The sequence below is a fragment of the Candidatus Bathyarchaeota archaeon genome, from assembly GCA_026014735.1.
Classification (GTDB): domain Archaea; phylum Thermoproteota; class Bathyarchaeia; order Bathyarchaeales; family Bathycorpusculaceae; genus Bathycorpusculum.
In genome coordinates this window covers 461,101-571,656 of the sequence record JAOZHT010000002.1, presented here as the reverse complement: position 1 = coordinate 571,656, position 110,556 = coordinate 461,101, and the positions used below count along the sequence as shown (strand labels likewise).

128 protein-coding genes and 1 tRNA gene (2 of these 129 cut by a window edge) are annotated in these 110,556 nt (G+C 51.9%); 68 read left to right on the top strand and 61 right to left on the bottom strand.

All coding sequences use genetic code 11. The annotated features are described in order from the left end of the window. A protein-coding gene (locus tag NWE93_08785) for a PQQ-binding-like beta-propeller repeat protein (GenBank protein MCW4000323.1) crosses the window boundary here: on the top strand, window positions 1-1,513 show its 3' portion. 959 nt of this gene lie to the left of the window's left edge; only the last 1,513 of its 2,472 coding nucleotides appear in the window; its start codon lies beyond the left edge, outside the window; the stop codon is at window positions 1,511-1,513. A gap of 98 nt (window positions 1,514-1,611) precedes the next feature. Here the strand turns inward: NWE93_08785 and NWE93_08780 are convergent, their stop codons facing one another. Next, entirely contained in the window at window positions 1,612-2,031 is a 420-nt protein-coding gene (locus NWE93_08780) for a universal stress protein (protein ID MCW4000322.1), read from the bottom strand. 86 nt (window positions 2,032-2,117) lie between these two features. Further along, the gene (locus NWE93_08775) at window positions 2,118-2,396 is read right to left on the bottom strand and encodes a UPF0147 family protein (protein MCW4000321.1); all 279 of its coding nucleotides are present in this window, start codon (window positions 2,394-2,396) and stop codon (window positions 2,118-2,120) included. Between the two features lie 80 nt (window positions 2,397-2,476). Between NWE93_08775 and NWE93_08770 the strand changes: the two genes are divergently transcribed. The 4 genes from NWE93_08770 (at window position 2,477) to NWE93_08755 (ending at window position 5,551) form a co-directional block, all read left to right on the top strand. Then, entirely contained in the window at window positions 2,477-2,842 is a 366-nt protein-coding gene (locus tag NWE93_08770) for a hypothetical protein (protein ID MCW4000320.1), read from the top strand. Window positions 2,843-2,849: 7 nt separating this feature from the next. Then, window positions 2,850-3,359 (top strand): hypothetical protein, encoded by a 510-nt coding sequence (locus NWE93_08765; GenBank protein MCW4000319.1) that lies wholly within the window; start codon window positions 2,850-2,852, stop codon window positions 3,357-3,359. Between the two features lie 112 nt (window positions 3,360-3,471). Further along, complete coding sequence (locus NWE93_08760) at window positions 3,472-4,431, top strand: ABC transporter ATP-binding protein (protein MCW4000318.1); 960 nt, start codon at window positions 3,472-3,474, stop codon at window positions 4,429-4,431. A 1-nt stretch (window position 4,432) separates the two neighbouring features. After that, the gene (locus tag NWE93_08755) at window positions 4,433-5,551 is read left to right on the top strand and encodes an ABC transporter permease (GenBank protein ID MCW4000317.1); all 1,119 of its coding nucleotides are present in this window, start codon (window positions 4,433-4,435) and stop codon (window positions 5,549-5,551) included. A 126-nt stretch (window positions 5,552-5,677) separates the two neighbouring features. Here NWE93_08755 and tmk read toward each other — a convergent pair whose 3' ends face one another. Then, window positions 5,678-6,322, bottom strand: a complete 645-nt coding sequence (gene tmk, locus NWE93_08750; protein ID MCW4000316.1) for a dTMP kinase — start codon at window positions 6,320-6,322, stop codon at window positions 5,678-5,680. A 56-nt stretch (window positions 6,323-6,378) separates the two neighbouring features. On the opposite strand from tmk, the gene NWE93_08745 reads away from it, so the two are divergent. From NWE93_08745 to NWE93_08735, 3 genes are all read left to right on the top strand, one after another. Further along, complete coding sequence (locus NWE93_08745; protein ID MCW4000315.1) at window positions 6,379-7,656, top strand: HD domain-containing protein; 1,278 nt, start codon at window positions 6,379-6,381, stop codon at window positions 7,654-7,656. A 79-nt stretch (window positions 7,657-7,735) separates the two neighbouring features. Further along, on the top strand, window positions 7,736-8,278 hold the full coding sequence (locus tag NWE93_08740; protein MCW4000314.1) for a hypothetical protein: 543 nt from the start codon (window positions 7,736-7,738) through the stop codon (window positions 8,276-8,278). A 72-nt stretch (window positions 8,279-8,350) separates the two neighbouring features. Then, window positions 8,351-8,425, top strand: a tRNA-Glu gene (locus tag NWE93_08735). A gap of 10 nt (window positions 8,426-8,435) precedes the next feature. Here NWE93_08735 and NWE93_08730 read toward each other — a convergent pair. Beyond that, window positions 8,436-8,630, bottom strand: a complete 195-nt coding sequence (locus NWE93_08730) for a hypothetical protein (GenBank protein ID MCW4000313.1) — start codon at window positions 8,628-8,630, stop codon at window positions 8,436-8,438. 117 nt (window positions 8,631-8,747) lie between these two features. Further along, a complete protein-coding gene (locus NWE93_08725) occupies window positions 8,748-9,434 on the bottom strand; it encodes a DUF996 domain-containing protein (protein ID MCW4000312.1) in 687 nt (228 codons plus the stop codon). A 183-nt stretch (window positions 9,435-9,617) separates the two neighbouring features. Between NWE93_08725 and NWE93_08720 the strand changes: the two genes are divergently transcribed. Continuing rightward, the gene (locus NWE93_08720; GenBank protein ID MCW4000311.1) at window positions 9,618-11,141 is read left to right on the top strand and encodes a carboxypeptidase M32; all 1,524 of its coding nucleotides are present in this window, start codon (window positions 9,618-9,620) and stop codon (window positions 11,139-11,141) included. Here NWE93_08720 and NWE93_08715 read toward each other — a convergent pair. Continuing rightward, the gene (locus tag NWE93_08715) at window positions 11,138-11,323 is read right to left on the bottom strand and encodes a hypothetical protein (protein MCW4000310.1); all 186 of its coding nucleotides are present in this window, start codon (window positions 11,321-11,323) and stop codon (window positions 11,138-11,140) included. The genes NWE93_08720 and NWE93_08715 overlap by 4 nt on opposite strands. Before the next feature lie 407 nt (window positions 11,324-11,730). On the opposite strand from NWE93_08715, the gene NWE93_08710 reads away from it, so the two are divergent. Continuing rightward, a complete protein-coding gene (locus tag NWE93_08710) occupies window positions 11,731-12,963 on the top strand; it encodes a bifunctional 5,6,7,8-tetrahydromethanopterin hydro-lyase/3-hexulose-6-phosphate synthase (protein MCW4000309.1) in 1,233 nt (410 codons plus the stop codon). 44 nt (window positions 12,964-13,007) lie between these two features. Here the strand turns inward: NWE93_08710 and NWE93_08705 are convergent, their stop codons facing one another. Beyond that, entirely contained in the window at window positions 13,008-14,237 is a 1,230-nt protein-coding gene (locus tag NWE93_08705) for an MFS transporter (GenBank protein MCW4000308.1), read from the bottom strand. Between the two features lie 142 nt (window positions 14,238-14,379). Here NWE93_08705 and NWE93_08700 point away from each other — a divergent pair, with 142 nt between their 5' ends. The 3 genes from NWE93_08700 to NWE93_08690 all read left to right on the top strand — a co-directional run bounded on the left by NWE93_08700 (window position 14,380) and on the right by NWE93_08690 (window position 17,669). Further along, a complete protein-coding gene (locus NWE93_08700) occupies window positions 14,380-15,546 on the top strand; it encodes a flippase-like domain-containing protein (GenBank protein ID MCW4000307.1) in 1,167 nt (388 codons plus the stop codon). Between the two features lie 98 nt (window positions 15,547-15,644). Beyond that, window positions 15,645-16,031: a 30S ribosomal protein S6e gene (locus NWE93_08695; GenBank protein ID MCW4000306.1), complete on the top strand. Its 387-nt coding sequence runs from the start codon at window positions 15,645-15,647 to the stop codon at window positions 16,029-16,031. Between the two features lie 369 nt (window positions 16,032-16,400). Next, the gene (locus NWE93_08690; protein MCW4000305.1) at window positions 16,401-17,669 is read left to right on the top strand and encodes a translation initiation factor IF-2 subunit gamma; all 1,269 of its coding nucleotides are present in this window, start codon (window positions 16,401-16,403) and stop codon (window positions 17,667-17,669) included. Here NWE93_08690 and NWE93_08685 read toward each other — a convergent pair. Further along, entirely contained in the window at window positions 17,666-18,097 is a 432-nt protein-coding gene (locus tag NWE93_08685) for an NUDIX domain-containing protein (protein ID MCW4000304.1), read from the bottom strand. The two genes, NWE93_08690 and NWE93_08685, sit on opposite strands and share 4 nt — an antisense overlap. A gap of 128 nt (window positions 18,098-18,225) precedes the next feature. Between NWE93_08685 and NWE93_08680 the strand changes: the two genes are divergently transcribed. Genes NWE93_08680 through NWE93_08670 form a run of 3 tightly spaced genes read left to right on the top strand, consistent with a single transcriptional unit; the run spans window position 18,226 to window position 19,427 of the window. Continuing rightward, complete coding sequence (locus tag NWE93_08680; GenBank protein ID MCW4000303.1) at window positions 18,226-18,645, top strand: 30S processome protein Utp24; 420 nt, start codon at window positions 18,226-18,228, stop codon at window positions 18,643-18,645. Further along, complete coding sequence (locus NWE93_08675) at window positions 18,646-19,230, top strand: DNA-directed RNA polymerase (protein MCW4000302.1); 585 nt, start codon at window positions 18,646-18,648, stop codon at window positions 19,228-19,230. 11 nt (window positions 19,231-19,241) lie between these two features. Beyond that, window positions 19,242-19,427: a DNA-directed RNA polymerase, subunit E'' gene (locus tag NWE93_08670; protein ID MCW4000301.1), complete on the top strand. Its 186-nt coding sequence runs from the start codon at window positions 19,242-19,244 to the stop codon at window positions 19,425-19,427. Window positions 19,428-19,449: 22 nt separating this feature from the next. On the opposite strand, the gene NWE93_08665 is transcribed toward NWE93_08670, so the two are convergent. Then, window positions 19,450-20,487 carry a hypothetical protein gene (locus NWE93_08665; protein MCW4000300.1) on the bottom strand — a complete coding sequence of 346 codons (1,038 nt, stop codon included), beginning with the start codon at window positions 20,485-20,487 and terminating at the stop codon, window positions 19,450-19,452. A gap of 241 nt (window positions 20,488-20,728) precedes the next feature. Here NWE93_08665 and NWE93_08660 point away from each other — a divergent pair, with 241 nt between their 5' ends. From NWE93_08660 to NWE93_08645, 4 genes are read left to right on the top strand one after another with little or no spacing between them, the layout of a single operon-like run. Then, window positions 20,729-21,256 carry a GTP-dependent dephospho-CoA kinase family protein gene (locus tag NWE93_08660; protein ID MCW4000299.1) on the top strand — a complete coding sequence of 176 codons (528 nt, stop codon included), beginning with the start codon at window positions 20,729-20,731 and terminating at the stop codon, window positions 21,254-21,256. Window positions 21,257-21,299: 43 nt separating this feature from the next. Further along, window positions 21,300-21,605, top strand: a complete 306-nt coding sequence (gene rps24e / locus NWE93_08655; protein MCW4000298.1) for a 30S ribosomal protein S24e — start codon at window positions 21,300-21,302, stop codon at window positions 21,603-21,605. Next, on the top strand, window positions 21,605-21,847 hold the full coding sequence (locus NWE93_08650; protein ID MCW4000297.1) for a 30S ribosomal protein S27ae: 243 nt from the start codon (window positions 21,605-21,607) through the stop codon (window positions 21,845-21,847). Before rps24e ends, NWE93_08650 begins: the two co-directional genes overlap by 1 nt. Before the next feature lie 44 nt (window positions 21,848-21,891). Then, window positions 21,892-22,323 carry a hypothetical protein gene (locus NWE93_08645; protein MCW4000296.1) on the top strand — a complete coding sequence of 144 codons (432 nt, stop codon included), beginning with the start codon at window positions 21,892-21,894 and terminating at the stop codon, window positions 22,321-22,323. Here NWE93_08645 and NWE93_08640 read toward each other — a convergent pair. Next, complete coding sequence (locus tag NWE93_08640) at window positions 22,320-23,807, bottom strand: B12-binding domain-containing radical SAM protein (GenBank protein MCW4000295.1); 1,488 nt, start codon at window positions 23,805-23,807, stop codon at window positions 22,320-22,322. The two genes, NWE93_08645 and NWE93_08640, sit on opposite strands and share 4 nt — an antisense overlap. A gap of 268 nt (window positions 23,808-24,075) precedes the next feature. On the opposite strand from NWE93_08640, the gene serS reads away from it, so the two are divergent. The 6 genes from serS (at window position 24,076) to NWE93_08610 (ending at window position 32,321) form a co-directional block, all read left to right on the top strand. Further along, window positions 24,076-25,365, top strand: coding sequence for a serine--tRNA ligase (gene serS, locus NWE93_08635; GenBank protein MCW4000294.1), 1,290 nt, complete (start codon window positions 24,076-24,078; stop codon window positions 25,363-25,365). A 51-nt stretch (window positions 25,366-25,416) separates the two neighbouring features. Then, window positions 25,417-26,130: a 30S ribosomal protein S3ae gene (locus NWE93_08630; GenBank protein ID MCW4000293.1), complete on the top strand. Its 714-nt coding sequence runs from the start codon at window positions 25,417-25,419 to the stop codon at window positions 26,128-26,130. Window positions 26,131-26,239: 109 nt separating this feature from the next. Next, the gene (gene cofD, locus NWE93_08625) at window positions 26,240-27,169 is read left to right on the top strand and encodes a 2-phospho-L-lactate transferase (protein MCW4000292.1); all 930 of its coding nucleotides are present in this window, start codon (window positions 26,240-26,242) and stop codon (window positions 27,167-27,169) included. Window positions 27,170-27,542: 373 nt separating this feature from the next. Further along, entirely contained in the window at window positions 27,543-28,211 is a 669-nt protein-coding gene (locus tag NWE93_08620; GenBank protein ID MCW4000291.1) for a DUF47 domain-containing protein, read from the top strand. Window positions 28,212-28,335: 124 nt separating this feature from the next. Next, complete coding sequence (locus NWE93_08615) at window positions 28,336-30,678, top strand: PQQ-binding-like beta-propeller repeat protein (protein ID MCW4000290.1); 2,343 nt, start codon at window positions 28,336-28,338, stop codon at window positions 30,676-30,678. Window positions 30,679-30,839: 161 nt separating this feature from the next. After that, entirely contained in the window at window positions 30,840-32,321 is a 1,482-nt protein-coding gene (locus NWE93_08610) for a carboxypeptidase-like regulatory domain-containing protein (protein ID MCW4000289.1), read from the top strand. A 45-nt stretch (window positions 32,322-32,366) separates the two neighbouring features. On the opposite strand, the gene NWE93_08605 is transcribed toward NWE93_08610, so the two are convergent. Beyond that, entirely contained in the window at window positions 32,367-33,818 is a 1,452-nt protein-coding gene (locus NWE93_08605) for an asparagine synthetase B (protein MCW4000288.1), read from the bottom strand. Window positions 33,819-33,873: 55 nt separating this feature from the next. Then, a complete protein-coding gene (locus NWE93_08600) occupies window positions 33,874-34,041 on the bottom strand; it encodes a hypothetical protein (protein MCW4000287.1) in 168 nt (55 codons plus the stop codon). 141 nt (window positions 34,042-34,182) lie between these two features. Between NWE93_08600 and NWE93_08595 the strand changes: the two genes are divergently transcribed. The 3 genes from NWE93_08595 (at window position 34,183) to NWE93_08585 (ending at window position 36,564) form a co-directional block, all read left to right on the top strand. Next, entirely contained in the window at window positions 34,183-34,326 is a 144-nt protein-coding gene (locus tag NWE93_08595) for a hypothetical protein (GenBank protein ID MCW4000286.1), read from the top strand. A gap of 117 nt (window positions 34,327-34,443) precedes the next feature. After that, window positions 34,444-35,781: an adenylosuccinate lyase gene (purB, locus tag NWE93_08590; protein ID MCW4000285.1), complete on the top strand. Its 1,338-nt coding sequence runs from the start codon at window positions 34,444-34,446 to the stop codon at window positions 35,779-35,781. 78 nt (window positions 35,782-35,859) lie between these two features. After that, complete coding sequence (locus tag NWE93_08585) at window positions 35,860-36,564, top strand: hypothetical protein (protein ID MCW4000284.1); 705 nt, start codon at window positions 35,860-35,862, stop codon at window positions 36,562-36,564. On the opposite strand, the gene NWE93_08580 is transcribed toward NWE93_08585, so the two are convergent. Both NWE93_08580 and NWE93_08575 read right to left on the bottom strand, forming a co-directional pair. Further along, the gene (locus NWE93_08580) at window positions 36,518-38,803 is read right to left on the bottom strand and encodes a DEAD/DEAH box helicase (protein ID MCW4000283.1); all 2,286 of its coding nucleotides are present in this window, start codon (window positions 38,801-38,803) and stop codon (window positions 36,518-36,520) included. The two genes, NWE93_08585 and NWE93_08580, sit on opposite strands and share 47 nt — an antisense overlap. Window positions 38,804-38,955: 152 nt before the next feature. Beyond that, on the bottom strand, window positions 38,956-39,942 hold the full coding sequence (locus tag NWE93_08575) for an ABC transporter substrate-binding protein (GenBank protein MCW4000282.1): 987 nt from the start codon (window positions 39,940-39,942) through the stop codon (window positions 38,956-38,958). 564 nt (window positions 39,943-40,506) lie between these two features. On the opposite strand from NWE93_08575, the gene NWE93_08570 reads away from it, so the two are divergent. Genes NWE93_08570 through NWE93_08555 form a run of 4 tightly spaced genes read left to right on the top strand, consistent with a single transcriptional unit; the run spans window position 40,507 to window position 43,732 of the window. Next, window positions 40,507-41,730, top strand: coding sequence for a cysteine desulfurase (locus tag NWE93_08570; GenBank protein ID MCW4000281.1), 1,224 nt, complete (start codon window positions 40,507-40,509; stop codon window positions 41,728-41,730). A 2-nt stretch (window positions 41,731-41,732) separates the two neighbouring features. After that, window positions 41,733-42,242 carry an iron-sulfur cluster assembly scaffold protein gene (locus NWE93_08565; GenBank protein MCW4000280.1) on the top strand — a complete coding sequence of 170 codons (510 nt, stop codon included), beginning with the start codon at window positions 41,733-41,735 and terminating at the stop codon, window positions 42,240-42,242. Continuing rightward, window positions 42,243-43,463 carry a cysteine desulfurase gene (locus NWE93_08560; GenBank protein ID MCW4000279.1) on the top strand — a complete coding sequence of 407 codons (1,221 nt, stop codon included), beginning with the start codon at window positions 42,243-42,245 and terminating at the stop codon, window positions 43,461-43,463. After that, entirely contained in the window at window positions 43,463-43,732 is a 270-nt protein-coding gene (locus NWE93_08555; GenBank protein ID MCW4000278.1) for a hypothetical protein, read from the top strand. The genes NWE93_08560 and NWE93_08555 overlap by 1 nt, the downstream gene beginning before the upstream one ends. 18 nt (window positions 43,733-43,750) lie before the next feature. Here the strand turns inward: NWE93_08555 and NWE93_08550 are convergent, their stop codons facing one another. The 4 genes from NWE93_08550 to NWE93_08535 form a co-directional block, all read right to left on the bottom strand. Then, complete coding sequence (locus tag NWE93_08550) at window positions 43,751-44,965, bottom strand: glycosyltransferase family 4 protein (GenBank protein ID MCW4000277.1); 1,215 nt, start codon at window positions 44,963-44,965, stop codon at window positions 43,751-43,753. Window positions 44,966-45,051: 86 nt separating this feature from the next. Beyond that, window positions 45,052-46,542, bottom strand: coding sequence for a hypothetical protein (locus NWE93_08545; protein ID MCW4000276.1), 1,491 nt, complete (start codon window positions 46,540-46,542; stop codon window positions 45,052-45,054). A gap of 68 nt (window positions 46,543-46,610) precedes the next feature. Then, window positions 46,611-48,089 (bottom strand): DUF3131 domain-containing protein, encoded by a 1,479-nt coding sequence (locus tag NWE93_08540; protein ID MCW4000275.1) that lies wholly within the window; start codon window positions 48,087-48,089, stop codon window positions 46,611-46,613. 152 nt (window positions 48,090-48,241) lie between these two features. Next, window positions 48,242-49,372 carry a glycosyltransferase gene (locus NWE93_08535; GenBank protein ID MCW4000274.1) on the bottom strand — a complete coding sequence of 377 codons (1,131 nt, stop codon included), beginning with the start codon at window positions 49,370-49,372 and terminating at the stop codon, window positions 48,242-48,244. Between the two features lie 142 nt (window positions 49,373-49,514). Between NWE93_08535 and NWE93_08530 the strand changes: the two genes are divergently transcribed. The 7 genes from NWE93_08530 (at window position 49,515) to NWE93_08500 (ending at window position 56,500) form a co-directional block, all read left to right on the top strand. Then, window positions 49,515-50,480 carry a glycosyltransferase family 2 protein gene (locus NWE93_08530; GenBank protein ID MCW4000273.1) on the top strand — a complete coding sequence of 322 codons (966 nt, stop codon included), beginning with the start codon at window positions 49,515-49,517 and terminating at the stop codon, window positions 50,478-50,480. Between the two features lie 87 nt (window positions 50,481-50,567). Further along, on the top strand, window positions 50,568-51,974 hold the full coding sequence (locus NWE93_08525; GenBank protein ID MCW4000272.1) for a B12-binding domain-containing radical SAM protein: 1,407 nt from the start codon (window positions 50,568-50,570) through the stop codon (window positions 51,972-51,974). A gap of 182 nt (window positions 51,975-52,156) precedes the next feature. Beyond that, window positions 52,157-52,504, top strand: a complete 348-nt coding sequence (locus NWE93_08520) for a hypothetical protein (protein ID MCW4000271.1) — start codon at window positions 52,157-52,159, stop codon at window positions 52,502-52,504. Then, entirely contained in the window at window positions 52,494-53,546 is a 1,053-nt protein-coding gene (locus tag NWE93_08515) for an AAA family ATPase (GenBank protein MCW4000270.1), read from the top strand. The genes NWE93_08520 and NWE93_08515 overlap by 11 nt, the downstream gene beginning before the upstream one ends. 310 nt (window positions 53,547-53,856) lie before the next feature. Continuing rightward, window positions 53,857-54,450 carry a hypothetical protein gene (locus NWE93_08510; protein ID MCW4000269.1) on the top strand — a complete coding sequence of 198 codons (594 nt, stop codon included), beginning with the start codon at window positions 53,857-53,859 and terminating at the stop codon, window positions 54,448-54,450. 168 nt (window positions 54,451-54,618) lie between these two features. Continuing rightward, window positions 54,619-55,365 carry a glycosyltransferase family 2 protein gene (locus NWE93_08505; protein MCW4000268.1) on the top strand — a complete coding sequence of 249 codons (747 nt, stop codon included), beginning with the start codon at window positions 54,619-54,621 and terminating at the stop codon, window positions 55,363-55,365. Window positions 55,366-55,417: 52 nt separating this feature from the next. Further along, window positions 55,418-56,500, top strand: a complete 1,083-nt coding sequence (locus tag NWE93_08500) for an inositol-3-phosphate synthase (GenBank protein ID MCW4000267.1) — start codon at window positions 55,418-55,420, stop codon at window positions 56,498-56,500. 22 nt (window positions 56,501-56,522) lie between these two features. On the opposite strand, the gene NWE93_08495 is transcribed toward NWE93_08500, so the two are convergent. Together NWE93_08495 and NWE93_08490 are read right to left on the bottom strand one after the other, a co-directional pair. Continuing rightward, window positions 56,523-56,756: a hypothetical protein gene (locus NWE93_08495; GenBank protein ID MCW4000266.1), complete on the bottom strand. Its 234-nt coding sequence runs from the start codon at window positions 56,754-56,756 to the stop codon at window positions 56,523-56,525. Between the two features lie 48 nt (window positions 56,757-56,804). Then, entirely contained in the window at window positions 56,805-57,107 is a 303-nt protein-coding gene (locus NWE93_08490) for an ArsR family transcriptional regulator (GenBank protein MCW4000265.1), read from the bottom strand. A gap of 174 nt (window positions 57,108-57,281) precedes the next feature. Between NWE93_08490 and gcvH the strand changes: the two genes are divergently transcribed. Further along, entirely contained in the window at window positions 57,282-57,701 is a 420-nt protein-coding gene (gene gcvH / locus NWE93_08485; GenBank protein MCW4000264.1) for a glycine cleavage system protein GcvH, read from the top strand. Window positions 57,702-57,710: 9 nt separating this feature from the next. Beyond that, on the top strand, window positions 57,711-59,060 hold the full coding sequence (locus tag NWE93_08480) for an FAD-dependent oxidoreductase (protein MCW4000263.1): 1,350 nt from the start codon (window positions 57,711-57,713) through the stop codon (window positions 59,058-59,060). Between the two features lie 139 nt (window positions 59,061-59,199). On the opposite strand, the gene NWE93_08475 is transcribed toward NWE93_08480, so the two are convergent. From NWE93_08475 to NWE93_08440, 8 genes are all read right to left on the bottom strand, one after another. Continuing rightward, complete coding sequence (locus NWE93_08475) at window positions 59,200-59,442, bottom strand: KEOPS complex subunit Pcc1 (GenBank protein ID MCW4000262.1); 243 nt, start codon at window positions 59,440-59,442, stop codon at window positions 59,200-59,202. Continuing rightward, complete coding sequence (locus tag NWE93_08470) at window positions 59,420-60,883, bottom strand: DHH family phosphoesterase (protein MCW4000261.1); 1,464 nt, start codon at window positions 60,881-60,883, stop codon at window positions 59,420-59,422. The genes NWE93_08475 and NWE93_08470 overlap by 23 nt, the downstream gene beginning before the upstream one ends. 99 nt (window positions 60,884-60,982) lie before the next feature. Continuing rightward, entirely contained in the window at window positions 60,983-61,423 is a 441-nt protein-coding gene (locus tag NWE93_08465) for a 30S ribosomal protein S15 (protein ID MCW4000260.1), read from the bottom strand. A gap of 119 nt (window positions 61,424-61,542) precedes the next feature. Next, window positions 61,543-62,040, bottom strand: a complete 498-nt coding sequence (locus tag NWE93_08460) for a hypothetical protein (GenBank protein ID MCW4000259.1) — start codon at window positions 62,038-62,040, stop codon at window positions 61,543-61,545. A 71-nt stretch (window positions 62,041-62,111) separates the two neighbouring features. Next, window positions 62,112-62,687 (bottom strand): hypothetical protein, encoded by a 576-nt coding sequence (locus NWE93_08455; GenBank protein ID MCW4000258.1) that lies wholly within the window; start codon window positions 62,685-62,687, stop codon window positions 62,112-62,114. A 44-nt stretch (window positions 62,688-62,731) separates the two neighbouring features. Further along, complete coding sequence (locus NWE93_08450; protein MCW4000257.1) at window positions 62,732-63,373, bottom strand: XTP/dITP diphosphatase; 642 nt, start codon at window positions 63,371-63,373, stop codon at window positions 62,732-62,734. Then, entirely contained in the window at window positions 63,351-64,019 is a 669-nt protein-coding gene (locus NWE93_08445) for a Kae1-associated kinase Bud32 (protein ID MCW4000256.1), read from the bottom strand. The genes NWE93_08450 and NWE93_08445 overlap by 23 nt, the downstream gene beginning before the upstream one ends. After that, complete coding sequence (locus NWE93_08440) at window positions 64,007-65,029, bottom strand: bifunctional N(6)-L-threonylcarbamoyladenine synthase/serine/threonine protein kinase (protein ID MCW4000255.1); 1,023 nt, start codon at window positions 65,027-65,029, stop codon at window positions 64,007-64,009. The genes NWE93_08445 and NWE93_08440 overlap by 13 nt, the downstream gene beginning before the upstream one ends. Before the next feature lie 83 nt (window positions 65,030-65,112). Between NWE93_08440 and NWE93_08435 the strand changes: the two genes are divergently transcribed. Genes NWE93_08435 through NWE93_08415 form a run of 5 tightly spaced genes read left to right on the top strand, consistent with a single transcriptional unit; the run spans window position 65,113 to window position 67,499 of the window. Then, on the top strand, window positions 65,113-65,556 hold the full coding sequence (locus tag NWE93_08435; protein MCW4000254.1) for a transcriptional regulator: 444 nt from the start codon (window positions 65,113-65,115) through the stop codon (window positions 65,554-65,556). Next, window positions 65,525-66,166, top strand: a complete 642-nt coding sequence (locus NWE93_08430; protein MCW4000253.1) for an RlmE family RNA methyltransferase — start codon at window positions 65,525-65,527, stop codon at window positions 66,164-66,166. The genes NWE93_08435 and NWE93_08430 overlap by 32 nt, the downstream gene beginning before the upstream one ends. Before the next feature lie 36 nt (window positions 66,167-66,202). Next, window positions 66,203-66,439 (top strand): DUF4152 family protein, encoded by a 237-nt coding sequence (locus NWE93_08425; protein ID MCW4000252.1) that lies wholly within the window; start codon window positions 66,203-66,205, stop codon window positions 66,437-66,439. Next, complete coding sequence (locus NWE93_08420) at window positions 66,424-66,891, top strand: DUF4152 family protein (GenBank protein ID MCW4000251.1); 468 nt, start codon at window positions 66,424-66,426, stop codon at window positions 66,889-66,891. Before NWE93_08425 ends, NWE93_08420 begins: the two co-directional genes overlap by 16 nt. Window positions 66,892-66,908: 17 nt before the next feature. Further along, entirely contained in the window at window positions 66,909-67,499 is a 591-nt protein-coding gene (locus NWE93_08415) for a stage II sporulation protein M (GenBank protein MCW4000250.1), read from the top strand. Between the two features lie 6 nt (window positions 67,500-67,505). Here the strand turns inward: NWE93_08415 and nadC are convergent, their stop codons facing one another. After that, complete coding sequence (nadC, locus tag NWE93_08410; GenBank protein MCW4000249.1) at window positions 67,506-68,360, bottom strand: carboxylating nicotinate-nucleotide diphosphorylase; 855 nt, start codon at window positions 68,358-68,360, stop codon at window positions 67,506-67,508. A 98-nt stretch (window positions 68,361-68,458) separates the two neighbouring features. On the opposite strand from nadC, the gene NWE93_08405 reads away from it, so the two are divergent. Continuing rightward, window positions 68,459-69,598 carry a hypothetical protein gene (locus NWE93_08405; protein ID MCW4000248.1) on the top strand — a complete coding sequence of 380 codons (1,140 nt, stop codon included), beginning with the start codon at window positions 68,459-68,461 and terminating at the stop codon, window positions 69,596-69,598. Here the strand turns inward: NWE93_08405 and NWE93_08400 are convergent. Together NWE93_08400 and psmB are read right to left on the bottom strand one after the other, a co-directional pair. Beyond that, window positions 69,595-70,218 carry a TIGR00296 family protein gene (locus NWE93_08400; protein ID MCW4000247.1) on the bottom strand — a complete coding sequence of 208 codons (624 nt, stop codon included), beginning with the start codon at window positions 70,216-70,218 and terminating at the stop codon, window positions 69,595-69,597. The genes NWE93_08405 and NWE93_08400 overlap by 4 nt on opposite strands. Before the next feature lie 66 nt (window positions 70,219-70,284). Continuing rightward, complete coding sequence (psmB, locus tag NWE93_08395) at window positions 70,285-70,869, bottom strand: archaeal proteasome endopeptidase complex subunit beta (protein ID MCW4000246.1); 585 nt, start codon at window positions 70,867-70,869, stop codon at window positions 70,285-70,287. Window positions 70,870-71,115: 246 nt separating this feature from the next. On the opposite strand from psmB, the gene NWE93_08390 reads away from it, so the two are divergent. From NWE93_08390 to NWE93_08380, 3 genes are read left to right on the top strand one after another with little or no spacing between them, the layout of a single operon-like run. Further along, entirely contained in the window at window positions 71,116-71,253 is a 138-nt protein-coding gene (locus NWE93_08390; protein MCW4000245.1) for a hypothetical protein, read from the top strand. 37 nt (window positions 71,254-71,290) lie between these two features. Beyond that, a complete protein-coding gene (locus NWE93_08385; GenBank protein MCW4000244.1) occupies window positions 71,291-71,878 on the top strand; it encodes a methylated-DNA--[protein]-cysteine S-methyltransferase in 588 nt (195 codons plus the stop codon). 58 nt (window positions 71,879-71,936) lie between these two features. Next, on the top strand, window positions 71,937-72,467 hold the full coding sequence (locus tag NWE93_08380; protein MCW4000243.1) for a nicotinamide-nucleotide adenylyltransferase: 531 nt from the start codon (window positions 71,937-71,939) through the stop codon (window positions 72,465-72,467). Here the strand turns inward: NWE93_08380 and NWE93_08375 are convergent. The 3 genes from NWE93_08375 to pth2 all read right to left on the bottom strand — a co-directional run bounded on the left by NWE93_08375 (window position 72,464) and on the right by pth2 (window position 74,804). Next, the gene (locus NWE93_08375) at window positions 72,464-73,027 is read right to left on the bottom strand and encodes a PrsW family intramembrane metalloprotease (GenBank protein MCW4000242.1); all 564 of its coding nucleotides are present in this window, start codon (window positions 73,025-73,027) and stop codon (window positions 72,464-72,466) included. The two genes, NWE93_08380 and NWE93_08375, sit on opposite strands and share 4 nt — an antisense overlap. Window positions 73,028-73,088: 61 nt before the next feature. Beyond that, window positions 73,089-74,429, bottom strand: a complete 1,341-nt coding sequence (gene truD, locus NWE93_08370; protein ID MCW4000241.1) for a tRNA pseudouridine(13) synthase TruD — start codon at window positions 74,427-74,429, stop codon at window positions 73,089-73,091. Window positions 74,430-74,438: 9 nt separating this feature from the next. Then, a complete protein-coding gene (gene pth2, locus NWE93_08365; GenBank protein MCW4000240.1) occupies window positions 74,439-74,804 on the bottom strand; it encodes a peptidyl-tRNA hydrolase Pth2 in 366 nt (121 codons plus the stop codon). Window positions 74,805-74,980: 176 nt separating this feature from the next. Between pth2 and NWE93_08360 the strand changes: the two genes are divergently transcribed. Further along, window positions 74,981-75,592: a hypothetical protein gene (locus NWE93_08360; protein MCW4000239.1), complete on the top strand. Its 612-nt coding sequence runs from the start codon at window positions 74,981-74,983 to the stop codon at window positions 75,590-75,592. Between the two features lie 57 nt (window positions 75,593-75,649). Here the strand turns inward: NWE93_08360 and NWE93_08355 are convergent, their stop codons facing one another. Continuing rightward, window positions 75,650-76,885 carry an NAD(P)/FAD-dependent oxidoreductase gene (locus NWE93_08355; protein ID MCW4000238.1) on the bottom strand — a complete coding sequence of 412 codons (1,236 nt, stop codon included), beginning with the start codon at window positions 76,883-76,885 and terminating at the stop codon, window positions 75,650-75,652. Between the two features lie 272 nt (window positions 76,886-77,157). Between NWE93_08355 and NWE93_08350 the strand changes: the two genes are divergently transcribed. After that, window positions 77,158-77,604 carry a hypothetical protein gene (locus tag NWE93_08350; GenBank protein ID MCW4000237.1) on the top strand — a complete coding sequence of 149 codons (447 nt, stop codon included), beginning with the start codon at window positions 77,158-77,160 and terminating at the stop codon, window positions 77,602-77,604. Between the two features lies 1 nt (window position 77,605). Here NWE93_08350 and NWE93_08345 read toward each other — a convergent pair whose 3' ends face one another. From NWE93_08345 to NWE93_08335, 3 genes are read right to left on the bottom strand one after another with little or no spacing between them, the layout of a single operon-like run. Beyond that, entirely contained in the window at window positions 77,606-78,142 is a 537-nt protein-coding gene (locus tag NWE93_08345; protein ID MCW4000236.1) for a flavodoxin family protein, read from the bottom strand. 59 nt (window positions 78,143-78,201) lie between these two features. Then, entirely contained in the window at window positions 78,202-78,480 is a 279-nt protein-coding gene (locus NWE93_08340; protein ID MCW4000235.1) for an acylphosphatase, read from the bottom strand. A 28-nt stretch (window positions 78,481-78,508) separates the two neighbouring features. After that, window positions 78,509-78,970, bottom strand: a complete 462-nt coding sequence (locus NWE93_08335) for a DNA-3-methyladenine glycosylase I (protein ID MCW4000234.1) — start codon at window positions 78,968-78,970, stop codon at window positions 78,509-78,511. 162 nt (window positions 78,971-79,132) lie between these two features. On the opposite strand from NWE93_08335, the gene NWE93_08330 reads away from it, so the two are divergent. Further along, window positions 79,133-79,465, top strand: coding sequence for a hypothetical protein (locus NWE93_08330; protein ID MCW4000233.1), 333 nt, complete (start codon window positions 79,133-79,135; stop codon window positions 79,463-79,465). Here NWE93_08330 and NWE93_08325 read toward each other — a convergent pair. Together NWE93_08325 and NWE93_08320 are read right to left on the bottom strand one after the other, a co-directional pair. Continuing rightward, window positions 79,452-79,775, bottom strand: a complete 324-nt coding sequence (locus NWE93_08325; protein MCW4000232.1) for an arcadin 1 — start codon at window positions 79,773-79,775, stop codon at window positions 79,452-79,454. The genes NWE93_08330 and NWE93_08325 overlap by 14 nt on opposite strands. 46 nt (window positions 79,776-79,821) lie before the next feature. Next, window positions 79,822-80,415, bottom strand: coding sequence for a PadR family transcriptional regulator (locus tag NWE93_08320; GenBank protein MCW4000231.1), 594 nt, complete (start codon window positions 80,413-80,415; stop codon window positions 79,822-79,824). Between the two features lie 89 nt (window positions 80,416-80,504). Here NWE93_08320 and NWE93_08315 point away from each other — a divergent pair, with 89 nt between their 5' ends. From NWE93_08315 to NWE93_08295, 5 genes are all read left to right on the top strand, one after another. Beyond that, window positions 80,505-81,521, top strand: coding sequence for an ATP-binding cassette domain-containing protein (locus NWE93_08315; GenBank protein ID MCW4000230.1), 1,017 nt, complete (start codon window positions 80,505-80,507; stop codon window positions 81,519-81,521). Window positions 81,522-81,525: 4 nt separating this feature from the next. Next, window positions 81,526-83,604, top strand: coding sequence for an ABC transporter permease (locus tag NWE93_08310; GenBank protein ID MCW4000229.1), 2,079 nt, complete (start codon window positions 81,526-81,528; stop codon window positions 83,602-83,604). 331 nt (window positions 83,605-83,935) lie between these two features. Further along, complete coding sequence (gene rtcA / locus NWE93_08305) at window positions 83,936-84,970, top strand: RNA 3'-terminal phosphate cyclase (protein MCW4000228.1); 1,035 nt, start codon at window positions 83,936-83,938, stop codon at window positions 84,968-84,970. Between the two features lie 5 nt (window positions 84,971-84,975). Beyond that, entirely contained in the window at window positions 84,976-86,046 is a 1,071-nt protein-coding gene (locus NWE93_08300; GenBank protein MCW4000227.1) for a class I SAM-dependent methyltransferase family protein, read from the top strand. A gap of 108 nt (window positions 86,047-86,154) precedes the next feature. After that, window positions 86,155-86,358, top strand: a complete 204-nt coding sequence (locus tag NWE93_08295) for a hypothetical protein (GenBank protein MCW4000226.1) — start codon at window positions 86,155-86,157, stop codon at window positions 86,356-86,358. Window positions 86,359-86,384: 26 nt separating this feature from the next. Here NWE93_08295 and NWE93_08290 read toward each other — a convergent pair whose 3' ends face one another. Both NWE93_08290 and NWE93_08285 read right to left on the bottom strand, forming a co-directional pair. Continuing rightward, the gene (locus tag NWE93_08290; GenBank protein ID MCW4000225.1) at window positions 86,385-86,816 is read right to left on the bottom strand and encodes a DUF371 domain-containing protein; all 432 of its coding nucleotides are present in this window, start codon (window positions 86,814-86,816) and stop codon (window positions 86,385-86,387) included. Continuing rightward, window positions 86,816-87,778, bottom strand: a complete 963-nt coding sequence (locus NWE93_08285) for a helix-turn-helix domain-containing protein (GenBank protein ID MCW4000224.1) — start codon at window positions 87,776-87,778, stop codon at window positions 86,816-86,818. Before NWE93_08285 ends, NWE93_08290 begins: the two co-directional genes overlap by 1 nt. Before the next feature lie 223 nt (window positions 87,779-88,001). Here NWE93_08285 and glmS point away from each other — a divergent pair, with 223 nt between their 5' ends. Continuing rightward, the gene (glmS, locus tag NWE93_08280) at window positions 88,002-89,831 is read left to right on the top strand and encodes a glutamine--fructose-6-phosphate transaminase (isomerizing) (protein MCW4000223.1); all 1,830 of its coding nucleotides are present in this window, start codon (window positions 88,002-88,004) and stop codon (window positions 89,829-89,831) included. Between the two features lie 36 nt (window positions 89,832-89,867). Next, window positions 89,868-90,011 carry a hypothetical protein gene (locus tag NWE93_08275; protein ID MCW4000222.1) on the top strand — a complete coding sequence of 48 codons (144 nt, stop codon included), beginning with the start codon at window positions 89,868-89,870 and terminating at the stop codon, window positions 90,009-90,011. 205 nt (window positions 90,012-90,216) lie between these two features. On the opposite strand, the gene NWE93_08270 is transcribed toward NWE93_08275, so the two are convergent. After that, window positions 90,217-90,660: a hypothetical protein gene (locus NWE93_08270; GenBank protein MCW4000221.1), complete on the bottom strand. Its 444-nt coding sequence runs from the start codon at window positions 90,658-90,660 to the stop codon at window positions 90,217-90,219. Between the two features lie 192 nt (window positions 90,661-90,852). After that, the gene (gene fen / locus NWE93_08265; protein MCW4000220.1) at window positions 90,853-91,881 is read right to left on the bottom strand and encodes a flap endonuclease-1; all 1,029 of its coding nucleotides are present in this window, start codon (window positions 91,879-91,881) and stop codon (window positions 90,853-90,855) included. 339 nt (window positions 91,882-92,220) lie between these two features. On the opposite strand from fen, the gene NWE93_08260 reads away from it, so the two are divergent. Then, entirely contained in the window at window positions 92,221-93,039 is an 819-nt protein-coding gene (locus NWE93_08260; protein MCW4000219.1) for a DUF2807 domain-containing protein, read from the top strand. Between the two features lie 37 nt (window positions 93,040-93,076). Here the strand turns inward: NWE93_08260 and NWE93_08255 are convergent, their stop codons facing one another. The 3 genes from NWE93_08255 to NWE93_08245 form a co-directional block, all read right to left on the bottom strand. Next, the gene (locus tag NWE93_08255) at window positions 93,077-93,409 is read right to left on the bottom strand and encodes a metalloregulator ArsR/SmtB family transcription factor (protein MCW4000218.1); all 333 of its coding nucleotides are present in this window, start codon (window positions 93,407-93,409) and stop codon (window positions 93,077-93,079) included. A 65-nt stretch (window positions 93,410-93,474) separates the two neighbouring features. After that, window positions 93,475-94,182, bottom strand: a complete 708-nt coding sequence (locus NWE93_08250; protein ID MCW4000217.1) for an ArsR family transcriptional regulator — start codon at window positions 94,180-94,182, stop codon at window positions 93,475-93,477. Between the two features lie 179 nt (window positions 94,183-94,361). Beyond that, entirely contained in the window at window positions 94,362-94,535 is a 174-nt protein-coding gene (locus tag NWE93_08245; protein MCW4000216.1) for a hypothetical protein, read from the bottom strand. On the opposite strand from NWE93_08245, the gene NWE93_08240 reads away from it, so the two are divergent. Beyond that, window positions 94,526-94,735 carry a hypothetical protein gene (locus tag NWE93_08240; GenBank protein ID MCW4000215.1) on the top strand — a complete coding sequence of 70 codons (210 nt, stop codon included), beginning with the start codon at window positions 94,526-94,528 and terminating at the stop codon, window positions 94,733-94,735. The genes NWE93_08245 and NWE93_08240 overlap by 10 nt on opposite strands. A 26-nt stretch (window positions 94,736-94,761) precedes the next feature. Here the strand turns inward: NWE93_08240 and NWE93_08235 are convergent, their stop codons facing one another. Continuing rightward, entirely contained in the window at window positions 94,762-94,896 is a 135-nt protein-coding gene (locus NWE93_08235; protein ID MCW4000214.1) for a hypothetical protein, read from the bottom strand. A 52-nt stretch (window positions 94,897-94,948) separates the two neighbouring features. Then, window positions 94,949-95,608 carry a winged helix-turn-helix transcriptional regulator gene (locus NWE93_08230; GenBank protein ID MCW4000213.1) on the bottom strand — a complete coding sequence of 220 codons (660 nt, stop codon included), beginning with the start codon at window positions 95,606-95,608 and terminating at the stop codon, window positions 94,949-94,951. Between the two features lie 124 nt (window positions 95,609-95,732). Here NWE93_08230 and NWE93_08225 point away from each other — a divergent pair, with 124 nt between their 5' ends. The 3 genes from NWE93_08225 to NWE93_08215 all read left to right on the top strand — a co-directional run bounded on the left by NWE93_08225 (window position 95,733) and on the right by NWE93_08215 (window position 98,211). Next, the gene (locus NWE93_08225; protein MCW4000212.1) at window positions 95,733-96,101 is read left to right on the top strand and encodes a hypothetical protein; all 369 of its coding nucleotides are present in this window, start codon (window positions 95,733-95,735) and stop codon (window positions 96,099-96,101) included. A 117-nt stretch (window positions 96,102-96,218) separates the two neighbouring features. Next, window positions 96,219-96,776, top strand: coding sequence for a hypothetical protein (locus NWE93_08220; protein ID MCW4000211.1), 558 nt, complete (start codon window positions 96,219-96,221; stop codon window positions 96,774-96,776). Window positions 96,777-97,047: 271 nt separating this feature from the next. Further along, complete coding sequence (locus tag NWE93_08215) at window positions 97,048-98,211, top strand: archaeosortase/exosortase family protein (GenBank protein ID MCW4000210.1); 1,164 nt, start codon at window positions 97,048-97,050, stop codon at window positions 98,209-98,211. Here NWE93_08215 and NWE93_08210 read toward each other — a convergent pair. Next, window positions 98,208-98,981: a glycosyltransferase family 2 protein gene (locus NWE93_08210; GenBank protein ID MCW4000209.1), complete on the bottom strand. Its 774-nt coding sequence runs from the start codon at window positions 98,979-98,981 to the stop codon at window positions 98,208-98,210. The genes NWE93_08215 and NWE93_08210 overlap by 4 nt on opposite strands. Before the next feature lie 33 nt (window positions 98,982-99,014). Then, a complete protein-coding gene (locus tag NWE93_08205) occupies window positions 99,015-100,064 on the bottom strand; it encodes an NAD-dependent epimerase/dehydratase family protein (GenBank protein ID MCW4000208.1) in 1,050 nt (349 codons plus the stop codon). Between the two features lie 196 nt (window positions 100,065-100,260). Between NWE93_08205 and NWE93_08200 the strand changes: the two genes are divergently transcribed. Next, complete coding sequence (locus NWE93_08200) at window positions 100,261-101,340, top strand: flippase-like domain-containing protein (GenBank protein ID MCW4000207.1); 1,080 nt, start codon at window positions 100,261-100,263, stop codon at window positions 101,338-101,340. Here NWE93_08200 and NWE93_08195 read toward each other — a convergent pair. Both NWE93_08195 and NWE93_08190 read right to left on the bottom strand, forming a co-directional pair. Continuing rightward, on the bottom strand, window positions 101,337-103,679 hold the full coding sequence (locus tag NWE93_08195; protein ID MCW4000206.1) for a glycosyltransferase family 39 protein: 2,343 nt from the start codon (window positions 103,677-103,679) through the stop codon (window positions 101,337-101,339). The two genes, NWE93_08200 and NWE93_08195, sit on opposite strands and share 4 nt — an antisense overlap. After that, window positions 103,666-106,662, bottom strand: coding sequence for a glycosyltransferase family 39 protein (locus tag NWE93_08190; GenBank protein ID MCW4000205.1), 2,997 nt, complete (start codon window positions 106,660-106,662; stop codon window positions 103,666-103,668). The genes NWE93_08195 and NWE93_08190 overlap by 14 nt, the downstream gene beginning before the upstream one ends. 174 nt (window positions 106,663-106,836) lie before the next feature. On the opposite strand from NWE93_08190, the gene NWE93_08185 reads away from it, so the two are divergent. Further along, the gene (locus NWE93_08185) at window positions 106,837-107,028 is read left to right on the top strand and encodes a tautomerase family protein (GenBank protein MCW4000204.1); all 192 of its coding nucleotides are present in this window, start codon (window positions 106,837-106,839) and stop codon (window positions 107,026-107,028) included. Between the two features lie 11 nt (window positions 107,029-107,039). Here NWE93_08185 and NWE93_08180 read toward each other — a convergent pair whose 3' ends face one another. From NWE93_08180 to NWE93_08145, 8 genes are all read right to left on the bottom strand, one after another. Next, the gene (locus NWE93_08180) at window positions 107,040-107,636 is read right to left on the bottom strand and encodes a hypothetical protein (GenBank protein MCW4000203.1); all 597 of its coding nucleotides are present in this window, start codon (window positions 107,634-107,636) and stop codon (window positions 107,040-107,042) included. A gap of 4 nt (window positions 107,637-107,640) precedes the next feature. Then, window positions 107,641-108,255: a hypothetical protein gene (locus tag NWE93_08175; protein MCW4000202.1), complete on the bottom strand. Its 615-nt coding sequence runs from the start codon at window positions 108,253-108,255 to the stop codon at window positions 107,641-107,643. After that, window positions 108,242-108,553 carry a hypothetical protein gene (locus NWE93_08170; GenBank protein ID MCW4000201.1) on the bottom strand — a complete coding sequence of 104 codons (312 nt, stop codon included), beginning with the start codon at window positions 108,551-108,553 and terminating at the stop codon, window positions 108,242-108,244. The genes NWE93_08175 and NWE93_08170 overlap by 14 nt, the downstream gene beginning before the upstream one ends. Then, a complete protein-coding gene (locus tag NWE93_08165) occupies window positions 108,553-109,158 on the bottom strand; it encodes a hypothetical protein (protein ID MCW4000200.1) in 606 nt (201 codons plus the stop codon). The genes NWE93_08170 and NWE93_08165 overlap by 1 nt, the downstream gene beginning before the upstream one ends. A 61-nt stretch (window positions 109,159-109,219) precedes the next feature. Beyond that, window positions 109,220-109,540: a hypothetical protein gene (locus NWE93_08160; protein MCW4000199.1), complete on the bottom strand. Its 321-nt coding sequence runs from the start codon at window positions 109,538-109,540 to the stop codon at window positions 109,220-109,222. Then, window positions 109,537-110,139 (bottom strand): hypothetical protein, encoded by a 603-nt coding sequence (locus NWE93_08155; GenBank protein MCW4000198.1) that lies wholly within the window; start codon window positions 110,137-110,139, stop codon window positions 109,537-109,539. Before NWE93_08155 ends, NWE93_08160 begins: the two co-directional genes overlap by 4 nt. Beyond that, window positions 110,136-110,441 carry a hypothetical protein gene (locus NWE93_08150; protein MCW4000197.1) on the bottom strand — a complete coding sequence of 102 codons (306 nt, stop codon included), beginning with the start codon at window positions 110,439-110,441 and terminating at the stop codon, window positions 110,136-110,138. The genes NWE93_08155 and NWE93_08150 overlap by 4 nt, the downstream gene beginning before the upstream one ends. After that, window positions 110,438-110,556, bottom strand: partial view of a hypothetical protein gene (locus NWE93_08145; protein ID MCW4000196.1) — the 3' end only. Its footprint extends 517 nt past the window's final position; 119 of the gene's 636 nt are visible here — the last part of the coding sequence; its start codon lies beyond the right edge, outside the window; the stop codon is at window positions 110,438-110,440. The genes NWE93_08150 and NWE93_08145 overlap by 4 nt, the downstream gene beginning before the upstream one ends.

Sequence of the window (110,556 nt, the reverse complement as noted above, 5' to 3'; positions counted from 1 at the left end):
CGACGAAAACGGTTGGATCTATCGCTATCAATACACTGCAAACCAAAATCTACTGCGCATTTGGAACATGACAGCTTTAGGAACCATGTCTGGTAGTGGATACCAGCAAGGTGGCGGCTGGGGCACAGGTATTCTGTATAAAACGCTAGACGCTGGAGGCTGGACCGGTAACACCACTGCTCAAAAAACATCGTACATCAACATAACGACACCAACAGGAACCTTGCCAGGTAGCATCACCGCATTCTGGATGAACGACCGTGTTGTCGGCGCACAGATAGCTTCAGATAGATCAGCAGTTAGACTGTGGGCTTTCAGCTTAGAACCAGGAACAGAAGGTCGTCTACTCTACAACACAACTTGGACTCCTCCTAAATCATGGGCTGAGGACGAAGTAACCATCAGCGGCTTTAGCGGCGGATGGGTAGCGTGGAGTCAAGAAGACCACGTCGGTGTACTCATGGTAAAAGAAACCACAGAGCACTTCGCGTTTGATCTTGAAACAGGCAAATTCCTTTGGGGTCCCACTGAACCAACACATTACTTAGACGCCATCGACGACTCAGCTGCAGACGTTAGGAACATTGCTTACGGTAAACTCTACGTTGCAAGCGTTGGCGGAATAGCATACTGCTATGATGTCAAAACAGGCGAGCTCCTTTGGACTTACGAAGCTAAACAGAAATACACTGAGTACCTATTCCAAGACACATGGTGGCTAAAGCCAGTGTTCATCACTGATGACAAAATTTACCTTGGCCACACAGAGCACTCGCCTATGAACCCCAGACCACGCGGCGCACCCTTCATCTGCCTAAACGCAACAACCGGCGAAGAAATCTGGACTGCTGATGGCTTATTCCGACAGACCCGCTGGGGCGGACGCGGCATCATCGGTGACAGCATAATGGTGACTATGGATACTTATGACCAGCGCGTTTACGCTGTTGGTAAAGGCCCAAGCGCTCTTACCGTCACTGCACCAAACATGGGTGTTCCATCTGGTTCATCCTTGATGATTAGCGGCACCGTAATGGACGTATCCCCCGGCACCAAAGACCTTGCTATAACCATGCGTTTCCCCAATGGCGTTCCCGCAGTCTCTGACGAAAGCCAAAGCGAATGGATGCTGCATGTCTATAAGCAATTCGAGCTACCCATGAGCACAGTTGGTGTTCCAGTCACAATCGATGTCTTAGATGCAAACGGCAACTACCGCAACGTTGGCACTGCAATCAGCGATGCCACCGGCGCCTACAACCTTGAATGGAAACCTGACATCCCCGGAAAATACACCGTTATCGCTAGCTTCGCAGGAACAAACTCGTACTATCCATCATGCGCGCAGACAGCCTTCGTAGTCGACGCAGCCGCTGAACCAACAACTCAACCAACAGCGCCACCTGCACTGCTTTCAGAAACCTACTTCCTCCCCGCAATCGCTGGAATAATCGTTGCAATCATAATCGGCTTTGCCTTAATGGCACTATTGCTGCTAAGAAAACGCCCATAAACAAAACAATCTCTTTCTTTTTTTATTTTTAAAATCAGAATTATTTTAGCAAGCAGATAGATATTGTTAAGGTAAAACAAATGAGGAATAAAGGATTACTACTTGGTGACCAGCACGGGGCAGTGGGCTCTCTTTATCACATCTTGGCTTACGCTGCCTAAAATGAGCCCCGACAGTTTGCTGCGTCCCCGCGCGCCGATAACAATCAATTCAAAGCTGCCTTCCTTAGCTGTTTTAACTATCTGACCCGCTGCGTCGCCTGAAACCAGCAACGCCTCGACTTTGATGCCCTCGGCTTCAGCGATTTTTTTGGCTTCAGCCACCACCTTTCTGCCGTCCTCTAGCAGTGATTCACGGAAAGCCTCGTTGGAGGACATTACGTTGGGCGCCTCTGAATCGTAGGCATGGAGAAGAGTGATTACGTCGCCTGTGACCTTGGAGATCTTGACTGCTTCGCTTAGTGCTCCGCGGCAGCATGCGGAACCGTCGATTGGAACAAGAATCTTTTGGTATAACATATCCTAGCTAGCCCCAGCATGCTATTTATGAGTTGCTTGAACCAAAATCGAAAAACAACGATAAAATAAGGAAGTGCGGAGGCTGGCTAATCTTTTATGGCTTCTATGAAGCTCATAACGTTCCAGAGCTTCACCCTTGTGTAGGGCGGCATGTTGGGGTCCTGCAGAATCTCATCCAGCAACGCAACGGCGTTTGAGGCCTTCACGGCAGGCGTGTACTCGGTGCCCTGCAGGGCGTTCATGGCGTCTTTGGCGCTGCGGCGGATGTTGCGCGGTGTCGTGCTGTCCTCTGAAACCTCGCCAAGCACTGTGAGGGCTTGATTGATCTTTGCTTCATACTCCTCTGATTTCTTTTTTCGCACCATAGATTCTTCCCCTTTTACTCCATGTTGGCAGTAATCAAGTTATATATGTATTTATACGTATTTACGTTTGGGGTTTCAAAATGCAACAAGACAAAGAGAGCACCTCAATCAAGCGTATGGCTGAGCTTCTGCGGCAGGGAGCCACTTTAACCGACCTTTCCTGCCCTGCCTGCAACTCGCCGCTGTTCCGCCTCCAAGATGGCTCACTCTGGTGCGGCAAAGACGAAAAAAAAGTCATAATCGTCAAAGAGGGAGATGAGCCTCCAAAGCCCGCAGCGCAGCCCAGCGGCGCCTACACTAAGCTGGAGGCCACCTTAAACGGCAAGATAGCTCAGCTGCAGGAGAAAATCGAGAAAACCGACGACATCGACGAACTCCAAAAGCTCACCGTTGCCCTCAGCGAACTGCTAAACAGCGTCGAGAAAATCAAGAAGATGAAGGCTTAAATCGGCCTTGACGCTGGGCATCTACAGCAATTTCCCCCCCAACATCCACTTTATCCAAAATTACCTCTCAACCGCCTCCACCAGGCAGCTTCAGCAGCGCCTCATCACAGTTTTAGGCGAGGTGAACAAGCGGGAATTCCGTTTCGAGGAGGTTTCTGTACCCACGGTGCCCGAGGGCTGGGTGATTTTTGAGTTCGGGCTCGCTGACGGAGGCAACTTTACCTTTATTGACCAATCAGAAGTGGAGATGGCACTGCAGGTTCTAGATAAGACGCGTGTGGGCGAGCTGGATTGTTTCTGTGCCATACGCTACTACCGGGGCTGCGGGGAGGCGCGGGCGCCGTTGAAGTTTGATTACTACATGCTAAGGCTGGTTTTTGGGAAGGGCAGCTTGGAGGTTCAGGTGGCGCATGAGCGGGGTCCCCGCTATCTTTCTCCGGAGGATTTGGTTGAGTTTTTGGTGGCTGAAGCCAACAAAGATTCCAAACGCAGAATGCTAAGAGAAGCAAACCTGTAACCCAGGGATATAGACTCAAGCAACCAGTTATTGCGTCTATAGCCGAAAGTTATATCTCTACCTTCAATACCTAAACTGGAACTGCCTTCCAAAAATAAATTGAGGAATCATCATGTTACCCATTGAAGTATCCGCGCTTCGCAAAAACTATGGCAGCCTAAAAGCCGTAGACGGCATCTCCTTTAACGTAAAGCAGGGAGAAGTCTTTGGGCTTTTAGGCCCCAACGGCGCAGGCAAAACCACCACCATCGAAATCATGGAGGGGCTGCGTGAACGCGACGGCGGAGACGTAAAAGTCCTTGGCCTTGACCCCTGGAGAAAAGGCTACCAATTGCACAAGCAAATAGGCGTCATCCCCCAGGAATTCACTTTCCTTGAGAAAACCACGCCTAGAGAAGCCATACTCTACTATGCGGACCTCTTCAACGTCAAAGTGGACCCCGACGAAATCCTAAAAGATGTGTTGCTTGAAGAATCAAAAAAGACCTTCTTTGAGGACCTCTCAGGTGGACAGAAACGCAAAACAGGGTTGGCGCTCTCGCTTGTGAATTCCCCGGAGTTGCTCTTTTTAGATGAACCCACCACGGGTTTAGACCCCAACGCGCGCCGCGCCATCTGGGATGTCATAAGGAACCTCAAAGCAAAGGGCAAAACCATCATCTTAACCACTCATTACCTTGACGAGGCACAGCAGCTCAGCGACCGCGTCGCCATCATGGATCACGGACGTATCGTTGCCATGGGCACTACAGGCGAAATCATCCAGAAACACGGTTCAGGTGAACGCCTCGAAATCAAAGGAAACGAAAAACTCGCTGCCTACATCAAAGCAAACACGGAGCTGCAGGTAGACTATGACAAAACCAAAGGAGAAATCGTAATACCGCTAAAAAAGAAAATCGATGCCCTTGCGGCGTTGGCGGCTGCTGAGCAGTCAGGGCTGGATTGGGGACAAATCCAGACGCGCCAAGATAGCCTCGATGATGTATTCGTAAAGCTGGTCAGTGAACCAGCCGGCGAGCAGGGCGATGTTGCTGTGGAACAGAAAGCAAAGAAGAAGGGGTTGTTCTAGAATGGTTAGTGGAAGAAGAATCGTATCAGACTTCAAAGTTTTCAGCCGAGGATACCTAAGAAACAAATTCGGGTTATTCTTCGGATTAATCTTTCCGGTTATTCTGATTTTGATCTTTGGCGCCATCTTTTCGGAAGGCAGCGGCGGATCAATCACGGTTTACGTGCAGAATAAAGACAGCGGCTTAGAGGTGGCTCCGACTCAGTTTATGAATTTTTCAACGACGTATCTGAAAGCCATAAACTCCACTGGAACCCTCAAGGTAGTCACGGTTGATAATTCCGAGAACTTCACGGAGTACATGTCTAAAAATTCCATTGAAAACGGGATGATTATCCCCGAGGAATTCTCCGAAGCCTACATTACGCATCAACCCGTGAACGTCACCGTCTACACCAACCCCTCCGGAAGCACCGGCGGCACAGTGCTGGGAGTAGTTGGCGCCATAAACAATGAATTCAACATCCAAGCATACAATGGCAGCGCAATAATTTCTGTAAATCAAAAGAATGTGGGTTCGCAGGAAAACTACATTGACTTCCTTGTGCCCGGCTTAATCGGCTTTGCCATACTGGTGAATCCCATGTTTTCGCTGGTTGAGATATCCTCCAACTACAAGAAGAACAAGCTCTTCAAGCAGCTCTCTTTAACGCCGCTGACCAAAATCGAGTGGTTAACTGCAAAGATCATGTGGTACATCGTTTTGTCTTCGATGGCGTTTCTGCTTATGGCGGCTGTAGGCATCTTTGTGTTCGGCGCCAACATCACTTTGACAGCTTGGCTTATACCCTTCCTTATCCTTGGCCCCATGCTGTTTGCTTCCCTTGGAATGCTGGTTGGAACAGTAACCAAGAACCCCGAGACCGCAGGCGTCATCGGCAACATCGTGACTTTCCCCATGATGTTCCTGTCAGGCACCTTCTTCCCAATCGCGTTTATGCCCGAGTACCTGCAGGCCTTCGCGCATATACTGCCGCTCTACTACATCGTGGAGGGCCTAAACAACGTCATGGTGTACCAGAACTACCTGGGCGCAGTTGTGGACCTTGCGGTTATCGCGGTTATAACAGCGGTTATCTTCGTGTTGGCCGTGAAGCTGTTTAAGTGGCGAGAAGACTAACCCTTCCCCCTCTTCTAAATTTTTTTAATTCTTGCATGCTCTATTTGCCGCCTATTAGAAACTCTATGAACAGACCATAGAGGGGTACATGCATATCAGCCTCAACCAAGCCCCAGTCCATTAAAATCAGTGTTTAACGGGGCAAAGGTACCCCGCAAGGGGCGTCAGCAACTCACAAACCCGCCTGTAGAGTTCATCTGCCACAGCCGTCTTCTCGCGGTCGCCATCGATTCGGATAAGCTCGCCTTTCTCCACGTATTTGAGGTAGACTTCGCGGACTTTCTGCTGTGTCTCAAGGGTTTCCATGACGGATTTTTTGCGTTGCAGCCGCTCTATCACCCGCTGGGGCGGCACATCGATGAATATTGAGAAGTCCGGTTGGAGCGCTCGGGCGTTGGTGGTTTTTATCCAGTCAAGGCTAAGTCCCGCGCTGCCTTGGTAGGCGAGTGTGGAGTAGACGTAGCGGTCGCATATGACCAGTTTGCCCGCGTCGAGGGCGGGTTTGATTTCGCTGTACATGTGTTCGATGCGGTCAGCCGCGAAAAGCAGAGCCTCAGCTTCGGTGGGCAAGCGGGTTTGCTCGTAGAGGCAGCAGTCACGTATGAAGGTGCCGATTTTGCCGCGGCTGGGCTCCGCCGTTAACCACACCGCATATTTCTCAATCAGTTTCTCCGCCAATAGCGTGGCTTGGGTGGTTTTGCCGCTTCCATCCAATCCCTCAATAACCAGGAAAACGCCCTTCTTAACCAATCCAGTCAACCCTGCCTGCATGCGTTACACATTAATTGGAGATACATAAATATAACCTGTCATTGAGGCGACCACTTGTGCCTAAAGCTTACTGGGGAGAAATCAAAGACCCCGTCCACGGCTACGTCTACATAACGGATGAGGAGAAACAAATCATCGACACCTACCCCATGCAGCGGCTTCGGCGACTGCGGCAGCTAGCGGGCAGCGAATACGTGTACCCCGGTGCCAACCACACCCGCTTCGAGCATAGCCTGGGCGTCATGTACCTGGCGGGGCAGGTGCTAGAGAACCCTAACATCTCGCGGGTGGTCTGCGACGAAGAAGTAAACATGTGCCGCCTCTCCGCGTTGCTCCATGACTGCGGACACGGACCCTTCAGCCACGTTTTTGAGCATCTCCTCATCAAGGACCTTGACAAAACCCACGAGGACCTCACGGCATGGATAATCGAGAACAGCCTGCTAGCCGACAAACTTGAGAAACTCGGCTACAACCCAAAGGAAGTGGCGGGGCTAGCGGTGGGCAAGCTGCATCGGAAGGACCGCGCGTTTCTGGATCAAATCATCAGCAGCGCCGTCGACGTGGACAAGCAGGACTTCATCGTCCGCGATACCTACCACACCGGCGCCGAATACGGCTTCATCGACGTGTACCGCCTCATCCACGCCCTCGATGTTTTGGGCGAGAACCTCGCCGTTGAACTCGGCGCCCTCTCGGCGCTTGAGGCGTTCATGATTGCCCGCATCGAATCCTTCAAAAGCATCTACTTCCACCGAGTCGGACGCGCAGCCCAAATTATGCTTGCCGACGCCATGGATAAAGCCAACAGCGAACTCGGCTTAACCGCGTTTAACACGCCCGAGGAGTATATGCAGCTGGATGACTACACGGTTTGGGCGGCGCTTAAGAAATGCAAAGCCTCCAACGAAGTCATCAGCAACCTCGAGAACCGCCGCATGCTCAAATGCGCCTACGAGCGGACCTTCTACGAGAAGGACGCGATGATCTCTAACCTCTTTGGCCGCGAATCCTACCGTAACCAGGTGCGAGCCGAAATCGCACGGGAAGCAGGCGTCGAACTCTCATCGGTCATAATCGATGTGCCCACGGTTCCCTCGGTGCCCTATCACCATGCCGTTTTGATGGAGTCGATGGAGATCCCAGCCTTCACGCGGCAGGCAGGCGAGAAGAAGCTGCAGCGGCTCAGCGAAAGCTCCAAAATCTTCGAAACCCTCAAGGGCTTCATGAATATTCTGCGGGTCTACACCAACGCCTCTGACCGCGCCAAAGTGGAGAAGGCCACCGCGAAGATTTTAGGCAAGATTCCTTCTGCGGCAAAAATCTCTTTTTAGCTTCCCAGACGCTTTTTCTTAAATACTAGAGCTTGATAAGGAGAATAATAAGTGCACTCTTAGTGTGGAAGGGAGCGAAGTGTCAAATCTACCACCTGTAGGCTCGGATGACAAGAAAATAATCAGTGTCAGAATCAAACGTAAAGAGGAAACGCCGCCGGAGCAGACTCAGCTGTTTTCCAGGCAGGACATCCGTCGATACGTCACCGAGTTTGTGTCCTCGTGGATTCGGGGCGACATCATCATCCGTTTCCCAACCGCCGCTGAACTTGCCAAGCAGACCCCGCTTAACATCGCTTTCCCCAAGGACCCCTCAGTTAACGCGGAACTAAAAATCAAAGAGCACTACGTCGAGATGCTCTCCATCATCGCGGGCACCAAGCCGGCGTCGGTGGAGGAGCAGGAAAAAGCCGTGGGCGAAGTCTTCAAGATGCTGCTGATGTTCCGCAGCGCCAACCGCATCGAAGGCAAAATCATCTCTAACGACCTCGAAAAAAGGGTTTGTGAACTCGAAAAAACCATCCAGAGCCAATCCAAACTCATCGAGCAAATCACTGGCTTCCTTTTTACTCCAAAACCATCCTCATCCAAAAAAAGCCCCCGCAAGAAACCTGACAGCTAAAAGAGGGCTTCTGGAAGGGTAAGGTTTATTCATGGGAAATTCTATTCTGCATGTGCTTCCCGACTATTGTGCGCTCCGGTAGTATAGTCCGGCCAAGTATGCCGGCCTTTCGAGTCGGCGACCCGGGTCCGAATCCCGGCCGGAGCACTATTTCGCTTTATTCTTCTGGGTGCCTTCGCTGCACATGTGTTTTCTCTGGGTGCCCATGTATTTGTTCAAGGTGCCGGTCGAGTTCACTGTGGGTTCTAAAGGTTTTACCGCAGATCTCGCATGCCAGCCTGCTCTTGGGCATCTGCTCAAGGGGCTCCTCGGGCACCGGCGGCGCGTTTGGCAGGGGATGGGAACTGCTCATTTGGCAACAGAAAAATGATTCCATAAAATGCACTTCAACTAAAAGCGCTCAGCAGCATTCATAAACTCTTGTGGTTGCATGCTGCTGCAACAAAGAAAAAGAAAAGGTTGGAGATTTTTAGGTGGGTTGGTTTAGTGGTTTTCCGCAGTTGGGGCAGAAGGTGGTGCCGGGCTGTATGGGTGCGCCGCAGTTGGGGCAGAAGCCGCCTGACTGGGCTGACGAGGGCGCGGGTGGCGGCGGAGGCGGAGCAGCGTATTGGGAAGGTTGTCGGGCTTGTCCAAGGTTCATGCTGAAGAAGGCAAGTGCAGCGAATATCCATGCGATCCAGACCAGTATTAAGCCTATGCCGAAGATTATGGTTAAGATTGCACCCCAGAAGAGCAGAGTTCCTGCAGTTTTGAATTTGCCTTCGCCTGAGCGTTCTGCAAGCGCGTTAAATGCCCGTCTGAAGTTCATTGCCATCAGTACGTAGAAAATGAAAGCCACGATTACTGCTACGGCAAACAATGCTATTGCGCCTAACACTGCTGCCAAGCTATAGAAACTATAGCTAAAAGCCGTAAAAGCTCCGCCGATAGAGAAGGCCATAACTGAAACAGCGATTACACCGATTATGCCGAAGATTAAGCCTTTGAATGCATGCCTGTAGATGCCATCGTCATGATAGTACTCTGAGAGCCCCTTCATTCCGATGAGAAGGAGAATTAAGCCGACGATACCGACAACGGGCACAAAGCTAAGGAACAGCAGAAGTGCACCGATTGCAGCTAAGAGTTTACTGGTTTCAACGTTACTACTACTCATTTTTAGAATATCCTCAGTAAAAAGCAGTTGCTTGGCAAATAAAAGCTTTTTCAAGCGAATTAGCCTTCGCAAGCACGCTGAGCCAATCAGCCCTGACTACTCGGTAGGTATTGCACTCTAACATCCCATACATAGGGTAAATAAAGCCGATATTACTGAGTCATAGTGGAGATTTGTGTTTTGATGGACACTGATTCTGCTTATCGGAGCCTTTTAGGCAAAACCAAGGATGCAGCGGTGCTCTCCACGGCAGAGGGCATAATTAACTGGGACATGGAAACCATGATGCCGCCTCGGGCGGTGCCGCAGCGAAGCGAGCAGCTGGCTTTGCTTAGCCGCATACACCACAAATTAGGCACGGACCCCCAAATCGGTAAGCTCTTAGCCGACATAAAAGCCAGCCCAGAAAACCAAAAGATGGGCGAGGTCGAGAAACGCAACCTTTACCTTATCGACAAGAGCTTCCGTGAGCAAACCGCGTTGCCTGAGAAGCTCGTTGGGGAACTGGCGATGCAGCAAGCCGTCACCGTTAACACTTGGAAGAAGGCGAAAGCCAAAAAAGACTTTAGCCTATTCAAGACGGATTTGGAGAAACTGCTGGATCTTTCAAAGCAGGCAGCAGGCATCCTTATGGAGGTTAAGCAGACCAAAACGCCCTACGAAGCGTTAATTGACAATTTCGAGCCGCAGCTATCCGCTGAAACCATAACCAAGACATTTAATGGGTTGCTGGCGGGGCTTAAGCCGCTGATAGAGAAAATCGAGAGCCACCAGTCCACGCAGAAAACGTCCAGTCCACCGGTGCCGGTTGAGGCGCAGCGCAGAATCAGCCAGCTTATCACGCAGACCCTGGGCTACGACACCTCATCCCCCTCAGCAGGCGGCAGAGTAGATGAAACCGAGCATCCCTTCACTTCCGGCTACTACGACGACGTCCGCATAACAACCCACTACTACGTTAACAACTTTGCAAGCTCCGTGTTTTCGGTGCTGCATGAAGCCGGACACGCCGTCTACGAGCAAAACCTCAGAAGAGACTGGGAGTACCAGCCAGTCGGCTCGCCCTGCTCGTTTGGAATCCATGAATCCCAATCCAGATTCTACGAGAACATACTTGGACGCTCAGAGGCGTTCTGGCAGTGTTTTTTGCCTAAAATCAAGGCGGCGGCTGCGCCTTCGCTGGATGCTTTGGAGCTTGAGCCGTTTCTGCATGCAATCAACCGGGTGCAGCGCTCCAAAATCCGCATAGAAGCCGACGAAGTCACCTACAGTATTCACATCATCATCCGCTTCGAGCTCGAACGTGACCTCTTCGCCGGGAAAATAAAGGTTGACGAGTTACCGCAGGTCTGGAACCAGAAGTACGCCGACTACCTTGGAGTAGAAATCGAAAACGACTCAGAGGGCGTGATGCAGGATACGCATTGGGCAAGTGGGCTGTATGGGTACTTCCCCAGCTATGCCCTAGGCAACATCTATGATGGCCAAATCAGCCGCGCCTTAAATGATGCGTTGCCCAACTGGCGGGGGGAAGTAGCGGAGGGGAAACTGGGCGGAGTTAACGGTTGGCTTAAAGAGCAGATTCACAGCAGAGGCAACCTCTATGACCCCGAAGAACTCATCAAGTTAGCTACTGGAGGCAGCCTAGACTCTTCTCCTTTCCTTGGGTACCTTAATGAGAAGTATGGGCGGCTCTGCGGATTTTAGCTGGCGACGGGCTTCTTTGTGAGTTCCTTGTAGACGAACAGGACAAGGTAGGCTGCGATGGAGCCTATGAAGAGGTAAACGCCGCCGTATCCGACAGCTGCGTTGTAGGCGTTGGCGCCGTAGAGAAACAGCAGAAACCCCGCAATGAAGACGCCAAGCAGTGTCCAGTCAGTCCAAGACATACTAGATCCCCATATGATATGGAGCATTCAATGAATCCCTTTAGATATAAAGATTTACTGCTTAGATTCGCCGCCGCCCAGCCAAGAAGCCTCAGCGGCAGTTCACTGCTAAACCCATTAGAGTCGCCCTTAATCCTACACAGCTAATCCGACAGTTTTAAATACAAGCTCCGATACAGACACCGACCGAGGATAACCATATGTCGGGAGCAGACGTGAAAAAGCCAGAAAACCGTGATGCTTTAATAAAATTGCTCGCAGAAGCCGCCAGAAAAGAAGTTGCAGCCAAGGGCAAACCGACAAAACCGACAGTTATCGGAACCGCTAAAGAACTGAACATCCACAGAGATACAGTTTATTCATGGTTAAAGGAGTTTAATGTCGATTTTAAGGAGATCGTTAATGGTATGCCGACAATAAATGATGATAAAAAAGAAAATTCAGCACCCGTTTACTTGATTGGTGAATCACTGGTCGGGGAAGGAAACGAAGTTGCGCATGTTGACCTCATGATAGGCGACAAGTCAGGTCCAGTTGGCCAAGCATTCGCCAACGGCCTCACCAGCCTCTCAGCAGGCCACACACCGCTGCTTGCAGTCATCCGCCCTAACCTGCCGCCTAAACCCCACACGCTTATCGTGCCAAAAGTCACAGTTAAAAACATGGAGGACACCGGCAAAATCTTCGGTCCCGCCCAAGCCGCGGTTGCCAAAGCCATCGCTGACTCAGCCGAGGAAGGCGTAATCCCCGTTGACAAACTCGACGAATGGGTTATCATCTGCAGTGTCTTCATTCATCCGCAGGCAACGGATTACCGCAGAATCTACCAGTACAACTACGGCGCAACCAAGATGGCGCTGCAGCGTGCCCTCAAGAAGTACCCCTCGCTGGACAAAATCATCTACGACAAAGACCGCGCCAAGCACCCCATAATGGGCTTTAAAGTTCCACGCCTCTGGAGGCCACCGTACCTGCAGATTGCACTCGACGCGCCATCCTTGGAGGGAGCAAAGAAAGTTATCGAGCAGCTGCCGGGAAGCGACCGAATCATCCTTGAAGTCGGAACCCCACTTATCAAACGCTACGGCACCCGCGTCATCGGCGAACTCCGCAAATTGGCCTCTGATAAATTCATCATTGCTGACCTTAAAACCCTCGACGTCGGCAAAGTCGAGGCAGACATCGCATACGAGGATACAGCTGATGCGGTTGTCGCAGCTGGGCTTGCTCCACCGGAAACCCTTGACGCCACGGTACAGGAAGCCAGGCGGCTAGGCATCTACGCAGTCATCGACATGCTTAACGTGGAAGACGTATTAGCTAAACTCAAGTCGATTAACGATTTACCCGACATCGTTATCTTGCACCGGGGTATCGATCAGGAAACAGGCAGAAGCTGCGGGCTTGAACGCATACAGATGATCCGCAAAGCCTTCCCCAACAAGAAACTACTCATCGCAGTCGCAGGCGGCATCGTTCCAGAAACCGCTAAAGAAGCACTCGAGCAGGGCGCAGATATACTCATAGTCGGCCGCTACGTCACCCAATCCAAAGATGTTGAACGCTCAGTCCGGGACTTCCTTGAGTTAACACCGGCAATGCGTGAAGACGTAGACCTCTACCGCGTCCACACCGAGTAAACCGGAGCGAGCGGAAAACCGCTCCACCAAAAATTTTCTTTTATTTATCTTGTTGCTATTTTTAAGCTTACAAACGCTACAACGAAAATGGCGGCTGCCACCATAAACGTCGGCAGATAGCTGATGTAGGACGCTAAGAAGGGACCAAGGAAGGAGCCTATGCCGGTGCCTAAACCCACCAGCACGTCGAAGAGCCCGCTTTTACCCGGGGGAATAAGCTCCATGGAAACAGAAATCATCATGATATAGAACATGGCGAAGGCAAACCCGAAGATAACCAGTATCACCCCTGTCATCAGGACAGGCTGGATGGCAAGCCAGATGGCGGCAACTAACGAGAAGATTAGCAGGCCGCGCAGCAGCAGAAACCGAGGCATTTGCTTTCGCAGGTCCATTGAGCGTGCTTTGCTTCGAATCACAAAGTACCCGGTTGTTGCGCCAACGGACATAAGGATGTAGGCGACATAAACCATGTAGGCAGGCAAGTTTAGGGCTTGATGTATAAATAGCGGCAGCGGCGTGGAGAAAATGCTTGTTGCCAAAGTAAACATAACGATGGCGAACGCGAAGCCGGCAAAGCTTTCTCTCTTTAAAGAGCCATTCCAGTTTGACTCAAAAGACTGGGCTCCGCGGTAAGCGAAATCAACATTGCGTTCGATGCCTACTAGCCGGCGCTCAAAAATCATCAACGGATCAGCAATCAAAGCAACCGCCAAAATTAAAGCCACTACACTTAGCGCGCTGCAGAGGTACAGCGTATAATTCGCCAACACCGCTGGGCTGAGCGCCGTGGTGAAGGTGAATAACCCTATGCTTAACACTAGCCCAAGGGCTAGGCCAGCTATGAATCCGATTTCGGTGAGTCCCTCATAGAAGCCAAAGGATCGTTCCCAGTCTCTGCGGCTGTAATGTTCAGTTATCAGGACGTTTTTGGGTGGTTCATGTGCGACATGCAGCATCTGCATGACAACATAGAGGGCGACGAAAACGAGGACATTTTTTGCGAAGGGCAGGGTCATCAGAAACAGCAGGATTGCTGAGGAAAGAAACGAAAGCAGTATGAAGGCTTTGTAGTGGCGGGTGCGGTCGCAGAGGTAACCCCATAGGAAAGAGGCGGGGATAGAGCAGAAGATGGCGGCGGACATCATGATGCCTAAAGCCACCAGTGGTCCCCCCAGGATGCTGGTGTCGCTGAAGGCGACTAGGTAGAGGGGTACAAACACAGTTAGCAGTCCGAAAGCGATTTCGTGAAAGAAGAACCCCAAACGCCACATAGCCAAGCACCACACACTGGAAGGATTAAAATGTTTAGCCGCGGCAGGGCAGATTGCCTTTGAACTGCTTTTCAGCAGCACTTTCTCCCTAGCAAGGCAAGCTAGAAAAAACTGAAATATTGTCACGACGCTTAATTGAGGCATGGGAGACGTAGCTGATAGACCCTTCGTGCTTACTTCTTCTGTTAAGAAGCTGATACTAGTCACGACATTGTTTGGCTACGCAGCGCTGATTTTTTATCTTCTCTACGTCGTGGGGATAGCCCAGTTAGTCGGCGTCATCGCCAAAGCCAGTTTAGGATTATACGCTTTAGCCATCCTAAGCCTTGTTGCCTCCATCTTCTTTAACACCATCGTGTGGCGTCAACTCCTCAGTTCCCTGCAAATTAATATCACCATGCGTCGGGCCTTCACGCTCTATTGGGTCGGCTTATTCGTGGATAACCTGATTCCCGGAGGTTGGTCCGGCGACCTCTTCAAGGCCTACCTGCTAAACAAGGACCCAAATATCCAAAGCGGCAAAGCCGTCGCCTCCGTCGTTGCCAAAAACATGTATGAAGCCATATTCAACTTAGGCGGCATGATCTTTGCATTGGCGCTGCTTCTGCTCAATTATCGCTTGGAAACTTCGCTGCTTATTGGCCTAGGCGGAATTATGCTGCTTCTCACGTTGCCGCTGGTTGTGCTGTTGCTTGCCAGCTTCCACCCTGTCGCAGCCAAAAAAATCGTCGCCAACATAATAGAGGGCATAAGCCACATATACAAAAACCGCAAAGCCCTCACCAGCCTTGAAGGCAAAATAGACAAGGCGCTAGGCGACTACCATGAGGGCATGGAGATTCTGCTCAAAAACCCCCGCATGCTCACCAAACCCATCATCTTCTCTTTTCTAGGCTGGATTTTCGAAATCATAACCTTGCTTTTGGTGTTTGCTTCGCTTGCACAGCTTATCGCCGTAGATAAAGTGGTGATTGTGCATTCCATCGCGGGCAACGTGGAGTCGCAGGGATACGCTTTTGTGGGGTACGCCCAGATCATTACCAGCGAAATCTACCGGGCTCTAGGCGTCTCCTTCGCTATAGGTGCGTCGGTGGCGCTTTTGGGCGGCGTCGTGTTTTTCCTCTTTAAAACCGTCATCTCCTACACGGCGTTTCACTTCACGGTTATATCACCTAGGAAAAGCAACCGCCAAAACAGCGGCAGCACCGACTCTGACCGTGAAAGTGGTCTGGAAGGCATCATGCCTCTGTTACCCGAAAAAGCAGTTACACTTGATGATTCATGTGTTTCCAAGACAGCCACAGTTTGACCTGTAAGAGTTGTTTGGGATGATTTGCGGATTCGATGGGATAAATACTTAATAGAGAGACCGTCCAACTTGATACTCCGCTGGAGAGTAAATCATAGATGGCAAAGTTCAAGGTCATAGTTTCCGATCCACAAACGGGAACATCCAAAGTAGTTGAAGTAGAAGAAGCACGCGCTGCCCCATTCATCGGAAGAAAACTAGGCGAAACAATCGACGGCGCAGTCGTCGAGTTACCAGCACACAAAGTGCAACTCCTAGGCGGCTCCGACAAAGACGGCGTCCCCATGAGGCCCAACGTGCATGGCGGTGTACGCAGAAGCGTAGTTCTCAGCGGCGGAGCAGGCTTTAAACCCAAACGGGAAGGCGAACGCCGACGAAAAACAGTCCGCGGCAGCGTCGTAACCGACGAAATCGTGCAGATAAACGTGAAAATAACTGAGCGCCCAGCAGGCGCAAAGACCCCTGAAGCGCCGGCGCCAGAGTAGGCACCTGCACCTCAGTTGCTCTTTGCATAGCTTTTCTCTGCTAGCGGGTTCTTTCCATTTTTACTACTTTTTTGGTTTCATCGTTTGATATAGGCGAACGTATAACCAAGAAATCAATATCGTCTGATAAGTCCACTATTTGGTGGATACTACTGGGGCAAACAAGCAAAAGCTCTTTTGGTTTAATTGTCACTTTAGGCCGTAGCCATAGGCTGTTGTTTATTTGGTTGCAGATTTTAATCTTTCCATCTTTAAGCAACCTAAACGCCGATGTTCAATCGATTGCCGCCTCAAACTATTTATCTGCCATAGAAAGGTTAAACTTAAACAGTGAATAATAAGAGAAGCTTGAGCTTAAGGGCGTTTGTAATGGCTGAAAATTCAGAAAAGGGAAAAACCAAATCACTGCCGCGACAACCAGAGGTTAACATCGGCACCATCGGGCACGTTGACCACGGCAAAACCACGCTTGTCCAAGCCTTAACAGGCACGTGGGCTTCACGGCACAGTGAAGAACTTAAACGTGGCATCACCATCAAACTCGGTTACGCAGACATGCCCATCTACAGATGCCCCAAATGTCCAGGACCCAACAACTACACCATCCATCCGGTCTGCGAAAAATGCAGTAGCCCAACCGAGTTTGTCCGAGCCATAAGCTTCGTCGATGCCCCCGGACATGAAGCGCTCATGGCAACTATGCTTTCAGGCGCAGCCATCATGGACGGCGCTATACTGGTCATCGCAGCTGATGAGCCCTGTCCGCAGCCTCAGACACGCGAGCATCTGGCAGCGGCGGAAGTCAGCGGCATAAAAAACCTCATCTTGGTCCAGAACAAAATCGACATAGTCGATAACAAGCGCGCGCTGGAAAGCTACAAGGAAATCAAAGCCTTCGTGAAGGGCACCGTAGCGGAGAACGCCCCGATTATCCCGATTTCGGCGCAGCGAGGCATAAACATCGACGTGCTCCTCGAAGCCATCCAAACAATCATTCCCACACCCCACCGTGACCCCACACTGCCGCCTCTCATGTACATCGTGCGATCCTTCGACGTTAACAAGCCGGGAACAACGATTGAGGGCCTCGACGGCGGCATCATAGGCGGCACTATCGCTCAGGGCAAATTCGTGGTGGGCGAAGAAATCGAAATTCGCCCCGGCATCATGGCTGAGCGGGAAGGCAGAGTTGTCTATGATCCCCTTATCAGCGAAATCGTCAGTTTACACGCCGGCGAACAGAGCGTGAAGGAGGCAACCTGCGGCGGCCTAGTCGGCGTCGGCACACTCCTAGATCCCTCCTACTCTAAAGCAGATGGCTTAACCGGCAGCATCGCGGGCAAAACCGGTATGCTCCCGCCGACCCTCACCGAACTTACGTTGGAAACCCATGTGCTGGAGCGGGTGGTAGGCACCAAGGAGCTGCAGAAAGTCGAGAAAATCAATCCGGATGAAACGTTGCTGCTGCACATCGGCGCGGCGGTGAACGTGGGCAAAGTAACCTACATCAAGCAGAACATCATTAAAGTCAAGTTAACCCGGCCCATCTGCGCGTTGCCTAATTCCCGCGTGGCCATAAGCAGAAAAATCACTGCGCGCTGGAGACTCATCGGCTTCGGTTTAATTATGCAGGCTTAGTCTTTAACTGAGCCTTTCTTCTGCAGGAAATCGTGGGCTTTCTGCAGAGTATCCTTTGCGTTTTTGAAGGTTAACTTCTCCATCGCCGGCTCATACTCGAGCCATATGAAACCGATGTGCTCGAAGGATATTTGGACTTCTTCCACGTTGGACTGCATGAGGAAGAAGACCACTTCTTTGTTGATTGTTGCGCCTTGGCGGCGATAGAAGTAGCTGATGGATTCGCGGAAGCCCTCGATGAAGTGGGCGTCGGTTATGCCGGTTTCCTCCTGCAGCTCCCGCTTGACTGTCTGCCGCTCGGTTTCGTTTGGCTCCACGTTGCCCTTCACGAAGTCCCAGTGGCCCGCTGCATAGTTGAGGAGCAGGTAGCGGGTTCTCTGCTGGTTGTTTAGGTATATGACGGCGCCGCAGGATTTTTCGTGAAGCATACATTTACCTCTATTCTGCACCAAATCATAGCTGCTTAATATTTAAAGTAATAGTAAATATCAGGCTACCCTAAACAGGCAAACCTTAAAGCCCAGCAAAGCAACCAATAGATTCAGGGAGCCCCGCCGTGACGGCTCAACACACAAAAGAACCCCTCAGAATCATTTTAGATGCAAACGCTCTGTTTGTGCCCCTTGAATTCCGAATGGACATCTTCGAGCAGGCGCAGGCGCTTTTGGGACGAAACGTCGAGTTTGTGCTGCTTTCGCCAGTCAAGCATGAGCTGGAGCTGCTTGCAGGGGGCGAGGAGCCTAAGCTGCGTCGGCAGGCCAGCTTTGCGCTGCGGTTGTCGGAGAGGTGCCTGTTTGTGGCGGTGGATTCGCGGGGCGAAGCGGTGGATGATGTTATCTTGCGGGTAGCCAAAAGCTGGCACGCGTTGGTGTTTACGAATGATAGGGAGCTGCGGAGGAGGCTAAGAGATATAAGTGTGCCAGTGATTTATCTGAGACAAAAATCACGTCTAGACATTGACGGGTTGATATCGTAGATGTTCAAGCTGATTACTCTTCAAGATACAATTCGCATCCCGCCCGAAACCTTCGGCAACCCCCTCGAGCAGGTGGGTCGCGACCAAGTTAAACACAAATACGAAGGCATCGTGGATGAGGAATTAGGTTACGTCATAGCCGTAACGGGCATAGAAGTTAGCCCCATAGGAAAAATCATCCCCGGCGACGGCGCAACCTACCATAAAGTAAACTTTTCCCTCTTAACCTTCTACCCCATAATCCAGGAAGTCGTGGAAGGCGACGTTGTGGAAATCGCTGATTTCGGCGCATTCGTCCGCATCGGACCAGTCGACGCACTCCTACACGTCAGCCAACTTATGGACGACTACATCAGCTACGACGAGAAACAGGGCGTCCTGTTGGGCAAGGAAACCAAGCGTAAACTCAGCAGCGGCGACCAAGTACGCGTCCGCATCACCGCGGTTTCGCTGGGCAGGGCAGGCAGCAGCGGCAAAATCGGCGTCACTGCACGGCAGCCGTTTCTGGGCAAGCTGGACTGGCTCAAAGAGGATCAGGGCAAAGGCACCGGTAAGAAGCCTGAAGCCCCCGAGAAGGCAGCGTAGGAGAGAGCGTTATGAGCGAGAAATCATGCACTAACTGCCACGCGTTAACTAAAGAAAACACGTGTCCAAAATGCAAATCCACCAGCTTCAGCGAGGACTACGCCGGCTTAGTGGTTGTGTTTGACCCCGAGCAAAGCGCCATCGCCAAAGCCATGGACGTCAAAGAGAAAGGACGCTACGCACTCAAAGTCCGCTGATCCAACCCATTTTTGGCGCTTTTCATTGGCGCCCCATTTCAGTTCCTGCTTTTTGATTACGCTTCCGTTTATAGATCATATAGCCAAGGCATACTTCTACCGCAAATACTGCAATTGCAACAGCAACTATTGTGATTTCGAGGCTGCCCCCTACTGGCTGGGCTGCTGGCGGCACTGAAGTAGGCTTAGGGGTTTGCGTTGGCAGAGGTGGCGCAGAGGCGTCTTTTAGGGGGTCATACACCTCGATGACGTCCAGCCGGATTACGTTATAGAAGCTGCCTTTCATTCCGCCTATCGCGTATATTTTGTTATTTAAAACTGCGGTGGCTAAACCGAAGCGGGCAGTGGGCAGAGGCGTTCCATAGCTCCATGTATCGGTTTCTGCGTCGTAAATTTGAAGGTAATCCTCTTCGAGGTAAACTCTGCCGCCCAGAACATATATCCGCTGAGAATCTAATCCGCTGACTGTAGCACAGCCAGTCATCTCTAGCGATGCGGGGGGAGCGGTTCCGTTGCTCCATGTATCTGTTTGTGTGTCATAAATTTGGGTTGTTCCCTTGATGATGTAGATTTTGGTTCCTACCGCTGCCGAGGCGTAGTAGCTGGCGGCTTGGGGGATGGGTGCTGCGGTGCTCCATGTGTCAGTGGCAATATCGTAGACCTCATTTACCTTCGTAGGTACATATAAGCCCTCAATGTTTGGATATTTGGGGTCTTTAACGACACCGCTGATTACATAGATTTTCCCGTCAACCAAAACCCCCTCCATCCCGGACCTTGCCGTGGGCATTGCAGCCTTATTTGCCCAAGAGTCAGTTTTGGGTTCATAGACCTCATTTGCCGCGGATAGCCCGCTGCTATGCCTGCCGCCGATGCAGTAAAGCTTGTTTTGATAGCTTGCCAGCGCAAAATAGTCTCTGGATGTAGGCATAGATGCTTTGGTTGCCCAGTTAGGGGGGTCATACTCATAGGTGAGGTTAAACTTGAACAGGTAAGCTTTCTCGTTTACAACGCCGGCTTTAAATTCGCTGCCGGCAGTCGGCATATGCTCCTTTGTCACCCAGGGACTCTCGTTTGCACCAGTATTACACGAAGCAGGCTCAGCCAAGCACAAAAAGCACGCTACAAGAAACGATGCAACAAATAGCAGAGCAGCAACTTTACGCATAGGTATCTCCAAGAAGGCTGGTCGGGCGGGCGGAAATTTAAGTTTTTTCGTCAAGAAACTTTGACTAAGAGACTCGTAACAGGGGTTAGCTTCTTAACTGGGCTGCGCTCATCTATTTTGTCAGGTTTAACCGATGAAGGCAGAGTACGTTCTTACTGAGCGGCTGCGGCTGTTTCTTAAGGAGCCCTTCGGAGCATTAATCGAGGGTACCCCAGAGCAGACCATGGCTAAACTTGGTGTGCTTGTAGCCCAGAAGAAGCCGCCGAAACTCGTGTCGGTGGGCGATGTAGTCACCAAAAACCTCCATGAAAGCGGCCTGCATCCCCAGCTCTCCGTGGTCGACTACGTTTCTTTGCGCAATCAAGTTATGCCTAAAGAGGTGCCTGTGGAGAAGACGGTGTATGTGAAGAACCCGCAGGGAACCATAACGGAGGAAGCCCTCGTTGCTGTTAAGTTAGCACTGGAGGGGGATGTGCATACGCATATCGTTGTGGAGGGCGAAGAGGACCTGCTTACGTTGGCGGCGGTGCTATACGCGCCCGAGGGCAGTTTTGTGGTTTATGGGCAGCCCCATGTGGGCATTGTGGTGGTTTCTGCGTCTGCTGAGAAGAAAGAACAGGTTAAAGAGTTCCTAAAAGAGATGAAAGCTTCGAAAAGCTAAATAAGAAGAAGATTGTATGAACTTACGCCTCAAGTGAAGATTAATGCAAATCAAAATTGAATCAACCAAGGATAACCCGCTTCTGAAACGGAAAGAAGTAGGCTTCACAATTATTCAGGGTCCAAAAGAGAAGACACCCGCAAGGTTAGAAGTCAAAAAAGCCGTTGCCGCAGAAATGAAGATCGGCAGCGACGTTGTCTTCGTTAAACGCATGCGCACCAAAACCGGCACCAACATCACCCAAGGAGTCGCCAACGTCTACGAATCCGTCGCTCAAGCCAACATCGTTGAACCCGAATACATACGCAAACGAAACTCTCCAGCTAAACCTAAAGAGGAGACTGCATAATGTCCAAAACACCCGACGCTAAAAAGCCAGATGCAGCAGCAGCCCCAGCAGCCAAAGCCCCGAAAAGCAAGGGCGCAAAGAAAGGTGCTGGAGGCGTCCATGTTATGTACAAGGTTGAAGGCAGCAAGGTTTCACGTGCACGTCCAACCTGCGAGCGCTGTGGCCCCGGCTACTTCATGGCTGACCATCATGACCGCTACACCTGCGGTCACTGTGGCTTTACACGCTACAAGCAGAAATAAGCAGTTTTAAATTCCCCCACTGCACTATTCTTTTTTGACCCATCATGCTTAGAGTAAACGTTGTTATTTCAAGCATCTCAGCTGAGCGCTTCTGGGACATCCATAAGCCTGTTCCGCCCATCCAAATTAACACCAACATCAACGTGGTGGGGATGGAGAGGAAGCCCGATGAATCCCTCGATGTGCCCTTTGTCCTCTCAATCGTCTACAATCCGTCCATAGCGCAGCTTAGCCTCAAAGGCAACGCATACGTCATGGGCGACAAAAACGAACTCGACGGGGTGCTTAAAGATTACGAGCAGAAGAAGCCTCCGGCACCCATTATTATGCAGTCCATATCTAACGTGGTCTTCATAGAATCCGTCTTTATCTCACGCACCCTCAACATACCCCCGCCGATTCCGCTGCCCCAGATTCCGCAGGCAGGTGCAAAGCCGCCCAGCACAAAACCTGAAGGCAGAGATTACAGCCGCTAAAGAAACCCCTTAAATCGCTGAGAAAGGGCATCGACAAGGGTGATTTCCAGTGGGAACCAAAACGCGCGGTGCCGCCATCGGTACTTCTCAATCTTATTTATCAGTGTGTAGGCGGCTTTGAAAACGATGTCCCGTTCATTTATTCTTGCATGGGGATAGAAGGCTATGCGGGTAACCGCGGATATGGTGTGCAGCCGCCTCAGTTGGGATTTGCTGTGCCAGGGCGCGTTGAAACGGAAAACTTCGATGTTGCCCCATTCCTCCAGGGACTGCGGCGCCGTAAACTCCACTAAACCGTCGGTGAGGCTGCTGGGGAAGGGCGTGTAGACGAAGATGCCGTAATGCTGGGTTTTAGGGTTAACCTCCTTAAGTCTATCCATCAAATCAAACGTCTCCGCTAAATCAGCATCGGACTCCTCGGGCAAACCGCTCATCCAAGAAACATAGGGCTCAATCGAGGGGGCAAATCGCCGCAGATTATCCACGGACACCAACATATCCTCGACGGTGACGTCTTTGCAGATTAGCTGCTGAAGACGCTCCGAGCCGGATTCGCCGCCGAAATCAAGCTCCACACAGCCTGACTGCTCTAAAAGCTCCAGAAAACCCCGCGAGTAATTTGCCAAGTAGTCGAATCGGCAGTTACCGCGCCAGTGAACGCCGAGTTGCTGCTTGATGAGTCCCTGACAGATTTCTTGAATGCGAAACTCGTCAACAAAGACGTTGTCGTCGATGGGGTCAATGATTTTTATGTGGGGATAAGCATGTTTTATGTACGCTATTTCTTCAAGTACACGCCGTGAGCTTTTACCCCGCCATTTGTTGTGGTTAAACTTGGTGTTGTAGCAGAATCCGCAGCGATGGGGGCAGCCGCGGCTGGTTTGGATGTGGAATCGGCCTGCCCGAAAAGATGGGTACCGCTCCAACTCAAGCAGGTTATAGGGCAAGTCGACGGGTATCTCGTCGAGGTCAACGAGTTTGCCGGGGTGGTTACTCTGGATTACCCCGTTGACTTTGTAGGTGACGCCGGCCACCTCATCGAGGGACCTCTTCTCTGAGAGGGCGTTGGCGAGATCCCCGATGGTTAAGTCGGCTTCTCCGCGGACCACCACGTCCACGAGGTCGCTGGCGGCTGTTTGCTCGGGCAGAAGAGTAGGATGCACGCCGCCCCAGACCAGGGGAACAGAGGAGTCCTGCTTACGTACGTGCTCGGCGAATTTGAGGGCGTACTTGATTTGGGCTCCGCTCATGGCGCTTATGCCTACAAACACGGGGGTGCCTACGTTGAGGCGTCGGTAATCGTTTAGGCGCATGTCAAAGAGGCGCACCGCGAAGCCCTCTTTCTGGAGCGCGGATGCCAGATAGAGCAGGGCGAGGGGAACCTGCGGGTCAGGGGCATGGTATTTGCCGGGGTAAACCAGTAGCACCTCGCCTTTGCAGTCCATGCCGCCGACGGAAAAAGACAGACAGGTCTCTGAACTCAACAAAAACCCAAAAGCTCCAATAGAAGTTAAGTAAAGAAGCATTATTAACCATTACTAAACCGCAAAGCCACATAACAAAAAACAGGGTGCCCCGAGCCATTGCAGAGTTGCTATATATAAGGGGGTATAGAAGCGGGTGAGCAGCAGACGCCCCAGCTATGTCGCTATAAATAGAGGGGGATAGGCTGCGGGGAGAAGCAGAGCCTTAGGGGTATGGTAAAGTTAAATATCACATCGACCTGTTAGAGAATCATTCAGTGTGACCCCCATGTTAGACATCAAGCTTATCCGGGAAAACCCAGAGCTGGTAAAAGCGAACTTGGCAAAACGCAACGACCCAAAATGCCTCCTGATGCTCGACGAACTAATCAGCCTCGACCGTGCCTGGCGGCAAAACAACACCAAACTAAACGATTTACGCCACAGCCGCAAGCAATGCACCATCGAAGTCGCTAAACTAAAAAAGGCAGGCAAAGAAGCTGATGCCCAAGTTGCCCGGGCACAGGAAATAGATGTGGAAGTCACCGCGCTGGAGAAGCAGGTGTCTGAGCAGGAAGCTAAAATCCGCGATTACCTCCTGAACCTGCCTAACCTGCTGGATGATTCGGTGCCAATCGGAGTGGACTCAAACGATAACGTCACCGTTAAAACATGGGGTAACCCGCCAGAATTCTCTTTCCCCGTCAAAAACCATATTGACCTTGCGTTGGCGCTGGGACAAATCGATATGGAGCGAGCGGGTAAAGTTAGCGGCGCAAGATTCTTTTACCTCAAAAACGAAGTCGCGATGCTTGATATGGCGTTGATGAGTTTTGCCATCGAGGAACTTGACAAACGCGGCTACACACCCATCGTGCCGCCTTACCTGCTAAACCATGACGCCTACGAGGGTGTAACTGCGCTTGCAGACTTCGTCGATGTCCTCTACAAGGTGGAAGGCGAAGACCTCTACCTGATCGCGACATCTGAGCATCCGATGGCAGCAATGTACATGAACGAAACCCTCAAGCAAACCGACTTACCCATCAAGCTCGCAGGAGCCAGCACCTGTTTCCGCAAGGAAGCCGGCGCACACGGCAAAGACACACGCGGCATCTTCCGAACCCACCAATTCAACAAAATCGAGCAGTTCATCTTCTGCGCTCCAGAGGACTCTACTAAACTCCATGAGGAACTGCTGGAAAACGCTGAAGTCCTGCTGCAGAAACTCGGCTTAGCCTACCGTGTGGTCAATGTCTGCACAGGCGACATCGGCACCGTAGCAGCCAAAAAATACGACATAGAAGCCTGGATGCCCGCGCAGAACGGCTACCGCGAAGTGGTGTCCTGCAGCAACTGCACCGACTACCAAGCCCGTCGCCTCGGTGTACGTTACCGAGAAAAAGAAGGAGCGGCGCCCAAGGGCTTTGTGCATACTCTAAACTCCACTGCCATCGCCACGGGCAGAACCATTGTGGCGTTGCTGGAGAACAATCAAAACGAGGATGGAACCATAAACGTGCCTGAGGTTCTGCGTAAATACATGGGCGGTAGAGAGAAAATTTGCAGAAAACGCTAAAAGTTTTAATATGGCTTTGAGAATGTTCTGAGGCGTCTTGGAGAAATTAGCTTGTCTTCCAAAACTAAATCAGCAAAGCATATTCGCGATAAGTGGCGCTCTAAAACCTGGTACATGGTAGTTGCGCCCTCGTTCTTCGGTAACATAGAGTTAGGTTCCATTCCATCTCAGGAAGAGCAGATGTTAATCGGCAGAGTCGTCGAAGCCACACTTTACGATATAACAGGCGACTTCTCGCATCACTACCTGAAAATGTTCTTCCAAATCAACCGTATAGACGCCAAAACCGCTCACACTCTCTTTAAGGGACATGAATACTCACGTGACTACCTAAGAAGCCTCGTCCGCAGACGAACCACCAAAGTCGACGGATTATTCAACCTCGTAACAAAAGACGGCTTCAAACTCCGCATATCCGTCTCAGCGCTTACGCTTTCCCGCATAAAGACCTCACAGGAAAAAATCATCCGTGACATGATGCAGAAGATCATCAAAGACAAAGCCGCAGCATTAACCCTTGACCAATTTGTCCAAGAGATGGTTCTAGGCAAAATCGCCTCAGACATCTACAACCAAGCAAAACTCGTCGCACCCCTACGCCACGTCGGCATACGCAAATCCAAACTCATCGCACCCCCCGCAGTTCTGCCCCCTGAAGGCCCCGTTACAAACCTAGGCGCCGCACCAGAAGAAGAGGACGAAGAAGAAGAGCCCGAGCCAGAATCACCCGAAGAAGCAGAAGAAGCTGCTGCCCCAACAGAATAAACACCTTTCTTTTCTCTTTCCCTTTTACCGTAAACAGTTTTAGGCACAACCACCCAAGTTACCCTTGGTGCCCTATGGCAGCACAAAACCCCCTCTTGGAGAATTCAATGTGATTGTAGCGTTAGCTGGAGGCGTGGGTGCAGCACGGTTTCTAACTGGGCTGGCACGTTGCGTAGCCGAGGAGGAATTGGTGGTTATCGTTAACACCGGCGATGACATTGACCTGTTTGGTCTGCATATTTCCCCTGACGTAGACATAGTCACCTACACGCTAGCCGGCATCGTGGATGAAGCCAAGGGCTGGGGAATCAAAGATGACAGCTTCCACTGCTTAGACATGATGCGGCAGCATGGCGCAGACGCATGGTTTAACTTAGGCGACAGAGACCTAGCCACACATATTCTTCGTACACAGCAGCTCAGGCAGGGCAAAACACTCACAGAGGTCACTGACCAAATCCGCCGTGCCTTAAACGTGAAAGCCACCGTTCTCCCCATGAGCAACAATCCCTTCCAAACCTACATAACCACGCCAAGGGGCACGATGCATTTCGAGGAATACTTTGTAAAGCATCAATGCAGAGAGGACGTTTTAGGCGTAGAATTTAGGGGTGCCTCCGATGCTGAGCCAGCGCCAGGTGTCTTGGAAGCGATTTCGGACGCTGAGCTTGTTGTGGTTTGCCCAAGCAACCCCATCGTAAGCATCGGCACAATACTCTCGGTGGCTGGAGTTAGACAGGCGCTGCGGCAAACTGATGCGAAGGTTGCGGCGGTTAGTCCCATCGTGGCGGGTTCCCCCCTTAAGGGTCCGGCGGATAAGATGATGCGGTGTTTCGGTTTGGAGGTTTCCGCTTTTGGTGTGGCGCAGTATTACTCAGATTTCTTGGATGCCATCGTGATTGACAGGCAAGACTCTGCCCTCAAGGGGTGCATTGAGGCACTGGGGGTTTATGTTGCAGTGGAGAATACGGTGATGAAGAGTTTATCGGATAAGGTTTTGTTGGCGCAGGCGGTTCTGGCGGCTAAGGCTAAGCTATAGAATATCGGTGTCTCTATAGATTATGTGGGCAGTCTAAATAGGGTAGGTAGGCAACAATTCTACTTGTATCGCCATGCAATCAAAGAAGCCTAAAAAGCAGCGTGCAAAAGTTGATTCAGCATGGTATTTTATCCATGTTTAAGCATATTCGAGGGGAAAATGTTGAAGCAGGAAATAGATGAGAATAAACAAGCCAACGCATTAGACTCTGATCTGCTTGATTGGATCTTAGCCATCGATGCAGGTTTAGCCTAAGGTTACGCCTTTAGAAGCCCTTTTTTGTAGGCTGTAGCCTTGGCTTTCTATGCGGTTTTTAGATAAGGGTTATATCTCCAATTTGAAATATTGGTTGTATATCTTGGAGATGTCGTCTGTGGAAAGAAAAAGTTACGATTGGTTTGAGCAACGCCGAAGAACCCGCGGTTTAGAACTTGCACATGACCAGATAACAAAGGCGTTTGATACGGTAACCTGGCTTCAGAAGGCAACCAAAAGCTTCTCTGAGAAAAACATGAAGGATGCCAAAAAGTACGTCGAAAACCTCTACAAAGCCGAAGAAGAGGTTGATACTCTACGCACCGACGTGTTTATGGAGCTTTCAAAGGGTGCAGCTTTGGTTGCGGATTACCGCGAGGACCTTCTGCACTTAGTCAAGCGACTCGACACATTGGCTGACCACACAAAGGATGCTGCGCGTTGCCTTGAGATGCTGCTTGGCTCAGACATTCCATCGGAGCTGACGGATAAAACCGTTATCATGACCTCCAAGCTGGTTGATACTGCTCAGACTCTGCGTAACAGCATCGAGAAAATCTCCTCTGCGCCCAACGAGGCGATACGTGAAGCAAAGAAAGTGGGTGAAATCGAGCATGCCATTGACGAAGAGTATCTTAGAGCCAAAAGCCTCTTTGTGAAGTATGGTGCAGAAATCAACTGCGGCGCCCTGGTTATCTTTGATGATTTAATCGAGTTCATCGAGCAGGCAGCGGACATGTGTGCGGACACAGCTGACTACATACTGGTGCTCTCCAGCAGAGAGTAACCTGCTATCTCTTTTACCTTTATTTTCTCTTAATTTCCTTGAGGTTTTTAATAGGAACCGCTTCGGCGGGGTTGGGTAGCTTTAATATATTCTCGGTTCCATGCACTTAGCGTAAGGTCTGCAGATGAGCAAACGCCTCTGGCTGCTAATCAGCCTCCTTGTACTGGTTCTTCTCCAAAGCTGCCTCAGCCTCAACTCCGCAGTCTGCAGCGTAAACGGAGGGTGGCCGATGTTTCGTCATGACCCAGCCCACAGCGGTGCCGCCTCTAATGTCACCTTGGAAAATAACCCCCAGTTGCTCTGGAACTTCACCGCCAACGCCGCCGTCACCTCCTCCCCCGCAGTCAGCGACGGCTACGTCTGCTTTGGCTCCAAAGACTACAACATATACTGCCTAAACGCAACGTCTGGGCAGCCTGTTTGGAACTTCACCACCTGCGCGGAGGTTGATTCGTCACCCGCCATTTGGGGCGGCTTTGTCTTTGTGGGTTCAGGTGACGGCTGGCTTTACTGCCTAAACCTTGCCTCTGGGGTGCCATTGTGGGCGTCGGTGGTTGAGGGAAAAGTGCAGTCTTCCCCCGCGGTCGCCGATGGAGCAGTCTATGTGGGCTCGGGCAAGCATGAATTTTTCTGCTTCAACGCCACCGATGGTTCATTGCTCTGGAAGCATCCGCTGCCCGCCAGAGTATACTCTTCCCCCGTGGTCGCCGACGGCGTGGTTTACTTTGCCGCCGACAACTACTTTGTGTATGCCCTCAACGCCACAACTGGAGCCGAGTTATGGAGCAGCCATACCGGCAGCCAAACCGACTCGCCCTGCCTTTTAGGCGGCGTCGTTTACACGGGTTCCTACGACGGATACATCTGTGCCCTCAACGCGTCAAGCGGCGAAGCCATCTGGAGATACCTCACCGGCGGCTGCGTGGTTTCTTCGCCTGCAGCTGCATCTGGCTGCGTGTATGCGGGGTCAGACGACAACTTCCTGTACTGTCTGGATGCTGCAGAGGGGACGCTGGTTTGGCGGGCGCCGACGGGTTTCTGGGTTAGGTCTTCGCCGGCAATCGTGGATGGCAGGGTGTATGTGGGCTCGCAGGATTACTATCTCTATTGCCTTGATGCCCAAAGCGGCGCAGTGCTATGGAGGTTTGAGACCGGCAGCTATGTGGATTCTTCCCCCGCCTGCGCCGATGGCGTCCTCTACGTGGGCTCCGCTGATGGGCACCTCTATGCTTTGCGTCTTGGAGGTTCCGCGCAGACTCTGCCTACACAGGCATCTGTGAATTGGTCAACGGTGCTCTTTGACGCCGTCTTCTTGGCTGTGGCGGCGGCGTTTGCTTACCTTGCAGTGGGCGCTTATAGGGGGCAAAGGCAGGTTTCCTCGGCTGGTGACGCTAAAAGGGATAGCTGGATTACTCGGCACCTCGACGCTGCTTGCGTCGTTGCGATTTTGGCGTTTTCCACTGTTTTCTACCTGAACCTGTCCAGTGGGCACCTTTGGGCAGCGGATGAGCAGACCTATGTGCAGTGGGCGTTTCATATGTACCGAAGCGGCGACTACATCACGCCCTGGGCGTCGGGAACCGTGGCGCTGTGGATTGGCAAGCCGCCGCTTTTCATGTGGCTGCTCTCGCTGTCGTTTCAGGTGTTTGGCGCAACCAACTTTGCAGCCCGATTCTGGAGCCCCATATTTGCGGGGTTAGCGATGGTTGCCGTTTATTTTTTGGGCAAAACCCTCTACAATCGCGCATCTGGATTTGCCTCCGCGCTGGTGCTGGGCACCTTTAGCACCTTCTTCTGTTTTGCGCGGCTAGCCATGACCGATATGGCTTTTCTGTTCTTTGTTCTCTCCAGCCTCACCTTCGCAGTTAAACACCAGAAAACCCCGAGCAGCCGCTACATCCTCCTATGCGGCGTGTTTTTTGGGTTGGCGCTGATGACTAAGCAGGTGGTGGCGTTTGCGGTGCCGCTGCTGATTCTCCTCTACCTGTTGGCAACCAAAAAGAGCATCAAGCTCCTCTTTAGCAGGCAGTATGCGCTGCGGTTTTGGGGTGTGGCGATGCTGATTTTTCTGCCCTGGCCACTCTACATGACAGCGGTTTACGGAGGGGGTTTTTTGGATTGGTTTTTTGTTTTCTCTGATTTTTCGCGTGCAGCAGGTGCGCTTGAGGGCCATGCTGGCGGCTTGTTTTACTATTTTAGCTACCTGTGGGGCGCCGAGTGGTGGTGGATGCTTCTGCTGCCCTTTGCTGTGGGTCTTGCATTGTTCAGGGGGGTTTTTCGGCGTTCCCAAAGCGACCTGTTTGTTTTAGGCTGGATGCTTCTTGTGCTATCTGTATTTAGCCTCATACAGACCAAGCTTGAATGGTATATCCTGCCGGTTTTCCCCGCCTTTGCATTATCGATCGGCAGCCTACTCTATCAGCTGGGGCAATTAGCCCACTCAAAGCGGCGCAAAAGGGCAGCCTAGCCACGTTTGCTTTCCATAGAGTCTATCTAATCTATTTTAGCGAGGGAGCGGCGAGGTCTGTTGCGTGCACCTCTCTACCCCCCCTCTATATATAGTCTAGATTGCCGTTGAACTCGACGAGTGCTTTCCAAAGTTGACTATGCGTCTGTGGAGCGTTGGCGGTGGCATCTAAAACCTTATATGGCTGCGCAGCCTTAGGCAAATTCGGCGGAAATATGAAAAAATCGCATTCATCAGGCCTGTTTTTGTTAATTTCAAGCATGTTGGCTGCTTCAATGTTTATGGTGCCTCTGTCTGGTCAGGCAACCTATAGCTTCAGCGGGTACGTTCTGGATTCAAACGGCCATGGCGTGGCGGGAGCCTACGTTAACTTTAACGGTGTAATCCCAACCGCCCAAACTAACAGCCAGGGCTACTACGTTACCTCTGCCCCCGCAGGCAGCTACCAGATGTATGTGTGGCCGCCCTTCGACTCAAACTACATCAACTACGATGAATCAGGAGTGCAGGTGTCCTCGAATCTGGTGAAGAATGTAACTCTTCAGACGGGCTACAAAATCTCGGGCTACGTCATTAACGCCTCAGGATCACCGATGGTGGGGGCTTCAGTTCTCTTCAAGACCGCAGGCAGAGTCTACGGTTCAGGATGGTTCACAAACAGCTTAGGCTACTACTACATAAACGTCCCCGAGGGAACCTACACCATTGATGCCCACCCCCAAACAGCCTACAACCCCAGCTATAATGGTCCCTGCACCCCCTTCACCACCTATTACGAGTACAGCTTCGCAGTTAACAGCAACCTTAACAAGAACATAACCGTAAGCACCGCCCAGCCGACACCCGCCCCAACAGCCCCGCCTACAAGCGCACCCACAACCAATCCAACCCAAAACCCCACCCCCACTCCAACTCCAAAGCCAATTTTGCCCTCAACCACGTTGTCCATATCCACAGAAGCCTCCTCCTACCAGGTGGGCTCAACCTTAACCGTTAAAGGAAACCTGACGAGTCAAAGCGAAACCCCCTTCAGCGGCGAAACCGTGGTTCTTTCTTCCTCGCTGGACGGCGGCGAAACATGGTTACCTGTCGGCTCAGGCAAAACAGACGCATCGGGGCAGTACAGTATCCAGTGGCTAATTCAGGCTTCAGGCACCTTCAGCTTAAAGGCGGAGTGGGCTGGAAACAACGCTTACAGCGGCTCAAACGCCATAACGGCAGTGTCCTTTTTGCCCTACAGCGATCAAGCAGTGTTTTTTGTGGAAAGCAACAGCACCATAACCGAGCTTAAATTCGACAGCCAAAACCGCATCTTAAGCTTCAACGTCACCGGCGAGTCAGGCACAAAGGGCCAAACGCAGGTTACGGTGGCTAAAACCCTTGTCGCGGACGGCGCGGACTTTGCGGTTGCTTTAGATGGGAAAGAAATGGTTTACTCCGTTACCTCCTCATCTGACTACTGGATTCTGGAGTTCACGTATAGCCACAGCACCCATCAGGTCACCGTAAACACGGTGTCGCAGGCAAGAATAGTGACTGGCGTCGACGACGGCAGCTTCATCCTAGGCGTCGTGTTGGCGGCTGTTGTTGCGGCGTTAATCGCGGGCGCTCTGGTTTTCAAGCGAAGAACCAGAAAAGCATAGCTGCAGGTTGCCCAGCTGCCGCTTCTGGCATGGGTACCCGCAGAGTTAGACGCCGCTTTTTGTTCTCTCAAACAGCCCAGCAACGTAATCGCCGACGGTTTTATCCTGCAGCTTAGCAATGCGCTTCACTGCGTCGTTGATGCCTGTGGAGTACTGCACGGCTTTTTTGGGCTTAACCACTATGAGGCTGGGGACACCGGCGTTCTGGGCGGCTTTTCGCAGCACCAGCTTACGCAGCGTGTCGGCTTTGGCTTCGATTTTGCATTCCACCGGCAACCCCAACGCAAACTCCGCCAACTCGTAGCATGCAAAGGGCAACCTCAGCTCCACATCGAAGGAACCAGTGATTTTTAGGTCGCGTTCAAGGTTGCTTTGGTGAATGTTGATGACGTCGCCAAACATGGTTCGGGCAACCTTCTCTGCGCCTCCGCTGCAGTGCTCATTGACGTAGCGTTGGTAGCCGCCGAAGAGTTCATCTGCGCCCTGCCCAGCCAACACCGCACGGTACTTGGCTTCTGCGGCTTTCTGGGCGGTCCAGTAGAAGGGCACGCCTATGGCTGCTTTAACGGGGTCAGCTTCCTCGATGAGCTCCACCACATGGGGCAAGGCGGCTTCCACATCGGAGTCTTTGAAGAGATGCACCGACATGGGCAAATCCAGCGCCTCCGCGGCTTGGATGGCTTCCTCGGTTTCAGGCTGATTCTCCAAACTCACATGCAAAAGCTGCACCTTCACGCCCAGCTTCTTAGCCAAAAACGCCACGAGACTGCTGTCTAGGCCCCCTGAAAACGCCACTGCCGCCTTCTCCAGCCCTGCCACGCGGCGCCGCAGCGATTCGGTGAGGAGTGTCAGCAACTGGTCGGCTGCCTCATCGAGGCTAACTTGTCGGGGCGGGTTGTAGCTGAGGGTTCGCACTGGCTTGAATTTGAAGCCGTCTTTGTCGGCAAAGCCCAATGTGCCCGGCGGAAAACTCTGCGGTTCCTCTATGCCCAGCTGCCACAGCGCCGTTTTGTTGGTGGCGTATGCGGCTACGTCGCGGTTTTCGCCATAGTAGAGGGGTTGTACGCCGATGGGGTCGCGTCCCGCCGCTATCCAGCCCTCGCGTAGCATCCAGAATGCGTAGTCGCCGTCGGCTTGCTCGATGAGGGTTTGCAGGCTGGCTTCGCAGTGGCTGGGGGTTTTGCCGAGTTGCTCGGTTAGGGCGGTTTTGGAGAGGGGCTTGTAGATTCTGCCCTCAAACGCGGCTGCGGTGTCGCCTAACTGCTGGAACTCGTAGTTGCTGGAGACGGCGGGGCGGCTGCTGATGTAGCCCAGCATCGCGGAGGTCTCCAGTCCCTGGCGGTTGATGATGCCGAGGGGTTTCTCAAGCACGCACCGTTTGGGCGTGACGACGCCGAAATGCGACACCTGCCCAGCATCAAAGCTCTGAAGAGCATCCAAAACCCGGGTGACCACGCTGTCCCCATTCTTATCCAACACTGCAACTGTAACTTTCATCTCTGAGAACCTCTGTACATGTTTTAGTAGTGGTGCGCTGGACTTATTTTTATTGCTAAAACTCGGCGTTAGTTGAGCTTCCTCGAAAGTAGAAAACGTAGTGTTCGCTGCTGTTGGTGTTTCTTGAGAATCCTGTGAAGCCTTCTTTTAGGAAGAATTTTTTGAATATCTGTTTTTTCACGGATTCTTTTAGGTTTGTGACGTCGATGGTAATGATAGCCATGGTATCCTACTGTTAGTCACCGCTTATAAGCTTATATCACCCTTTGTATACATCTATGCCACAAATGCGCATCATTTACATTTAAAAAGTACCCTACATTAACCACTAAAATTAAAAGGAACATGTGTAAATTAAACATACATGTCACGAATCCGCCGCTCGATCACCATAGATAAGGACCTCCTAGACTGGATTAACGAACAAATCAAATGCAAGCGATTCAAAGACGTAAGCCACGCCTTCGAATACGCAGTCTACAAGCTCAGAACAGAAGAGGAAAAATAAAGAAACCAAAATTCAAACTAACCCCCCATAAATGTTCCCTCAACAATCAAAAGCGTTTTCTTAACTGGCAAAACATTAATCTTTAATCGACAATACCTTCCCTTGAGGAATCACAGCTTGCCTATCTTACCAATAGACACTGGGCGTTACGGTACGCCTGAAATGCTAAAAATCTTCGATGAGCAAACCCGCGTGCAGAAACTTTTGGATGTCGAAGCCGCCCTTGCTTTGGCACACGCAGAAGTCGGCAACATCCCCAAAGCGGACGCGGAACAAATCGCTTCTAAGGCATCCACCGAATACGTTAAGGTGGAGCGTGTTAAAGCCATCGAGCGGGAAATCAAGCATGACATCGCCTCGCTGGTGCGTGCGCTCTCGGAGCAGTGCGGCTCAAGCGGCGCCTATGTGCATCTTGGCGCAACCAGCTACGACATCGTGGACACCGCCAACGCGTTGCAGCTTAAAGACGCCATAGCCGTCCTCGAAGACCGCCTCGCCGCCTTCAAGCTTATCCTCAAAAAGCAGGCGGCCCAGCACAGCGGCACAGTCATGATTGGCAGAACCCACGGCCAACACGCCTTGCCCATCACGCTGGGCTTCAAGTTCGCGGTTTGGGGCTACGAAGTTAACCGGCACCTGCAGCGCCTCGACGAATGCAAAAAACGCGTGGTAGCAGGCAAAGTTAGCGGCGCCGTGGGCACGCAGGCGGGGCTAGGCGAGCACGCCGCGGAAATCCAAGCTTTGGTTATGAAGCGTCTGGGTATCGCAGCCGCGGAGATTTCCACGCAGATCGTGCAGCGGGACCGCTACGCCGAACTCATCTCCATCTACGCCATGGTGGCTTCTTCGCTGGAGAATTTCGCCACCGAAATCCGCGAGTTGCAGCGCCCCGAAATCGGTGAGGTCTTCGAATCCTTCGAGAAAGAAAAGCAGGTGGGCAGCAGCACGATGCCGCACAAGCAGAACCCCGAGACCTGCGAGCGCGTCTGCGGATTGGCGCGGATTGTGCGGAGCCTCTCGGTGCCGGCGTTGGAGGATATGGTGACTTGGCATGAACGCGACCTAACCCAGTCCTCGGCGGAACGCTTCATATTGCCCGAATCCTCCATACTGCTCGACTACATATTGAGCCTCATGTGCAACATCGTTGCGAACCTGCGTGTCGACAAGGAGCGCATGCTCGTGAATATGTCGGCGACACAGGGACGCGCCATGTCGGAGTCAGTGATGATGGCGCTGGTTAAAGTGGGAGTGAACCGACAGGAAGCCCATGAGATGCTCCGCCAACTCACCATCAGAAGCGCCCTCGACGACAAACCCTTCCGGCAAGTGCTCATCGAGGACAAACTCGTCGGCAGCAAACTGTCGGAGAAAGAAATCGACGCGGCGCTGGACCCCAAAAACTACCTCGGCACAGCCGTTGCCCAAGCTAAACGCTTCGCCGCAGCTAGCTAAGGCGGCTTCTCTTCCTTTTTTGGGCTGTCACGTTTGGTATGAGAAAATTCTATTAGTATATAGCTTGAATACAATCTCATGGATTATTTAGATGAGTTAAAGCTGGAAGAATACAGAAACCTACAGGAGGAACATAGACGTAACAGAAGCTACATTTTCGATAGACCAATCCTCATTTTGGGTGTGGTTTCAGTTGTTCTGCAATACTTTTTAGGCTCAACATTAAGTGGTTTCCTGGCTGCTTCAGTTATTTTCATTTTGACTTTTAATATGTGGTTCATAGCTAACCGCTTGAGAAGCGATGGCAGAATCGTTGCGTATATTCTCTTGGTGCATGAGGGCGAGTATAATAGCAAATGGTTCGGTTGGGAGAGTACACTTAGAATTTACCGCCAATGGAAAAAGCGCCATTCAAAGCTAAAAGACGCCAACCAATTGATAGCGAAGAAATTAGAGCCAGAAAACATCCCTGACGCCAATGCATTCTATCCAGCTATTCGTCTTCTACATATTTTTCTAGTATCCTTAATGGTTATTATCAGCATAGTCATTTGGTACACTAATCAAACAGCCCTCGCAGCGGTACAGTTAGCAACTATATCCGCGGCAACATGTCTTTTCAGCTACTACGTTGGATGGCCGCTTCGCCCCGCAAAAATCCGATCCAACATAGAGGAATACAGAGCAATGTTACTCTGCGTATTCGACGAATTTTACACAGAAAAAACTAAAATAACTAAAAATCAAACAGTCCTTTCTGCTGCGCTTCCTGAGGCGCCTTAGCGGCGCTTTGCAGGCTTTCCCACTCGTCTTTTTTGATGTAGCCGCCGACTTGCTCCTTGATTTTCTTTGCCAAACGCGGCCCCACCGATGGCAGCGCCGTTAATTCCTCAACCGAGGCGCGCCTCAGATCCTCGATGGTTTGGAAGCCCGAGTTATAGATGATTCTGCCGCGGACTCTGCCCACGCCCTCAAGTGCCACAATCGGCATCAGCTCCCGCTTAATGCCCTTGCCTACCCGCTCCACCAGTTCAAGGCTTAGGGCAGTGACCTCCCGGTTTTTGGCAACTACAGGCGAGAGCTCCTCGGTGGCATGCAGCAGCCACTTCGCGTTCTCGATGATGCGGTAGAGGTCGCCGGGCTGCACGCTGAAGCGCTCCATCAGCTTGTCCTCGGGCAGCTCCTCTATCCAGTTGTTGAGGACCATGGCGGTTTTGACTTCGCCGAGGAATTCTGCGTAGCCGATGTAGTCGGCCTGCTCGGGGGGCTCCACGAAGAGTTCGTCTCGGTGGCCTTCGAGTTCAACGGAGAGTTTATCGACTTCCCGCTGGTACGGCCGCATGATGGGCCCCATATCAGGGGTATGCGCGATAAGCTGGAGCAGACTGAACTCGGTTAGCATTGGCGGCTTAGTCTGCAACGCATCACGGATAATCACGCCGGACAGCGGGTCGATGTAGAGTTCGCTTATGCGGCGGCCAAAACTGGTTGCGCGGATGTCATCGCTGCCCACCACATATATCATTTCTTGGTCGTGGAGGAACTTGAGGATTTTTCGGATAACCGCCTCGATGGCTTTCACGTCATACTGGTAGGCATAGAAGGTTTTGCCGAAGAACTCATAGATGCCCCGCTCGGTATGCGCATAATCTGAGGCGACGGTGGCGAGCACGTGGGTGCGGATGATTTTCTCCACGGCGAGCCGCGACCAGATGCGTTCGGGCTTGGCGAGTACGTAGCTTTCCATGAGGTAGTCGGCTTCGTCGGCGGTTTTGGCGATAAGCACCGATTCCCCGAATTTGTCGTATTTAGGCCGCCCCGCCCGACCCGCCATCTGCTTATAGTCCAAAACGGGGATGGGATAGTTGCCAAGGCCTGCTTCGAAGCGGCGGTAATCCTGAATAATCACGGTACGCGCGGGTAAATTTACGCCCCATGCCAGCGTCGGAGTCGCCGTTAAAACCTTGATTTTGCGTTCTTTGAAGGCGTCCTCGATGATTTTGCGGTGAGCCCCCGACAGCCCAGCATGGTGATAAGCCACGCCGCATCGCACCAACTCAGCGAGTTCATCACTCATCTGGGTATGCTCGCCTGCCTCCAGTATCTTGTGTGCCTCCTTCTCGAGGGCGCCTTTGGTTTGCTCTTCAAGGCTTTTTTTAACCAGTTTGCTGCCGCTTTTAGGCACCAGCACCTTGTCCATGTGGCTGGCGACGGTTTTGGCGGCGGAAACCGCGTTTTTGCGGGTGGACGCGAAAATCAGCGCTTGCCCCCCGCCCCGCAGCGTGCTGAGGACCATGTTGATGACGGTGAAGCGGGTTTCCTGCTCGATCCGCCTTGATTCCCCGTCGCGGTACTGGATTTCATCCTGCAGAATCACGCCTTCCTTAAGGTTAATGGGCCGCCAAGTCGTGACGATGTGCTTAGCCGACAGCCACCCCGCAATCTCATCCACGTTATTGATGGTGGCGGATAGGGCGAGGATTTGGATGTGGGGGTTGCATTGCATCAGCCTTGCCAGCACGATTTCCAGTGTTGGTCCGCGGTCGGCTTCGTTAAGCAAGTGCACTTCGTCGGCGACTACGGCGCTGATGCTCTCCATCCACTTGGCGCGGTGTCGGAGCAGCGAGTCAGCTTTCTCGTTGGTGGTGACGATTACGTCGTAGCGGGCAAGCCAGTTGTCGGCGGTGTCGAAGTCGCCTGTGCTGATTCCGACAGAAACGTTTCTGCCGTCGGGTTTAGTGATGCCCGTGTACTTCTGGAACTCCTCAAACTTCTCGCTTGCAAGCGCACGCAGCGGAGAGAGATAGATGACTTTGCCGCCGCCCTCCAGTACATGCTTCATCGCGCAGAGCTCCGCTATGAGCGTCTTGCCCGAGGCGGTGGGGCTGGCAAGCACGATGTTTTGCCCCTCGAGCACTCCTGCCCGTATACAGTCCTCCTGAGGCGGAAACAACTCGCAAATCCCCTGCGAGTCGAGGACATCTTTGACGGATTGGGGCACGGATAACTCTGCAATCTTCAACTGGTATCGACCTATAAATGTCTGTGCTGCTACTATGGGTTTGTGTGGGTTATTAGAGTTTTTAGTTTTCAAAGCATCTTTTGCGGGTAAACTTTTGGTAGAAGAACCGTAGGGTTGGTTAAAAAAAGAGGGGGAAAGTAGGCATTGAAGGCTTAGGGGTACAGGTAAACGCTTGAAACGGTGGAGCCGTAGTACTTCTGAACCATCTCTGAATGCACTGCCGCTGGATCTATGTCGGTGAACAAGTCGGGGTGGAACCATTTTGCAAAGTAAAGCAGCCCAATAACGTCTCTCTCAACAAGCAAGGTGCTTTTGATGACGTAAACGTTGTTGTTTTTAACTGCGTTTAGGTTACTCATCCCTGTCCTACTTGTGACGCTACTGTAGAGGTTTTGGAAGGCACTGTATGTTTCTCCGGAAGTAACGTCTAGCATGCGGATGACGTAGTCGGGGTTTTTCTCCATCACAAACTCGCTGCTTAACTGGGGGCTAGATACTGAAGCGTTTTCCCCCAGATTTATGCCGCCTGCGGTTTCAATGAGTAAAGTGTAGGAGCCTCCGGGGCCGGTGCTAAACCATGGCATATACCATTCAAAGCACACCAGGGGCTTTTGGCTCCGCGGCAGATTCGCCACGCGTTGCTCAACTAGGTTCCAGTAGTACTGTTCGTAGCTGATGATTTCGCTAGCTCTAGCCTCTTTGCTCAGGATTAAACCCAGATTAGTAAAGTACTCGTTGCGTCGGGTGCCCGTTGAGGTATCTTCAATCACCGCTATGCCTGCGTCTTCGAACCGTTTTCTGTTTTCATCAGTTAATCTTTGGCTTGCAAGAATCAAATCAGGCTTCAACTCCAAGATAACCTCGATGTTAGGCGAGGTGTCTTTGTCACCGACAGCGGGTAAATTCAGAATCCAAGAGGGCAAAACATCTTTAACATCCGTAGTTAACATCCCAGCTATCCCCACGATTTTGCTTCCTGCACCCAGGGCATATACGATTTCAACGGAAGTCAAGCAGACAATCCGGTTTACTGGACGCTGCACGGTAACTTTTGCTCCGTTGGCATCTACTACCGTGACGGGGCCAGTGGGTTCAGGGGTTGTAATCGGCAGCGGATTAGACGCAGTTGTTGACGACAAAGACGTGGCAGACGGCGTTGCCGTGGATGTTGTAGGCGTGGTCGGCGTGGGTGGATTTGTTGTGGGTGAGGTTGTTGGTTGCGCTGTTGGGGTTGCAGTTTGGTTCGATGAAGGGGCGGATAAAAGTGAGAGGGCTCCGAAGGCGGATCCGCAGATTACTACGATAAGTACCGTCGAGACCAGGATGATGCTGTTTCGTTTCAGAGGGCGGTGCCTCCGGTGCGTCGCCTGTTTAGGCGGGTATTTTTGTTGTTTAGTGATGTGTTTCTGTGCGGCGGTAAGGGTGTTGGCTTATTTTGCATTTTTATTACCTGAATAGGTTGGATAATCCAACCATATAAACTCTAGTTTAAAAAAAGTTAAACACAGGTTGAATAAACGGAAATTGAGCTCTACTTCACGTTGGGCAATCACGCCAACCTGACAGATAAGACAGAAACAGGTGCAACTGGTTTCTTCCCCTAAAAACGCTTAAGCGCTGTTTTTCAGCTACATTTTTCTATTAGATGTGGCATTACCAACTGTGACGAGTTATCTATCCACAAACTTATGGTAGGATACTGTATGGTTGAAAACGTAAGAGAGTTACTCAAACTCCATGAAGGCATCCAACGCGAAGTTTACCTAGACAACGAAAACAGCAGCCAAGTGCCAGCGGAAGTCATCGACGCCATGGCGCCCTACTGGAACCAGAAAGCCTACGGCAACCCCACCTTAACCCATAAACCCGGCTGGGAAGCCTTTGAAACCGTCATGGGCTGCTTCACCAAAATCAGCCGCTTCATGGGCGCAAAAAACCCCGAGGAACTCACCTTCACACCAAGCGAAACCGAAGCCAACAACCTCGCCATCCAAGCCGCCTGCTTCGCAAAAAAAGCCAAAGGCAAAAAAATAGTCATATCTGAAATCGAACCCATTAACGTGCTGCAGGTCGCCGAATTGATGGGTAAATTCGGCTTCTCAACAACCAAAATCCCAGTGGACCACGAGGGCTTTGTCAACCTTGAAAAACTCAAAGCGGCAGTTGACAAAGAAACCATCCTTGTCAGCATATCCGCTGTCAACAACGAAGTCGGCACCATCCAGCCCATCAAAGAAGCCGTCGACATCGCTAAAAGCCAAAACCCCGATGTGCTCTTCCACACCGACGCCTCCGACGCCTTCGCCAGAATTCCCTTCAGTGTCCAGCGCCTCGGCGTAGACATGGCATCTGCAAGCAGCTATAAAATCCAGGGTCCCCGCGGAGTCGGCGCATTCTACCTTAAAGAAGGCGTCAGCCTCGAACGTATCCTGGAGGGGCCCATCGGCACCCAGAAACTGTGGCCCGGCATAGAGAATACACCGTTGATTGTGGGCTTCACCAAAGCCACCGAGCTTGCCTTCACAGACTTCGATGCCACCGTTGCCAAAATGCGTAGCCTCCGCGACAAACTCGTAGACGGCATCTTCGCTGAACTCACCGATCTGCGCTTTAACGGTCCCAGGGGCGAGAAACGCAGCCCAGACAACGCCAACATAAGCATCCTGCGTGCGGAGGGCGAAGCCTTAACCATCGAGCTGAGCCTCAAGGGCGTCTATGTGTCCAGTGGAAGCGCCTGTAGCCGCCGTCTCTTGCAGCCCAGCCACGTGCTCATCGCTATCGGCCGCATCTTCGAGGAAGCGCATGGCAGCATACTGATGAAGGTTACCCGCAGCCACACAGAAGACGATATATCTTACGTTCTAGACGTTCTACCTACAGCAGTTAATCGTATCAGAGGGATAGTTGGCTCGACAGGAGTGCACTAAACATGTCACGTATACCCTTACCCTACAACCCCAAAGTCATGGATCTATTCCGTAACCCCAAAAACCTAGGCAAAATGGAAGACGCCACCGTCGTCGCAGTCGCAGGTAACCCTGCATGCGGAGACATGATAACCTTCTACCTGAAAATCAACGAGCAAACCCAAGTTATCGAGAAAGCCCAGTTTGAAAGTTACGGATGTGCCGCCAACATCGCCACCAGCAGCATAGTTACCGAAATGATAAAGGGCTTAACGCTGGAGAAAGCCTGGATTGACATCACCTGGAAAAAAGTCACTGAGGAAATCGGCGGCTTGCCCAGCGTGAAGTTCCACTGCGGCGTCCTCGCCGTCGGCGCCCTCAAACGTGCCATCCGCCAGTACTTCACCCAGAAGGGTGCAGAGCTACCAAGCTGGCTGTCTAAAGAGCACACTTACGAGGAGAAACAGGCGCTTGAAGAAGAGGAACTAGCCAAGACGCTTTCTAAGAGGCAGAAACCTGAGGCAGAAAAGTAAGTGGACAGCCAAGCCCTCCGCCGAGACTTCCCCATTCTGGAGAAGAAAATCAACGGCTACCCCCTCATCTACTTCGATAACGCAGCAACCACCCAGAAACCCCGCCAAGTCATAGATGCCATCGTAGAATACTACAGCAGCCACAACGCTAACGTCCACCGCGGCATCCATAAACTCTCCACGGAGGCAACCGATCTCTACGAGCAAGCCCGAGAGCAAACAGCCACCTTCATCAACGCCAAATCAACCAGCGAAGTCGTGTTTGTCCGCGGCACAACCGAAGCCATCAACCTCGTCGCGCACTCATTAGGCTGCAGCACGCTGACCGAAGGCGACGAAGTGCTGGTTTCGCTTATGGAGCATCACAGCGACATCGTGCCCTGGGAAATCCTCGCTCGATGCCGCGGCTTCAAAATCAAATACGCCAACGTCTTTGAGGATGGCACACTCGATTACGGGGACTTCGAAGCCAAAATCACCAAGAACACCCGCATCTGCTGCCTAAGCCAAGTCAGCAACGTCACAGGTGTCATAAACGACGTGAAACGTGTAACCAAAGCTGCCCACGACAACGGCTCTTTGATGCTGGTGGACGGCGCCCAATCCGTGCCGCATATGCCCGTGGACGTGCAGGATATCGGCATGGATTTCTTGGCGTTTTCGGGGCATAAGATGCTGGCGCCCACAGGCATCGGCGTCCTTTATGGCAGAAAGGAGCAACTGGAGAAGATGACGCCTTTCCAGGGCGGAGGCGAAATGATCAAAGAGGTCTCAGTCCAAGGGGGCCAATGCAGCATAGCATGGAATGATGTGCCCTACAAATTCGAGGCAGGGACCCCTAACATTTCAGGCGCCATCGGCCTGGGCGCTGCGGTTAGGTACCTGAAGAACTTGGGCATGGAGAACGTGTTTTGCCACGAAAAAGAACTCACCAAATATGCTTACAGTAAACTCAGCGGCTTAGAGAAAGTTACCCTCTATGGCCCCACGGACTCCAAGAAATGCGGCATCATACCCTTCGGGCTCAAAGGCTTCAGCTCGCATGAGACAGCCGCGTTCTTCGACGAATACGGCGTTGCCCTACGCAGCGGCTACCACTGCGCCCAGCCCCTGCATGAAATCTTCAAGCTGAGCTCCTCCGCGCGGGCAAGCTTCTACCTCTACAACACCCGCCAAGAAGTGGATCGCTTCGTAGAAATCATAGGGGAGCTCGATAAGTAATGTCCACTGTCGCCGACTACGTGTCCCGCCTCGAAGGCACCTGCGGCGCAGACCAGGACGTAATCGTGAACTTCAAGTTCGAAAAAAAAGACGAGGTTATCGCGGTTATCCTCAAAAAAGCCACGTTGAAGAACTCGTTGGCAGGAATCATTTTCGAGTTAACTTTTGAGGGCGTCTCCTTTAGGCTCTACACCAGCGGCAAAGCCATATTCCGGGGCTTCCCCAGCAAAGCAGCTTTGATGGATTTTTTGGCTAAGTTGCTGCTTTAACGGCCCGGCATCTTGGCTTTAGGGGTTGGCTTGCAGGATTTTTTCTAAATTATCTGTAGCCCGCTCCCAAGTGAACTGTGCAATGTATTTGTTTCCGGCTTGCGCCATCCTTGCCCGCCGCTCGGCATCTTCCAACAGCGCCGAGATGTTAGCGGCTAACGCTTCAGGGTTTCGGGGCGGAGAAACCAGCACGGTTTTGTCTGCGACTGCATAATCGGTTACTCCCCCCACGTTGGTTGCCACAACCGCGCAGCCGCATGCCATCGCCTCCATCGGGGGCAACTGCGAGCCCTCCACCCAGCTGGGAATAACGTAGATGCCTGCCTGATTGTAGAGGTGCCGTAATTCGTCATCTGAAACCCTGCCGTACCCTGTGATCCAATCGGGTAAATCGGCGTCGGCGGGGTTGCCATGCACGCCGAACTCCGCTTCAGGATGACGCTGCCTCGCCATCGCCAACGCTTTAAGCCCATCTTGGGTGCCTTTCCATTTTGCGGGTCGCCAAGGCATCAACACCCGCTTGCCAAAACGGGGGGTGTCTTCTAAGTGGAAGGTTTCAAAGTTGGTGCCGTTAGGTATTGGTCCATTGGCGGCTTCACCGAATTTAGCCTCAACTAATTCTTTAAGCCAGCTGGAAATCACGATTTTGTTGAGGGGTAACTTGTATGTGGCATCGACTCTCTCTTTGAAGTCTCTTAGCTTAGGGTTATCTAAGGCGACGTCATGCATGGCTAGGCACAGCTTGTCGGGGTCAGATTCAAGGGCTTCGGCCTCGGCCCATGCTTCCTCGCTGTCCCAGACCGGCCAGATCTCGTAGTTCTGGATAAAATAATATTTCTTGCCTTTATGCTGGTTGAGTTTACTGACAAGGTAAGCTGTTTCCCATGCAGTCGCCAGCACCACGTCGGCGTCGGGGATGAACCGCTGTGACAGCCAACTTAAGCTGGGGCTGGTGGATGGGATAGTGACGAGGCGCGCTTTGACGTCAAACCAGCCGACTTTCTTGCCGCTTTTCAGGTTCAGCTTTAGCCAGCGGGCTTGACCTTTAAGCCAACGCAGTTGATTCTTCAGGTTGCTTAATTGCAGTTTGGGTCTTGGCACATAAGGCGTCAAAGGGTAAACGATGGTCACTTGGTGTCCCCTTTGGGTTAGGTGGTTAGCGTATTCGTAGACAACCCTGATGCCTCCCACCATGCCTGCGCCTTTCTCTTGTAGTATAAAGGTGATTTTCATTTAACTCACTTAGGATTGCTTACGCTTGCCAACTGTGCCATCCACTGAGCTATTTGTTTTTGTGCTAATCAAGATTTCCCCGCGGGCTATCGGTGTTTTCTTAGGGCAAGCTTCACGGTGGCTTTGGTTCGGCTTACCCAGTTTACCGCGGGCAGAAGCGGATATTTGACGGCGTCGGGCAAGGCATCTTTGAGTTCCTGATGCAGCCCCAGCTTAATTGCCCATCTGCCTTTGGAGGTGAGGGGGATGTAGTAGCGGGCGACGGGGTACTTGACAAAGCCGTTGCTTTCCTTGAACTTGTCGAGGGACGGATGGTTGCCGATGCGCCCATACATAAGCCACCGCTCCCCCTTCGAGGCGCAGACTTCGACGGCTTTGGCGAGGAGCGCGTTGTTGACGGATTTATCCCAGTGCTTCTGCATCGAGAGGATGTTGGAGAGTATGGCTAACTCGTCGCCGTGCAGAATCTGAATAAACCCTGCTAACTCGTCGCCAAGGTAGGCCACGATGAAAGTGGATTTCTTCTCAGCGTACATGTTCCCAGCCACGGTCTCCAACGATTCGCCGTAGTGGGGGAAAGCGCGGCCCTGCCGAATCGGGGTCTCATGGTAGATGTGGTAGATGCCTTCTGCGAGGCGGTCGCTTGGCGGTGCCACATCGACTTTTATGCCTTCTTTTTCTGCTTTACGCACCATGTTGCGGGTTTTCTTGCCGATTTGGTTCCACCAGCTCTGGTAATCCGCTATCTCCAGCAAGCCGATGTTATCTTCAACTTTCACCCAATCCGCGGGGGGGTTGGGGATGGGGCAGCACCATTTGCGTTCGATAAAGGTAAAGATGTCAAAGCCCCGCAGCCGCAGTTTATCGAGGAAGGTGTCGGTGGGCAAGATTTTTTTGTGGTACTCCCGGAAATCTCGGGCTATGCGTACGTTGAGCGTTTTGCGGGTGCTGATGGTTTCTAAGTCGCCATCTACCTCCAGCGCTGTTTTTAGTGTATCGTAGTAGGGGCCTCGCTGGGTTTTTTTTGTCTGGGCAAAAAGCCAGTCTGGATGAATCGATATTACCACGCCTTCCTCAACCCAGATGTTGATGTCGGATAGGGTTTTTTCGTAGCCGTGGAGGTAGCGTTCCCGGTCAAGGCTCATAGTTGGGACTTCATGGAGTGATTTAAGGGGGAAATCCTTTGGAATGCTGGGTTGGGCTTGGCTGAGTTTACGTCCCCACAGCAGCCGGTTGAGTTTTCCTGCGGTTCCATGCATCGTGTAGGTTTGGATTTTGCGGTTGGTTTTCTCTTCCAGCGTATGCCACTCAGCAACTGCGTGGGTTGCCACGTGAAGCGCGACTTCATGCCGCCGTGGGTCCAGCAGAGAAAGCATGTTTTGGTCGGGGATGGTGTAGGGCGTAAAGAACCAGTAAGCGAAAACCTGCTTGGGGGACTGGTTAATCATCTGTGCAACGATGCGTGCGTTCCTCAGGTAATCGCTGCCCCCTGGGCTTTTCCTACGCAGGGCTATGTAGAGGAAGCTCTTTGCCCTTGAGGTGTAGGGGTAGTCAACGTCGATTCTTAGCTTTATCATGCGTGTTCAGTTGTCACCTATGAGGGCAACTTTTGGTAATAAACCCTATGCCAGCCTTCAGGCTCAGCTTAGGGTCTTGCCTCTATGGCGTAGCGTGCCGCCCCGACAATCAGCCCGTTGGTATGAACGCCCAGCGAGAAGTTTGGCTGACCAATTTCATCGACGCCCTCATAGTAGCCTTGATCGCTACTGTCGAGTGCTCTCTCGATGTATCCTGACATGTTCTTGGCAAATGCTGAGTTGTAGACCGCTAGAAAGCCCAGTGAAACCTTCGTGAACATCATGGGGGCACTTTTGATTTCTATCTGATCGCCATCCGTAACGTTCCAGGTTCTTCCATCGGGCAGAACAACATATTCCCAAACCCAGCTTGAGATCCCAGAGCCTTCCCCATATGCCCGGAATTTACCGGTTTGCTGGTTGTAGTTCTGATGTGCCAGATACACTTGGCGAGTAAGGCTTGTAAGCCGATCGTTTGGGGTTGTTTCAAAGAGCAGAGCCAGCAGCACATCACTTGTAATTTTGGCTTTAGGCAATTCGACGCCGTTAACGGTTATGTTTTCTGATGAGTAAATGTTACTGAGGATTTTTGAGGTTGCGTCGGGGAGTAGGCTTGGCCAAAAGCTTGCAAACCCGCTTGCGGCGTAGTAGGCATAGACGCTCTTTGAAGTAAGGCTCTCTGCTTTGATGCCTGCAACTAGTCCCTCGTAGTTTGAGCGGTTGCCATAGAAGTTGTAAACCAAGTTGTTGACGCGGACCGCTAAGGCGGAGTCGTAGTTTCTTAGGTTGTTTAGGGCAACAAGTAGTCTGCCTGTGTCGGCGACGTCGGCGACGAAGTTGGGGTCGTTGGAGTTATCTCGGAAGACTTTGCCGTCGATGGATTGATAGAACCAGTAGGGGTAAGTGGCGTTGTTGAGTTCGCGTGTTTCACAGAAAATTAACACTTTATTCATTCTGTCGTTGAATCCCCAGTCGCCGTCCTTCTTGATTAAACCCAGCTTGGATGCGTCTATGGTTGCTTGAACATAAATGCCCAAATCCCAATCTGTAAAGTATGGATACGAGTTGCCTGACCATGGAAGCCCCGTGTTGCCGTCCACGCCTACGCCAGGCCGGAAATAGTTCCATGCGTTAGTGGCGACTGTTCGCCAGACCGAGCTGTTCATGGTTTGGGCGCCTTCGATGGGGCCTACTTTTTTACCGGTAACTGCCTCGCTTATCGCTTGGCCTGCCTGCTGGATAGCTTTGTCTATTTCTGCAAGGGGGTTTGGGGCGGGGGTGGCAGTGCTGTTATCTCTTTGCGCGGTATTTGAGACGTCCGGTTTATCTGTGGAGGGCTGCTGAGTTAGGTTTTCTCTTGGAAAAAGTATGACCGTGGGAATCAGAATGACCGCTATCAGGATGACTCCAACCAGAATCTTTTCTTTCCGGTTAAGCCTCCACGTTTTATGGTTAAACCTGCCCTCTTTACCTTTGGCGTCAATGGATCCCTGTGAGGACTTCGCAAGTTTTCCACTTAGAAGAACTGATCTTCTAAAAGCTGCCATTTTTTTTCCATTCATTTCTTTAGCGATAGCCCCCTTGTTTTAAAGGCCAAAGCCTCTCTACGCAAGGCAAACAGAGTAAATGAAAAACTTGATTTAAAGTTTTGCTAAAACCACCTAACCAGATTAAAGCATACCATAATACCAGAAAACCATTACCCCCGAAGGCCAACTGTATCCTTGAGATGCTGCCAGATGCTGTTTTGGAAGTTCTCGGGCGAGAGCTCCTTGATTTTGCTCCACAGCATCCGCCGTGTCTGGTCCCAGTTTGGGTTTTCCATGTTGGCGACGACTTTGGATTTCAGGTCCTCGAAGTTTTGCCAGCGGAAATTTTCAGGAATAAACTCGCGCATGCCGCCGCTGTCATGCACCAGCGTGACGCATCCGCTTGCCAGTCCCTCCACGGGTGCGATGCCGAAGTGTTCGCCCTCCATGAGGTGCACGTAGATTCGGCTGTCCTGGAGGATTCTGAGCAGGTCGGGTCCAGGCAGGTTGGTTTTAAGGGTGTAGTTGGCTGGGAGGTTCTCTTGGAAGCGGTTAAACCAGGGTTTCTCGGCTTCGATTAAGCCGCCGATGCTGACGAATTCGTATTGGGGCAGCTCCGCGGCGAGGCGTTTGAGGATTTCGTGGCGTTTTGCGGGGATGAAGCGTGCCACATAGGCCACGCGTTTCCGTCGCTGCTGCAGAGGGGTGTCGCACCAGAAGCGGCTTAGGTTCACGGGGGGATACACCACGATGGGTTCTTTGGCTCCATGGCGTTTCCAGAGTTGCATCAGCGCCTCTTTGGTGTAGTTGCTGTTGCAGAAAACCACGTCTAATTTGCCTATGCCCGCCTCGACCCAGTGCTTAAACAGCCACAGGTACAGTTTGCGTTTGAAGCTGCCGCGGTTGTAGTCGTAGTGGATTTCGGGGAAGTGCACGTAGGCGATGTTGGCTTTGGCTTTGTCAAGAAAGCTGGGTTCAAAGGGCGAGCTGGACTGGGTGGAGAAGAGGTAATCATAGCTGAGTTGGCTGCGGTATTTTTTGAGGAGTTTTACGAAGTTGCGGTGGCGCTTGTAGATGGTGAAGGGCGGCGCTTCCTGGGTGCGTTTGCCCAGCGAGTGCACTTTGACCTGCGTTGGGAAGGGTTCGCCGACGATGTCTTGGTAGCGTTCGGGGTCGAAGTCGAAGGTTAAAAGCTGCACTTCTTGGTTTTTGCTTAGTAGGGTTTTGATTACGTTGTGGCAGACGCGTTCGCCGCCGCCGTAGATGTCTAGGTACGGATGCACTATGAGGAAGCGTGCCATATTCATGCCCTTCTGTGTATGCCTTGATGCATCTTAATCGGTCTTTGGAAATAAAAGCATGACGCGTCCCTGATGTACCAAACTAAAATACCTGCATCTGCACATATAGCATTCTTGGCATATACACTGGCAAGGTGGCATATTGGAGCAAAAAGCCGTCGCGGTAATCATCGTTAACTGGAACCAGAAAAACCGTTTAGAAGCCTGTCTGTCCTCGCTGAAAAGCAGAACCGACTACAGCAACTACTACACCATAGTAGTTGATAACGGCAGCGGCGACGGCTCCGCAGAGCGGGTTAGGCAGCAATTCGGCTGGGCAGATTTGGTGGTGTTGGACCGCAACTATGGCTTCTCCGTGGGCAACAACCAAGGCATAGTCTACGCCCTAAAAAAGTATAATCCGCAGTATGTGCTGCTGCTCAACAACGACACCGAAATAGCGCAGCCAAACTGGCTAACCAAAATGGTTGATGCCGCCCAATCCGCCTCCGACATCGGAGTAGTCGGCTGCAAACTCGTCTACCCAGACGGAAAAACGCAGTACTTAGGCACCAAAATCGGCGTCGCCGGCTTATCCTGGATTAACCCCGCATCCGAGCCCCAATGCCCCCGCGCCTTTGACGTCGACGCCACCTTGGGCGCCTGCTTTCTGATTAAGCGGGGCGTCATCGACAAAATCGGGTTTCTCGACGTGGGCTTCTCGCCTTATGTGCATGAAGAATCCGACTACTGCCTCCGGGCAAAGCATGCGGGGTACCGCAGCCGCATCCTGCTTGACGCCCAGGTGACCCATCACTGGAAAGCCTCCATCGGCAAAGTCCAGCCTGCCCAAGTAGAATACATAGTGAGGCGCAACCTCATCCGCTTCATGCTCCTAAACTATCCTGCAAAATGGCTGCTTAGGCGCGTTGCGGTTGAGGCGCGGATTCTCTTTGGCGTTTTTGTGGCAAGAAACAGGGGCGGCGTTTTGCCTGTTAAGCTGCGGGGCGGGGGCGAGTTGCTTGTGCGGCTAAAAATTAACTTGTGCGGCTGGCTGTTTAATCTGCGGCGGCTCCGCGAGATTCTTTCGAAGCGTCAGAACCGCTCTGGCTGGGTGCCTCCGAGCTAGATGCATCGCGCTATGGTTTGGGGCGGCTTGGACGTTGGGCAGCAAGATATATACCTGCGCATGGAAGATGGTATAGAGTCGGTTTCGGTGAAGCAACAAAACATGGCATCCAAGCAAAGAAAACTCAAAGTGGTCTTCGCTGACCCCCCCTTCGGCAGAGAATCCAAAGGCGAAGCCGTCACAGAGTCACCGAACCTAGGCATCCTCTACCTCATCGGCTACGCCAAGCCAAGGCTGCAAAACGTCGAGTTCACTTATCTGGAGCCCTTCCTTTCCCCTCAGGAGCACCTAGAGAAAGTCAAGGCGATAAAACCCGACGTTTACGCCATATCCTTCACTACCCCCAGACGCGACCTCTCCTTCCAGACCATCGCAGAAGTGAAGGCGCTGGGGCTGCCGATGCTGATGGTTGCAGGCGGAGCGCATCCCACCATCGACCCCAAAGATGTGCTGGAAAACACCGCCGTCGAAGTGTGCGTTCGAGGCGAGGGCGAGGAAACCTTCACTGAACTAATCAAAGCCATCCAGACCGATGCGCCCATAAGCGGCATCGTGGGCACGGTTAACCGCCAAAAAGACAACGGTCTGCGTCCGCTGCTGGCAGACATCGACTTTTTCCCCGCTTGGGAAATGATAAACTTCGAGGACTACGAGGTGGCGGTGAGCCGCAAACGGCGAATGGCCTATCTTTTGCCCATCCGCGGCTGCCCCAACTACTGCACGTACTGCAGCAACCCCGTGTGGAAACTCGAGAAGCCCTGGATACGCCAGCGCAGCCCCAAAAACATCGCCGAGGAAGTCGCCTACCTCTACGGCAGGGGCATACGCGAGATCTATCTGCGCAGCGACACCTTCAACGTGGACATCAAATGGTGCATGGAGACGCTCACTGAAATCCAGAAGCTCAAGCTCCGCGGCATGGTGTTCCAGTGCAATCTGCGCGCCGACAAAATGACCGACGAACTCGCACAGAAACTGCATGATACCCACGTGTGGCTCACCCACATCGGACTCGAATCCGCCAACGACCGCGTCCTGCGGGGCATCGGCAAAAACGCATCGCAAGCCGACAACCAGCGCACCCTCGAGATCCTCCGGGCGCACGGCATAAAAGTCTACGGCTTTTTGATGCTCTACAACGCCTGGGAAACCAACGGCAAACTCGAATACGAAACGCCGGCGGAAGTCCAAAACACGCTGGATTTCGCCAAAATGTGCCTACGCGAAAACCTCATCGAATACATCAGCTGGAGCATAACCAACCCCATCATCGGCTCAAAACTCCACGACATCGCCGCCCGACACGGCATAGCGGCGTATAACGTCAAAATCGGTAACTGCATGCACCTCCCCGGCATATCCGAGCAGCAGATGGTGGAGCACGTCAAGCAGGGCATGATACTGCAGCTGCTAAACGGCATACAGAAAGGCATGATAACGGGGAAAGGACAGAAACGAGCCGCACAAAAAGTAACAAAAATACTAAACATGTAGTGGCGGCCAAACCAAACTATTACTAAGGTTAAAAACTTATTATCCTTCAAGTTGAGCGAAAAGGGGATCAGTAAAAACTCAAGTCTCTATTTAATGAAACACTTTAGAGTGGAAAATGCAAAACAAGTTAGAGTTAAATAGGTATCATAGCAATCTAATTTCATCTATCTAGAGTGAAATGAATGCCTAAAACGCCAAGTGATGAATCTGCATGGAAGACTCTTGCCAGAGGCTGGGAGAGCATCGGCAGAGCTTTCCTTACTCTTGCTGAAGGTGTATCGAAATCGCCTCCTGGTTATAGAATAGCAGGTTTATGCATAGTTTCGCTGATTTTTATTTTCGCGTTTGTTAGTGCAACAAATCAGTCACTCGAAATAGTTCTTCTTGCAGTATCTTTTGCTATAATGATAATTATCATATTGGCGATGTGCTTTTATGATTCACACAAGGATGAGAAGTCAAGGACTGATTCTCTAAAAAAGATAGAGGAAAAAACAACCAAATACGGAGAGAAAAATAATGAAGTCTAAAACATGCTCTGTAGTTGCTTTTGTAAGCGGCAAAGGTGGCGTTGGAAAGACCCTTTTGTCTGTAAATCTCGCAAACTTGACGGCAACATCTGGACTTAAGACAGTTTTACTCGATTGTGATTTATTAAACAGAGGCGCAACTGCTCTTTTGCAGCCCTCGATTAAGGATAATTCAACTTTGAAAAATCTGGTTCTTGAAAAATACAAAGATATAAACCTAGTTGAGATTGGAAAGGTTCTATTCCTTCCTTCGTCTGCAACGGGTCAGATTTTAAATTTGAAGGAATTACCTGTTGATTATTTAACTTGGAAAGCAATACTTCAAGAAATAATAAATGAAATCATCGAGAAATACGGCCCACAAGTGATTATCATAGACTCTGAGGCTGGTCCCCATGCTCTATCAATTGGTATAGCGGGAATAGCAGATAAAACTGTAATTGTTAGTGAGGCCGACCCTGTAACTTGGGATGGTACTCTAAACTTTAGATCTTATTTACAAAACGCATATGGTAATGAGAAACAATTTTATTTTCTGCTTAACAAAATACCTAAAAAATTTAATTTTGGTAACCTAGATGATTATTATGAAAATAAAATTGGGGGCCTACTTAAAAACCTTAAAATTATGGCATTTATTCCATTTGAATATCAGATTTTTGAGAGTTTTGGAGAAGTTATGTTTGTAACTGATGAATTTCCTAAAAGTGTTTTTTCACAGAAGTTGAAATTGCTTGCCTACGATTTGTTAAAAGATAAAGCTGATTTGTTTAAAGAAGAAGTTAAAAGCGAAAATTTAAGAATATTAGATTTTGACGAGGGCGAAATCAAATTTATTAATCGAAGACTGAGACCAGCTACTTCAAAAAAGAGCATGATGTACCAAGCATTAGGTATTATTATGCTTATTACGGGTATTTTTGCTGTGCTATTTGGTACAAACCCTCAAGTACTTTTTGAAAATCCAATAATAACTTTAGGTTATAGCTATGCGATTATTGGCATTATTATTATAGCTTACAGCTTCTTTAGACGGAGATAGTTGTTCTAATGTCTGAAAACTAGCTGACTACCCTTTCCTATCAGTTCATTTTTAGTATTTCAGCTGTTTGGATGTTTTTCCTAATTCGTTCTTGGTAGGTATTTTCTTCCTGATTCACTTAGCACGTTACTGTTTTGAGTAAAATCAATTTGGATTTTTTTAAGTCCAAACCTATAATGCTTAATGATATGTAATGGGACATGAAGCACTGGGTCTATAAAGGGGTGGGGCTGCTGGGGGGTTTTTTTGGGGTTGTTGGGGGTTATCTTTAAATTGTTTCGGCGCCTCAGAACCTATCAGGGTGGGGTATTTGGGTTTCCTTAAGAAGTTAACGGATAAGGTTACGGTTCCAGATGGCAATCTTCAGCTTAGATTGGACAGTTGGGCGGTGCCGGTTGGGCAGAGCCTGACGGGGTCTTTGGCGTTTAGTGCCGAGGAGGATTTTGCCTGCACCGAGGTCCGCCTAGAGGTTGAATGCGTCGAAACCGCGCAGGTCATCCGCTCCGTCTATGACGCTAATCTCCGCCGCTCCATTCCCCACCAGACCACCGAGTCCGCGGTTCTCCTCTCTCTTCGGCCTACCCTGCATGGACCCGCGCATTTTGCAAGGGGCGAAAACCGCAGTTTCCCAGTTAACCTGTTGATTCCGCCGGCTTCCCGCTTGACCTTTAGCGGCATCGGGCAGAGCCTGGTTTGGAAAATCAAGGCCGTCGTCGCGGTGGATGGACGCCCCGACCTGGCCACGGATACCTTCGAGTTCCAGGTGGTGGCGCCGCCCCCTGTTGCCAGTCAACCCCAGATCATAAAGGAAGTCATCGTCAAGATTCCCTGCCGCTACTGCCAAACCCTGTTTAATCAGCTGGACACTTTCTGCCCTAACTGCGGCGCCAAACGCACCGCCTAGCCGCCCACAGGTTGGCTGCTTTATATAAGGGGGTCTATAGGTGGCAGAGCAGCTGACGTCTAGGCTATGTTGCTATAAATAGAGGGGGGTCTATCATGGCAGAGCAACAGCGATGGGGGAGGCTGGGTTTGCGAAGCTTTTTATCTGCCCCTCCAAAACATATTGCCTATGCCATCCTGCCCAACCAAGGATTTCAAAGCCGACTTCGTGGTGCCCAGCCGCGACCAAGCCAACCCGCAGCTGCTACGACAAATCCGCGCTATGCCCCTTGCAGGCCAAGTCATCAACACCCATGAGAAACCGCTTTCTGTGGCGCGTAAACATGGGGTATTGTCGGCGAAGACCGAGTGGGTGGCGATGGTGGATGATGATATGCTGCTGCCGCAGGATTGGCTGGAGAAAGTCAGCTGCGCCATCGGCCCCAAAGTCGGCGCAATCGGAACCGTAGCCGTCCACAAAAACCCGCATGCAGCAGCCTACGAACGCGTGGTAGGCACAGTATATAACCTCAGCAAACTCGACACTAACCCCCACATCAACAACATCCTCATCCGCCGAAAACTCATGGAAGGCTACAATCCGCCCAGGCTCTTTTTCGGCGAAGACCAAGTTTTCAAACGCTACGTGCAGAAGACAGGGTACCGCTGGGTGGTGCTGCCTTTTCTGGGCGCCACGCATCTGGGAACCTCCAAAAACTACGTCACCATCGGCATATCCTATCGGCGCTACGGGCATTTTAGCCTCTACAAACTCGCCAGGCGCATGGCAGCACGCTTCATCTTCACCCCCTACGCAGCGCTCTCCAACCTGAGCCTAACCACCCTTGTTTACCTCACCAGACTCAACGTGGAATTCATCGCGGGTTGGGCAAAGGAGCTTCTTAGAGAAAAGCAGTCGGATGGGAAAAAGTTATAGCGCAGGTGCACATTAAGCCTACAATCAACATTGCAGTGGAATGGTTATCTCTATGCCGCAAATCCGTGTAGCAATCGTGGGCGTTGGCAACAGCGCATGTGCCCTCATCCAGGGAACCCAATACTATAAGAACGCAAAAGAAAACGAAGTTGTGCCAGGCCTTATGCACGTGAACTATGGCGGCTACCACATCTCAGACATCAAATTCGTCGCAGCCTTCGAAGTTAACAAAGCCAAAATCGGCAAAGACCTCTCCGAAGCCATCTGGGTAAAACCCAACTGCTGCGAAAAATTCAGCGACGTCCCCAACCTGGGCGTCACCGTATCACCTGCACCCATCCTAGACGGCGTCGCACCCCACATGCGGGAAACCTTCAACGTCTACGACGGCAGCGCCACCAAAGAAAGCGTGGTGCAAACCCTCAAAGACACCAAAGCCCAAATCCTCGTTAACTACCTCCCAGTCGGCAGCCACGACGCAGTCCGCTTCTACGCCCAATGCGCCATCGACGCCGGATGCGCCTTCGTCAACTGCATGCCCGAATTCATCGGCTCTGACGCCAGCGGCGAGTGGCCCAAAAAATTCGAAAAAGCCGGCTTACCCGTGCTAGGCGACGACATCAAAAGCCAAGTAGGCGCAACCATCCTGCACCGCAACCTCGTGCGGCTCTGCCTGGATCGTGGCGTCATCGTCGACGAAACCTACCAGCTCAACCTGGGCGGCGACACCGACTTCCAAAACATGACCGTCGAAGGCAGACTCAAAAGCAAACGCATCAGCAAAACCGAAGCCGTCACCAGCCTGGTGCCCTACGCGTTACCCACCCGCATCGGACCCAGCGACTACGTTCCATTTCTGAAGAACAAAAAAATCTGCTACATCAGCCTGAAAGGACGCAAATTCGGCGACCGCCCCATAAACATCAGCGTAAAACTCGAAGTCGAAGACTCTCCAAACAGCGGCGGTGTGGTCATCGACCTTATCCGCGCAGCCAAAATCGCGTTGGACCGCAAAATCAGCGGCGCCCTCATCAGCATGCCCTCTTACGCGTTTAAGCATCCGCCGGTGCAGGTTCCCGACAGCCAAGCCCGCCAAAACACCGAAGATTGGATTGCGGGTAAACGGGAAAGATAAAAACAGAATGCCCTTATGGGCTTTATTCCTCTAATTCCTTTTTGATTGCATCGACTTTCTTTGTTAAGTCGGTGACTGCTGCTTTGATTTCGGCAAGCTCTGTGGTCTGCTGCAGTTTAGCTTTGGTTTGGGGACTCTCTTGACGCATGCCCTCTAAGCCGAAGGTAACAGCGAAGGTTATGATGAAGGCTACAAAAACCAGCAGCCCCACCACTATGTTTGTAGTGAGGGTTATGCCGCCGATATAGAGGTACATGGCGCTGATTATGGCGACTGCAAACCAGGCGCTTGCGCTACTGCGGCTCTACTGTCCATTCTTTTCCACCTCCTTTTGAAGTATCTGCGGTGAGACTTGTATGTCGAAGGGGATGAGTGTGTAGTAGCGCAGTGCTTTTGCTTCGTTTTGGGCGGTGACTATGCGGCTTTTGACTATGCCTGCTTTTTCTAGTTTTTTCAGGTGTATTTTGGCTAGGGCTCTGCTTATGCCGTTTTTGTTTGCTATTTCGTTGAGGTAGAGGTCTTGTTGGTTGAGGGTGGCGATTATTTTTAGTCTGAGGGGGTGGCCTAGAGCGTTGAGTTTTGTTGCGAGTTCGGTTAGTTGCGACATACAGCCACCTGTATCCTAATGATAACATGTAATTAAATGATTACATATTTTAGGTTTACGGATGTCCAAACAAAAAAGCACCCACAAAACAAACACCCACCACAAGCCGCTTAAACCTTTTATAGCCTCACACCACTTACATGTTTTTCAAGAAAACAATGAAGGTCCAAGCTCATGGTAAAAGTTGAACAGTACGAAGTCCCCGAAGGCCTCTACTTCTCCAAAGATTTCGAATGGATAAAAATCGAAAACAACAAAGTCCGCGTCGGCATCACCGACTACGCCCAAAAATCGCTCCGCGAAATCGTCTACGCCGAATTACCCAGCGCTGGGTCACAGGTTAAGCAGGGCGAACCCTACGGCACCCTCGAATCAGTTAAAGCCGTCTCGGATCTGGTCAGCGCCGTCACAGGCACCATAGAGGAAGTTAACGAGGAAGTGCAGTCTAAACCCGAAACCTTAAACGAAGACCCCTTCGGCAAAGGCTGGCTGCTCGTCGTGAAACCCACAAACCTCCAAGCAGACCTAGCTAACCTTATGGATTTTAATGCAGCCGTTGAGTGGCATCGAGCCCAAGCGGCAGGTAAATGCTAAGCGGCGAGCATGATGGCTAGGCGCATCGTTATCATCGGCGCAAACGCAGCGGGGGTGGAAGCGGCTTCTGCAGCACGCAAAAAAGACCGCGCCGCCGAAATCACCCTTATCACGCAGGAGAAAACCGCGGGGTACAGCCGCTGCGGCTTGCCCTTCGTCGTCGGTGGACACATAAAGTGCTTCGCTGACTTAACGGTTTATCCCCTTGCCTATTTCCAGATGCTCAAGCTGGATCTGCGTCTCCAAACCAGCGCCACCGCCATCAACACCCAAACCAAAACCGTCACCATCCAAGCAGTTGACGGCAAAACCGAAACCCTCCCCTACGATAGCCTCATAATCGCGACGGGCGCAGATGCCTTTATGCCGCCGATTAAGGGCAAAGAGAAAGGGGGCATCCTGAGTCTACGCGGAATCGAAGACGGCGAACGCGTCGACGCCGCTGTTAAGGCAGGCGCCAAATCCGCGGTTATTATGGGCGCAGGCTTAATTGGGTTGGAGTTGGCAGTGGGCTTGATCGAGCGGGGATTGAAGGTCACTGTGGTGGAGATGCTGCCTCAGATTCTCCCGCAGCTCCTAGACGCAGACATGGCTAAGCTTGTGCAGGAGCATCTTGAAGCAAACGGCATGACGATTCTGCTTAACAAAGCCGTAGAGGAGTTTCTGGGCGAGGGCAAAGTCACCGCGGTTAGGGCAGGCGGCGAAGTCATCGAAGCCGACTTGTTCGTCAGCGCCTTTGGCGTACGCGCATCTACCAAGCTTGCCGCGGATGCCGGTATACCGCTGGGCGAAACCCGAGCCATCAAAACCAACGCCCGCATGGAAACCGAAGTCAAAGACGTCTATGCCGTGGGCGACTGCGCCGAAGCCTTCAACTTGATAACTCACCGGGTCTGCTGTCCACAGCTAGGCACTGTGGCTGTGCGGATGGGCAAGGTTGGCGGCGCCAATGCGGCTGGCAGCTACAGCCTGTTTAGCGGCGTGTTGTCTTCGGCGGTCACCAAGCTCTTTGAGGTTGAGGCTGGTAACACGGGGTTAACGGAGGCTGCTGCAGCACGCAACCACATTGAAGTGGTTACCGGCGCAATTAGCAGCAAAACCCGCGCTGACTACTTCCCAGGCTCCAAACCCATCAAAGTCAAGCTGGTCGTAGAGAAAGAAAGCCAACGCATCATCGGAGCACAGGTTGTAGGAGGAGAAGAAGTTACCCAACGCATAAACAGCCTCTCCTTCGCCATCCAGAAGGGCATGACGGTGCGGGAACTCGCCAAAGCCGACACAGCCTACGCGCCACCCCTCTGCGAAACCTGGGAACCCATGGTTCTAGCGGCTGAAATGGTGCTTATGAAGCTGCGCTGATCCTGCTGCTCTCTACGTCATTCCCCCTGCCTATGGCGACATAAGCGGGGTGTCTGCTGCTCCAGCAGCCTCTACCCCCCTCTATTTATAGGCAAAAACGGTTTTCTTTTCTGTCTGTTAGTCCCTGCTCTACGAAGAATTATTTTGTTATTGCTTTAACTGTTTTCTCCGCTGTGGATGCGCAGGAAAGCAAATCGTCGATGGTGGCGGTGAAGGTGGCGAGTTTGCCGCTGCAGACTATTTCCGTAACCACTTTTTTGTCCTGTTGAACCGTAACAATGCTTAGCCCCGGGGGCGTCTTGTGGTTGTCAGGCGACACCGCCTTGGCAACTGCCTCCGCCATCTTTGCATCGCTGTAGCTAAGCGTGACTGTCGCCTGCAAGCTTCTCCCCCTTCAGCTGCCGCCCCACCAATTCGTCGGCTGTTTTTAGGAACGCCTCGATTTTGTCAAGCGGAACCTGCGAGCCCGCTGCGATGTTGTGTCCACCGCCTTTGCCGCCGTTCTGCTCAGAGGCAATGCGCATGACGTCGCCGAGGTTCACGCCCGCCTGCACTGCTGCCTCGGTGGTTCGCCCAGAGAATTTGGCGGCGTTCTCCTCTTTGATGTTGGCGAACGCCAGCAGCGGCTTAAGGTTGTTGGCAAGCGTCGAGACAAGGATGCTGCTGACAGTTCCGATGATTTTCTCGTTAATCTGGTCCTCCCCAAAAATAACGTACACGTTCTGGAACTCGCGGAGGCGCTCAGGTTTCTCTGCTACCCAGCCCAGATACTTGTTGATGCTTCGGCGATAATCCTCCAGCAGCTTGTTAGCGTCTTCAAGGGCGGCTTTGCGGTCTCCCATACAGATGGCTATGCCAAGGCTTGGGCGATCCATGCGGCCCGTGGAGTTCAAAAGCACCGAGAACTCGCGTCCATCCCGCAGGGCAGTGTTGGGTTCCTCTTTGGCGAGGATGTAGATGTTGCCGATGAGGTTCTCGACTTCAAGATGCAGTCCCTTGGAGAGCAAATAGTCCGCCAGCGCCGAGCAGAGGGTTTTGCGTTCCTCAGCGGTTAAGTCGCAGAGGCTGCGGAGCTTCTCGCCAGCCTTGAGGGGGAAGCCGAGGTTTGTTACGAAGTTGAGGGATTCGGTTTCTTGGCCGCTGAGGCCGGGGATGAAGGGGTTGGTGGTGGAGGCGAGCATCTTGTGGATGGGGCGGGTTTCACGGCCGAAGAAGGTGAGGTCTTTTACGACTTTGACTAAGCCGGCGGCTTGGCCGTCTTGGACTATGATTTCGTTTAGGCCTTTGAGGCTGCGTTGCTCATACTTGTCCTGCATGTCGCCCAATGCGCCGACTATGGCGATGGGGGCTAAGTCCACGTTGGCGGGGTTGACTGCTTTGGCTGCGAAGTATGCCACGCCTGAGCCGCTGACCTCGGTTGCGCCGTCTATGCCGTAGACGTGGGGGTTGAGCATGGTAAAGTTGGGGTTTTTGGCGTCTCCGGTGATTTGGTGATGGTCGAGGATAACGATTTTGCTGCCCGGAATTTTTTCGTTGAGTAAATCCAGGTAGCCGCTGCCAAAATCCGTCAAGATGACCAGCTGCGGCTTGCCGGCGGTGACTTCCTCAATGATTTTCTCATCTACCCATTGCATGACGCGGATGCGGAAGCGTGCGTCGAGGCGGCTAAGCATCTTGCCCATGATGCCTGCGGCGGCTACGCCGTCAGCGTCGAGGTGGCTAAAGCAGCTGATGAAGCCGTCGTTTTTTGCGGTTTCCACGATGACTTTGGCTGCTTCTTTGGATTGTGCTATGAATTTCTCGATGGAATCGTTCTGCGCCATGCAATTCACTTCTGCTATGAGTGGCGTTTTCCAGATTTAAAGCTGGCGCATAGAAGAATAAGAAAAACTAAAAGCCCCAAATTTGGGGAAAGAGATAGTTTAGGTTACTGAGGCGATTTTTGCCTTGTACTTGAAGCTCTTGTCAACTACGCCTTCGCGTTTGTAGTAGCGGCTGAGTTTGTGGATGCGGGCTTCGATGATCTGCATGTTGCGTTTGTTATGGAGGTCTTTCTTGTTTTTGTCCATGTGGACGGCGAGGCGTGTGGCTTTCTTCATGAGGTCAGATAGGTCCTCAGGCATAGGCGGAGCCAGATTTGAGGCTTTAAGCGTGTCGCTTATGCTTTTACCCGTAATCGGCTTAGCCAATGGAATCGCGTATTGGTCACGTAGAACCGTGCCTATACTGCTCATGCTGTGGCCTTCCTTGGCGAGTTTAATGATGAAGGCTTCAACTTCCTCAGGCTGGTACTTGCACCAGCTAGGTGGGCGCCTGCTGACTGGACGAACTGAATGTGATTTCCCTTTTTCTTGCTTTGGCATCGTTACACCACATTGTGCACCTTAACCACACTGCACCAATATTTAAAAGTAGCTAGTCTAAGCCGCCGAAAAAAAGAAAATGAATCCTCCACAGCCCAAGAGTAGATGTCAGGGGAGGTTTAATGTCTCTTAGCAAAGATGATAAGGCCCCTTACAATCAGCGAGATACCCACGATTATAAGCAGCATCGCCCAGAACGTAAACCACCCCGTCAAGGTGCCCGCCAGCAGAAACACGTACGCTGCCACAGCGCCGCCTGCCCAGAAAACCAGGTTGCCCACGGTTTCCGCTATGCGTCCAAGGCGTGAGTGGTACCAGAGTCGAAGCGCCAAGATAACTACCTGCAGAACCGCGATGCCGACAAAGAAACTTAGGACTGCAACGTAGAATCCCAGGTGGGCTGAGGGGTCGGCGGGTGCAGGCAGGATGATGTTGCCGTTGATTGCGGGGTAGCTAACGGCGGTTATGTCGGTGAAGAAGTCGATGGTTTGCCCTGAAATCCCAGGGGTTAACCCAAAGACGACGCCCAAAATAATGAGGAAGCCGCCGAATGCGAGGGCGGAGATTAAGCCTTCATGCCAGCCCCAGTCGCGGTCTTTCTTTGTATGGTTACTCATGCCCAATGCCCATTTGCAAATATGCAGCATTAGCAATATAACACTTTTTAGCCCCCTGCTTAGAGCAGCGTTTAGGAGGCGTCGTCGCAGAGGGGCGTTATGCTCCAGTCCACGACGGTTCCCTCGTGGTAGATGGCTATGTTGATGGTCTGGATCTGGGTCGGATACAGCGTTGACAGCGACTGGGCAGAGGCGAAGCCATTCTGGTAGGTTGCGTAGCTGTCAAGAGAAGTTGTCAGGTCAATGAGCACTTCATGGCTGGCGCCGTAGCCCTTGACGTGCAAACCCGCGTTGGCGGCTGCCACCACACCCGTGTTCATGACGGTGCCCTGTATGAAGAGGTGCCGCAGGCTAGAGTCGTTGGATGCCACGTCGGCGACGCCCAACGCGGTGACGAGGTTAGCGGTGTATCTCTCCCGCAGCGACTGCAGTTGACCCTGCAAATCCTCCACCTGCCCCTCAAGGTCGCCGATGGTTTGGTTCATTTTCCATTTCTGCTGGTTCTGCTCTGTTATGGTTTTTGCCTGCGAATCAATCTGAGGCGAATAGACTACGCAGATCATGCTTGCGCATGCAACTAACGCGACAGCCAGCAAAGCCGCCACTGTACTCAGCATGTTTCCCTTAACCGCTCGGTTGGCATTCAAGATTGGTTCCTCCAGCAATGGGGATAGCTGACGCTTATAACGTTTTATTCAACCGCTGAAGAAGCCGCCTCAGATGCAACATGGGTTTGGTACCACTCCGCGAATCTGCGGAGCGCACAGGCCCGATGCGAAAAACCATTCTTCTCGCCGATAGTCATCTCCGCGAAGGTTTTCCTGCTGCCCTCCGGCTGAAAGATGGGGTCAAAGCCAAAACCTGACTTGCCCGCCTCACGCCGCTCCGCCACCGTGATTGTGCCTCTGGATTCACCCAGAAAACTCTTGGGTTGACAGGGGACGCTGCCGTCGAGGTAGGATATAACGGATCGGAAAGTGGCGTTTCTGTCGGCTTTGTCCTCCATGAGTTTGAGGATGCCGCTGTTATGGATGGTTCTGTACGCGTAGGCTGCGTAGGGCCCCGGGAAGCCGCCGAGTGCATCGATGAATAAGCCTGCGTCCTCTACAAAAATGGGCAATCCACATCGCCCGTAGGCGTAGCGGACGCTTTTCTGGGCGATTTCCATGAGGCTGTCGCTTTGGATTTCGTCGCCTTTAAGCCGAAGCATCCCCACCGAGACGCCATATGCGCCAAGGATAGCGCGGGCTTCGTTGAATTTGTTAACGTTGCCGGTGGCGAAAAGCACCACTTTGCCCCCAAGTAGCCCATTACTGCCTGCGTTCCTCAACATAGCGTCCACGCCTCTCTATCTCACGGATTTTCTCATAAACCTTTTCCGCCGCCTCCACGCCCAACACGGTGCCATAGCCACAAAGCACCCCCTGGAAGCATTCCTCCCAGAAACCAAAATGGGTGCTCTGCAGGGCACGTTTAAGCAAATGCAAATCCACGCCTCGGGCTTCCACTTCCAGGTTTTTCTCGCCCAGCCCGAAGTCGACAAAGAAGATTCTGCCGTCGCCTGCCAGGATCATGTTGGAGGTGGTTAAGTCGCCGTGGATTAACCCAGATTTGTGGAGTTTGGCTGTGGCTTCCCCGATTTGGATGCAAAGCTGCTGGCGAATCTGCTGGGAGGCTTGATTGAGGACCTGCTTTACCTGTCTGCCCTCGATGTACTCCATAACTATGGTGGCGTCGGGCACGTTAACCATGTAAATCAGCGGTGTAGGTACGCCTGCGGCTTTGGCTTCATGCATTAGCTGGGGTTCATGGATGGTGCGGTAGCTGCGGATTTGCCGGTCCAACTCGGCGGGGCGGTAACGTTTGGGCACGCGGACTTTCAGCACTGCCTCTTTGCCGTGCCACTCTGTTTGGAAGAGGCTGGCTTCGGCGCCTTTTTTGATTAGCCGCGCCCGCGGCGTCTTATCTATTGTATCCATGGCACATCCACCCTGTCAGCCCGCCACCGCAGCCGAACCATGCTTTCCTCAAGCGGCACCGTCAACCCATACCTATACGCAAGCGTTCCTGTCCAAGCAATCATCGCGCCATTATCCGTGGCATACTGCATTGGAACCACACTGAATTTGGCGCCATGCTCCCCCGCGATGACAGAAAGCATCCCCTGCAGCCGCTTATTCGCCGCGACGCCGCCGGTGAGCAGCACCTCCCGTTTTTCGGTGTGAGCCAGCGCCCGCTCCGTCACCTCCGTCACCATCGAAAACGCGTGTTCCTGAAGGCTAAAGCAAACATCCTCCAGTCCAGCGCCCTTCTGCAGCGCCGCCGTAGCCGCCGTCAACAATCCGCTGAGAGATAAATCCATCCCTTTCACCACGTAGGGCAGCGGAACGAGTTTTTTGCCTTTCAATGCAAGTTGCTCGATGGCGGCGCCCAGCGGCAACCCCTTTTTGTGCTTAAGCCCCGCTTCCCTGGCAAACACGTCTAGGCAGTTGCCCAATGCGATGTCGAGGGTTTCTCCGAAGATGCGGTATCTGCCTGACTCATAGGCGGTGACCATGGTGTTGCCTCCTGAGGCGTAGAGCGTTACGGGGTCGGCGGCGCCGGTTTGGAGTTTGCCGATTTCGATATGCGCCACGGAGTGGTTTACGCCGACCAGCGGCACAGACAGGTAGGAGGCGAGGGCTCGGGCGACGGTTGCGCCTGTTCGGAGGCTGGGTCCCAAGCCGGGGCCCTGCGAGAACGCGATGCAGGTTAACTGGGAGGCTTTTACGTTTGCTTTTAGGAGGGCTTCGCTGACGACTTGGTCGGCGACTTCGGCATGGTGCCTTGCTGCCTCCCGGGGGTGTATGCCGCCTTCCGCTGGGATGTAGCTGTCGGAGACGTTGGCTAAGATTTCGCCGTTGAAGTCGGCGACTCCGACGCCGAAGTCATCTGCTGAGGATTCGATGCCTAGGCAGAATTTGCCCCTCTGTTGCACTGTGTTATTCATTTGGTTCCACACTACTGTGGGGATACATATTTTTATTTGAATCCAACGCTTATATTACTGTATTATTTGGAATTGACCCTAACATGCCAAAGCGTAACGACCTTGAACAGAAAGCACTCCACTATGTTGTAGGCACCGGCTATCAGGGAGTGCTTCAATCAGATTTATGGCGGGAACTAGGCGCAAGCAGCCGCGAAGGCAGCCGCGTCAGCATCAAACTCGAAGAGAAGGGCCTTATCCGCCGGGAAAAGGAACTTCAGGAAGGCAGATGGACCTATAGGCTCTACCCCAAACGGCTTCCCGCATCCATCGAAACCATCATTGACTGCCCCTGCCTGCTCTGCCCCGACAACGCACGATGCGACCCCACAACCGCCATTTCCCCCAAAAACTGCCAGCGCCTCACCGACTGGATACTTAATCTGGGAAAAGAACCCGCACCCGCAGCAGCACCTGAGGCTCTAAGCGTAACTGCTGAACCTATTCTGTCCGAGGATGATTCCGACGCCGAAAGCATGGATACGTGAACGTAAAAACGAGTTTTACTACAAGAAAGCTAAAGCCGAAAACTACCGTAGCCGAAGCACCTACAAGCTAGTGCAAGCCAACAGCAAATATGGCTTCATCAAATTCCGCGACGTCGTGGTGGATCTTGGCGCGGCGCCGGGCGGATGGATTCAGGCAGCCCGCAAAATGACGGGGAAACACGGCTTCGTTTTAGGCGTCGACCTGAAACCCATCGAGCCATTCACGCAGGAATACATCCGTACCATCGTAGCTGACTTAACAGAACCCGACATCGCCCAGCAGATTCTCTCGTTTCTACCCCGCAGACCAGACGTCGTCATATCCGACGCAGCCCCCAACGTCACAGGCATCTGGGAAGTTGACCACGCCTGCCAAATTGACTTAGCCACCAAAGCCATGGAGATCGCGCGGTGCCTCCTAAAAGACGGCGGCAACTTTTTTGTTAAAGTCTTCGAAGGCGACTTACTCAACGACTACATCGCAGAGGTCAAAGCCAACTTTGAATCCGTGCAGCTGGTTAAGCCACAGGCCAGCCGCCAGAAAAGCTCGGAAATGTACCTGTTAGCTCTGGGCCTTAAGACCAAATGTGAGGGGCAAACAGAAACCTAATTCTGTACGCAGCCCACCTGTTGTTTAGTGAAAGCTTTGAAGGTTATCGCGGCGGATTCAGGCGCAGCCCTCCTCGACCCCACTTTCCAGCCCACTCACCTTGTTGCCTCAGTTGCAGTCCTAGTTGAGCCCCCCTACCGGGAACCCACTCTGCGGTTAGCTGAGCCGATTTTCCGCGAAGTCGACAACGGATTAGAAGTGATTGTGCATGAAGCCACCCTGTGCCTGCAGCTGCTTGCCCAAACCAAGCGGACGCGGTGCATCTGGACATGACCTTAGGCGGCGTCACCATCGAGGACCTCTCGCCCGTGGAGCTCTTAAACATGCGCGCATCAAAGGCGGGGCGCCAAAACATCCTAAAGATTCTGCCGCGACTACGCAAAACCGCAGCTGAAATCAAGCGGCTCTACGGCATCGAGATGCTGGCAATCGGCAAGGAAAGCGTGCCTGTGCGGGTGGCCGAGTTAACCGTGGGGGCAGAAGCCATTCTCTATGCGGCTAAGAGGGCAGTGGAATCTGGCGCGCCGCTTCTTTTGGGGTTGCCGCTGAACTGCAGACCCACCGTGCTTGGGGACCGCGTGTATTTGCATTCGCTGCTTAACGGGGAGCATGACCTATGTAGCTTCGCGGTGGATACGGACGGGTTGCTGGGAAAGGTTAAATTGTGTGAAACCTTAAACCCTGTAGCGAGAGGTTTTCGCGCTCTAACAATCACGTCGAAATAACGTTTGGAGGAAACGACATGAATTATCCGCAGTTCTGGATTAAGGCTTCGCTTCGACAAAGAAGAATCTACTCAATCCTCTTCGTTTTGGTACTTGCCGTCTTAGCCACATTAATCGGTCTTATGGTGCCCATGAGCCCAACGCAGGCAAAAATGATAAGTGACCAGCTAAACCAAACCCTCACGCAGGGCAATGAACAGGGAACCCTCGTCCAAGATATCTTCCTCAACAACTTCCCACTTTGCCTGCTCATGTTTGTGCCGCTTGCAGGATTCGGCATAGGCATGTTCATACTCTTCAGCACGGGACAGGCGTTTCGGGCAGTGTTTGAAATCCAAGCCGCCAGCGGAGCAACCACAGCCACCCCTGAGATTTCTGCGGCGACGGCGTTTCTGGCTTTGGCGCTAATTGGCGCGGTTTTCCTGCTTGAATACGTGTCTTACTCGATTGGGATGGCGGAGAGCATCTGGCTGTTTAGGAGGATAATGCAGGGTGAGAAACGCTTGATGGGGGAACTCAAGTACCTTGCCATATTCATCGGTATCGTCGCGTTGCTGCTGATAATCGGCGCCGTGGTGGAGACCTACACGCTTTCTATAGGGGCCTAAGCACAGCTATTTTTTCACAATTTCCAGGCTTATATCCAACGCTTTGACGCTATGCGTTAACGCGCCCATGCTGATGATGTCCACCTCTGCCGCTGCGTAATCAAGCAGGTTCTCGGCGGTTATGTTGCCGCTGACCTCCAAAAGCACATGGGCAAATCCCGCCTGTCGAAGCTTCACGCCTGCCTCATGCGCCTGCTGCGGCGTAAAGTTGTCGAGCATCACGATGTCTGCTCCTGCCCCAGCCGCTACAAGTGCATCCTCGGCAGTGGCGACTTCAACCTCGATTTTCTTGGAAAAAGACGCAGCTGCCTTGGCGCATGCAACTGCCTTCTCTACGCCTCCCACGATTGCCAGGTGGTTGTCCTTGATGAGTAGCATATCGTCGAGGTGCAGCCGATGCGGGTCGCCTCCGCCCAGCGCCACGGCTTTCTTGTCAAAGTAGAGCAGCCCAGGCGCCGATTTGCGTGTGGCGGCGATTCTGGCTTTAGCACGGGCTTTTGTGAGTTTTTGGGTTAGGCTGCGGGTTTGGGTTGCGATGCCGCTCATCCGCGAGAGCAGATTAAGCATGGTGCGTTCCGCGGCGAGGACGGTTTGGGCGTTGCCTCTGAGTTTGATGAGGACTTGCTTGTTTTTGATTTCGGCGCCATCCAAAACTTTGGCTTCTGCCTTTAGCCCTAATGCCTCGGCGAGGATAATGGCTTCTGTGATGCCTGCTGCGACGCCGTCGGCTTTGGCTACGACCTCCGCCTGCGCCGCTGCGTCTGCGGGGATTATTGCGGCTGCAGTCACATCTCCCTGCCCCACGTCGTCGGCGAGGAGGGATAGAAGCTTTTCCTCTACAATCCGTCTGGGAACAAACATACATGCTATTCATGCGGCTTAATCTAAAAAATGCTTGCCTTTCCCCACTTAAAGCAAGCTATAGTTCAAATAGAATCATCCATTTAACAGTTAAATGTATGCGACTGCTACTGAGCTGCTCAGAGTTGGGCTTGGGCCACGTTTCAAGGCTAATTCCCCTAGGGAAACGGCTGGAGCAGCATGGACACGACATGCATTTTTTCTCCGGCGGCAAAGCATACGAGTTGCTTAAAAAAGAATTCAAGCAGGTTTATCCCTGCACACCAATCTCATGGTATGAGAACGCACATGGCATCCTCACGTCGGCGTCGCTGCTTAACCTGTTTCTGCCGCTGCCCCTTTTCAATTTAGAGCAGAACCGCATGGAAATCAAAAACTCCAACGCCTACGAAACCATCCACCGCTACTATGACCTCCGAGAAAACATCCGCAACATAGCCCCCGACGTTCTGATAGCCGACGGCGACATAAACGCGCTTCGACTCGCCAGCAGATGGAAAATCCCCTCGGTCTACGTGGAAAACATGATTCGCCCCAGCTACGGCTTCAACTCGCTGCTTAGCCCCGGCGAGCGCTTCATCGAACGCTACTACAAGGCATCCACAAAAATCGTAATCCCCGACAACCCCCCGCCCTACACCGTCTCAGAATTCAGCATCGGCAACATAGCGCACATGGGTATAGCGGATAAAACCGAGTACGTCGGCAGTTTCGTAGACACCAAACCCGAAAGCGGCGCTTCAGAGCACATTTTTGCGCCCATCAGCGGACCCGTCGGAAGCCGAGCGCACCTGCTTAAAACCATCCTGCCTGTGCTTGAGAAAACCAAGAGCAAATGCGTCATCAGCATAGGCACGCCGGGCAAGAAAACCTCCGCGTCCATCGCTAACTACCAACTCCACACTTGGCTCACCGCGGAGGAGCGAGCGGAAGCGCTGCGAAATGCCAAATACGTGATTTTCAGCGGTGGACACGCAACCTGCTTTGAAACCCTCAAGTACGGCAAACCCAGCATCTGCCTGCCCACGCAGCCTGAGCAGTTGGGCAACGCGGCGAAGCTGGAGAAAATGGGCTGCTCGATTGTGGCAAAAAACAGAAAGCAACTTCAGCGTGCCGTGGAGAAGATGGAGGCAAACCTTGAGGGCTACACCCAAAAAGCCGAGGAGATCAGCCGATTCTCAGGCAAGTATCAGGGGCTGGACCGCACGGTGGAAATCATTGAAACCCTGCTGAATTAGGGCTTTAAATTTAGGCGTTCTATTTTGCCGTTTGGGGTTTGTTCCTCGAAGATTATGGCGTGGAACTTGTAGATTTTGGCGTCGCGGGTTAGCCAGCTGTCGGGGGGTAAGCCTGCTTTCATGCAGCATTGGCAGAGGAATTCTTCTTCGCACCAGCCCCACTCGATGGGCACTTGGGGCAGCAGTAGTCCCTTACTGTAGCCGCGTTCGATGATTAAGCCGTCTTCGCCGACTTTGATTTTGGAAATGTACTCTTTAGGGTTGCTGGTTTCGACTTTTTCAGGCGGCGTTAGCACGCTGACCTCAAAAACAACCCTTTCAAGTTCCTCTATTGATAGAGGTTCAAAGCGGGGGTCCTCGGTTGCGGCGTTTATAGCGGAGTCTATAACTGCATTCACCAGGGGACTGGTGGGGTAGGGGTAGCCGATGCAGCCCCGCAGCATCTTCTCATCTGCCTGCTGCGTGTTGATGGTGACAAAGACGCCGCATCGCTCAAAGAGCTTTTTGGGGGTGCCCTTGGGCGGCTGGGTTGCGGCGCCGTTTTCAAGGTAAGCATTCACGGTACCTCGGGCGAGTTTTATGAGGAATTCTCCTTCCTGCTGACTCAGTTCAAACGTCATAGTTTACACCTACGCGGGGTAGCCGCTGCCTGCTATGTAACTAAAAGAATTGGGGGAAAGGTGGGTTTAGAATTTTGCGGATTCTTCAGCGACGCCGTCTTTGGTGATGACCAAAAAGTCAACGCCGTCGCCGCTTGTCGCGTCGCGGGTGATGGCTGATTTAACCGCGCGTTTAACGAGGGCTTTGGCTTCCTCGAGGGTAAGGTCTTCTTTGTAGCCTTCCTCGATGACTCCGATGGCGATTTCTGTGCCTGAGCCGACCGCCGCGTATTTGTCGGGGATAAGGGAGCCTAAAACGTCAAGAACATAGATTGATGGGCCGTCCTCGTCTAATCCGCCCACGATGGTTTGGGTGATGAGTGGCGCGTAGCGACGGTTAAAGAGCACGTTAGCCAGCAACTTCGCGGATGAGTGTACACTTATGGGTCTGCCTACGTCCATGCTGTAGAGTTTGGCTTGCGCCTCCATTTCTCTTGCAAGGATCTGCATGTCTCCGACGAGGCCTGCGCAGGCAACGCCGATTCGATCTGTAACTTTGAAAACTTTTTTGCCGCCTCGGCTCATTATGAAGTAGCCGTAGGTGACGCGTTTCTCTGCGGCGAGAAGCACACCGCCTTTGAAGATGACGCCGACGGTGGTGGCGCCCGGCATCCAGCCTCCCCCGTTTGGAGCCTGATAGGGTTGGGGCTGCTGTTGCTGCTCTGGCATCTGCACTTGGGGCGTGAGTGGAATCTGTGGAATTGTTGGGAGCGTGGGAATTTGTGATCCATATCTGTCCATAAGTTTTTCGCCTTTTCGTGTGATATACACAAGACAATCTATTAAGGTTACTTATAACCATTATACAACTGCTAGGCGAGCAAGCATGAGCGAGAATAAACCGCTGAGATGCCACAGATGCGGCAAACCATCGGCTACGTCACCTTAAACGCGCGAAGTGTGCTGGAGCAGAAACCTAACTTGAGCAATGTCGCGGTCGTCGGAACCTGTATGGATTGCAGGGACACAAGTGGTTTTTTCCGCAGAAACTTTTAACATCCACGCGCCCAACAAACCTGCGTAGGGGTAAGGTTTGATCGAGATTTATAGCCAAAACCTCGGAGGCGTCCACTTCGCAGTTGCCCTAAGCGGAGGCGAAACTGTTGCCTGCGCCTTCAGCAGCCACCAACCAGTAGCCCTAAACAGCATCTTAATCAACTTGCCCTTCAACCTGCCCTTCCAAGTTTTCCATACACCCACCCCACACGCGCAGACGCTGCTATGCGGCCTCCAAAGCCTCTACGAGGGCAAAGACACTGACGTTGATTTTTGCTTATCAACCGCGGATATGCCCCTCTACACCCAGAAGGTGCTCCATGCCACAATGGCGATACCGGTGGGCTACGTTACCAGCTACGGGGCAATCGCTGTGGCGGTAGGTGGAGGCGCCCGTGCTGTGGGCAACGCCATGGCCTGCAACCGCTACCCCATCGTGGTGCCCTGCCACCGCGTGGTCAAGTCTGATTTGGGATTGGGCGGCTATGGCGCTGGCGGAGTTGGGGTGAAGCTGGAGTTTCTGAGGCGAGAACGGCGAGGGTACAGGGAGCCCAAAGAGGTCGCTGTGGATGGCGGCTGCCTCAGGGTTTTCCCCGTTGAGGATGTCTTGGCAAAGTACATTTGAAGCGGCTCTGCGCAAATCATAAATGTATCCAAAGCCAACCACAGAGCAGGGATACAGCTTGGTTACTCGCGGTCTCTACGTCGGCAGATTCCAGCCCTTCCACATTGGACACCAAGACGCCATCAAATACGCCATGGAGAGGGTTGATGAATTAGTAGTTGTCATCGGCAGCGCCCAGTACAGCCACACCCACCATGACCCCTTCACAGCGGGGGAACGGTTGATTATGGTTCGCCGTGCACTTGAGGAGGCAGGCGTAGAAAACGGCAAACTCTGGATTGTACCGGTGCCCGATGTGCATCTGCATATGCTCTGGGTTAGCGCCGTGGAAGGCTACACGCCCAAGTTTGACGTGTTATTCTCTAATGAGCCCTTGACGCGCAGGCTTTTCACGGAGGCAGGTTACCCCGTGCGTGAAATCCCCTATTTTGACCGCAAACTCTACATGTCCACGCTTGTGCGGGAAAAAATGGTTAAAAACGATGAGGGCTGGAAGCAGCTTGTTCCCCGAAGCGTCGCCGAGTTTATTTTGGAAATCGACGGCGTGAACAGGGTTAAGGATTTAGCTCAGACCGACCGGGCCTGTTAAGTCACCATTACGTCGGGTCTGGCCTTATGATAGAAGCGCCAGGCTAGCCAGTACACGACGATGAGCACCAAAAGCTGCACCAGCAACGCAAGCAGGTCGGTTGTTAGCGCGAAGAAGTTGTTGATTACATGCAGCGACACCGCTATGAGGTAGTAGGGCAGCGGGTTCTTTTTGGCGATGCCGTAGGCAGTTATGGTTGCGCTGGAGGCATGGAAGATCACTCCGGGGATGCGGATGTAGAAGGGGACTCCGCCGATGATGGTGTACTCGACGAGTTCAGCTATGCCAAAGCCCAGGCCGATTAGCAGCCCCAACGTGACGATGGAGCGTTCGGTTTCTCCGTGGCGGTAGAAGAGGGGGTAAACCTTGGCGAGTTCCTCGATGAAGGGCGCCACCACCACAATCAGCAGCGCCATCGAGAAGGGGTAGATGCTTTCGAAGAAGGCGGCGAAGGGGATGCTGACTACGATGCCTGTTATAAAGAAGAAGGCGTATTCTCGTAGGCTGGGTTTATGGATGGGTATTACGCATTGAGGCGGCGGTTGAGGGGGATTCTCCATTAAAAGCTGCTCCCGACAGTAGAGAAGTAGCTTCCCATTTATCAGCGTTTATGCAGTGCGCTTAGAAGCCTGCTGCCACGGGGTCTTGGGGCTTGATGAGTTCACGCAACAGCACGGTGGCGTAGCAGCCCCGCAGCAGCATAAAACATGCCTTCACCGTGCCATCTGAAATCTGATAAGTGAAATCCTTAACCGGTGTCGCAGCTGTCCGCAAGCCGCCTTTGCCGCCGACCCTTGAAAGCACATTAAACCGCAACCCCTCCTCGGAGATGTTCTCCTCACAGAGCACCCGCCGCTCCACCTCCCCCATGACGCCGCCGCTGAGCTTCTGCTTCACCCCAAAAATTGGCAGTGCAACCCGCATCTTTCCCGCCGCCACCGCAGAGTTAACCTGCCCCAGATTCTGCTCCGTCACAGCCTTCGGCATCGAAGTCAACGGCAAACCCGACCGCTCCACACCCACCACAAAATCCCCCACCGACGCCCCATTGAGAGGCAACCCCGCTTTGATGCGTCCGCTTAGGAAGCGGTTGAAGAGGTAGCTTTGGTGGGCTTGGACAAAGAGCGCTTGGAGCTTGGGGGGTAGCCGCTGGAAGGCGCCGACGAAATCCGTGGGGTTCTCTGCGAGGTGGCCTAGCATTTGGCGTTCGAACCGCAGCTGCTTGGGGTAACCTTCAGCGGCGCGTTTAAAGTCATGGGTATCTGCGAGTTCCTGGCGTGCCTGCCTCGAGGCGGGGTGCTCGTAGCTGCTGGGGTTTGCCAGAAACAGCATTGCTGCCTCCTCGAAGGCTCCGGCTGTGAGGGCTTTGCCGACCAGATGCGTGACGGGGCGGGTGGTGCCGAAGCGTTGGTGCCCAAAAAAGTTGGGGATGCCCCCGGCAGCGTCAAGTTCGCTGATTGCCGCGTTTATCTGCTCGACTGTGGCGTCTGCGCCCTTGATTGTGATTGTGAAGTGGTTGCCCAGAAGATAGAACAGCGAAAGCATCTCATGCACATAACCGACGGGGAATAACTGCACGCCGGTTACCTCGACTTTGGCGGCTTCCTCCACCGAAACGTTCTCAAGCGTGATGAACTGGGCAGTGACGGCTTTGGCGTCTTTGATGCCTGCGAACTGCAGCCGCCGCGGCTCAATCCCCAGTGCTTTCGCGACGTTTTTGGTGGCGATGAAGGTGTCCCAGTTACGCTTAATTAGCATGCAGAGCAGAAACCGCTGATGCGATGCGCTTGAGCCTAAAACCCTGCTTGGAACCTCGCAGTCGACGCTGGCTTTGGAGCCATCCACCAGGACCTCCTCCACCAAAAAATCCTCTGGCGCAGTCTTGATGGAGCCGCCGATGCCCACGGTATGGGTGGCGTAGACCTCCATGCCCAGCAGCCGATCGATGTCTGGAACAGCCAAAAAAGTCGCCTACAGCAGCTTAAGCTTTCCCGTTAAGCGGTCAATCATGCCGGTTGGGGCGGGTCCGATGCCAAGGCAGGTGATGCTGCCCTCTGGAATCTGAGTTAAGCCGCGGTCCACGATGAGCGCATGGGGCAACCCCAGGTCTTCGGCTGCCTCCTCAAGTTCGCAGAGCTCCTTTTCCGTGGCGACTTTAAGCGCAACCTTCTTTTGGCCCTCAAAAAGCCATGCATCCCACCACTTCTTATGATGAACATAAGCATCCTGCGCCGAGGAGATAGCTGCGTGCCCTGCCTGCGCCGCGATCTTGCCCTTACCCATCTGCAAATCCGTGCGGAAAACAATGACTTGCTTATACTCAAATTCGTCGGACATTTTTCTTACCCATTCTAAAATCCAACCATATACTTAAAAAGGTGCTTTTATGTTTAAGCGATAATCCCTTTTCTTTTCACACTTAGGAGAATTCTCTCCGATACTATTTGAGGTCACTCAGTTTAGAGTATATCTTTAAATGGGTAACTAATTAAGCTAACAACCGTTGATACGGTATGACTAAGGAAGAAAGAATGCTTGTTGCGCTTGATTTTATTAACAAAGCAAATGATTTGACAGCTAGCTTGATAGAAGATATTACTGCCAATATAGACAAGTCTAACTTAAGTAAGGATTCAATTGAAGAGCGGTTGTATAAGATTGAACAAATTGCTAAACAGTTATCGACCTTTTATGAAAAATGGAATGAATCAGGGGGAGAGGGTGGTTATTCAACTCTGGGCAGGGAGGTTGATATGACATTATTACTCTGTGGTAATTTTGATAGAAAACAATTGAAAATTACTATGGTTCGCATTACTGCAGCCGATGTTGCTCTCAGAGGATTAGAATGCATAAGATACCATACAGATGATTTTGTAAACGACAGCAAAAAAAGAAAAGAACTTACCTGTGTCAATAAAGGGAATTCACTAAAAGAATTAATCAATAGAATAATAAACGAATTAGAAAAAGACTCTGAATCACTAAAGCAGCAATGCAATAATGCAAGTTTATATTACCAAATTCTTATGGTTTCAAGAGCAGTAAAAATAGCCTATGCTTCCTTTGCTGTTTCAAGTTTTGCGTTTGCCTTAACAATATTACAAGCGATACACATCATCTAAGTTACGTTTTAGTAAATCATTTATCTAGTTTTAACGGCATTTTACTCATCCTTGACTTCATGTAGACAGGTAGAGTAGCCCAAAGTACGCGAGTGCCGCCAGCATCTGCGGTTTTGTCGCCACGGAAAGGAGCAGTTGGCCCTGGTAGTCGATTTCATCTGCATCAGCGAGTGCTTTGTCTACGCCGAGTTTGCGGCATACCCGCAGCATCTCATCTAGCCTCTCATCGGAGAGCGAATCCAAAAACCGCCGTAGCCGCAGCATCACGCGGAAATCAAAGCCAAACAGGTCACTGCATCGTTTCTGGTACTCGCAGAGCGCATGGGCTGAGACATCGCCGCTTTGGAGGGCGCGGCTGATTACGTCTGCTGCTTGGGTGGCTGCGGTTAAGCCGAAGATGACTCCTCCGCCCGTGGTGGGTTTAACCTGTGAGGCGCAGTCGCCGACGGCGAGGAATCCGCCGGTGTAGGCTCGGGGGATGGGCCCGCCCAGCGAGATGCCGTGGTAGCCTGCCGACGTGATTTTGGCTTTGGCAAGCTGCTTTGACGCAGCGGGGTGCTTGGTCATTAGCCGCCGCAGGTAAGCCTGGGGGTTGCCGTGGTTGGTGGCTAAGCCCAGTTTGGCGGTGCCGTCGCGGCGTGGGATAAGCCAGCCGTAGAAGCCCGGGGCGTAGGCTTTGCCGAAGTAAACCTCCACTGCGTCTGGCTCGAGGTCTTGGGCGCCCTCGATTTCGGTTTCCACCGCATAGACAAGCCCGCTAGGTTGCAGCGTTTTCAGTCCCGCCTGCCTTAGCAGCCGCGACGAGATGCCCTCGCAGTCCACCACAACTTTCGAGTTCACAGTTTCTTGGCCGCCGCTTGATGCAACCTTTAGTCCTCCAACGCCGCCCTTGCCCACCAGAAGCGAATCCACACGCGCGCCCAGCCTAAACTGTGCTCCCGCCGCCTGCGCCATCTCCGCAAGGTACCCATCGAAGCGTGCCCGATTAAGCGCCACCGTGACTGGGCAGGAGAGGTGCAGGCTGAATTTGGTTCCATGGGGTGAGTAAAAGTTGGCTGCGCGGAACCGGTTTTCCTCGATGCCTGATGGGAGGGGGTAGAGGCCGAGGTTTCTGAGGCTGCGGATGCTGATGTGGCCTGCGCAGTGACTGGGCACCCCGATTTGGCTGTGTTCCTCGTAGACGGCGGCTTTTATGCCCAGTTTTGCCAGCTGCAGCGCCGTGTAGCTGCCGGCGGGTCCAGCGCCCACTATGGCAATGTCGGGGTCTGCGGGGCTGGGGGGCTTGGGCGTCATAGGTATGGATTGCCCTGCTTTGTATTTAAGCAAAGGGGCAGAAGCCTTAGGCGAAAGGCAGCAGAAGTTGAACCGCCAGTTCACTCTATAAATAGAGGGGGGGTAGATAGGTGCAAGCAACAGCATCTCTCCTTCGCAATTTGTGCTGCCGCAGAAAGCGCCATTTCCGGCAAGACCCCAACTTTTTCTGCGAGTATCCGGCTGCTTTGTTGTGATTTAGGAAAAAAAGTAATAAGCATCGGGGCTGTTTAGGGGTTTATGAGGGAGCGCACGTGAGCAGTGAGAGGGATAAGCTCAATCAGCTTTTGGCTAAAGTGGAAGAGATATCGGTTACTTTAAACAGGGTTTCTGAGGAACTGCGGACGGTTTCGGCGTCTTTGAAGTCACTGGCAGTGGGACAAATCACCCAGCCTCCACCAGCAAAACCCGCATCCGCCCCAGCGCCCATCCCCGCGCCTGCACCGAAACCTGCGCCGGCACCCGCCCCGCCAGCTGACTCCAAAAAGCGCTCGCTCGACGACATCCGCATGAGTTTCCCCGAGGAACTTGAAGCCCGCCTCGGCTTTGAGGAACGCGGAGAATTCATAATCATAAAACCCAAACAGTTCCTGGGTTCGGAGAACTTCGCAAAAATAGCCTCAGCCGCCCGAGGCATGGGCGGCGAATACATCAGCGCAGGCAAAGACAGCCACTTCCGCGTACCAAAAAACAAAGCCTAATCTAACCGAGGCTTCTGCCAACCGCTTCCGCGTCACTTAGCACCTGGGGATTCTGGCGCACCTCAGCTTTCTCGTAGGCTTTAGGCAGCAGAACACCCGCCAACTCCATCCCCAGATACCTAAACGACAAACTAAACATGGCAACGATGTGGCTGCAGGCGTCGGCTCCTTCCTCAGAGGGCACCACCACAACTGCCTTTTTGCCGGCGAGCTTCTTTGAGGCAATGTAGGGGCGCAACCGATCAACCAGCAGCTTCATGGTTGCTGAGGCGCCATACCAGTAAAGCGGCGTACCAAACACCACCACATCCGCCGTCTCCAGTTTAGGATAAAGCGTCTGCATGCCATCTTGGAAAACGCAGCGTAAGCTGCCTTGTTTGCAGGCGCGGCAATCTACACAGGGCTCAATGTTCACGTCGTAGAGGTACACCTTTTCGGCTGCATAGCCCTTGTCGGCGGCGCCTTTCAGGATGGCGTCTACCATCAGGTCTGTGTTGCCGCCTCTTCGGGGGCTACCTACTAAACCCAGAATCTTCAAGCTTTCCCTCACAAGATAGGTTTGAAACCAAAATTTAACTCTTAACCCTGCCAGCCCAGCTAGTAAGCAACCTCGAAGCCGGCGAACTCGCCCCTATACGGTTCCCAGGATACCTCAAACGCTGTTACCGAAGCGCTTTGGGGTCCATGGCGGCAATACTCCACCATCGCCCTTACCGCTTCCTCTTCGCCTTCAAAAACAGCTTCAACCCGCCCATCCTCAAGGTTACGTACCCAACCCGTTGCGCCCTGGATCTGTGCTTGCCGCTTCGTATGCTGCCTAAAGTAGACGCCCTGCACTTTGCCGCCGACGTAGATGTGCGCTCTGGTTTTTGCCATAGCTAAAGCATTTTTCTGCCTGATTTAATTAATATTGCTCTGGCTCGACGTCTTCGCCGACGGAGTAAAGGAACAGGCTTGCCGATGAGGGACCCAGCCACTTGAATTTGTTAACTAAATCCTTGACTGCAGAGGCATAGTTGCCTGCTTTGCCAAGGCTTTTTAGGTACCGCTGGAAGGAACCGTAGCGTTTCTGTATGGCTGCGAAGTTTTGGGCGTTCCCGATGACGGCTCGGATTTTGGCTTTGTTGCGAATTATCCCCTCGTTCTGCAGTAGCCTAGCTACGTCTGCATCGGTGAAGGCGGCGACTTTTTCGATGTCAAACCCCAAAAACGCAACTCGAATGTCACTCCATTTTTTATCCACCACATGCCAGTTTAAGCCAGCCTCAAAAATCACCCTGCACATGTTCTCAAAGTAGGCATTATCGTTAGGCGGATGCTTGTTGCGGTACCACCAACTGGGCATCTGCCAGCCCTGATGCTGCATAATCTCACCAGAAATCCATCTCGGAGGGCTTGATTTAAGCGGTTGTGGGTGTTGCGTTGCAGCCACGAGACTTCACTTTCAGTTACCCCTCCACATATCCGCGGTGTCGATTCTGGCTGTGCCTTAAAAGGAGTTTCCGGCAACTTAGACCTGTGGTGCTATATGTTTAAGGCAAACCAGGGTAAACTGATGGTTTACGCTTCCACGGGGTTCCCCAGCAGACGCCTCGAATCCGTGCGCTCCGCCGCCAAGCAAACCGCGGCTCAGTTGAATCTGGATTTCGAGATAGTCCGCTTTGAGCGGGCAGCCTCCCCAATCTATGTCTACTACGAAGAAAACGATGGCGAACCGATTCCCCTCTACTGTGACGAAGGAAAAATGTCGGGTCTAAAGGAAATCAGCAGTGCACTCCGGCACATGATGTTTGTGCTTTCGTTTCACCCTAAGCATCTGGCGTTGGCGCAGATGAGAAGTGAGTTGCTTAAACTTTCCTGAAGCGAATCGCTTGGTTCTCAAGGGCGACCTCGTAGACCTGGTTAACGTCAAAGATTATGCCTAAGCTGTCGTATTCATCTTCGGTGAGGAACAAGATGATTTTAGGCGTCGCCAATTGGCTGCGCTGGGGCAGAAACGGCATCTGCTGCTGGATTGCCTGCATGAGGTCCTGCGCCATTTTGGCTTCGTCAGACTGGGGCCGCACAATGTAGGGGTTAACTTCGCGTTCCTCAAGAAGCTCAATTCTTTTTCCTAGGTTGCCGTCTACGTCGCGGGTTGATTCGATTTTGTTGACTCTAACACGGAACAAGCAATTCACTCTCGCATAATGTTAAGCAGCACTAAAATTTAAACCATTAAGCCGTTCCCTGCTCCCCCGAACTGGAAGGCGCCTGCCGCTTTAACTGCACAATCCGCTCGTCAAGTTGCTTGAGGCGCTCTTTGATGGCTTTAATGTGTTCAACTGAATGTTTACGTTCCGCTTCGAGCTGCTGGAGGGTTACAGCTGAGTCTTTTTTATCCTCCAAAAAGGGTGTTAACGGCGTATGCATGGGGGGCGGAGGCGTGGGGCTTTCGATATTGAGGACTTCTTTGGCGAATTCCATGAAGAGCCCGTTTACGGTGTTGAAGATTTCTGTTTGTTTTATGATGGCGCGTTTTAGGATGGCGTTGCCTGAGGGGGTTATGGTGTAGACTTTTTGGCGGCGGTTTCTCTGGGTTTGCCATTGTCCTTTGATGTAGCCTGATGCTTCGAGGTCGTTGAGTATGGGGTAGACGCCGCCGGGGGTTGGTTGCCAGAAGCCTTTGGTGCGGCTGTTGATTTCCTTCATGAGTTCGTAGCCGTGGGCTGGTTTTTTGTTGAGTAGGATGAGGACGCCCATGCGTATGTAGCCTTTTTGTGCTTCTTTGAGCCAGTTCTGGGTTGTCTCGTCTTCGGCGTGGGGTTTCATGGTGGTCGATTATATAGATGATTATAGGTAATACTTATATTTTACCGCAATATATTGCAACCAATAATATAGGTAATGGGTTGTTCCCAATGGATAAAGGCAACATCATCGAAGTGCGAAACCTCACCAAAACATTCGGCAAATTCACCGCCGTAGACGACATCAGCTTCGAAGTCAAAAAAGGAGAAATCTTCGGGCTACTGGGCCCAAACGGAGCAGGCAAAAGCACCACTCTTCGCATGCTCTCTACACTCTCAAGGCCCACCAAAGGATCAGCCTCCATAAGCGGATATGACACAGTCAAAAACGACATACAAGTCCGCGAACACATCGGCATAGTAAGCGAGAAAATGATCATTTACAACCGATTAACCGCCAAAGAAAACCTATCGTTCTTCGGCACCCTCTACAACATCCCCAAAGACAAGTTAAACAAGAAAATCGATGACCTATTAGAATTCGTTCAGCTAACCAAATTCAAGAACGCCCAAGTCGGCACCTATTCAACTGGCATGCGGCAGCGAATGAATGTTATCCGCGCGTTGCTAAACGACCCCGAGGTGCTGTTTCTCGATGAACCCACCTTAGGTTTAGATCCCCAGACTTCGGTTGAAATCCGCGAGTACATAAAAAAACTCAACCAAGAAAACGGCACCACCGTCATCTTGACAACTCACATTATGGTTGACGCTGATTTGCTCTGTGACCGAATAGCTGTGGTTGACCATGGCAAAATCATAGCGCTGGATTCACCGACTAACCTTAAAAAAATCATCTCCGGAGGAGACACCATGATTATCCGATTGGAAGTCGCGAACCTAAACCAAGACATGCTTTCAGCCCTTAAAGAAATTGACTGCATAGACCAAGTTGCCCAGGAAACCGGCACTCAACTGCACATAATCGTTCATGGAGAAGAAGCCTTCGACAGAATCGTGGATGTCATCCGCAGGCAAAACGGCAAAATCACATCTATGTCAAACCTTCAGCCTTCCCTTGAAGACGTGTTCCTCCATATTACCGGCCACCAAGTTAGAGACAGCGCCGACCAAAAAATCCCAAATGAGCACCGAAGGTTTGGTGCGCCACAGAGCAGAGTGAGGTAAGATCATGACGGCAAAAACCATCCTTAAGCATACTCTTCGTATCGCCTGGAAAGACCTGATGGAGCTTTTCCGCAACCGGTTAGGTCTTGTGTTGTTGATTGTTATGCCGCTGTTCATGATGGTTATGGTCGGCTTCATTTATCCCTCGGATAGTGCGGCGCCAACCGACATGCCCATCGCATTCGTCAACCAGGACGTTGGCTATAATGGCTCAACGGTTCCAAGCCAAACCTTCTACACGGTATTGACCGCCATAAACAACCAAACCCACCTGATGAAACTCTCTAACGCGACTAGCCAAAGCGAGGTGACGGAGTCGATTCAGCGGGGCGAACTAGACGGTGCCATAGTGTTATCGGGTAATTTCAGTGAATGCCTCCTTAATGGGGAGCAGGGCGTCGTGCAAATCATAACTGATCAGTCTAACCCGCAGATGTCCGCCACTGTCAGGGGAATTTTGACGTCAATAATCGGTGAGATGGGCACCATGATGGCTCAGCAAACCACCATTTACACGCACCCAACACTCAACGACACGCAGGCTTTAGCGATGGTGCAGCCCTTCACGGCATCGATTCCCACTCAAAGCGCAACCCAAACTAGCCTAAGCAGCAACTTGCCCGTTGCACTTGTTAACTTAGATTCAGGCTACAGCGGCTCAACTGCCCCCAGCACCGCTTTCACTGCGACGCTGCAGGCTATAAACAGCCAAACTGGCTTGCTTAAACTCACTTTAACCACCAATGTTACCTCTGCTCAGGCGGCTATAGCCAACGGCACAATATATGGTGCCATAGTGTTGCCCAGCAACTTTAGCGAGTGCCTCCTGACGGGGAAGCAGGGCGCCATCAGCATCTTAACCAACACATCTAACCCCATTACATCCGCGACGGTAAGCGGCATGTTAACGGGGATAGTTAATCAGATTGGTACATTGTCGGCTCAGCAATCAGTGCTTACAGTTGCTCCCTCTATCTCAAGCAGCCAAGCCTTAGCGGTGGTGCAGCCCTTCACGGTTTCAGCTCCAACAGTGAACCTGCAGCTGGGCTCCACAAGCACACTTAAAGTGGGCTTAGTTAACCTGGATAGTGGCTACAACGGCTCCGTGGCGATGAGCGATGCCTTCACAGCGATGCTTGAGGGCATAAACAACCAGACAAAAATCATGAAAATCACCGCTCTGACAAGTGAAAGCGCAGCTAAAGACATGATTAACGCGGGAACGCTTGATGGCGCCATAATATTGCCCAGCAACTTCAGCGAAGTCGTCTCCACTGGGCAGCAGGGAACCGTCAAAATCTTAGCTGACACCAAAAACCCCATCCAGTCAGCCACCGTCACCGCCACCTTGTCCACGATAGTTAACCAGATGAGTACGCTGATGGCTCAGCAAACCATGCTGCTAACCCACCCCATCATCAGCGACGCAACCGCTTTAGCAATGGTGCAGCCATACGTTGTTCCAACTCAGGAATCAAGCAACTACTTCAACTTCATTGCGCCTGGCATCATGGCTATGACAGTGATGATGAGCGTTATGACAGGGTTGCCGGTGGCGATTAGCCAGGAGAAGGAAATCGGCACCATGGACGGCATGATGGTTGCCCCAGTTAATCGCCTCTCGATATTGCTGGGTAAAACGTTGGCGCAGACTGGCCGCGGCTTAATCCAGGGCGTCATTATTTTAGCGTTAGCTATCGGCATCTTCGGCGTAACCATACAGGGTAATATTCTGCTGGTGTTTGCGCTTTTGCTGCTGGGCGTGTTTAGCTTCGTGGGCTTGGGCATAGTGATTACCTCATTTACCAAGGACCAGGAGACCGCGCAGATGCTGATGATGACTTTGATGTTTCCGATGATGTTCCTCAGCGGGGTCTTCTTCCCGATTCAGCAGATGCCCTGGTACATGCAGTCCATCAGCCAGTTCCTGCCGTTAACCTACGCTTCAGATGCGCTGCGTAAGGTGATGGTGCTGGGCGCCGGCGTACCCCAAATAAGCAACGAGTTGATTATACTAGCAGTGTTCGGCATCGTCATGATAGCCATCGCGCTGCCAGTGTTCCGGCGGATGATGACAAGGTAGGAGAAAAAAACAAATGAGTACGCTTTGCAGTAAATGCCCCTTCTTTCAGCTTCCCCAGATATTGAAGAGGAAAAACTCGCGGAAACGCTGCCGCCTCGAACCCCAGCGGCAACTCCGCATATATAAATGCAAAGACTTCCCCGAAAAACACCTAAAATAGCGCACGTTGAGTTTAAGCAGCATAGCCGCGCTCCTGTTGCCCTCCCACAGAGACCTCCCTCCCCTTATTTATAGGCAGGCAAATGTGGCGACGGCGCCGTTGGGGGGTCTGTTGTTCCTGAGAAATGGTTGGGGACTTATTTTTTAGTTTGGCCCCGCTATAATTTCAAGTATGTTTGAAGTCGATGGTAGCCAGAAAAGCGGCAGCGGAACCCTTCTGCGATTAGCCGTAGCCCTCTCAGCCATCAAAGCAGAGCCGCTCCACATCACCAACATCCGAGCCAGCCGCCCCCAGCCCGGCCTCAAACGCCAGCACCTCGAGGCTGTGCTCACCGCCGCTAAACTCTGCAACGCCAAACTGCAGGGCGCAACGTTGGGTTCACGGGAACTCACCTTTACCCCAGGCGAGGTCTGCGGCGGAAAAGTGGAAGCCCTCATCGAAACCGCCGGAAGCATCCCTATGCTGTTTATGGCGGCGCTGCCCATATGCCTCTATGCCCAAGCACCCGTGCAGATACATGTCCAAAAGGGCGGAACCGACACCACGCATGCGCCAACCATCAACTACCTCCGACATGTCCTGTTGCCCACGCTGCGCCAGATGGGTGCGGAAGCGGAAATCCGTGTTCAAAGCTACGGTTACTACCCCAAGGGCATGGGCGAAGCAACTCTGACTGTGCAGCCAAACCGACATCTCAAACCGATTCTGCTGGATAAATTCGGCGTTCTCAAAGGCATCCATGGCGTTTCTGTCGATACTTGTCTGGGTGACCGGCAGGTTGCTCAGCGCCAAGCAAAAGCCGCCGCAAATCTGCTAACTCAGGGAGGCTACAAATCCGACATCCAAGTCGTCAACGACCAATCTAACCCCCTACAGAAGGGCAGCTCCATCGTGCTGTGGGCGGAAACCGACAGTGGAGTTCGGGTCGGCGCCGACTCCATTGGGCAACTGCGCAAATTGGCTGAGGACGTCGGAGTGGAAGCCGCCAAAAACCTCCTGTGCGAGCTTCAAGCCCAAACAACCGCCGACATATTCCTTGCGGATATGCTGATTCCCTACATGGCGCTCGCCGAGGGCACATCGGTAATCTATAGCCGAGCCATAAGCGAGCACATAGAAGCCAACATCTGGCTAGTGGAAAAGATGCTAAACGCCCAATTCAGCATCCAAAAAGTTAACAGTCTCTACCGCATAGAAAAAAGCTGAAAGCTATGCCCCGACCCTCCCTGTGCATCAAAGTTCCCAAAAATCAGGGCGAAAAAACCCTCACGTTAGCCGCAAAACTGGGTTTAGCTGACAAAACACTGGTTATCCAACGTGAAGAGGGCAGCCTCTGCATTCCTCTGCTCAGGGAACCCGGGGGCATAGAGCTTGCAACCCTTAAAAGCCAAATCTCTGACTTCAGCCTCTTCACCGCTGCATTCAGCGAGAAACAGCAGCCCCCCGAATCATTAAACCAAGCTCTCCAAGATAAACTTCCCACTGCGTTGCTTGCCAGCGTCCCCCAAGCATATGACGTTATAGGCGACATCGTGGTAATCGACCTACCAGCGAAACTTAAACCATACCAGGAACTCGTCGGCGAAGCAGTCCTGCAAATCCAGAAAAGCGCCAAAACCGTGCTTGCCAAAGCAGGCGACATCAGCGGCGTCTACCGCGTCCGCGACTACACCTACATTGCAGGTGAACATAAGACGCAGACGGTGCACCGCGAATTCGGCTGCAGCTTTCACGTGGATTTGGCACGGGCTTATTTTTCGCCTAGACTCAGCCATGAGCACATGCGGGTGGCTGGTTTAGTTGCTGCCGGCGAGGTGGTGGCGGATTTGTTTGCTGGAGTTGGCCCCTTCTCGGTTTTGATTGGCAAGAAATGCCCCTTCGCAAAGGTCTACGCGGTGGACCTTAACCCCGACGCGGTGGAGCTGCTTGAGCTCAACGTCCGCGTTAACCGAGTGGTCAGCAACGTTTTCCCCATGCTTGCCGACGCCCGGATAGCCGCCGGGGGCAAACTCCGCGGCAGAGCCGACCGCGTCATCATGAATCTGCCTGAAACCGCCCTTGACTTTGTGGATGCCGCCTGCAGCGCCGTTAAGCCTGATGGGGGCGTGGTGCATTTCTATGGGTTTGTGCGTCAACCCGACTCCGTTGAGAACTTTAAGCTGCGCTTCTCCGATGCGGTGGCTCAGAATGGGCGCTGTGTGGAGGAGTTTTTGCTTGTGCGCAGCATCCGCGAGACAGCGCCGTTTGAGTCGCAGGTTGCCTTAGACGCGAAAATCCGCTGAGCATCGGTGTTCTATCGCTTAGCGCTTGGGCTCTAACTCTTAGAGGTGCCTCTTCTAAATGGTAGGGCTATAATCTCCACAGCCTATACCCCTATCGGGTGAAGCGGGATGCAGTACATAATACAGCAAGAACAAAACATGCGGAAACTAGTGCAGTTGAAACTGGCGATTTTCTGTTTTATCGCTTTGTTTGTAACTTTAATCGGGTTAGGCCAAATGTTCAGCAACAGCGTTTTGACAATTGGCGGTTTGCTGTTCTTCACCGCTGCCGCCGCCGCAATAACCTACTATCTGGTGCTAACAGAAGCCTAACGCCCCACCGAATAAGCAAGCCAGCGCTACACCTGCAAAGTTAAGGTTAAAGTGACTTGCTGCTTTGGGTTTCTGAGTTTCTCCACCACTGCCCGCGAGAGGTCGCCGGATGATTTGTCGGCTTTCACAGCCAGAGTTCGGTCAGAAACAAAGTCGCTTTTCCGTATCACCAAATCGTTAGGGTGACTCAGCGCCAAATCGGGGGAGCCATAAGCGCTTATTTGACCCACTAACCCATCTACCTCGAGCTGGATGCTTAATTTCGCGTTTGGCCGCCGCAGCGCAGCCTTGAATTTCTCGCTTAAATCCGCCACAGATTTGTCAGCTGCCACCGCTACCACGCAGTCGCCCCTTTTGGTTACCTGACGCTCTTTGGTAAACATAATCGTTGTCGGGTGACAGGATTGGATGTTTGGGTGCCCGTAGGCATGGATGACTTCAACCAGTGTTTTTGTCATTACTCTCGGACCTCGATGGAGTCTACTTTGCCGTCGCCGTCTAAATCGAATCCGGTGATAGCCGCCGCAAACGTGTCTTCGCCATGGTACTTCTCAAGGGTTTTCGCGTAGAAATTCGTCAGCGCAATTACGCAGGCTTTGGTTCCCACCGCCTTGTTGCCTGCTAAGACCACGATGCATTTGCTGCTGTCCCAGGGGTTAACGATTTTCGCCACCAACCCCGACATGTCGGATAAGTAAACCTGCCCGGTCTTTTTCGACGATAACCCCCCCAAAAGGAAGCCCTGGGGCGAAGACTGCATGTTGAATTTGATGGGTAAGTATTCGTTTATTTCCTGAGTTAGAAAGTTGGTGCCTGGGCCGCCGACTAAGATAAGGTTGTTTTTTTCTTCCTTCTCCGCCTTCACATCCACGTCGAGCTTCACCGCGAATTCACTGGGCATCTTGGCGAATTGCCCCAAAAACAAGGCGAGGTGCGCGGCGTAGTGGCCGTCTCGGGCGCTGGTTTTGAAGGGGCCATGCGGCATGGGGCTGCCTACCACGATTTTGCCGTCGAAGACGCCGTTGCTGATGAATTCTTTAAAGAAGCCCTGTAGCTGCGGAGCTATGCTTTCCATGCAGAGGTTCTGTATGGGTTTGTAGCCCTCGGGGAACTCTATGCCGAACGCTGGGGAGACGGGTTTGTAGTATTTGGCGGTGGCGCCTTTCTTTTTATCTTCCCGCGTTACCACGATGACGCCGGCTTTGGCGAGTTTGCGGATGTGGTAGTAGATTTTCTGTTCATGCATGCCTAGGCGCTTGGCGATTTCGAGGGGGTACATTTCTTTTTGGTTGAGGAGGCTGAGGATTTTCCAGCTGAGTTCGCCGAGTATGTTTTTGAGTTTTTGGGAGTCTTGGATGATGCTGATTTCTTTGATTTGCTGTGTTGTGCCGTCGTCTTGGAGGAGCATTTTTTTGTCCATGGTTATCCAGTGGTTTACTGCGCTGGTGCTATTAAAAATTTCTTTATAGTGGTCGGGGTTATTTCGGCGAAACTTGTGGTGCCAACCCAAAAGACTCAGGGAAAAAAGCGGCTAACCGCTAAAAAAAAGTTTTCAGTAGCCAAACTGAACTCTTAAAAATCCTTATTAGCAATCCACCGCTTCTGCCATAATCAACAGCAACTAAATCAAGGTTTTGAAATAAATGTGCGGAATATTTGGATGTGTTCTAAAAGAAGGCAACGCAGCCCCCCTTATTCATTCTTCTCTTAAACGGCTCGAATACCGCGGCTACGACTCCGTCGGCATCGCCACCCAAAGCGGCGGCAAAATCTTCATAAAAAAAGACCAGGGCAAAATCGATGAAGTCCACAAAATCCTCGACCTCGACGACTTACCCGGCGGCATAGGCATCGGACACACCCGCTGGGCAACCCATGGCGCACCCCTCAAAGTCAACAGCCACCCCCACCTTGACTGCACCGGCGAAATCGTCGTCGTCCACAACGGCATCATCGAGAACTTCATCGAGCTGAAAGCGGAACTCCAAAACCTCGGCCACACATTTGTCTCCAAAACCGACACGGAAGTTATGGCGCACCTCATCGAGGAAACCCTAAAGCAAAACCCCAAACTGTCCTTCGAGCAAGCCGTGCTTGAGAGCCTCAAACGCATCGATGGCTCCTACGCGTTTGCCATCCTATCGACTCGGGAACCTGGCAAAATTATCTGTGCCCGAAACGAAAGCCCCCTGGTGCTGGGCATTAACCACAAAGGCGTTTTCTGCGCCTCCGATATCCCGGCGTTTTTGGAGGTCACCAACAAAGCCGTCTTGATTAACAACGGCGAACTCGTCACCTTAACTGGCGAAGGCTACGAAATCAAACGGATCTGCGACGGCGCCGTCGTCACCCGTGACCCCATCACTGTCGAGTGGACTGCGGAGATGGCGGTTAAGCAGGGGTATCCGCATTTCATGATTAAGGAAATCCATGAGCAACCCGAAACGCTGCGCAACACCCTGCGTATTCAGGATCATTATCTGGATTTGCTCTCGACTTTTCTGGACCGCGCCAACGAAGTGTTCCTGGTTGCCTGCGGAACCAGCTACCACGCCTGCCTCGCAGCCTCCTACATGTTCAGCAAGCTGGCGTTTCTACCCACCTACCCCGTGTATGCCTCGGAGTTTTTGGAGCAGCATGGCAAATCCGTCAACATAGACAGCACCATCCTCGCCGTAAGCCAATCAGGCGAAACCGCCGACACCATAGCCGCGGTATCCTGCGCGCAGCAGCGTGCGGCAACCGTGCTGAGCTTAACCAACGTTATCGGATCCACGCTGACCCGCATCAGCCGAGTCTACATCGGCACGCAGGCGGGACCCGAAATTGGGGTTGCGGCAACAAAAACCTTCACCTCTCAGCTTTCAGTTCTGGCTCAGTTGGCGTTGAAGTTGGCTAAGAAAAGAGGCAAAGTTTCCCAGGATGAAATCGATAGCCTCGAAGAGAGCCTGCAAAAACTACCTGACATGACCGATGTCATCGTGAGTACGCAGGAAGAAAAAATCAAGCAGATCGCCAAGAAATACGTGAACAGCAAAGTCTTCTTTTTCTTGGGCAGAGGCATCAGCACCGCCACCGCCTTTGAGGGCAGACTAAAACTCATGGAAATCGCCTACATCCCCAGCATCGCGTTCCCCGCGGGCGAAAGCAAGCATGGCCCCATCAGCCTCATAGAAGACGGCTTCCCCGTCGTGTTCGTCTGTCCTCGAGATGATACGCATAGAACCGTCATCGGCAACATCATGGAGATGAAAGCAAGAGGCGCCCACATCATCGCCATAACCGAGGAAGGCGACCGGGAAATCCAGGATTTATCCGACGACTTCATCGAGGTCCCCAAAGGCATCCCCGCGGTGCTCTCACCCATCCCCTATGCGGTGCCCCTGCAGCTACTCGCGTACTATACGGCGCTGGAGAAGGGCTTCAACCCAGATATGCCCCGCAACCTAGCAAAATCGGTTACCGTCAAGTAACCCCCCTTTTCACATAATCCTTAAAGGCGACCGGTCATGAGCGACATCCTTGTGCAGGACGCAATCCTAAGCGCAACAACACTAAATGAATGCTCCACATGCAAGCATCCAAGAGGCAACCACCCAAACGACAAAAAATGCGCCGCCCAAGGCTGCACATGCCAAGCCTTCACCGAATAACCCTTTACCCGAACCATTTTTCCAGTGAAACCTTGCCCCTGCAGCTTTTGGCGGCCTAAACTGCGCTGGAGAGGGGGCTTCAACCCCGTCATGCTGCGGAACCTAGCGTAATTAGTTACTGTAAAATAACTCTTCTTTTCGCTTCTCTCTTCCTGACAACGCTCAATGACACAAAATTGAAGATTTATCATAGAAATGCTTGGATTTATGGGCTTGTTGGCTTTGTTGACTTATTTTTCCGATGCCTTCTAAAAAGTAGAAGCGCCATGATGACGATAATTACCAACGTAACCGGTATCAACAATAGCATGAAAGGAAAAGGCGCGCCTACATCTCCATGAATCTTGGTTAGCCAAGTTACGGTTTGCGGAGTAGCCCAATTGCCCGTTGTGTCGTTTGCATAGAGAGTTAGATTGTGATATCCAGAAGACTCGGCGTCATCAACATACTCGCCAGTTCCATTGACAGTTATGTTACTCGCCCCATCAATGCTATACCCTACCCATGAGACTGTGCCGTTTGATTGATAATTCAATTGAAAGAACACCAGTTGGCGGGCACCAACATCGAAAACAGTATCGTTTGTGGGAGAAAGAATGGAAATTGTTGGCGGTGTGTTGTTTTGTGCTTGCACGCCTTTAGTTATCATTAAACTTGTGCTCGAAATTAGTATTAGCAACAGAATTACGGCGTGATTCTTGTTTTTTTTATTCACAAATAGCTGTGAAGCGTGGCAGTGATATAAGCCTTCGTTTCCTCATAAACTAGGAAAACAAGCAACCAAAACCTGTAATGCGAACGCAGTCTCGGCTGGAACGCTGCCGATTTGGAGGCTTCAATCTCAGCCGAACCATTTTTCCAGTGAAACCTTACCCTTCGCCTTCTTGCTGCCCGCCGTCATCCGCTCCACCGCCTTCTTGACGCGTTCCTCCCCGAACTCCTTCTCCACCGACATAAACTCGACCAGCCCTGCCTCGTCGGGTGCGCGCCATTCAAGCTTGTAGTCGTCGGTGACTTTGGGATGCAGGAACTCCTGTCGGATTAGCTGGGGTTCGCAGGGGAAAGAGGCGTTTTTGATGGAGGGCAACGCGTTTTCGAGGGTGCCATGGGCGCGGATGAGTTTGAGGGCGGTTTTGGGTCCGATGCCCTCGATGCCGTCGGGGTTAAAGTCGGTGCCGATTAATATGCCGACGTCGATGAGTTGCTCATAGGTTAACTCGCATTCACCCAGCGCTTTCTTGAGCTCAACGATTTCAGGCACCACTTCGATGAAGGCTTTGCCGCGTCGCCGCCGCCCCGAAATGGTGACGTTACGCAGCAGCTTAGGCGCGCCGAAGAGCAGGCTGTCGTAGTCTTGGCTGGCGCAATAGTTCGCGTCGCCCTTGCGGTTCATGTACGCCGCCTGCGCTTCGCCTTCGCTGGGCGCCGCTATCCAGGGCAGCCCCATAAGCTCCAAAAGCCGCTTGCTATCCGGCACCATGTAGGGCTTCATGGTTGTCGCCATAGAAGCGTACATACGCATCTTTTCTGTGTCGCCGCTTGCCTGCGCCTTAGCGTACTGGACGGTGGCTTGGGCTTTGATTTGGTGGCGCCGCTCAACCTCTTTGGCTTTAAGGTCAGGGGCTTTGCCGTCGAAAACATAGACTGGTTTTATGCCCAATTCAACGAGGTTGGTGGTGCGGTAGAAGAGGCCGCTGAGGTGGCTGGTGATTTGGTCTTTGCTGTTCTTGAGGGGGGTGCCGTCGGGTTGGCGGATGATGCTGAGGAACTGGTAGATGGCGTTGTAGGCGTCTATGGCTATAATTTTGCCTGAGAGGTCTTCGAGTTTAACGGGGGTTTTCGGGATAAGGTCCTTGAAGTTTACGCCCAAAACGATTCCACAGAATAAGATAGGCTGAAGTGTACCTTAAGAGGTTTGCGAATTGACTTAAATCTTAAAAAGGAAACGCCGCTTACTGTGAATCGAGAAGGTATGTACCAAAAAGACGCGACGGTCGGTAAAAGGGGGCAAGTTACGATTCCTAAGCCTATTCGGGACGCCTTAAAATTGGCGCCTGGCACAATAGTCACCGTGCGCTTGGTAGACCAAGAAATTATCATAAAGCCCGCTAGGTCTTCCTGCCCAACCAGCTCTTAGCCATGCCCAGCGGTGAAGTATGCTGGGAAAGTTTTAAATCCACAGTTCAACGCAGAAGTATTAGGGGTAGTTATGGGTTATTGCTGGAAATGCGGAAGCAAACTCGACGAGGGCATGGCTTATTGCCCAAAATGCGGCGCCCAAGTCAAAACGCCAAGCGCCAACGCTTCTCAGCCGCCTCGACATGAGAGCCGCCCAATCGGATGGGTCTTCGGCATCGCTGTGGTGGCGGTGTTAGCGGCGGTAGTTGTTATCTTTGTTGCCCTGATCGCTGTGGGGGTTTTGCCCATTCTGACGGGGCCATTCAACGAAAGCCCATCGGGTAACCTGCAGACCCAGCAGATGGACCTCAGCGGCTTCTACGCGGTTGATGCAGGCTACGGGTTTGACGTAACAATCAAGCAGGGCAGCAACTACAGCGTCAGCGTAACCACAAACGAGAACATGATGCAGTATATCGACGCCAAGGTAGTTGGGCAGACCCTGCAAATCGGAGTCTCAGGCATCCATTGGCCCTCCACGCTTAAAGCAGAAATAACCATGCCTGACTTAACTGCGGTGTCGCTGTCAGGCGGAGCAAAAGCCAACGTTTCCGGCTTCAATTTAACCCACAATTTGAATGTTGACCTCTCCGGCGGCAGCAGAGTCACCATGACGGGGCAAGCCACAGCACTTACCGCAGAGGGTTCAGGCGGCTCGAATCTGATGCTGCAGAACTTGATGGTTAATGGTGCAGCCGTGGATTTGAGTGGGGGAAGCCAGGGAACAGTGTATGTTGATGGAGAATTGAATGCGAATTTGAGCGGCGGCTCCCACCTGTCCTATCGGGGCAACACCGTCTTGGGTAACATTAACACCTCCGGCGGCGCATCCGCAACCAAAGTACCATAAGCCACCTGAGCCCGAAAACCACCTCAAGCATGGTGCTCTAGGGATATTTGTTTGCCAACTCGTTTCTTTGGTTAAGCTGCTCTTTTAGGACTTCTCGGAGCATGTCGCAGGCTTGGCTGATTTTTGGGCTGGCGACGCGGTAGTAGATGTTTGAGGCTTTTTTGCGGGTTTTAACGATGCCGCCCTGCCGCAGGATAGCCAGATGCTGGGAGAGGTTAGATTGGTTGGCGCCCGTGTATTCGACGAGTTGATTGACTGTTTTTTCGCCGTCTCTAAGGTAATGTAGCGCGGCGAGTCTGAGTGGATGAGCAAGGGTTTTGGAGACCTGCGCCTGCATCTCGTAGAGGGTCAAATCAAGTTTTTCGGGCACCATTTGCACCATTAGGATATTCTAACATGCTTCTGATTTAAACACTTGCATGCCAGGCAGCCCAGTCAAACACGGTTTCCCCGATCCCAAAAGTAACAGAACAAATCCTTAACCCACTCATGAAACCCAGAGGCTTCCCCAAAAAAGCATGTGTAATCCACTTTTCCGTCTATAAGCCGAAAACACACCGCTGCCTGCTTCTCGGTGAGCGCCAAAATCAGGGGCGGCTCGGAAAGGGTTCGGTTCTCGATGTTGGGAAGCTTCATGTAGGGCTGCGGTGACATAACGCGGTATTGGGCGCCCTTGGGGATCTCTTTGGATATGTCCTCAAGAGACTGGAAGAGCGGCTCCGGCGAGATAGCCCACATGAAATATTTTGCCTGACCAATCATGTTGGAGATTTTTGTGGTGCTTTCAACCATCCCTGAGAGAAAAGTTGCCTGCGAAAGAATCTCTAAACGCATAATGAACTTAGCCGGCAAGCATTGCACGTCATGGGTTAAGAAGAACTGTTTGTTTTTGAGCAGAAAACCCAGCGGCGAAGAAAACCCCAATACGAGTTTGCCGTATTCGGTGATGGCGTAGGTGCCTTCAGGCTGCTTTCTGGCCAGGGAGGCTTCGCTGAGGCGCTGTAGCTGCCGGAAGGTTTCGGTGGTGGATAAGTCAAGGTTGCGTGAGAGGTCATTCATTTTGCAGTCTTTCTCTTTTAGCGCCTCAAGGATGCTTAGTCTGCTTTCGCTGGCAAGCTCATAGAATAATCGTTCAATCTCCAAGGTACCCACGCATCTCACAGTGCTAACGTTTTCACACTATTGTACAGGTATGCACAACATAAGCAAATAAAGGTAATCACCTTCGCCCCCCATCCTGCTTGAGGGGAAAAAATGAATCAAAACAATGAACGATTCTTCTCGGTGGAGCTGCATCAAAGGCAGAGCTTAAAACCCTCACGTTATCCAACGGCTCGGGCGGGGAAGTTCTCGTTGAGGGCAACTTGGGCGAGCCCTTGCATGCTGAAGTCATCGAGGGCACCCTCTTGGAGGTCACTGGGAAAGGTGGCACCCTTCGAGTGGACCTTTAGCCGCGGCGAACTAAAGGGGCTGGAGGTGAAAAACGGTGGAAGCACTTAGAATCATCGTCTACATCGTGGTTGCAGTGCTTGCCATAGCAGCGGTTAAAACGGCGCTGCCCAACCAGACGGCAAGCAAACCCTGCCTTTTAGGCTACAGGGCTGCCTGCTCGTTTACGCCGGTAAGCACCCTAATCTTGGTTGCCGCCGCGGTGGCTCTCTTTGTTGCTATAAATAGAGGGGGGGTAGGTCAGTGAGAGCAACAGCAACTGCCCTATTAAATTTACAGAAAAAGCTCCACCACATATAGAGAATTCACTGTCAAATTGGACTTAATCGATAGCATCCTGGCCTGTATGTCTCCGCGGCGTCGCTCCAAAGCAACGTAGGCACCCACCAAAACGCCTAAAGCAACCATTATGAACCCACACAAGCATCAACCCAACATTAACCATCCCGTTTGCCTCAGCCTAAATCTTAAGTTGACCGCATAAATCAAGGATTGCCCGCCCCATACCGTCGCTGGCTAGGCTGTAGCGGACGTTAACGCCCACTTTCTCCGCGGTCACCAGCCCCGCCTCTTTAAGCTGGTTCATCTGATATGTTAGCGCCTGCGATGTGACGCCGAGGCTATCGGCGATGTCGCGGTGCAGGGTGGGCCCGTTTTGGGCTAAAATATGCAGGATCTGGGCGACGGTGCTATGGCGCATCAGGGACACAAGCTGCACGTCGGTTTCTTTGTAGGTGGCACGTTCAAAGTACCGTTTGCTCTGCCCATCGGTTATGCTGCAGACTAAGCCGGCATGCTCCAGCACATAGAGATGATACTGCACCACCCCCACTGACAACCCCAAACCGCCTGTGATTCCACGGAAATGCACGCCGGGGTTCTGTAGGATGTAACAATAGATTTGGCTTCGGGTCGGCTGCTCAAGGGGATTTGATGTGTTGCCCTGCAAGCCTGCGCCGACGATTAAAGGAATCGACGCTGAAAGCTGCAGTTGCCCTGGATGCTCTGCCCCGGGGAGGGGAAAAGCGGTGGGGCTGGAGGCTGCCGCTGTGAAGCAGACTGAGCATGCAAGCAGCGCAAGCAGTAATGCGAAGGCTGTTTTTTGGTTCAAGCGAATCAAGCAAAAGTTTCCGCATTGGGCTATTTATCATATTCTGTAAACAGCTGTACTAATACTGCGGGGTAAATTGCTGTACCAGAAAACCTTTCTTAAACCAGACCCTAATCAACCCAGAGGAATAACGATGTCTGAAGCGCAGGTGCAAAAGAAGAAACGGCGAAAGCAGCAACTCACCGCCCTTGAGCAGCTCCAGGAAGAAACCGCAGTTCAAAACGCTGCCTCAGTCACAGAGGCACTTGATGAACTTAAAGCGCAGGGTGTCGATCTTGACATTCAGGTTTGCCCCCGATGCAAAAGCCCTCGGGTTCGGCGTGCGAGAAGCCAGGGCGGGGACATGTGGGCGCATTTGGGGATGCTGCCGCCGAGTTATGAGTGCCCGGACTGCGGCTGGCAGGAGCGGGTGGTTTTGAAGGCAACCAATAAGCCGTTGACGGTGCGTGAGGTTGAGTTGATTCGGGAAGCCATGGAGATAGGTGATGGCGAGACTAAGTAGTGTGACGCGGCTACAGGGCTGTTCTGGTGTGGGTTTGCCAAGTATCAGGGCGTAGGGTATCGTAAAGGATAAGTTAAGGTGTATCCTTATAGTTATAGCCGGCTATAGGTGTCTTGATTGGTTAAGGCTGCACTAATCACTCCCGCATATCTATCCGTAGCTTGGGCCTTAATGGTAAGCTACCAAATCTTCACTGAAACAGCCGTCGAAACAGTTCTGGGTTCACTCACCCTCTACGTACCCTTTGCCGGGTTATGGCTGGGCTCCCACATCGACATGGTGGTCTTCGTCTACTCTTTTGCTTGGGTGTTTGTTTTATCCTCCATCATTCCCGTCCTCATTTTAGGCAAGGAACGCAGCGTCTTTGTTCAGTTCATCGTCTGCCTAGCCATGGCGCTCTTAGGCTTTATCCTCGTTGACTTCTTCAAAACCGCCTATAACTTTGACCTCTCAAACTCCGCCGTAATTCTCTCCAACCCCTACACATGGATGTTTAGCAACATTTTCTTCGCCATATTTTACCTCTCCCTACCCTACATATTCATGCTAGCTATAGATTATCGTGGCCGCAGAAAAAATAAATCACAGCAGGAACATGTAAAGCAAATAACCAAAGAATACTTCGACAAACAACAAACGCAATCAACGCAGCCGCAAACTGCTCCGCCCGCATAACTTCGTTAATTTTCTTTAAAACAAGCAACCGCCCTTTTGGCTTAAAAGAAAGTCTATGATAAAAAAAGAGGAGAAGATGACAGGACTCCGGTTTTTTATTGGGCGAAACCCGTTGTCGAATCAAAACTCTATTTTCTGCTATTTACAAAGCAAAAAGCCGATGGAGCCAGAACTATAATAGCAAAAAATATGCTTAGGCCATGTTATCTTCTCAATCAATGCCTTTTTTTAGCAAAAACATAAAAGCAAACTTGGCGCCCATAGGTAACTTATGAAGTGGGCAAGGTTCAACAAACTCTGGTTCCAACTCGCTCTGCTTATACTGATCATCACGCCCATTCTTATGCTTGCAGTTCTAGACTACGGTAACATCGAAGGCTACAAGTACCGCTATAACGGCGAGGATGGCTCTTTTGAACCCTGGAGCAACACGTACTTTGATCAAAACTTCACTTTCGACCTCACATGGAAAGGCAGAATGTTCTACTCCATATTCGCATGGTTTTTGGTTGTTGAAACCGCTTTAAGCTGGCGAACCGTTGTTGACAATAAACCGGCAAACCGCAAATTAATGGTTGCTTCGCTTGCCTGCGCGTTGATTCCCACGGTCTTCGTTTTAGCAGTTAACTTCTTCGGTTTAGATTTAACGATACTTAAAGAGGGCCTCAACTTAGGGCTGCCTGCAATCAACGCTCAAAATGAACCCTCTGATTTTCTGCACCTGCAGTGGCCGCTTTCAATCGAATACACCGTTTTCTTCTTCTGCTTCTTAGCAGCCATTCTTTTAGCCTACAAAATAAAGGGTTTGAAGACCTTCAGCATTTCGCTGGCTGTCTTGGGCGCTATGGCGGTAGCCTATATGCTTGATACAATCTACCCCTTCGGTGTATTCCGTCCCCTCCAAGAAATGACTCTTCCCACAGCAGCTACAACTGCGGCGCTCTTTGACGTTTTAGGCTACACTGTTCAACTAAATTATCCCTATCACCTCGGCGAGTCAATGCTTCCACAATTAACCGTTGGATTAGGCAGCAATACCACCAGTGTCGCGATAGCCTGGGCATGCGCGGGAGTCTACAGCCTGCTCCTCTACGTTTTGATAATTCTGCTTTTCTTCAAGCGCTCCAGCATTACAGCATTTAGAAAAGCGATGTACTTCTTTATCGGGTTATTTGGAACCTTCATGGCTAACGTGCTGCGGATATACATTATTATAATCATCAGGCTAAACGATGGAGTCGATGCGGGAATGGTGTTCCATAACACCTACGGTGAGCTTTTCGGGTTCTCCTTCATCTTTGGCTTCATCTTGGTGATTGTCTGCATAGAAAGGTTCTCTTTAATCGAAAGAACCCTAGTAGGCGTCAACTGGGTGGGTTCAAGCCTGAAAAGAGAGAAGCCCACGCCATCACAGCAAGAAATGGAAGCTGACTAAGCTTTACTTTTTTGTTCCCTGCGCACCGCACGCAATGCGCGAAACTCCGAGAGGATCACCTTGGGCATTTTCTTAACACTGTAAACTCGGCTTCCTCCCGCTCGGTCTCGGTAAGTAATGGGGATTTCGACTATTCGGTAGCCATTCATTGACATGCGCGCTGTGAATTCTAGCCAAAAATTGTAGGGTGAATATTTGATTTCCCCGCAGATTTCATGGGCTAAATCAACCTTCATCAGCCGCATCACGCTTGTAACGTCTTTGCATTTGACTGGAAACATTACTCTCTCCAGCAACTGTAGCCCCCGCGAAAGCAACTTGCGGTAGGGCGGCTCCCGCCTCGCCATACGTCTACCCATAACTATATCGGGGGAGTCCCGCTGCATGATGCTCCACAGCTTAAAGAAATCATCTGGCTCATACTGACCGTCAGAGTCAACCGCCACGACATAATCATAGTCGGCCCCGCTTATGTTTAGGAATGCATCCCGCATTGCCCGGGGGTAACCCTTTCGGGCAGGTGTCATCTCTGCATGCAGTCCACTAAATTCCCGTTTCAGTTCTCTGAGCACATTTTTGGTGCCGTCTGTGCTGCCGTCCTCAAAAACCCAGGTGTCCACGTTGCCCATTTTTGACTCGATTTTCTCATGGATTTCTCTCACCGTGTGCCTGATGGTGTCGGCTTCGTTATACACGGGCATAATTAACGCTATTCGTTCACCGGAGATTGAAGGAGCAGCAATGACTTGTTCAAATTTGGGGTCCATCATTTTGCCTCTTCTAGTTACTGAAAATGGGCGGCGCTATCGTTCAACCAGCGCCTTCTCCAAGTTAGCCTTGACCGCTTCGACATCATGGTTTGCAATGTACCACTCGATTGTCTTCTTGAAGCCTTCTTCGTAGGAAACCTTTGGGGACCAATCCAGCAGTGCACGTGCCCTATCTAGGTCGGCGGCGCGTGAGGTAACTCCCTGCGGCTTGCTTAAATCCCGCTGTATACTCTTTGGCTTCCAGCCGGCAAGGTCAAAGACGAGGTCAGCAGCCTGGTTTATGGTCAAGCGGTCGCTGCGTCCAGCATTCACCGCTGTGCCATCCTCAATTTTCTGAGACGCCAAAACCAGGGCATCCACGATGTCTTGGACATACGTGAAGTTGCGGTCCTGTTCGCCGCTGCCCCAGATGCTGTAGGGATCCATTTTTATGAATGCCTTCGCGATTAAGGCCACAATTGCATGGGTTTCGTTTTCTCGGGGGCCATAGGCTGTGAAGATTCTCACCGAGGCTGTTTTCATGCCGAATTCTCTATGGTAGGCCCTGAGAGCCATTTCCCCCATAAGCTTCGCCCAACCGTACTCTAAGTCAGCAAAGGCTTTATCGCGGACAAAGGGGTCTGCGTCTGTTTCTTTAAGCAGATACTTAGACCCTGCCTGCTCCTGCAGATACGAGGGGTAAATGCATGCTGAGCTTGCAAAGCATACTCGATCAACCCCTGCCCTGCAGGCTTCCTCAAAAACCAGCTGGTCTAGTATCATGTTTGAGGAGCATTCAGCGGGGTGCGTATCTATGTATCCTCTTCCCCCATGGAGGGCTGCAAGGTGAAAAACCACGTCGACGCCGTCTACCATGTGCCGTGTGAAGTTGCGGTCTTTGAGGTCCCCCCGGTAAACAGTTAGGTTTTTGTAAACCCATTTGTCTACGTTTTTCTTTGTAAAGGGGTACTCTAAATTTTCTAGCTTTCCACTGGAGAAGTCGTCAGCTGCCACCACATCAGCGCCGGTTTTTAGGAGTGTGTCAACTAGGTGGCTGGCGATGAAAGATGCTCCGCCTGTCACCAAGATTTTTTTATTTTTCATGCTTCTGGGTACACCGCGGTTAAACTACCATTCTTCTACCGTTTTCTTTTTATGCTTTTCCAAAGATACGCTAAAAAAATTGTTGCGGGTAAATTTTTTATATTAATCAAGACATGGCAAAACAGATTTTTTACGCTATTTTATTAAGGAGAAGTGTAGGATAAAAGTAACTGGCTGCAATGACGGCGTGGATAGGATGAGTGAACAGAACAGCGTACCTGGGCCAGAGAAGCGGGGGATACGGGGCCGCATACGCATGCGGACTGTTATCCAGCTCGTCGTCGGCGTCGCCATTCTGCTTTGGCTGCTTCAACTAGCAAACATCGGCGAAACCTTCAATGCTATACTGCAAGCTAACCTCCTCTATCTCATGGGCGCCGCAGTCTGCTTCATCTTAGCTTCTGCCCTAGTTGGCCTTGCCCTCTATGTTCCCCTAAAAGAATCAAACCCCCACGCCTCAATAAGCAGAGTGGTACTTGCCAGCTTCGGCGGACAATTGCTCAGCGATGTAACACCAGCCCGTTCAGGCTACTTCATAACGCCGGTTTTCGTTAACCGATTAGCCGGCATCCCCGTTGAGCAGGGAATGACTGGGGTTCTGGCAACAGGCAGCATAAACGCCCTGCTTAAGGCAGTGATATGCAGCGTAGGCTTAGGCTACTTCATCACGTTTCTGCCTCTTCCCGCAGCGGTGGTGGATTCCTTGATTGTCGGCATCGCGGTGCTGCTGATTGGGGGGTCGGTGCTGCTTTTGCTTATGTGGGAGAAGCGGATGTCACGGTTTGTTTTGAAGCTTGAGAAGCTGCCCTTAATCGGAAAGAAACTAGGCGTCTTCACAGGCATGTTTGCTGACGTTCAAAAAGAAGGCCAAAAAGTTAAGCGTTCACTTATCGCGGTGGCTCTGCTGATTTTTCTCTCTTTGGCAGTTAACGCTGCTGCCCTGTACCTTATTTTTGGCGGTTTATGGCAAAGTTCCCTTAGTTTGCTTGATTTCTTTCTAATGGCCTGTTTTGCTTCAGCGTTGACGTATGTCCCGATAACTATTGCGGGTTTAGGCGTGCAGGAAACGGGTTATGTGCTTGTGCTTTCGCTTCTGCTGGGGCTTCCGTTAACGGCGGTTGATCCGCGGCTGCTTGCGTTCGCGTTGATAACCCGCGCCTTGTTTACGGGCACAGACATAATTGGGCTGGGTCCACTGATTAAAGTCGGGTTGAAGCCGGATGCGGCTAAAACGTCGCCGCTTTCAGGTTTAAATCGAAAGCTCCCTGATGTTTAAGTTGCCTTAGCCGGGCCTTCTATGAACTCTACGTTGACTGTGACGTTGAAGGGCGTTTGGAAGCTGCTGGCTTTGTCAACCACTCGGATGGTGAAGTATCCGGCTTTGTCGATTCCCCAGTTAAAGCTGGCAGTGCTGTTGCCTGCAAGCCCATACTCAGAGTTTGCAACCATAAAATTGTAGGGGTTATCAACTACGTAGGTGTCTATTAATCCGGTCCAAAGATGCAATTCGATGGGGTGGCTGCTGAATGCAGAGGCAGTTATGTTTAAGCCACGGTATTCAACGGGAATAGGCAGGTAGAACTCGCCCTTGTATGGATAGCAACTGTCGGTAACTGTGACGTTAACTGAAAACTGCCTCAGCGGATAAACAAGACCTCTCCGGGCGAAGTCTTCAGTTATTGTTTGCGTATCTACGGGTCCAACATGGTAAACTGAGGTGCCGTTGGCGCCAACAAAAACCAGTGGAAGAAAACTTGCGGTGCCCAGATACTTGGTGAGGATACACAAGTCATAGGCGGGGGGCATCCTGATATCGGTTGGGCCTGCCCAGGGAACACTCAACACGTAGCCGACGCCTCTGCCTTCCAGAAACGCCAATGCCTCCTCGATGCCGCTCATATGGTAGAGGGGAGCTGACTCGTTTCCGTCTAGCGGCAGTATGCTGCGGTTTAGGTAGTACCCTTTAATGTCAAAGGTTGCGATGCGGGTGTTTGCGGGTGTGTTTTGGTTGATCCATTGCCAGGCGTCGCCTTCCTCGAATACATGCGACAGGTAGGCTACTTTGGTTTCGCCAGGTTGAACCAGCGGCTTAACGGTGTTAGCGTAGGGCAACATAACTGCACCGAGGAGAACCACGGCTAAAACGAAAAATGCTGCGGGGATGATTTTAGGCAGCTTGAATCGGTTGGGGATATTCGTGAATCCGTAGGCGAAAAGCACCGCTAAAGCGGGCAGCGCAATGATTAGGTACCGTGGAAACGCAACGTGGAACGCCATAACTGCAACGCTGACCAGCAGCAGGTAAAGGGGCAGTGCAACGCGGAGGTTCCTGCGTGGCCTGTAAAAGGTGAAAATTGCTGTGCCTGCAACCAGGAGCACGGCGCCTGCCTTGTAGAGGGTAGTGGTCCAGTGGTAGAGGGGATCTAAGGCGTAGTGCTGGAAATGCTGGGTTGTGGAGCTTAAGAGCAGGGGGTCTAGATATTTTCCTATACCGAAGAATGGGTAGAGGGGGTTGCCGAGCAAAAGCAGATTGCGCAGGTACCAGGGGAAAATGATGGCTAAACCCAAAGCGGCAAGGGGAGCAGCCTGCTTTAAACTTATTTTCTTATGTAAAGCGTATATAAGAAAAATGCCGATGGCTGCTAATCCAATGTAGCTGGTGAGGGCTGCAAAGGCACCGAACAGCACGCCTGACGCCTCATACTTTTTTGCTTCGCCGGGACCTGCGGTCTGAGCCCTAAAGAAGAAGTAGGCGCACAACGTCATCATCAACGTCAACGCCATAAGATAGGTTTCCTCGATGAAGAGCATCCAGAAGAACGGAACAAGGGCTAATGCGGCAACCGCGAGAAACGAGTAGGTGCGGTTTGCGGTGAATTGCATCGCGAACTTGTAGGTGACCAAAAGTATTGTCAGGCTGAAAATCGGGGACAGCAACCTATAGTAGAAGTCGTTGGCGCTGCCTGCGAGGGTGTAGAGGGAAGCTGCGGTAAGTTGCATGCCCGGCGGATAGGCTGCGCTCATCTCTATGCCTATTGAGGGGCCAGCGATGAGGGGGATGTGGCTGTTCTGGAAGATTAACCGTGCATAGTTGACGCCGTAGGCGAGTGAGTCCCATTCTGTAGCTGGAAGCGCCAGTGCGCTGTAGGTGGAGGCCACGATGAGTACGCTGATTATAGCGAGCAGAAGCAGGTGCTGATTGTTTATTTTAGCGGGCTTAAGGTTTGAGGGGCGAAAGGCGATTTTTGGTCTGTAACCGCCCACATATGCGGTGATGCTTAAGGCGATAAAGAGGGCTAGTTGAGTGGAGAGTACCGATAGGAAAGTTATCTCCCAGAGAACGCCCAGGCAAATTGTGGCTAGGAAGGTTAAACCGAACCCTAAGCCCACCGTCATTATTGCTCGTTCAGCCGCGCCTATTTTTGTGTGGTTAAGACTGATGGAGAGGAGAAACCCGTTTGCTAATATGAACAGTATGCCCAGCCAGCCCGCGTCGAAGGGAACGGTAGCCGGTTGGTCCTGCATTGGGTTTCTTAAGCCAATCACATAAAGGATGACCGACAAGGCAGCGGCGATTATGGCTGCTGACAGCAACTTAGAGTTAAGGTTGACCATACTCTCCCAATCCTTTGTATGTAACAAATTTTTGGTTGGGTCCAACAACCATGTTTATTGAGATGTCAACTTTTGCGTTGTTATCCCAAGGCTCCCTAAACACCAGTATCACCGTGTAATAATCCGGCTTGGTTACGTTCCAATTTAAGGTCGGGTTGATTACTTCAAAAGCGGTGGAGTTAGGTGAGCGGATAGCTAGGCCATGGTTTATCCACCAGCCCGTAGTCTCCGAAGGCTGAATTAACCCCTCAAACACTTCAATAACCATGCTTTTACCGTATGTGTTAGTTACAAGTTGTAGCGTGTTGTTTTGGGCTATTTCAGGAAGATAAATGAATAGTGAATTTGGAATCGTCAGGTTCGTCAGCGACATATTCAGCGTAGAGTTCGTGTAGGCTACTGCGGTTCTTTCTTTTACGGTTGCGTATGGTGAAGCCTCGATTTTGCTGACAACAAAATCCTGGTTGAATGCATATAGACCTAACTCAACGAGGCCTATTCTTGAAAGGGGCACAAGGAACTCGTAGGTTTTCCAGTTGCCCGTGTTTGTTTTCTGTATGGATACAAGCTCACTCCAGAGCAGCGAGTCGGGATTAAAGATATTTACGTATAATGCGTCCTTGCCCACATCTAAGTAAGTGATTTTTACGGTGGTTAAGTCCCGTGTGGCAACAAAAAGTCGGGCGGAGTCATTGTTTGCTAGGACTGATTGGGTTTGTATGCCGCTAATTGCTCGGGGCACGCTCCATCCGTGTTGGTTAATGGAGATGGTGGTTTTTGAATTGTTGGTTATGGGCGAATCGAAGGGGCCTACGTTGTAGATAGCGAGGTTTGAGTTGTTGCTAAAAATAGTTGGGAAGTAAAGGGAAGAACCCAGATATTTTGTCATTGGCAGGATGCTGAAGTGATCTCTTGCCCATTCCACATCCACAACTATAGTCACGTTATTTTTTCGTAGAAACTGCAGCATAAGTTCTGGATCAGTGATATGGTAGAGGTCGCGTGCTTCCCAACTGTCAAGGTAGAAGAAGTAGTCGTTGCTACAGTTTTTAACGTAGTACAGTTGGTTTTCTATGGTTGCGACTTTTTGTCCCGCTGATACGTTGGCGTTGATGTATTCCCAAGCTTGCACCTGCGGAAAGAGCCTGTTAAGCACCGTCCAGGTGTCAGCGTTTGGATGCTTTAAAAGCCACAAGTAATCCGCAGGCACCTCATTATTGTGGTCTTCTTCATACACCTTCCCGCCCATAACCAACGTTAAACTTGGAAAGATGAATGCACTCAGAAGAACAGCGACGAGGCCTAACCTGATTATGTTGCTTTTGCGTAGGCTAAGCAGGCGATGCTTAACCACTCTGAACCGCTTTTCCGCTGCCTGGCTATCCCATTGTTTACACATGTCCAGCGTTTTTATTATTGGCAGCGCAGTCAGCAACGCGAAGCCGGGCATAGCGAAAACCAAGTGGTGGGGAAACCCCCATGAGATGCCGCTTAACACCAGCGCGCTCAGAGATAGGGGCCAGATAGCCAAAAGCCAGAACTTTTTATTCATGGTTGGAAGCAGCGCGACCGCCAGTAGGGTGAAGAGTGAAATAGCTGGGAAACTGGTGCGGTACGTCAAAAACGTCATCACTTGGTCGAATGCTGTGGCGTTAACTTCTCCGAAGACGCTGTTGGCGGCTGAGTTCTTGATGCCGTTAACGGTGGTGTTCATTATCAGGGGGTCTATGTTGACTCCGCCCAGCACCGTGTAGGCGTTAGGGTAAATTGGGTTGCCTACGACCACTGCGTTGCGGGCGTACCAGACGCCGCCGACCAGCAGCACCGCAAAAAGAAAAACCGCTGTTTTTTTCATGTTTAGTTTGAAGAGGCTTCTATGTTTGAGGAACTGGTAGACCAGCGCAAATAGGAAAAACGGCGCCATATACAACGCGATATAAGAGGTTAAGGCGGCAAACCCCAGAAACACACCGCTTGCCACCCAGTATTTCATGTTGCCCCTAAATATGCCCAGCAGCACAAACAAAACCGCCATAGTGCAGAAAAACGTGAGCGTCGAGTAGCTTGTCGCGTAGATGGAGTAGCGGAAAAACAGGGGGGTAAGCGCCAGGAAAAGCGCGGCTAGAAGCCCGAGTTTTCTGCCGTGGAGGACCTCCCCGATTTTGTAGGTTGCGGCAACCGCAAGCAGCCCCATCACCGGTGGTATGGCGCGGAGATAGAAGTCTTCGACTGCGCCGATTTGGGTGTAGTAGAAGGCGCCAAGAGCCGGGAAGAGGGGTGGAAAGTTTGCGCTCATCTGGATGCCGATGGAGGGGCCCGCTAGGACGGGGAGGGCGTGGTCGCGGTACGTCATGGTTGCTACGGCGGCGTGGTAGACGGTGGCGTCCCAATGCACGACGGCTGTGAGGAGCGCGTGGTAGAAGACCAGAAAGAATATGGCGGCGACTGCGAGGGCGGCGGGGAGCCAGAATTTGGGGTTTGGCGGCAGCTTGAATTGGAGGCGCAGAGCGAAATGGGGTATGAGGGGTAGCTTCTGGCGGCGTCTTCGGTAGAGCAGGGCAGCCGCTGAGACTGCGCCGGCAAGCAGAATTGCAAGGTTAAGGGGCGCCGCATAGAGGTTGCCGGCGATGCCCAATATGATGGTTACTAAGCCGGTGAGGCCAAAACCCAAGCCGACGGAGGCGACCAGTTTGAGGACAAAATCTTTTTCGTTGCCTAGCAGCAGCTGCCCCCAGAGTAGCCCAAGCGCCAAAACCTCCAGGGTTGCCAGCAGAGCCCACGGCACCCCCACGATGGCTACCGGCGTATAGGTGACTTGTGGCTTTAGCATCCACGCGGAAACCTGATCCAGCGCATCCAGCCAGTTCTGGTTGATGAAGACGTAGACGAGCCAGGCGCACGCTAAGAAGGTCACGATCATCAGGGGAACCGTTAAGTCCACCCTGGATTCGTTTGGCGGGTTTGGGGCGGATTGGTTTTCCACGCTGTATCCTCAGGGGTTGGTTGCTTGGGATAGACGGGTACCCTTTATTGGCGGAGGATGTATAAAGCAGTTATCAGTAGAAACAGCAAAGCGGCTTTTCTTCTAGGTTTGATGCGGTGGGAAAAATTAATCTGCCCTGCCGCCTAACCCTTTATGGTGATTTATGTGCCTTTTGTGCAGGTAAACGTTTGGGCCGGCATGAGCCCTGAGAATAAGCAGAAAGTCGTCGAGGGAATAACCCGGGTTTTCACGGATATGGGTATCCCCAGTCAAGCCACCACCGTGATGATTCTGGAGGTCCCCAAGGAGAACTGGGCAAGCGGCGGCAAACTCCACAGCCAAGCGCCCCCCGACCTCAGCCGATAGCGGTCTGCTCTTCAGGGCGCTTTTGGCGGGTAGCCGCGGGGATTTTTTGGTTTCGGCATCGTGAGCAGCTGGTTTTTGCCCACCCAGACTTCAGAGCGATATTTTCTCTCCCAACCGAAAATCAACGCTGCCTTTGAATCAAAATATGTAGCTATTGTCACGAAAACGCAGAGGAACGCTGTGCCCCATATTTCTTGAGGATAATAGAATGCGCTGAGGAAAACAGTTGCTACCAGCGTTAGAGCGGTGATTAGGAAACTGATCGATGACAGTTTGGTGCTGGCTTGACCCGCCCGAGCAAGAACCTTCAACTCCCTGTATGTCAAAGCTGCCCCGAGGAATAAACCCAAAGCAACCGAGCCAGCTAATGCCGCCGCCATCACCGGCGCAGCCAAAACGTAAGTTAGATATCTGCTAAAGGTTACTACAAAGCCTGTGGAAGTAATCGCCATAAGAATCAGGTTTACAGAAATGCGCATTGCACTCTGCGGTCTCTCAGCTAAAGCAAGGCCGCTGCGGCTGTAGCCCACCAGAGGCATCTTGATGATGATTGGCTCCTGGGGAAACCAGCCTCTTATCTTTGAGCGGGGGCTTCTATGTGTGCCCATTCATTTAGCGCCTCCAACCTGCACGGCTGCTTATGTTGTCTTGGGGCGGTTTCGGGATAAGATACATCCCAGTTCCCCACGTGCTCTGCACTATACGCATGTCATTTTTCCGTTCAAAAGCAGCCAAGAGTAGGGGTCGGGTGATTGCGAAGGAAACGACCCAGGGGTAAAGCAGGGCTAAAAAGGGCGATAAATCTCTGCCGTAGATACTCCAGCAGGCAAAACCTCCCGTGATCGGCATAGCTGCAATGAGTAATAGCAAAACCAGCTCTTTAGCGGTAAAGCGGTAATGGTATTCTTTTGCAAGCACGCCAAGCTGACGTGTGGTTAATGCCCAACTGCAAACAAGACCCGCCGCTGCGCCCATGGTTACCCAAGCAGCAGTCACCAATGAAGCTCGAAGCTCAAGCCCTATGGAGAAAGACATGAAGCCAAAGAGCACCACATTGAAAACCGCCAATACAACCGCATACTTTGTTGTGCTAAGCGTGTAATCGGAGGGAATTATCCGGGGCGGCTGCTTGGCTTCATGCCCTTGCAGGTTCGCCGAGCATATCAAGCGGGGCTCCTGCGGGAACCATCCTCTGATGCGGTTAGCCAGCATCTCACTTGCCTTCATAGCTCCCCTCTCCATGGCTCCTTCTATGTCGAAGGTAACCGTAAACCGCGATAGCGGCGCCGACGCACCATGCAAAAGAAGCCGTTTCAATATACCACAGAAAAGCGGCGGCGGATTCACCCGTGATTCCTGTTAGGTTTCCAAAGACAACCATCAACCCTAAAGCGCCTGCTCCGCCTGCAATCCCCCCCGCCAGCCACCAAGCCATATAGGGAACATGCCCCAGCGGTTTAAGCCGAGTAGGCAACGTGGGTTCCTCTGGGAACCATCCTCTTATGCGAGAAGATAACTTTTTCATCAAACTGCGCCTCCACCCTCTTTGCCTAATTCACCGTCACCCGCTTCACAGCCAGTCATCAACGGGTTCTCTTTTGGAACAGCGACGATGCCGCCTCCAAACCCAGCAATCATTAAACGCATGTTTTCCCTCTTCTCGAAAGCAGGAAACAAAACATATCTCGCAATTGCAGCTGCCGTAATCAAGGCTAAACCCGAAACTACAAACGCTAGCGACGGCGATATCGTCGGGCCCTCATTGAACACGACATCGGCATAAGCCGCAAAGATAGCAAAGATAGTCAAGGGAACAAATGGCAGAAAACCCCTTAAATCCATTTGATACCGGTGGTCTTCAAACAACTTTCTCATGACTCTTCGAATGGATAATACGCCTAAACCTGCCCCCAAAATTATGCCTGCAATCATCCATCCGACAGCAAACAGGGAAATCCAACCGGGGGAATCTAAGGCAAGTCCAAAGAAGAAACATCCCCAAAATAAATCAATAATAATTAAGAAAACAGTTAGTCTGAAGTTATCTTGTTTTACCCTTGTTTTGGACCCCGGCGGAGTTACAGGTAGCTGCCTCTTTTCATGAACCGTTTGGTAGCTATTTCTATGCAAAGCGGGCTCCTGGGGAAACCATCCTCTGAAGAATTTTTCTGAACGCCGCCGCAACCCCATCTTAACGCCATCCCTTCGGCAGCAGACGCTGCTTATAGTTACGATAAATCAGCACGTTCACGGACACCAACGTTGCAATAAATATGCTCCACTGCAAAACGGATACTGTCAAGCTGTCGTAGGCAGGGCGAATAAATAGCAAGTCGGTGCCCAAAAACACGGCCACCATGATTCCGTTGGCTATCTGCGCGACTTTGAAGGCTTTCTTGTCTGGCTCTGCTTTTGTTTTGGGCAATGAGGCAGGACTTGCGAGGTGTTTGTAGTTGGGTTCCTGAGGGAACCATCCTCTTATGCGCATTAGGAGACTTCTTTTGGCGTTCATTTTGAGGTCTCCTTTTTTTCGGCGGTTTTTTTCTTGCCGTATTCATGGAAAAACAGGTTAACGAGTGCTATGAGAACTGTAAAAATGATCACCGAGGTAAACAGTGGCTGTGACCCGGCGGTTGCGGCTGTGTATAATGTGAACCCTAAGAAGGCGCAGACCAACATAATGTTAGCTGCAACGGTGGCTTTGAAGAGGTCTCCAAAGTCTTCAGCGGGCGTAACCCAGCGTGTGTATTTCATCCACTTTGAACCCTGAGTTTTAAGCTTGACTCCACAAAACGTGAAGGCGAGAACTGAGATGAAAATCAGCGCAATTGCCCCTGCTAAAATTATCCATGCCTCTGGCGTTCTGGGCGAGGCATATCCCCATCCAGAGTTAGCTTTAGGGGTAAAGCTATTCGGAAACAGCAAGTATGGAGCCGCCAAGAGAACAAACCCTGCCAATAGGCTGGCCACTCCCAATCCGCCAAATGTTCGGGCTGAGATAGCGCCGATTCTGCTCATGGGTGCCGCCTCAATTTTTCGGTTTGAGGGCGAAGCATGTTCCTGTGGGAACCATCCCCTGATGCGTGTCTGGAGGCTTCTTTTGGCGTTCATCGGCTTGTTTCCCTCCGATAGCTGAGCCACACCAGAAAAGCCGCCGCCAACAGCGGAACCCCCAAAACAACCAGCAGAACCGCCACCTGATTTGGGTATGCGGGAACAAAACTCATGATGACCCCCAGCGCAGTAAAGGAGCCGCCTGCCGCGCCTAATCCGCCTACAAGCCGTTCCCGAACAGTCGGAGGCCCCCTTATGGCTGGCCTAGGCTTCGCTACGTTTACTTTGATTGCGTTAAGTTTGGGGTCAGCTGGAAACCAGCCTCTGATTTGCCTTCCACTGTGCTCTTTGTTTTTCATGGCTTCAACCGGCTTTTTTGTTCGTTTTGTTCAGTACGTGTTTTTGGGATAGAATAAAGCACGAATCTTCCCCGCCAAAAGTCTCCGCTTTTAATCTCTCCTCGCCAAAGCTCTG

Excerpts from the sequence above, each read along its gene's own strand:
- NWE93_08780 (MCW4000322.1), bottom strand. The coding sequence starts at position 2,031 with ATGTTATACCAAAAGATTCTTGTTCCAATCGACGGTTCCGCATGCTGC.
- NWE93_08775 (MCW4000321.1), bottom strand. The coding sequence starts at position 2,396 with ATGGTGCGAAAAAAGAAATCAGAGGAGTATGAAGCAAAGATCAATCAA.
- NWE93_08770 (MCW4000320.1), top strand. The coding sequence starts at position 2,477 with ATGCAACAAGACAAAGAGAGCACCTCAATCAAGCGTATGGCTGAGCTT.
- NWE93_08760 (MCW4000318.1), top strand. The coding sequence starts at position 3,472 with ATGTTACCCATTGAAGTATCCGCGCTTCGCAAAAACTATGGCAGCCTA.
- NWE93_08755 (MCW4000317.1), top strand. The coding sequence starts at position 4,433 with ATGGTTAGTGGAAGAAGAATCGTATCAGACTTCAAAGTTTTCAGCCGA.
- tmk (MCW4000316.1), bottom strand. The coding sequence starts at position 6,322 with ATGCAGGCAGGGTTGACTGGATTGGTTAAGAAGGGCGTTTTCCTGGTT.
- NWE93_08730 (MCW4000313.1), bottom strand. The coding sequence starts at position 8,630 with ATGAGCAGTTCCCATCCCCTGCCAAACGCGCCGCCGGTGCCCGAGGAG.
- NWE93_08725 (MCW4000312.1), bottom strand. The coding sequence starts at position 9,434 with ATGAGTAGTAGTAACGTTGAAACCAGTAAACTCTTAGCTGCAATCGGT.
- NWE93_08720 (MCW4000311.1), top strand. The coding sequence starts at position 9,618 with ATGGACACTGATTCTGCTTATCGGAGCCTTTTAGGCAAAACCAAGGAT.
- NWE93_08715 (MCW4000310.1), bottom strand. The coding sequence starts at position 11,323 with ATGTCTTGGACTGACTGGACACTGCTTGGCGTCTTCATTGCGGGGTTT.
- NWE93_08710 (MCW4000309.1), top strand. The coding sequence starts at position 11,731 with ATGCCGACAATAAATGATGATAAAAAAGAAAATTCAGCACCCGTTTAC.
- NWE93_08705 (MCW4000308.1), bottom strand. The coding sequence starts at position 14,237 with ATGTGGCGTTTGGGGTTCTTCTTTCACGAAATCGCTTTCGGACTGCTA.
- NWE93_08700 (MCW4000307.1), top strand. The coding sequence starts at position 14,380 with ATGGGAGACGTAGCTGATAGACCCTTCGTGCTTACTTCTTCTGTTAAG.
- NWE93_08695 (MCW4000306.1), top strand. The coding sequence starts at position 15,645 with ATGGCAAAGTTCAAGGTCATAGTTTCCGATCCACAAACGGGAACATCC.
- NWE93_08690 (MCW4000305.1), top strand. The coding sequence starts at position 16,401 with ATGGCTGAAAATTCAGAAAAGGGAAAAACCAAATCACTGCCGCGACAA.
- NWE93_08685 (MCW4000304.1), bottom strand. The coding sequence starts at position 18,097 with ATGCTTCACGAAAAATCCTGCGGCGCCGTCATATACCTAAACAACCAG.
- NWE93_08675 (MCW4000302.1), top strand. The coding sequence starts at position 18,646 with ATGTTCAAGCTGATTACTCTTCAAGATACAATTCGCATCCCGCCCGAA.
- NWE93_08670 (MCW4000301.1), top strand. The coding sequence starts at position 19,242 with ATGAGCGAGAAATCATGCACTAACTGCCACGCGTTAACTAAAGAAAAC.
- NWE93_08660 (MCW4000299.1), top strand. The coding sequence starts at position 20,729 with ATGAAGGCAGAGTACGTTCTTACTGAGCGGCTGCGGCTGTTTCTTAAG.
- rps24e (MCW4000298.1), top strand. The coding sequence starts at position 21,300 with ATGCAAATCAAAATTGAATCAACCAAGGATAACCCGCTTCTGAAACGG.
- NWE93_08650 (MCW4000297.1), top strand. The coding sequence starts at position 21,605 with ATGTCCAAAACACCCGACGCTAAAAAGCCAGATGCAGCAGCAGCCCCA.
- NWE93_08645 (MCW4000296.1), top strand. The coding sequence starts at position 21,892 with ATGCTTAGAGTAAACGTTGTTATTTCAAGCATCTCAGCTGAGCGCTTC.
- serS (MCW4000294.1), top strand. The coding sequence starts at position 24,076 with ATGTTAGACATCAAGCTTATCCGGGAAAACCCAGAGCTGGTAAAAGCG.
- NWE93_08615 (MCW4000290.1), top strand. The coding sequence starts at position 28,336 with ATGAGCAAACGCCTCTGGCTGCTAATCAGCCTCCTTGTACTGGTTCTT.
- NWE93_08605 (MCW4000288.1), bottom strand. The coding sequence starts at position 33,818 with ATGAAAGTTACAGTTGCAGTGTTGGATAAGAATGGGGACAGCGTGGTC.
- NWE93_08600 (MCW4000287.1), bottom strand. The coding sequence starts at position 34,041 with ATGGCTATCATTACCATCGACGTCACAAACCTAAAAGAATCCGTGAAA.
- NWE93_08595 (MCW4000286.1), top strand. The coding sequence starts at position 34,183 with ATGTCACGAATCCGCCGCTCGATCACCATAGATAAGGACCTCCTAGAC.
- NWE93_08585 (MCW4000284.1), top strand. The coding sequence starts at position 35,860 with ATGGATTATTTAGATGAGTTAAAGCTGGAAGAATACAGAAACCTACAG.
- NWE93_08570 (MCW4000281.1), top strand. The coding sequence starts at position 40,507 with ATGGTTGAAAACGTAAGAGAGTTACTCAAACTCCATGAAGGCATCCAA.
- NWE93_08565 (MCW4000280.1), top strand. The coding sequence starts at position 41,733 with ATGTCACGTATACCCTTACCCTACAACCCCAAAGTCATGGATCTATTC.
- NWE93_08555 (MCW4000278.1), top strand. The coding sequence starts at position 43,463 with ATGTCCACTGTCGCCGACTACGTGTCCCGCCTCGAAGGCACCTGCGGC.
- NWE93_08550 (MCW4000277.1), bottom strand. The coding sequence starts at position 44,965 with ATGAAAATCACCTTTATACTACAAGAGAAAGGCGCAGGCATGGTGGGA.
- NWE93_08545 (MCW4000276.1), bottom strand. The coding sequence starts at position 46,542 with ATGATAAAGCTAAGAATCGACGTTGACTACCCCTACACCTCAAGGGCA.
- NWE93_08540 (MCW4000275.1), bottom strand. The coding sequence starts at position 48,089 with ATGGCAGCTTTTAGAAGATCAGTTCTTCTAAGTGGAAAACTTGCGAAG.
- NWE93_08535 (MCW4000274.1), bottom strand. The coding sequence starts at position 49,372 with ATGGCACGCTTCCTCATAGTGCATCCGTACCTAGACATCTACGGCGGC.
- NWE93_08520 (MCW4000271.1), top strand. The coding sequence starts at position 52,157 with ATGCCTAAAACGCCAAGTGATGAATCTGCATGGAAGACTCTTGCCAGA.
- NWE93_08515 (MCW4000270.1), top strand. The coding sequence starts at position 52,494 with ATGAAGTCTAAAACATGCTCTGTAGTTGCTTTTGTAAGCGGCAAAGGT.
- NWE93_08505 (MCW4000268.1), top strand. The coding sequence starts at position 54,619 with ATGCCATCCTGCCCAACCAAGGATTTCAAAGCCGACTTCGTGGTGCCC.
- NWE93_08500 (MCW4000267.1), top strand. The coding sequence starts at position 55,418 with ATGCCGCAAATCCGTGTAGCAATCGTGGGCGTTGGCAACAGCGCATGT.
- NWE93_08495 (MCW4000266.1), bottom strand. The coding sequence starts at position 56,756 with ATGTACCTCTATATCGGCGGCATAACCCTCACTACAAACATAGTGGTG.
- NWE93_08490 (MCW4000265.1), bottom strand. The coding sequence starts at position 57,107 with ATGTCGCAACTAACCGAACTCGCAACAAAACTCAACGCTCTAGGCCAC.
- gcvH (MCW4000264.1), top strand. The coding sequence starts at position 57,282 with ATGGTAAAAGTTGAACAGTACGAAGTCCCCGAAGGCCTCTACTTCTCC.
- NWE93_08480 (MCW4000263.1), top strand. The coding sequence starts at position 57,711 with ATGATGGCTAGGCGCATCGTTATCATCGGCGCAAACGCAGCGGGGGTG.
- NWE93_08470 (MCW4000261.1), bottom strand. The coding sequence starts at position 60,883 with ATGGCGCAGAACGATTCCATCGAGAAATTCATAGCACAATCCAAAGAA.
- NWE93_08465 (MCW4000260.1), bottom strand. The coding sequence starts at position 61,423 with ATGCCAAAGCAAGAAAAAGGGAAATCACATTCAGTTCGTCCAGTCAGC.
- NWE93_08460 (MCW4000259.1), bottom strand. The coding sequence starts at position 62,040 with ATGAGTAACCATACAAAGAAAGACCGCGACTGGGGCTGGCATGAAGGC.
- NWE93_08450 (MCW4000257.1), bottom strand. The coding sequence starts at position 63,373 with ATGTTGAGGAACGCAGGCAGTAATGGGCTACTTGGGGGCAAAGTGGTG.
- NWE93_08445 (MCW4000256.1), bottom strand. The coding sequence starts at position 64,019 with ATGGATACAATAGATAAGACGCCGCGGGCGCGGCTAATCAAAAAAGGC.
- NWE93_08440 (MCW4000255.1), bottom strand. The coding sequence starts at position 65,029 with ATGAATAACACAGTGCAACAGAGGGGCAAATTCTGCCTAGGCATCGAA.
- NWE93_08435 (MCW4000254.1), top strand. The coding sequence starts at position 65,113 with ATGCCAAAGCGTAACGACCTTGAACAGAAAGCACTCCACTATGTTGTA.
- NWE93_08430 (MCW4000253.1), top strand. The coding sequence starts at position 65,525 with ATGATTCCGACGCCGAAAGCATGGATACGTGAACGTAAAAACGAGTTT.
- NWE93_08415 (MCW4000250.1), top strand. The coding sequence starts at position 66,909 with ATGAATTATCCGCAGTTCTGGATTAAGGCTTCGCTTCGACAAAGAAGA.
- nadC (MCW4000249.1), bottom strand. The coding sequence starts at position 68,360 with ATGTTTGTTCCCAGACGGATTGTAGAGGAAAAGCTTCTATCCCTCCTC.
- NWE93_08405 (MCW4000248.1), top strand. The coding sequence starts at position 68,459 with ATGCGACTGCTACTGAGCTGCTCAGAGTTGGGCTTGGGCCACGTTTCA.
- NWE93_08400 (MCW4000247.1), bottom strand. The coding sequence starts at position 70,218 with ATGACGTTTGAACTGAGTCAGCAGGAAGGAGAATTCCTCATAAAACTC.
- psmB (MCW4000246.1), bottom strand. The coding sequence starts at position 70,869 with ATGCCGGGCGCCACCACCGTCGGCGTCATCTTCAAAGGCGGTGTGCTT.
- NWE93_08390 (MCW4000245.1), top strand. The coding sequence starts at position 71,116 with ATGCGGCAAACCATCGGCTACGTCACCTTAAACGCGCGAAGTGTGCTG.
- NWE93_08375 (MCW4000242.1), bottom strand. The coding sequence starts at position 73,027 with ATGGAGAATCCCCCTCAACCGCCGCCTCAATGCGTAATACCCATCCAT.
- pth2 (MCW4000240.1), bottom strand. The coding sequence starts at position 74,804 with ATGTCCGACGAATTTGAGTATAAGCAAGTCATTGTTTTCCGCACGGAT.
- NWE93_08360 (MCW4000239.1), top strand. The coding sequence starts at position 74,981 with ATGACTAAGGAAGAAAGAATGCTTGTTGCGCTTGATTTTATTAACAAA.
- NWE93_08355 (MCW4000238.1), bottom strand. The coding sequence starts at position 76,885 with ATGACGCCCAAGCCCCCCAGCCCCGCAGACCCCGACATTGCCATAGTG.
- NWE93_08340 (MCW4000235.1), bottom strand. The coding sequence starts at position 78,480 with ATGGCAAAAACCAGAGCGCACATCTACGTCGGCGGCAAAGTGCAGGGC.
- NWE93_08335 (MCW4000234.1), bottom strand. The coding sequence starts at position 78,970 with ATGCAGCATCAGGGCTGGCAGATGCCCAGTTGGTGGTACCGCAACAAG.
- NWE93_08330 (MCW4000233.1), top strand. The coding sequence starts at position 79,133 with ATGTTTAAGGCAAACCAGGGTAAACTGATGGTTTACGCTTCCACGGGG.
- NWE93_08320 (MCW4000231.1), bottom strand. The coding sequence starts at position 80,415 with ATGAAACCCCACGCCGAAGACGAGACAACCCAGAACTGGCTCAAAGAA.
- NWE93_08315 (MCW4000230.1), top strand. The coding sequence starts at position 80,505 with ATGGATAAAGGCAACATCATCGAAGTGCGAAACCTCACCAAAACATTC.
- NWE93_08310 (MCW4000229.1), top strand. The coding sequence starts at position 81,526 with ATGACGGCAAAAACCATCCTTAAGCATACTCTTCGTATCGCCTGGAAA.
- rtcA (MCW4000228.1), top strand. The coding sequence starts at position 83,936 with ATGTTTGAAGTCGATGGTAGCCAGAAAAGCGGCAGCGGAACCCTTCTG.
- NWE93_08300 (MCW4000227.1), top strand. The coding sequence starts at position 84,976 with ATGCCCCGACCCTCCCTGTGCATCAAAGTTCCCAAAAATCAGGGCGAA.
- NWE93_08295 (MCW4000226.1), top strand. The coding sequence starts at position 86,155 with ATGCAGTACATAATACAGCAAGAACAAAACATGCGGAAACTAGTGCAG.
- NWE93_08290 (MCW4000225.1), bottom strand. The coding sequence starts at position 86,816 with ATGACAAAAACACTGGTTGAAGTCATCCATGCCTACGGGCACCCAAAC.
- NWE93_08285 (MCW4000224.1), bottom strand. The coding sequence starts at position 87,778 with ATGGACAAAAAAATGCTCCTCCAAGACGACGGCACAACACAGCAAATC.
- glmS (MCW4000223.1), top strand. The coding sequence starts at position 88,002 with ATGTGCGGAATATTTGGATGTGTTCTAAAAGAAGGCAACGCAGCCCCC.
- NWE93_08275 (MCW4000222.1), top strand. The coding sequence starts at position 89,868 with ATGAGCGACATCCTTGTGCAGGACGCAATCCTAAGCGCAACAACACTA.
- NWE93_08270 (MCW4000221.1), bottom strand. The coding sequence starts at position 90,660 with ATGATAACTAAAGGCGTGCAAGCACAAAACAACACACCGCCAACAATT.
- NWE93_08260 (MCW4000219.1), top strand. The coding sequence starts at position 92,221 with ATGGGTTATTGCTGGAAATGCGGAAGCAAACTCGACGAGGGCATGGCT.
- NWE93_08235 (MCW4000214.1), bottom strand. The coding sequence starts at position 94,896 with ATGGTTGCTTTAGGCGTTTTGGTGGGTGCCTACGTTGCTTTGGAGCGA.
- NWE93_08225 (MCW4000212.1), top strand. The coding sequence starts at position 95,733 with ATGTCTGAAGCGCAGGTGCAAAAGAAGAAACGGCGAAAGCAGCAACTC.
- NWE93_08215 (MCW4000210.1), top strand. The coding sequence starts at position 97,048 with ATGAAGTGGGCAAGGTTCAACAAACTCTGGTTCCAACTCGCTCTGCTT.
- NWE93_08210 (MCW4000209.1), bottom strand. The coding sequence starts at position 98,981 with ATGATGGACCCCAAATTTGAACAAGTCATTGCTGCTCCTTCAATCTCC.
- NWE93_08205 (MCW4000208.1), bottom strand. The coding sequence starts at position 100,064 with ATGAAAAATAAAAAAATCTTGGTGACAGGCGGAGCATCTTTCATCGCC.
- NWE93_08200 (MCW4000207.1), top strand. The coding sequence starts at position 100,261 with ATGAGTGAACAGAACAGCGTACCTGGGCCAGAGAAGCGGGGGATACGG.
- NWE93_08195 (MCW4000206.1), bottom strand. The coding sequence starts at position 103,679 with ATGGTCAACCTTAACTCTAAGTTGCTGTCAGCAGCCATAATCGCCGCT.
- NWE93_08180 (MCW4000203.1), bottom strand. The coding sequence starts at position 107,636 with ATGGGCACACATAGAAGCCCCCGCTCAAAGATAAGAGGCTGGTTTCCC.
- NWE93_08175 (MCW4000202.1), bottom strand. The coding sequence starts at position 108,255 with ATGAAGGCAAGTGAGATGCTGGCTAACCGCATCAGAGGATGGTTCCCG.
- NWE93_08170 (MCW4000201.1), bottom strand. The coding sequence starts at position 108,553 with ATGAAAAAGTTATCTTCTCGCATAAGAGGATGGTTCCCAGAGGAACCC.
- NWE93_08160 (MCW4000199.1), bottom strand. The coding sequence starts at position 109,540 with ATGAACGCCAAAAGAAGTCTCCTAATGCGCATAAGAGGATGGTTCCCT.
- NWE93_08155 (MCW4000198.1), bottom strand. The coding sequence starts at position 110,139 with ATGAACGCCAAAAGAAGCCTCCAGACACGCATCAGGGGATGGTTCCCA.
- NWE93_08150 (MCW4000197.1), bottom strand. The coding sequence starts at position 110,441 with ATGAAAAACAAAGAGCACAGTGGAAGGCAAATCAGAGGCTGGTTTCCA.